The organism is Mangrovimonas cancribranchiae (assembly GCF_037126245.1).
Classification (GTDB): domain Bacteria; phylum Bacteroidota; class Bacteroidia; order Flavobacteriales; family Flavobacteriaceae; genus Mangrovimonas; species Mangrovimonas cancribranchiae.
Map to the genome: position 1 here is coordinate 2,670,418 of NZ_CP136925.1, position 115,343 is coordinate 2,785,760.

Sequence of the window (115,343 nt, forward strand, 5' to 3'; positions counted from 1 at the left end):
AGGTGACTAAAAACCTTAAACATCGTGTTATTATTTCGCTATTATATTCTGGCGGATTGCGTATTGGTGAACTACTTGCTTTACGCCCAGAAGATTTAGACTTTGAACGGCATCAAGTTTTTGTAAGGCGTGGTAAGGGCAGAAAAGATCGTATGGTTACTTTGGCTAAAGTGCTTAAACCTATGTTGGTTAATTATATACAAACCTACAGACCAAACCATTTCCTTATTGAAGGTCGTGATGGTGGACAATATCATGCCAGTTCAGTTAGACATATGCTAAAACGTTCTTGTTATATAGCTAATATCACACCTGCTATTTCACCACATGCTTTACGCCATAGTTATGCCACGCACATGCTTGAAAACGGGGTTGATTTACGCCATATTCAAAGTTTATTAGGGCATACAAAACCTGAAACTACTATGATATACACTCATGTGGCTAAGGAGGATTTAATGCGTATAAGTAATCCTTTAGATGCTACTGTTAAGGGATTAAAGAATTATAGTTATCCAGACAAAAAAGTCACGATATCCGGAAAATAGACTGTTTAAATGCGTATATTAGTGCGCATATAACGAGTTATCAGCAATAACAAACCTCAACACAGCACCTCAACTGCGCCACGCTTATTTCGGTGCGTGTTTCGGAATTGATACGAAAATCCGCATTTTTGCCAACAAAAAGGCTACCCGATTTTCTAATTGCTGATAACGAGTCGCAGATACCAAAAGAAAAACCTTGCAAGGCTACGCCTTGACTTAATATTAATTAAAAAATTAAAATAATGAGAACAATTGAGGTTACTGGCACAAATAATCAAAAAATTACAATTATTATCGATAAAATCGAATATATAAGTCAAACGGTTGATGATAGTGACACCACTATTATTCAAACTAGTAGTTCTTTAATTAGAACTTATGAATCATACGAAAAAATAATACAATTAATTAATAGTTGATTTAGCATCTAAATTTTCACATAATAACATTAATGCTCTTTTACTGTCTTTTAGATTTTTGTCTTTTACGACATTGTAAAGTTCATTAATCAATTGTACTTGATTCTTAGATAATGGTGTTTCACTAGGTGAAACACTAATTTTTAATTTTAAATCCATAATTGTTTGCTTATTATTAATATTCATTTTTAATTCAATCTTTGTTTTTAACCGATAAAAAAGCTAGTTTGCGGTTAAAATAACAGCAGATAACATCAGATATGTTTCATTGCTACGCAATTGGTTTTTCTTTTGTTCGTTGCTCTTAAAACTTCTACCACTTTAAAGTAAACTTTACGTGGCACGTTTTCCGCAACGAAGCATATCTGCGACTCGTTATCAGCAATAACAAACCTCAACACAGCACCTCAACTGCGCCACGCTTATTTCGGTGCGTGTTTCGGAATTGATACGAAAATCCGCATTTTTGCCAACAAAAAGGCTACCCGATTTTCTAATTGCTGATAACGAGTCGCAGATACCAAAAGAAAAACCTTGCAAGGCTACGCCTTGACTTAATATTAATTAAAAAATTAAAATAATGAGAACAATTGAGGTTACTGGCACAAATAATCAAAAAATTACAATTATTATCGATAAAATCGAATATATAAGTCAAACGGTTGATGATAGTGACACCACTATTATTCAAACTAGTAGTTCTTTAATTAGAACTTATGAATCATACGAAAAAATAATACAATTAATTAATAGTTGATTTAGCATCTAAATTTTCACATAATAACATTAATGCTCTTTTACTGTCTTTTAGATTTTTGTCTTTTACGACATTGTAAAGTTCATTAATCAATTGTACTTGATTCTTAGATAATGGTGTTTCACTAGGTGAAACACTAATTTTTAATTTTAAATCCATAATTGTTTGCTTATTATTAATATTCATTTTTAATTCAATCTTTGTTTTTAACCGATAAAAAAGCTAGTTTGCGGTTAAAATAACAGCAGATAACATCAGATATGTTTCATTGCTACGCAATTGGTTTTTCTTTTGTTCGTTGCTCTTAAAACTTCTACCACTTTAAAGTAAACTTTACGTGGCACGTTTTCCGCAACGAAGCATATCTGCGACTCGTTATCAGCAATAACAAACCTCAACACAGCACCTCAACTGCGCCACGCTTATTTCGGTGCGTGTTTCGGAATTGATACGAAAATCCGCATTTTTGCCAACAAAAAGGCTACCCGATTTTCTAATTGCTGATAACGAGTCGCAGATACCAAAAGAAAAACCTTGCAAGGCTACGCCTTGACTTAATATTAATTAAAAAATTAAAATAATGAGAACAATTGAGGTTACTGGCACAAATAATCAAAAAATTACAATTATTATCGATAAAATCGAATATATAAGTCAAACGGTTGATGATAGTGACACCACTATTATTCAAACTAGTAGTTCTTTAATTAGAACTTATGAATCATACGAAAAAATAATACAATTAATTAATAGTTGATTTAGCATCTAAATTTTCACATAATAACATTAATGCTCTTTTACTGTCTTTTAGATTTTTGTCTTTTACGACATTGTAAAGTTCATTAATCAATTGTACTTGATTCTTAGATAATGGTGTTTCACTAGGTGAAACACTAATTTTTAATTTTAAATCCATAATTGTTTGCTTATTATTAATATTCATTTTTAATTCAATCTTTGTTTTTAACCGATAAAAAAGCTAGTTTGCGGTTAAAATAACAGCAGATAACATCAGATATGTTTCATTGCTACGCAATTGGTTTTTCTTTTGTTCGTTGCTCTTAAAACTTCTACCACTTTAAAGTAAACTTTACGTGGCACGTTTTCCGCAACGAAGCATATCTGCGACTCGTTGTACACAAGCTCAGAAAAGCCAACCGCACAGTCAAGCACATTTCATTTTGCTCGTACCTCACAAAATAAAAAGAGCTTGCCTTTTTCCACCGCTGATTGAAAATAAAACCGAAAGTTGATATAAAAATCGCAATTTATTTTTACATTTGCTAAAAATGGGTCAAATGACAAGTTTCGGAAATTATATTAAGACTGAAAGAGAAAAACGAGAATGGACACAAACCGAACTCGGAACTAAAATCGGAATCAATACAAGTGCTATTTGTAGAATTGAAAATGGAAGTCAAAAATTCAGTAAATCTAAATTGAAAAAACTTGCTGAATTATTTCAAACTGATTTACAAATTGTTACCGATTTATTTTTTGCTGACAAATTTGTAAAAGAAGCTTTAAAATACAAATGTTCTGAATCCATTTTTTCTGTAGCAGAAGATACTGCAAACTATTACAGGAATGTGAATGTAAAACAAGGAAAATTAGAATTATGAAAAAACCATTAACATATATTAGCCTTTTCAGTAGTGCTGGTGTTGGATGCTATGGCTTCAAACTTAATGGTTTTGAATGTATTGCTACTAACGAACTACTTACTAAAAGACTTAAAATACAAGCTTTTAACAACAAATGTAAATACGAAAGTGGATACATTGATGGAGATATTACCAAGCAAGAAGTTAAACAAAAACTTCTGAATGAATTAAAGTTTTGGCAAGAGAAACATAAAATTAAAACACCAGATGTTTTAATAGCAACGCCACCTTGTCAAGGTATGTCTGTTGCTAATCACAAAAAAAATGACGAAATATCAAGAAATTCTTTAGTTGTTGAATCAATAAAATTAACAAATAAGATTCTTCCAAAATATTTTGTCTTTGAAAATGTCCGAGCATTTTTAAATACTACTTGTACAGACATTGATGGAGTTGTAAAACCAATAAAACAAGCCATTAAATATAATCTTGGAGGCAATTATAATATCTTATACAAAATTATAAACTTCAAAGAATATGGTTCTAATTCAAGTAGGACAAGAACATTAGTTATTGGAGTAAGAAAAGATATTCCAAATATAACACCTTATGATATTTTCCCTAAAAAGCAAAAATCAAAAACCTTACGTCAGTTAATTGGAGATTTACCTTCATTGACAGAAATGGGTGAAATTTCAAATGACATTTTTCATTCTTACAGAGAGTTTGACCAAAGAATGCTACCTTGGATTGAAAATTTAGAAGAAGGTCAATCAGCATTTGATAATTCCGAACCTGAAAGAATCCCTCACAGAATTATTAACGGAGAAGTTGTTTACAACAAGAGTAAAAATGGAGATAAATATGCTCGTTGGTATTGGGATAAAGAAGGTCCTTGTGTTCATACAAGAAATGATATTTTAGCAAGTCAAAATACAGTTCATCCATCAGATAATAGAGTATTTTCAATAAGAGAATTAATGAGAATGTTATCAATTCCAGAATCTTTTGAATGGTCACATATTAAAACTGATAAGCTTAATGAGTTTACTGAATTAGAGAAAAAGGCTTTCTTAAAAAAAGAAGAACTTAATATTAGACATTGTTTAGGAGAAGCAGTTCCAACTGGAGTTTTCAAAAATATTGCTTCTAATATTAAAAAAGCTAATAAAAATGAAAGTCTGTCTTTATCACAAATTAAATCTCTTGAAGAAGAATTCAAGCTAAATGAAACTGATAATATTGTAAGTTTCATAAATACAAACTTTAAAAACTATTCTTTAGATAATATTTTTTTAATAGCAGAGCATTCAAATTCGGAAAGATTAAAAACAAGTGCCTATTTTACAAGAAAAGATATTGCTTATTCTGTAATAAAAGATTTACCAGAACTAAAAAAGAAAAAGAAAATAAGAATTCTTGAACCATCTGTTGGAGTTGGTAATTTCATTCCATTGTTATTTGAAAAATATGAAAACAAAGACGAAGTAATTCTTGATGTTTGCGATATTGACAACAATTCATTGCAAATTTTAAAGACAATTTTGTCAAAAATTAAAGTTCCAAAAAACTTTAAAATCAATTTCAAACACACTGATTTTCTACTTTGGAATTGTAAGACAAAATACGATATTGTTGTTGGTAATCCACCATATGGAAAAGTAACAAAGAACAAAGAGTTATTGGGCTTATATAAGTTTAAAGCTCAAAATTCTGACACTAATAATATATTTTCCTTTTTTATCGAAAAGTCATTGCGTTTAGGAAATCATGTTTCTTTAATAGTACCTAAAAGCTTATTAAATGCACCTGAATTTAATAAAACAAGAGATGTATTAAAAAGTTGCGATTTAAAGAAAATTTGCGACTATGGAGAAAAAGCTTTTAAAGGTGTAAAGATTGAAACAGTAAGTTTTTTATGTTCTTCTTCTGTTTCAACAAGTGATAAAGTTATAATAGAAAGTTACATAAAAAACTCGTACAAAAAGGAAAGTAAAGGTTATATTTTTTCTGATAAATTTCCTTATTGGTTAATTTATCGGGATGCAAGTTTTGATAATGTTGTTTCGAAAATGAAGCTTGATATTTTTAATAGTTTCAGGGATAGGCAAATCACAAAATCAATCACTCAAAATAAAGGTAAAGTAAGAGTTTTAAAATCAAGAAATATTGGTAATAATGAAGTAAAGGAAATTGATGGCTATGATTGTTACGTTGATGAAATTGAAGAACTTGCAGTTTCCAAATTCTACAACGAATCTGATGTAGTAATGGTTCCAAATCTAACTTATTACCCAAGAGCAAGTTTTTTACCAAAAAATACAATTACTGATGGTTCAGTTGCTTTATTGACTTTAAAAAATGGAAGTCGTTTACCTACTGAACAGGATTTAGAATTTTATAGCACAGAAGAATTTGAAAACTATTATAGAGTTGCAAGAAATTACGGAACAAGGTCTTTAAATATTGACAACAACTCTGTATTTTTCTTTGGTTTATTAAAGGAAATTTAAATAATGAGAGAACAAATAAATAATTTTTTTGAACAGTTCGATTTTGATGTTCGAAAATCCAATAATGCAAGGTTTGTTGACCAAAAATGTACACCTGACATTGTTTGTTTTATGGCTGATTGCGTACTGAATATGATTGCAACAAAACCAGTATTTGTTATAAGTGATATTTGGGAAACACAATATTTCATTCAAAATAGCAGAGTTATTTTTAATAAGCCTTGGGCAAATGATAAGAAAGCATACAATGAATATAACAAAGTACTTTCGCAACCACTTAAATTGTTGGCATATTCAAGGTTACTTAATGTGAAAAAAGTAAGTAGGTCGCTAACTTTTTCAGTAAACAATGAAGAACTTTTAGATTATGTGTCACGGAAAGATAGAAACGCTTACAATTTTTTATACTGCTACTTCACAAAAGTCTTAAGCGACAGTGGTTTTATAAAATATTTAGAAGAGTATAAAGTCGAATGTTCAAGAAATTTGACTAATGCAAGAGAGTACTTATATGAAAAATATTTCCGTTTTATTTCTGGAAATACACCAACACAGTCGAGACTTGATATTCGTAGAATGTTTCACAAAGTATTAAACATTTATGCTGTAGAGCATAATATTCCAGGTAGTAATGGAAAGTATGCTATGACTTTCTCTGAAACTATGTACAATAAGAAAAACTGGAGAGATTTAAACAAGGAAAAATCTGTTACACGAAAAGAAGCATTAAGCGAAAAAGACACCGAAAAGCAAGAAGCAATTAATGCCTATTATGTACAAAAAGCTATTGCTGTAATCAGAAAAACACATAAAGAAAGTGAAGTTAAAGACCAATGGGGAATTGGAGAAGCAACACAAGTACATCATATTTTCACAAGAGCAGAATTTCCAGAACTTGCCCATTATGTCGAGAATCTTATATTATTGACAGCAACTCAACATAATACAAAAGCTCACCCAAATAATAAAACACAGCAAATTAATAAAGATTATCAATTAACGTGTTTATTGGCGAAATCCGATAGTATTGAAAAATCTCTCAAAAAAGGAGAATTTGTATATCGAAAGGAATCTTTTGTTTACGTTATAAACACAGGCTTATCTGAATCATTGGAAATTGACCTTGATTTTAGAGACATTAAACGAGAATTGAGTAGAATTTATAACGCAGCTTAAAAATAACAATTATGTATCAACCAACATTTGGAACAGACAATCCAATACAATTTGAAAATCCAGAAATTTATTATGAAACTTTGGGTTTTTTAGCAAAATCTGACGGCACAAGTGCAATTACTTGGGAGAATAATCAAAATCAAGGAGCAAGGTCTTATGAAGTAAGAGTTCAATGCTATAATAATATAGAAAACTATCCTTTGCCTCTATCTCGTAAATTCACAGCAGGAACAGGAAGAAGTATTCATAGGATAAATGCTACAGCATTTTTAGAAGATTTACTGAATAATCACAATTTTCAAGAGGGAGAAGTTCAAGACATTGATGCCATTAGGAATTCAATACCCGAACAATATAGAGAAGACTTTGACAGAGGATTAGCATTATAATTGCCAACGCTTAAAGCCATACACTTTTGCAATTCGCTACAGCCAATGCTCAACCAAAAATTGCAAAAGAGTATGTCTTTGCCAACACTGAATGACAATCTGAACGGAAAAAGCCAGTGTACAACAACGTATATAAAAAATAGCGGTTTTAGTGCTTAAACGAAAGATAAATAATAAAATAAAGGTCAGCTATAATCCGAAAAGTTAGTGCTTAAAAATCCGCTACTTTTCATATACAAGACCGTTAGGCACAATTTGAAAACTGAATAGAAAATAAAAACAGAATTTTATAAATGGAACAAATAAAAGAAAAGGAATTAACCTGGAATGAGTTTATAAAAGTTGAAATGAGAGTGGGGACTATTATTTCTGCCGAGCAATTTAAAGAAGTGCGTAACCCAGCTTACAAAATGATTATAGATTTTGGTGAATTAGGAACTAAAAAAACTTCTGCACAGATAACCAAACTTTATAATGCTGATAAATTAATTGGAAAGCAAGTAATTGCGGTAGTTAACTTTCCCCCTAAACAAATTGCTAATATAATGAGTGAATGTTTAGTCTTGGGCGGGGTTGGAGAAAACAAAGAAGTTACCTTAATTCAACCTGACCGAAAAGTGGAAAATGGAACTAAAATCGGATAAAAACTGTGCCTAACAATGGCTATAAGTAATTGCTTGTTCTCGCCTACTTCTGAAAATCCTCGCGGATTTTCAGTTTGGTGTGTACTTGCTAAGTTAACCGCTAAACCACGCAACTACTCATAGCCGAGACCGTTGCAAACAATAGCTCCGAAAAATCGCAGAAGCGATTTAAAATCTTTACGGTGCGAAAATCTGACTCAAAAATGTAAAATATTACGTGGACTTTTAGCAGGACGCACAAAAACTAAAAGAATTGAAATTTAAAAACTGTTCGCAAACAAAACGCAAATAACACGCTGAATGAAAAATAAAGAAAATCAAAATTTCCAAGCATCGCGTTGAACTTACTCAAACCATAAAATGAAAAAAATATATTACAAATTCTCTGAACGTGACTAGTAACACGTGTCGCTACATTTTGCAACAACGTGTAACGCATATTGCTTCTGATTTTCCGCATCGGAAAATCCTCGCAAACGAAAAATGTCTTATTTTTTAACTAACTTTACTACCTAACGCCGCAACACTCGTTACACAAACCCGTTGTGTGTCATTTGAGAAAAAATGAGAAACCATTTAATAATCTTACTTCTAATTCTAACTTCTTGCAATTCTGATAAAATTGACAAAGCGGAATTTAATGACTTTTCGGATATCGAAATTCGTTATCGAACTGGAGATGAAAGAATTGAATTTTACTCAATGGAAATTTTTAAAAGCGGAGAAAAAATAAAAGCTATTAAAAAAAGCCCGTTTTATTATTATGGTTCTGGAACTGACTCAACTTGGACAACCGAAATTGGAAAATCTGACTTAAAATTAATAACTGAATTTATAAATAAAGCCAAATCGATTAAAGATACTTGTTCGTTTAATTCTTCATCAATTGATTACTACGATATAAAAACCAATGGAAAAGAAATTAAAATCGTTGGGAATTGTGAGTGGAACGGAATTGACTACGATAGTTTGGAAAGTAAAATATTTAAACACAAGTTTATTGAATTAGAAAAAAAACGAAAAATCGTAGCTGATTCTTTGGCAAGGAGTTTTAATGGAATTTGGGACGTTTCTGGTTGGGAAAATGGAGTTCTAAAAAACAGGAATTTAGTTTTGACAAGAACAACAGAAAAGGAACCAAAAATTGACGGAATTTATCGCTGGACTTTTGAAAAGGAAAAAGAAGTGGAATTCAAAGAAAAATTAGACATTGACGAAGGAAGTACATTAATCGAAATTGGAGCTTCGACATATAAAGTACTGAATATCGAAAATGACAAAATTGAATTAAAATATTTGTGGTAAAAAAAACGCCACACAACAACGGCTATAATTCATTGCGGCTGAATTCCTAATCGGAATTCAACACAATTTTGCTATCTTTCGGCTACGGCGGAAAGAATCCTGCGGATTTTTCCGCAACGAAATCATAGCCAAAACCGTTATCAGCAATAACAAACCTCAACACAGCACCTCAACTGCGCCACGCTTATTTCGGTGCGTGTTTCGGAATTGATACGAAAATCCGCATTTTTGCCAACAAAAAGGCTACCCGATTTTCTAATTGCTGATAACGAGTCGCAGATACCAAAAGAAAAACCTTGCAAGGCTACGCCTTGACTTAATATTAATTAAAAAATTAAAATAATGAGAACAATTGAGGTTACTGGCACAAATAATCAAAAAATTACAATTATTATCGATAAAATCGAATATATAAGTCAAACGGTTGATGATAGTGACACCACTATTATTCAAACTAGTAGTTCTTTAATTAGAACTTATGAATCATACGAAAAAATAATACAATTAATTAATAGTTGATTTAGCATCTAAATTTTCACATAATAACATTAATGCTCTTTTACTGTCTTTTAGATTTTTGTCTTTTACGACATTGTAAAGTTCATTAATCAATTGTACTTGATTCTTAGATAATGGTGTTTCACTAGGTGAAACACTAATTTTTAATTTTAAATCCATAATTGTTTGCTTATTATTAATATTCATTTTTAATTCAATCTTTGTTTTTAACCGATAAAAAAGCTAGTTTGCGGTTAAAATAACAGCAGATAACATCAGATATGTTTCATTGCTACGCAATTGGTTTTTCTTTTGTTCGTTGCTCTTAAAACTTCTACCACTTTAAAGTAAACTTTACGTGGCACGTTTTCCGCAACGAAGCATATCTGCGACTCGTTAGCTTGCATTTAAAAAATATCACAGCTTAAATAGTGAAATTTGCGATTGAAAATCAGAGCGTTGAAAGTAAGTTACAATGATGAAAAATTAGTTTTTTAAAATGAAAATTTATTCCTGAAATAGCAGCTGAATGAAAAAAAACCGAACGGATTGCGCTGAATAAACTCAAGTTAATTAATGAATTAACTTTAGAATTCGATACTAAAATTAAAATCAATCTGAACGGAAATTACAATGTTGAGTAAGTTTTGGAATTTGGAATCCACAAAAATAATTAAATTTCAGTTTTTAATTGGGAATTGTAAATTTACAATAATATAAAAATTATAAATTCTTAAAAATGGAAAAACAGAATAAAATTTTGCTTTATATATCTTGTTTCATTTTGGCCTATTGGTTTATGACTAAGTTGGTTAATTTATATGATTATGCAGTTATAGGTGCTATTTATGAATTGACGGCTATAATTATTGTAATTTCCACTTTTTTGATGCCTATTTTAGCTTTGATATTTTGGATTAAATCAAAATTTTCCACAAATATCAAAATTCTTTCTCCAATAATTATTTCAATTATCAGTATTTTGATTATGATTTATTTTCCTTTTTTATATGACAATTAATACTAAGTGATTGAAATCCAGTAGTAATATTAGCTTTTGTTAAATATTGAAAGTTAATTGAACAAAATGAAAATTGAATCGTCAAATCACAACTTAATAAAGAACTAAACCTAGAATAGATTGCGCAGAGTAAATTCAAGCCGATTAACGAATTAAGTGTTGAATTTCAGAATTTGGTAATAAATCGAAAATCAATTATCATTTTGTAATTTGAAACTTTAGGTTTTAAATAAACATTCGATTGACAAGCAGAATGGCGAATTGTTTACATAGATAAAAAGGTTGAACCTAAAAAAAAACTCTGAACTGAATAACAACATAGAGGATAAAAACGCAAGCTAACAGCGCATATAGTTTATTGCGGAGTTAGTGCTATACCCAAAGTTTTTGTATTTTTAAAATCGTAAAACTTTAACCGAAAAAATTGCACCCTTTTGCCCGCCACAAACCATATACGCAAACCGTTGGCAACAAGCTGAAAACTCGCTCATTTGAATAAAACGAAAAGAAATAAATTAATCATTTTCCCAATCCTATTGATATTAGGATTTTTTCTGTTTTATAAATTTATGACTTACGACAGAAATTACACTTGGTCAAAAGAATACTCATTTGAAGTTGTAAACGCTGTAAAAAGTCTGGATTTTGAATTTCAAAAGTCGGAGAAAATAAATACTGAAAACATTAAACTACCGAATGAAAAGTGGATTAAACTCAAAATCCAAAAAATGTTGAGTAAAGTAGACTTAATGAGTTACGGAAAGGAATTTGGAGAAAAAATAACGCTGAATTCAACTAAATCAGAACAGTTACTAATTTGCAAAGGTTGGTGTTTGAGCGACCATTTAATCGGAATTGAAATTGAGCATAAAAATATTGACTCAAAAACATTAGAAAAAATAAAACAACGATTTGAAAGCCAGTTTCCGAATTATAAATTAATTTGGACTGAATTATAAACTGAAAAAATAAAGCCAGTTGCCAACAACGTGTATAGCTCATTGCGGCTGAATTCCTGATCGGAATTCATTGCAATTCACTACCTTTGGGTTACGGCGGAAAATCCTCAGCGGATTTCCCGCAACGAGCCATACACAAATACGTTGCCAGTAATATGAAAAAAATTCTGCTAATATTAATAATTCTGTTTTCGTTTGAACTTTATTCACAAGAAATAATAAAGTTTTCAGATGCGGAATTTGAATTTTGTCTGACAAAAAAATGCGGAAAAACTGACTGTGAAATAACTAAAATTGAGGTTCTGAAAAATGGAATCTTAAAGCAAACAATAAAACCGAGCGAAAACTATTTCAGCAAAACATTTCCAAACGACCAACTTTTCGCAATTGAGGATATGAATTTTGACGGAAAAATGGATTTTAGGCTAATGGAATTTCTTCCAGCTGGACCGAATGTTCCTTTTCTATTTTGGATTTATAATCCGACAAATGAACTCTTTGAAGAAAACAAAGATTACGGAGAAATAACTTCGCCTGAATTTGATTACGGAAAAAAACAAATTAATTCGACTTGGAGAAACGGTTGTTGCGAACACGGACGAGACGTTTATGAATTGACAAACGGAATTCCAAAATTGACTGAACGATTTGTTATTGGACATAATTCGGAGGACAAAGAATATTACGAACATTGGAAAGTTGAAAACGGAGAATTAAAACTAATCGAAAAGACAGTTGAATAAAATACTACTGGCAACAATGTATAACCGCAATTACGGCGGATTCGACTACGTCCGAATCCACTCGGAATTGCTAAAGCCTGTGCTAAACCGAAAAATTTGCGTACTTTAACCCGTAACTGACGGTTATACAAGACCGTTGTGCAACATTTGAAAAATGACGCTAATTTTAGAAAATACAAACCAAGTTGAATCTCACACAAATCTTTATGAGATAATTGAACCATTTGAAAAGGAGTTTTCAGAATTAAATTGGTTATTAACAAATCAAGATTATCAAATTTTTGATTATGAAGACAAAGGAGAAATTGAAAAACTGGATTTTGAATCGGACAAAATAACTTTTAGCGGAACTGAACTCTTGAAAATCATCAAGAACCGTAAAATTGATTTTATTTGGTGTGTATTCTGCGGATTTAAAAATGACATTCCGAACTTAAAAAAATCGGAATTACCATATGCGGATTTAAACTCTGATATCTGGAATAAACCAAATGAATTTCTAAACAAACAAAGCGAAATTGAAATTATAAGTTTTGACGGAACAGCAACAATTTTTAAAACAAAAAACAAGGAAATTGAGAATAAGTTTCGCAAAAAATTTACAGATGCGATTGAATTAAAAAAAACGTTGCACAACAATGTATAACCGCAATTACGGCGGATTCGACTACGTCCGAATCCACTCGGAATTGCTAACGTCTGTTCTTAACCGAAAATCATTAACTTTAAATCCGTAACTGACGGTTATACGAAACCGTTATCAGCAATAACAAACCTCAACACAGCACCTCAACTGCGCCACGCTTATTTCGGTGCGTGTTTCGGAATTGATACGAAAATCCGCATTTTTGCCAACAAAAAGGCTACCCGATTTTCTAATTGCTGATAACGAGTCGCAGATACCAAAAGAAAAACCTTGCAAGGCTACGCCTTGACTTAATATTAATTAAAAAATTAAAATAATGAGAACAATTGAGGTTACTGGCACAAATAATCAAAAAATTACAATTATTATCGATAAAATCGAATATATAAGTCAAACGGTTGATGATAGTGACACCACTATTATTCAAACTAGTAGTTCTTTAATTAGAACTTATGAATCATACGAAAAAATAATACAATTAATTAATAGTTGATTTAGCATCTAAATTTTCACATAATAACATTAATGCTCTTTTACTGTCTTTTAGATTTTTGTCTTTTACGACATTGTAAAGTTCATTAATCAATTGTACTTGATTCTTAGATAATGGTGTTTCACTAGGTGAAACACTAATTTTTAATTTTAAATCCATAATTGTTTGCTTATTATTAATATTCATTTTTAATTCAATCTTTGTTTTTAACCGATAAAAAAGCTAGTTTGCGGTTAAAATAACAGCAGATAACATCAGATATGTTTCATTGCTACGCAATTGGTTTTTCTTTTGTTCGTTGCTCTTAAAACTTCTACCACTTTAAAGTAAACTTTACGTGGCACGTTTTCCGCAACGAAGCATATCTGCGACTCGTTGCAAACAATAGCTCCGAAAAATCGCAGAAGCGATTTAAAAGCTTTACGGAGCGAAAATCTGATTGAAAAATGCAAAATATTACGTGGACTTTTAGCAGGACGCACAAAAACTAAAAGAATTGAAATTTAAAAACTGTTCGCAAACAAAACGCAAATAACACGCTGAATAAAAAATAAAGAAAATCAAAATTTCCAAGCATCGCGTTGACCTCACTCAGCCCCTAAAATGAAAAAATATATTACGAATTCTCTGAACGTGACTAGCAACACGTGTCGCTACATTTTGCAACAACGTGTAACGCGCATTGCTTCTGATTTTCCTCATCGGAAAATCCTCGCAAACGCAAAATGTCTTATTTTTTAACTAACTTTACTACCTAACGCCGCAACACTCGTTACACAAAACCGTTACCAAACATTTGAGAAAAACGCTATTCATATTGACCATTTTAATTTTTCAGCAAAGTCTTTATTCACAAAAAGAAATTGTTGGAAAAGTGGAATTTTATAAATCTGTAGAAAGTGATTACCGAATTTTAGAGTCTTTTCCTGATGGAACAATCAAGAATCTGACTAACCGAAAACATAAAATTAAGATTCAGCAAAAAGATAGCATTTATGAATTAGAAACTGATTCAATCGGAATTTTTAAATGTAGAGTTGACTTCAAAAATCCTATACGAATTAAAGTAAACGACCATTCACCCGTTTTTAACGAAACTTTTGATTTCGACTTAAATAAAATTCGGGACACTTTAAAACTTCGGATATCTGATAAAAAATTAGCTGTTTATCGAGATTCAATAGCAGAACCTGATTTTTTTAAAAGTATAACGAAAAACAAGCCGAAATTGACTTTCAAAATGGCAAAAGACAACTTTTGTGGTATATCGCTGGTTGGATGTCTGACGAGTATTTTAACAATCAGAACAAAATCATAACTGAATTTAAAGTTAAAAAAATTGAGTTCGTTGAATCAAGCAGAGAAGAAATTAGAATAATGTTTAGGTATAATCAAATAATGAAAAAATTAATCGGAATAAATAAAAACGTTTGGTAACACCGTGTATAGCTCATTGCGGCTGAATTCCTAATCGGAATTCATTGCAATTTGCTATCTTTCGGTTACGGCGGAAAATCCTCGCGGATTTCCCGCAACGAGCCATACACAAAACCGTTACCTGCAAGCTGAAAAAAAATTGAAAATGACAAAAAGCATTAAATTTCTGATTTTAATATTTATTATTTCAAGTTGCTCTGCACAAGAAAATTTTAAAGATTATTATTATCAAATTGGAACAAAAAAAGAAATTAAAGTTTACAAATACGTTGACAAAAACAACCCAAAGAATATTGAATATTGGAAAGTAACTACAAACCCAAAAACGAATAAAATTCTAACTGAATCTTTCACAAATGACTTTAGACTTTATAATATATTCGAGGAAGAATTGAAAACAGATGGAGCGGAAATAATTCGCTATGCAGATTTTGAAATAAACGACAATGGACAAAATATACGAATTGATGGAACGATAGTCGATAAAGATGTTTATAAATGGGCTGACAATAATAAATACATTTATTCAGTAAAATACACTAGTCCAAAATATGGAAATGAACAATTTATAAAAGAGAGAACTAAAAATAGCTTTGAAAGCATAAATGTTAACGGAAAAGAATATTCAACATTAAAATTCAAAGATGAATACGAGATTAAGTCACTCGAAAATGACCAGAACTATGAATTTTATCAATTTACTTATTACGCAAAGGGAGTTGGAATGGTTAAATACCAAAGATATCATTCAGACGGAACAATAATTGAATTAGAATTAACAGAAATCCTAACTGAAAAGGAATTCTCTAAACTGAAAGAAAAAGCCAGCAGGTAACAACGTGTAACATGCATTGCTTCTGATTTTCCTTTCGGAAAATCCTCGCAAACGTGACAGATTATTATTTTTTAGCTAACTTAGCTACCTAACGCCGCAACACTCGTTACACAAAACCGTTGCCAAATATGCGAAACCAGAATCAGCGATTTAAATTTCAGCTTTATTAATTCATTCAAAATCTATTTTCAATCCAAAAATTAAAATTTTAATGGATTTTGATTACGCAAAACTGGATTGCTAAACTTTGCGCAGAGAAGATTAAATATCCCAAGGAAAATTCGAACTCAGCCGAAAAACTTATTCAAACCCGATAAACCAAAAACGATAAATTGTTATGAATAAAAATTTCTAAGCACTACTCTATTTTTCAAAACTTTACGGAGAAAAAGTAAAAACCAAAATTCGTTTTCAAAAATATTAATTTGAAATCGGCGGACTAAAAAGCTCAGAAACGATAAAGTGGAATTGAAAATCTAGACGGAAAAGCACATTAGGCAACAACGTTTATCTTCAATCGTGGCTTTGTGTCCTGCGGACACAGACGCTGGCGCGTCAAAGTCATTTCTTTTTATTATCTTCATTTCTTAAATTCCCACAACTGAAAGATAAACAAAACCGTTGTAGGTAATGCAAAAAATTAATCTCATATTTATAATTTTAATTCTGATAACATCTTGTCGGAGTCGAAAATTGGACAAAATTGAGACCAATAAGGTTTCGGATAAAGTCAAAGTGATTGAATTAGAAAATAGTTTTGGCGTAATTTTCCCTGCTGATTTGGAGGTTTACTTTCTAAAAGAAAATGACCGTTTTACACCCTCTGAAGAACAGATTGCAAAAGTCGAATTCGAAATTGACAAACAATACTTAGAAGCTCAAAGAAAATTTATTTATGACCAAGTCTACGTCAGAACATCCGAGGTATATGGAGACCAAGAAATTGACAAACAAAAAGCTTATTCTGACATAATGGAATCAGTCTCGAAAATCGCTAAAAGAATTTCAAAATATGATCGACAATATGTTGGGTACGTTGAAAATGGAAAAAAAATTATTTTAATCAACTTTATTGATTTTAGTAAGGACCCACATAATTTAAAAAAGGATTTAGCAAATGAATTGATTGGAGGTTTTCACGGATGGTTTCAAAGTAATATAATAACACAAAACTTTTACCTAAAAGAAAATAAATTAAGTGTATACTGAAAAAGCACTACCTACAACACCGTATAATTCCAACTAAGGTTTTGTATCCTGCGGACACAGACGCTCACGCGTCAAAGTCAGTTCTTTTTACTATCTTTAGTTCTCAAATTCCCTTAGCTGGGAAATTATACAAGACCGTTGATGTATAATTGCCTGCGGCACGTATAAAGCGTGTTTTCAACACTCCTTTTTATACTAATTATACATCAACGCCACCTGTAAATAACACCTCATTTAGTGGTAGTAGTATATTTGCCATATACGAGAGCTCCACAAGGAAACAATACACAACAACGTGTATAGCGAATGAGGCGTTATTTATGGCTCTCCGTGAGGCACGCCTCACTACGCCATACACAGGTGGCGTTGCCAGTAATATAAAAATAACCTATGAAACAAATCTTACTATTTTTAATTCCATTTTTACTTTTAACCTCCTGTGATTCAATAACTGGAGAAGAAATTGCAAGATTACCAATCAATAAAGTAAGTACTAGCGAAGAAAACTATTTTGAAAAAGAGACTACTTTAAATTTAAAAAAAGGAGAGGAAATTGCTTTTTGGTCAGAAATGGATTTTGAACATTCAGGAGAAGAATCTTTTCTGTTTAGATTCAGAGTTTACAAAAATGACGAACCTTTTGCAATTCTGGAATTTGACCCAACCAATAAAAATATAACTATTGGAGAAATCAAATCAACAATTGGAAATAAAACTAAATGGAGTTTTACTGGAAAAAATAAAGAGTTGAATATAAAAGAAGATGGAAAATATACTTTTAAGGGGATCTTAAAAACTACAAAAAATCCAAGTTTGATAGTTAATAAAGCTATTGTGGTAATTAAAAAATAAATACTACTGGCAACAACGTGTATAGCTCATTGCGGCTGAATTCCTAATCGGAATTCATTGCAATTTGCTATCTTTCGGTTACGGCGGAAAATCATAGCTGATTTTCCGCAACGAGCCATACACAAACCGTTATCAGCAATAACAAACCTCAACACAGCACCTAAACTGCGCTATGCTTATTTCGGTGCGTGTTTCGGACTTGATACGAAAATCCGCATTTTTGCCAACAAAAAGGCTACCCGATTTTCTAATTGCTGATAACGAGTCGCAGATACCAAAAGAAAAACCTTGCAAGGCTTCGCCTTGACTTAATATTTTAAAAAACATGAAAATACAAATCAGAACTAAATTGATTCCAGAGAATACTAATGATATGTACAAATCATTAGGATACAGCGTTATAAACGAAACTATAAAAGCTGTAAAGAATGAATTAGACAAAGAATTAAAAAACTCTGAATGTGAAACACATAAAAACAACACAAGAGGAACCATATTAGTAAGCGGAAATAGCAGAAAAGATGGTATTAGTGTTAAAAAATCTAATTTCTGTTGCGATGATTTCAAGAATTCGATAAAGATAAACATAGATTAATCTTATATTTTAACAATAATTCTTCGTTTTTAGATATAACATCTAATATTTCAGATATTTTTTTTAATTCTTTATTTATTTCTTTTAAATCAATTTTTAATTCATCCATAATTATATTCATTTAGTTAAACATTAATTTATTATTGAATTTTTAAAACTTTAAAAAATTAAAACTTTAATAGGCTTGCCTATGTTTTAGACAATTACTTTATATTTACACAACCCATATGAGGTTATAAATAATAATAACAGCTGATAACATCAGATATGTTTCATTGCTACGCAATTGGTTTTTCTTTTGTTCGTTGCTCTTAAAACTTCTACCACTTTAAAGTAAACTTTACGTGGCACGTTTTCCGCAACGAAGCATATCTGCGACTCGTTGCAAACAATAGCTCCGAAAAATCGCAGAAGCGATTTAAAATCTTTACGGTGCGAAAATCTGACTCAAAAATGTAAAATATTACGTGGACTTTTAGCAGGACGCACAAAAACTAAAAGAATTGAAATTTAAAAACTGTTCGCAAACAAAACGCAAATAACACGCTGAATGAAAAATAAAGAAAATCAAAATTTCCAAGCATCGCGTTGAACTTACTCAAACCATAAAATGAAAAAAATATATTACAAATTCTCTGAACGTGACTAGTAACACGTGTCGCTACATTTTGCAACAACGTGTAACGCGCATTGCTTCTGATTTTCCGCATCGGAAAATCCTCGCAAACGAAAAATGTCTTATTTTTTAACTAACTTTACTACCTAACGCCGCAACACTCGTTACACAAAACCGTTGTACTGCATTTAATACAAATATTATGGAAATAGGAAACAAAATGATAAAAATGAATTGGAAGTTTCGAGTGATTTTTGCGCTCTTAACTGGAATTTTCTACACTTTAATGCTTTGGTTGTTTGATTATTTTTCCGATGAAAATTTATATTCAACAGGAAGTTTAATATTTCAAGGTGTTGGTTTTGGAATTTTGTTTGGTATTGGATTTCCTTATGTGAGTGAAAAATTTGCTGGAAAGTTTTCAAAGAATATGGGAATAAAAATAGAACCGGAAATTGAATTAAATGAAGAAATCGAAATTGAAGGTCCTGCGAACTTGTTTCGCGGAATTGAAGGTGTTGGCGGAAAAATTTTCTTGACGAATAAAAAACTAATTTTTAAATCACATAAAATAAATGTTCAAAAAGGACAAACGAATATAGAATATTCAAAAATACAAGAAATCGTTAAGAGAAAAACTGCAAAACTAATTGACAACGGAATCAGAATAACAACTGACAATGGAAAAAAGTATGATTTTGTAGTTAACGAAAGAGACTTGTGGTTCGAAAAAATAAATGAACGAAAAAAAATGAAAAACGCAGTACAACATCGGCTATAGTTCATTGCTTCTGACTTTCCTCACGGAAAGTCCTCGCAAATTTGCTATCTTCGGTTTACGGCGGAAAATCCTCGCGGATTTTCACGCAACGAAACCATAGCCAAACACGTTGTAATGCATTTGATTAAACCAATAAACAGTTTCACCAAACAAAAAGAATGCTTCACTCATTTAGCCTTTTGAATCAATAAAAAAAGAAATAAATTAGTTAAAAACTAACGAAATGAATAAGAAAATACTCATAATTCTTTCATTACATTTTTTCTTTTCAATTTCTTTTGGCCAGCAAAAAGATACTATTTATGGAAAAGTAAAAACGATTCGAGAAAAAGTTGAATTTCTCACTCAAAAAGAAAATCCACAGTTATTATACTATGATGATTATGGTCATTCTGGATTTATGGGTCCAGAATCAACAATTTCTCGATTTAAAAGTATTTGGTTTTCAACACAATTTTGCTATTACATTAATTACGAAAGACATTTCAATATAAAAGGAAAAGTCATCGAAGATATTTGGTATACAAAAAAAGATTCTTTTATGACTTCATATAAGTACAAATATGATAAAAAGGAAAGACTAATTAAAAAAACTGACTCTTTAGATGGTTTAGTCTATACTGACACTCATTATTACGAAAATGATAAACACGAAAATATCATTAGCCAAAATTCTGATTTAGATTATTTCAATCACAAATACAAGCGTTATAATAAAGACAAAAAACTCATTCGTTTAAAATCATTCGATGATTATGGTACAATCGATGAGTACATCTATAAATATAACTCGGAAGGCAAACTATTGTACAGAATTTATAAAAACCCTAATAGCTGGAGAAAATCAGGAGAAAGAAGTTGGTCTTACGGTGTGCAAGATTCCATTGGAAACATCTATAAAGATTTAGTAAATAATTATGATGAAAAGAATAGACTTATACAAAGACAACGTTTCGATTTATACGAAGATGACGAAAACCATAAAGACCCGAAATTAGTAGAAAATACATTTTACAAATATGACAAAAACAATAATCTTATTCTAACTAAACATATAAATGGCTATATAAAGGTTAAGCCTACATTCAATCATTCTAAATATGACAAAAAGAATCGATTGATTAAAAGATATTGCTGTTCTGAAAAAGAATCAGATGCTAAAAGAATTGAGAAATATGAATATTCAAACAATGAAATAACATCTTTAGAATATACAGAAGAATCTTGGCCATCTAATGAAATGAAGACATACCAAGTGAATTTTGAATACAAATATGACGACAAAGGAAACTGGAATGAAATAATTAAAAAAGTAGATGGAAAGAAATTATATAAGTGGATAAGACAAATAGAATATTATAAATAAAAACGCATTACAACAACGTGTATAATTCATTGCTTCTGATTTTCCTTTCGGAAAATCCTCGCGCTGAATTATCGCCTTTGTTTTTTTACTAAATTAGTTGCTGTAACACGCAACGCATCATACACAAACCGTTACCTTCAATTGCTCCGAAAAAAAAATGCGGATAAAATTGATTGTTTTTCTCTTTAAAAACTCCACTACCCTGCCAAAGTTGCAACATCTTTAAAACAGTAGCGGATTGAAAAGAAAAACGGATAAATATTGATAAAATGATTTTGATTAGCGGATAAAAACTAAAGCACAACGTGGATTTGAATAGCACAAAACTAATATAAACAAAAGCATAACGTGGATTTGAATAGCAAAACGCTGAAAAAAATGCAGAACGGAAAAAACTTAAAAAGCACAACGCTGATTTAAACCCTAAAAATAAAAACCCGTTTTCTATAAAAACATTAGAACTAGCGGAAAATTAAAAGCAACCCCTAAAAAATAACCACCATTGATAGAATAGCAGAGCGTGCCAAGCAGAACGTGTCGCAAAAAAAGGTAACAACGGTTATAATTCATTGCTGCGGAATTTTCTACCGAAAATTCCAGATTTTTTACTAAATTAGTTTCTCAAACGGAAAGAATCCTGCGGATTTTTCCGCAACGAAATCATAACCAAGACCGTTGCAAACAATAGCTCCGAAAAATCGCAGAAGCGATTTAAAAGCTTTACGGAGCGAAAATCTGATTGAAAAATGCAAAATATTACGTGGACTTTTAGCAGGACGCACAAAAACTAAAAGAATTGAAATTTAAAAACTGTTCGCAAACAAAACGCAAATAACACGCTGAATAAAAAATAAAGAAAATCAAAATTTCCAAGCATCGCGTTGACCTCACTCAGCCCCTAAAATGAAAAAATATATTACGAATTCTCTGAACGTGACTAGCAACACGTGTCGCTACATTTTGCAACAACGTGTAACGCGCATTGCTTCTGATTTTCCTCATCGGAAAATCCTCGCAAACGCAAAATGTCTTATTTTTTAACTAACTTTACTACCTAACGCCGCAACACTCGTTACACAAAACCGTTGTGCTTAATATTGACAAAAAATATGAAAAATAAAATAACAATACTTCTACTTTTAATTTCAACTATTTCATTTGCTCAAAAGACAAAAAAAGTAAAAGAAAATGCTGGTTATGGAAAAGCCAAATTTTATGTCTTGAAATCTGACGGAGTTACCAAACACGGAGAGTATAAAATAACGTCATATACACCTCCTTTTCGCAATGTTGTTCTAGGTAATTATAGTAACGGAAAACGTGAAGGAATTTGGACAGAAAAATATGATCAATCAGGTAGTCAGATTAGAATGCAAGGAAATTATGAAAATAATATAAAAGTTGGAATTTGGAAATACTACAACTCAAAAGGAAAACTTTTACAAGAATTTAACTTTGACAAGAACGAATTTGTTACTAATTCAGAATGTGAAACTGAAAACGAATATGAGGTAGAAACTGATGGAGTAATAGAGAGTATGAGATTAACTTGTCCGCCAACACGAATAGGTGGACTTCAAATTTTCACAAAAGATTTATATAGACAAATAACAAAAAAATCACCTTTTGAAATAAATTCAAGTGGCAGAACAACAATAAACATAGATGAAACAGTAAGTTTTTTTGTTTCGAAAGAAGGTGATATAGAAAATATTAAATACTCTGGAAAAGAGGATAATGAGGAACTTTCGAAAGTAATAGAGGATTATTTGACCGAAAATAATGACAACTGGATTAGTGGGAAGTTGAATAATGAAAAAGTAAAAGCTAAGATTACGATTCCGATCAGAATCCGAATGATGTACTAAAAATACTAAGCACAACAACGTGTAAGCGCAATAACGGCGGAATTTTCTACCGAAAATTCTCGCGTTTTTGCTATCTTGGTTGCGTCAGCGGAAAATACTCGCGTATTTTCCCGTTACTGACGCTTACACAAAACCGTTGGCAAACATTTAAACCGAACCGAGAATGGGATTAGATTCAGTTGAATTATTGATGTCAGTTGAGGACAGATTTGGAATCCGAATTGAGGATTCCGAAGCGGAAAAAATTTATACCGTTCAAAACTTTGTGGATTGTGTTTACGGCAAAATAATTACCAATCCGAATGAAAAGTGCTTAACCCAAATCGTCTTTTATCGAATTAGAAAAGCATTTCGGAACTTGAATTTGACCAGAAAAGAAATCAAACCCGAAACCAGAATATCGGAATTGCTCACTCAATCGGAATTGAAAGAAAATTGGCATCTATTAAAAACAGAAATCGGACTTGATTTGCCTGAATTGGTTGCGCTTGATTTTAATCCAAAATTAGGTACTCACGTCAAAATTTTTGGAATTAAAACTATTAAACGAACTACGCCTGTTTCGAGCGGAACAATACGTGAATTGGTAGATTGGACAATCGCTTTGAACCAAGAAAAACTAATTGACATTGAAAAAATAACAAACAAGTACGAAATTGAGCGAATTGTAATCGGAATAATAAACAGAAATATGGGAATACCAATTAGTGAAATTAAATTGGAACACTCAATAACAAATGATTTAGGAATTGACTAAAAAACGTTTGCCAACACCGTGTATAGCTCATTGCGGCTGAATTCCTAATCGGAATTCATTGCAATTTGCTATCTTTCGGTTACGGCGGAAAATCATAGCTGATTTTCCGCAACGAGCCATACACAAGACCGTTGTAGCACATTTGATGAAAAAACTGCAAAAAATAGAATTAATAGATAAAATCGGAAGAGAACTTCAAGAGAGAATGAAGTTCAACGAAATTGATGGCTATTTTGAAAGTTACGGAATACCAACTGACCACCAACCAAGTTACAACAGTAAATACGTTTATGTTAAGGAAGTTTTACCGAAAGTAGAAGATGATATTGTATTAGAAATAGCCTCTGAATTAGGAATTGAACACGAAGCTGTTTCTTCAATTCATATTAAAGTAAAGGAAAGTGAAGCAACATTTTGGAAACCTGGGCACTTTAAACTTTTTATCAGTCATTTAGCAAGTTTTAAAAAAACAATTGGAATTCTAAAAGCAGAATTGGAAAAATATGGAATTTCATCATTTGTAGCACACGAAGATATTGAACCGACTAAACAATGGCAGGACGAAATAGAAAAAGGACTATTTTCAATGGATGCGTTTTGTGCTGTACTAATGGAAGGATTTAAAGAAAGCAATTGGACTGACCAAGAAGTCGGAGTTGCTGTTGGTAGAAACGTACTAATTATACCTATTCGCAGAGGACTTGACCCTTATGGATTTATCGGAAAATACCAAGGATTTCAGGCAATCGGAAAAAACGTAGGTCAAGTAGCAGAAGGAATATTTGAAATTATATCTAGAAACGAAAAGACAAAAGGAAAATATTTGAATACTCTGGTTGAATTAATTTTACTTTCAAATACTGCGAATCAAGGAATTGAAAGACTAAAAGCGCTAAATAAAATTAAAGATTTACCGAAAGAGAAAGTTGAATATTTACAAGACAAAATAATAGATAACGAGAATCTCAAAGAAACTAGATTTCTAAACCCTTTTAATGAAATAGCGTGGAAATATAAATTGGATGGATTAAGTCTAAAATCATTTGAAAAAGCCAAGGAAGAAGATTATGACGATTTACCATTTTAAAAAACGTGCTACAACAATGTATAACCGCAATTACGGCGGATTCGACTACGTCCGAATCCACTCGGAATTGCTAAGGCTAGTGTCTAAACCGAAAATTAACGCATATTAACCCGTAACTGACGGTTATACGAGACCGTTACCACCAATTAGAATGAAAAGCTACGAACTGACAATATTTAATCAATCAAGGGTTATAACTGTAGTCTTTCTGTTTCCTGTAATACTATTGGGTTCTTTATTTGCAGGATTAGAACTTATGCCGAAAAGCTATTTTTGGATTGTTTCCATTCCAATGTTTGCCGGACTTTCAGGACTGATATACTATTTCGCCAAAGGAGATTTAATCGTTGACTTTGATGATGAAACTTTACTTTTCAATTGGAAAAAGAAACTCATTTTTAATTACGATGCAATAGAACCAATACCAGTTAAGGACATTAAGACAGTTGTAATTGACCAAGGCGAATTATTGAGAAAAATAATCACTTCTGACCGAGAAGTTAAAATTAGCAATGGGAAATTGCTAATGAAGGACTCACAGAAGTTTATAGCATTTTTGCGTTCATCTATCAGCCAAAATGGAGGAAGAGTTATTGACAGTTGGGACGTTTGGCAAGAGAAAGGATATCTAAAATGGGCTCTAAAAATCAATACGGTGATTATTATTTCAATTGTTGGAATAATCGTAGCATTCGGAGTAATTAAAGGATTTGACAAAATACCGCCAGCAAGTTTCTTTATGTTGGTATTCTTATTACCTCAAATACTTTTATACCAAAGACAGATGAAAGAAAAATAAAAAAAGGTGGTAACACTGTATATAGCAAATAGGGCGTTTGGTGTTTTACGAAAGTTTAGTGCTATTTACAAAGACCGCCAAATCGTTGATTTGGCTTTTAAAATGAATAAATTAAAAACAAAATACAACGCTTTGGCTCAGTGCAAAATCGAAAGTTTATCGCTTTCTACAGCCCTAATTGCCATATACTAATCGTTGCCCACAATATGAAAAAAACTTCGAGAATATTAATAACGCTTCTGATTTTAACGAGTATTTCGTGCAAATCTCAAACTAAATCTGAAAATAAAATGACTGAATTCTCTAAAGTAACGACTGAAAAAGGAACATACAATCGCTTTATTTTAGTTAAAGGAAGAAATCTAAAAGACATACAACCAAAAATTCAAGAATGGGTGGAAATATTTGGAGCGGGAGAACCTGTAAATTTGACAATCAATAAAACGGATTTTAATTCTTGGACTTTAATAAAATTACCTAAAAATGAATTATTAACTGCTTATAATTATCACAACCTTGTTTACTGGTTTTTAGGTACTCCACCAGAAGACCAAAATTATGCTGATTACTCAATCGGAATATCAATCGACAAAAACGGAGAATCAACATATCTGATTTACAACGATTATGATTTAAGAGAAAAAATAGCAACTAATGATGATGTTTTCGGAATATCGGAAAAGAATCAGAAATTTATTTTGAGCATTCCATTTGATGAATTAAAAGCGAGTAAGAATAAAGAAATTGCGGATTTTGACAAGTTTTTAAACAAAAATGGAATTGATTTAAACAAAATAAAAACCGACAAACTAAATTGGACTGAATTACAAATTAAAGTGGAATAAAAAATACTGTGGGCAACACCGGCTATAGTTCATTGCTTCTGACTTTCCTCTCGGAAAGTCCTCGCAAATTTGCTATCTTCGGTTTACGGCGGAAAATCCTCGCGGATTTTCACGCAACGAAACCATAGCCAAAACCGTTGTGTGCAAGCTGAAAAATGAACTACGAAAAGAACAAAATAGAACTTGAAGAAAATGGATTTTCCGTTTTAGCTGACTTGTATTCGGACATAGAAATAAGTGGAATTTTAGCTTGTATCGAAAATGCTGAACAGGACGGAAATTCGTTTATGAAAACAAAGGATTTATTTGCGATTAGACAATTAATCAAAAATGTACCTGAATTGAGTGACTTGCTGTTTAACGAAAAGCTGATTGAATTAATTTCCGAACTTTCCGAATCTGAATATTTTCTGACCAAAGCAATCTATTTTGACAAACCAAGCGAATCGAATTGGTTTGTGGCTTATCATCAAGATTTGAGCATTTCGGTTGACCAAAAAACGGAATTGGAAAATTATACAAATTGGACTTTTAAAAAAGGTCAATACGGAGTTCAACCACCAATTAAGGTTTTGGAAGACACGATAACAATCCGAATTCATTTAGACAAAACGGACAAAAATAACGGAGCTTTAAAAGTAATTCCTAAATCGCATCTCAAAGGAATAATTCGAGCTGAATCAAAAGATTGGAATTTAGAAAATGAATTTATCTGTGAAGTCGAAAAAGGCGGAGCAATGTTAATGAAACCTTTGACTTTACACGCTTCGAACAGAACAACAAACGGAAAGAAAAGACGAGTAATACATTTAGAATTTAATAAACATAATCTGACTAAACCGCTGAATTGGTTAGAACATTATGGAATAAAAAAGCCAGCACACAACAATGTATAACCGCAATTACGGCGGATTCGACTACGTCCGAATCCACTCGAAATTGCTAACGTCTGTGCTTAATCCGAAAATAATCGCTAATTTAACCCGTAACTGACGGTTATACGAGAACGTTGCCAAATATGCGAAACCAGAATCAGCGGTTTAAATCTCAGCTTTATTAATTTATTCAAAATCTATTTTCAATCCGAAAATTGAAATTTTAAAAACTTAACGGATTTTGATTATGCAAAACTGGATCGCTAAACTTTGCGCAGAGAAGATTAAAAATCCTAAAGAAAATTTGAACTCAGGAGAAAAACTTACTCAAACTCGATAAACCGAAAACGATAAATTGTTGCGGATAAAAAGTTCTTAGCACTACTCTATTTTTAAAATCTTTGCGGAGAAAAATTAAAACTGAAATTCGTTTTCAAAAGAATATTAAAACTTAGTTGACAAAGAAAATCAGAAACGATAAAGTGGTCGTTAAAAGCAAAACGCAAAAGCACATTAGGCAACAACGTTTATCTTCAATCGTGGTGTCGTGTCCTACGGACACGAACGCTTACGCGTCAAAGTCATTTCTTTTTACTATCTTCATTTTCCAATTCCCACAACTGAAAGATAAACAAAACCGTTGTAATGCATTTGGAATAAAAACATTACATTAACAAAGATAAGGAATTAATATGACACAAGATGAAGTTGAACAAGTGAATTATGCATTAGAATACAAAGACTATATAATCGGATTCTTAACAATAGTATGTACTGTTATTTTTTACTTAATGAAGAAAAAAGACGAAACAATAAAGAGAAAAGAAGAGGAAATTAAAGCTATACAAGAAAAACTATCTGATAAAAAATATAATCTATATCATAGAATGTACTCTGTTGTGTTTGACCTTATTAAAAAGAAAAATATTAGTCAACAAAAATTAACTGAAGAGCTAATTGATATAAAAAAAGAAATGTTCATATATGCACCAGACGATGTTTTATTAAACTTTTTGGATTGGAATAATAATGTGCAAGAAAACGGACTTGACACAAATACTGTTAACGAAAATATGATGAAGTATTTTAAAATACTTTCATTAATAAGAAAAGATATGGGTAATCATAAAACAATTATAGACGCAGAGGATATTTTCAAGTCTTTAATTATAAAGTGATTTAATATATTTAAAAAGATAATATAAAGCAAACACAAAAACAGCAGACAAACCACCACAAACTAAAGAAAAAACATCAAATGACATAATAAAAACGCATTACAACAACGTGTATAATTAATAGCAGACGCTGTATTAAACTTAAACTTATATTTTACTTGCGTATTATTAGTTATACCTAAAAATATTAATATTTTTCTCTGCTACTATTCATACACAAACCGTTGTACCACATTCAAACTAACTAAAAAATATATTATGAATAAAATGACTAAAGAAGAAGCTGAAAATGAGCTGTACGAATTATGGCAAAATGGTGAAATCCCAAGTAATTTTACTCATGAACATTCTGAATACGACAGAGCTATTGAACAAATGATGAAAACTGGAAAGCTCGAATACACTGATTTTTTCTCAAAGTTCTAAAATCGAATTAATTGAGAAAAATTAAATCGAAATTTAATATTTTAAAGATTGGAAAGTTTCGTTTCTATTCAGGACTATTAATTGGACTTATTTATAGCTATTTAATAAATTTACTACTAAATCTTTTAGTAAAATCAAAAGATATAACTTATGCTCTTTCGGATGGAAATTGGTCAAAATTTTTAAATTCAGAAGTTAATTTTTATTACTCATTTCTAATAGGTCTTTTGTCAGCAAGCATTGCATTTTGTTTTACAACATATATTTGGATGAGTAAAATTTATATAAAAAACAAAAGAGAAAAACTGAAAATCAGATATTCTCAAACAAATGCTATTTTTACTTTTGGTTTAATATTTTTAATTTTAATACGGTTTTATCAAATATATTTTCAATTTAATTTCAGCGGTTTTTCTTTAAATCTAAAAAATGAATATGGGGTTTGTTTATATTTTCTTCCTGCTTTCATATTTATGAATAATTGGAATAATATTTCAAGAATATATAGAACAAGGAAAAGTTTTTTTATTTCATTGATAATAATTTTAGTTTATGGATTTATATTAAGTCAATAAAAAACGTGGTACAACACCGTATAACAACAATTGCGGCTTTGTGTCCTGCGGACACAACCGCGCAAGCATAAAAGTCGGGAATTTTAGCTATCTTCGTTTCTAATCAACCCACAACTGATTGTTATACAAGACCGTTGTGCACAATTAAAACCAAACTATGGCAATCACCGACAAATTTGATAATTATACAATTGCCGAAGTAATAAAAGCTTACTTAATAGACGGACAAAGTCATAGAAATATCCAAAGAGAGATTCTAAATTTACCTGCACCAGCCAGAGGAGGCGGTTTTGTAGCGATGGAATTATTACATCATTATAATATTCGTGGAGACAAGAAAGGTCTTTTGACTAAAAAATCGATTTCCGAATTAAATGCCACTAACGATTTAGAGTTTAAAAAAGCATTACAAATCATTGAGGAACTGAATTTCGTAGAGGAAGAAGCAGAAGAATATTTTATAAAAAATCAGGAAATAAATAAAAGTAATAATCCGACTGAATCTAAGAGTGAAATAAAAATCAGAGCTTATCAAAATAAACTAAGGGAAATTGTTTTGGACAATTACAATTCAACTTGTGCTATTTGCGAAATAAACAAATCCGATTTACTTGTTTGTAGTCATATAAAACCTTGGATGGCTGACAAAGAAGAAAGATTAAATCCTCAAAATGCGATTTGCTTTTGTGTTTTACACGATAAGATGTTTGACAAAGGTTATTTCTCATTAGACTCTGAATATAGAATAGTATTTGGACCAAAATCAGACAAACAAATAAAGAAACTTTTGACTGATTTAGAATTTAAAAAACCAAAAGTTAATGAACCAGACATATCATTTTTAGAATATCACTATAATGAAATATGTAAATAACTGTGCACAACAATGTATAACCGCAATTACGGCGGATTCGACTACGTCCGAATCCACTCGGAATTGCTAACGTCTGTGCTAAACCGAAAAATTTGCGTACTTTAACCCGTAACTGACGGTTATACGAGACCGTTAGCCACAAGCATCATTTTAAATTTAGAAAAAACAATTAAATGCCTTATCAGAAGAAATTTGAAAATTTAGTTTCAACCGCGAATTTGAAATCAGAAGAATTTTATAAAAGTAACGATCGAACTAAAATTAGTAATCCATATTATATAGGTTTTGGTAATCCTAATTCGGAGATTTTATTAATTGGAAAAGAGAAAGCTTTCGATATTGAAAATAAAGAAATATTGAAATACGAAAGCATTGAAAATCCTTCCGAATGGAACTATTATGTGGAAAATTCAATTGATTATAATAAAGATAAATTCTCTACAGAATCTAGATATTATTTAAATGCTTTTTATCCATATGAAAGAGTTAACAAAGGAGGAGATACTTGGGCAAAGTATGAATCTCTTGTGAATAGAATTTTACAAAAAGATAGAATAAAACACAACGACTTTTTTAAAGATGCTTTTCTAACTGAAGTAAATTATGTACCCTCGAAACAAAGCCAAATAAAGAAATTTGATAAGAAATTAAGGAAGGATTTCTTAAAACATCCGTTCTACAGAAGTTTCAAAATTACAATTCTAGCCTGTGCAGATTATCTGAATCAAGAAGAAATTGAAGAAATCTTCGATATGAAATTTCAAAAAGATCTTACACAGAAAAATAAATTTATAATTTATAAGAACTCAAATAGAATATTAATTAATACAAGACAATTGAGTACTTCTGTACCTAATTTATATTTACAAAAAATTGCAGATGAAGTAAGAACTTATTTGTAGAGAATGCCAGTGGCTAACAATGTATAACAACAATTGCAGCTTTGTGTCCTGCGGACACAACCGCGCAAGCATAAAAGTCGGTAATTTTAGCTATCTTAGTTTTAAAACAATCCGCAACTGATTGTTATACAAGACCGTTGGCATTAATTAGGACATAATATGAATAAATATTTAATAATAATTTTAACGATTGTCGCAACTGGGTGTTCCAAAAAATCTGAATCACAGCTTAATTTAACTGAAAAACAGGAGCATCACATAAATAATACGTCAATAGTTATTCTCGGAACAACTCAAGATGCAGGTTCACCTCAAATTGCTTGTAAAAAAGAATGTTGTGAAAATCTATTTGTAAATTCCAGTAATTACAGACAAGTAATATCGTTAGGATTAATAGACTCTGAAAATCATAAGACATATATGTTTGAAGCTACACCAGACATTAGTAGACAGATGAAAATGATTACCAGATATGAACCAAAAAGTGATAAGGAGTTTGTCGATGGTATTTTTTTAACTCACGCTCACATAGGACATTATACAGGTTTAATGTATTTAGGAAAAGAAGCAATGGATGCTAAAAATATACCTTTGTATGTTATGCCAAGAATGAAAGGTTTTCTTGCTAATAATGGACCTTGGAATCAACTTATTTCCAGAAAAAATGTTCAACTTCAAGAAATGAAAAATGAGCAACCTGTTAGTCTGTCAAAAATAATTGAGGTAACACCAATTTTAGTACCGCACAGAGATGAGTATTCTGAAACAGTGGGATACCATATTAAAGGACCAAAGAAAAGTGCTTTATTCATTCCGGATATAGACAAATGGGAAAAATGGGAAAAAAATATTGTCGATGAAATACAGAAGGTAGATTATGCTTTTTTAGACGCAGCTTTTTATAGTGGAAAAGAAATTAACAATAGAGATATAAGTGAAATCCCACATCCTTTTGTAATTGAAAGTTTCGAAACGTTTAAAGACTTAAACAAAAATGAAAAACAGAAAATAATATTTATTCATTTTAATCATACCAACCCATTATTAAATCCTGATAGTAAAGAAAGCCAAATAGTAATTGGCAAAGGTTATAGAGTAGGGAAAATTAATGATGTATTTGAATTATAACTAATGCCAACAACGTGTATAGCTCATTGCGACTGAATTCCTAATCGGAATTCATTGCAATTTGCTATCTTTGGTTTACGGCGGAAAATCCTCGCGGATTTGTCCGCAACGAAATCATAGCCAAAACCGTTAGCAAACATTAAGACAGAATGACAAAAAAGGTAAATTCAATATTAATTTTAATACTATTGCTTTGGGGCAATTTAAACTTATTTGGACAAAACAATACAATGTCTTCAAATATCCCAAAAACTGAGGATAAAAGATATATCACACAAGTTGATGCGAATTCTTTGGAGATTCAATTGAAAGATAATAGCGGTTTAGTTAAAGAAATCACTCTTGGTATTGAATGGTGGACACTTTTGAACGAGCCAGTAGAAAGATATTTGTTCCGCTGGAAAAAAGGAGATAATGTGTATAGTGAACTTCACGGAATTTATTTGAGTGAAAGTAGTTTGTCTGAGTACCCAGATTTACTTAAACGTTACAAAAATCTAAAACCAAGCTCAATAGAAATTGACATTGAAGTATGGCTAAACCATGATAACATATATAATGTAGACAATCAAACCATCTTCAAAAACCTGCCAAGTTGTTTAAGAAAATCTAGCTACGCCTCTGTTTCTGGAAAAACTTTTTATGAAATTAAGAACAATTATGGGACACGAAGTATAAACTCAAATGGTCACTTTTATATTACTAAGTCTGGTGATACAGGAAATGACCTATCACCAGGAAGTGTTGACTGGACTCAGTTTATAAAATACTCCTGTCCGGTTGACAAGAAATCAGGTTTAGCTCTTTTTAAATCTTCAACATCTGCATCGTTTGCCATCCAAGTCCTAAATATAGAAATACCAACATTAGAGATTAATGCAATAGCAAAAGAATACATAAAAAGAGAAAATAAAGAAGAACCACAATCAGTTGATGACTTTTTAGCTAATCAAAACACAAGCAAACAAACCGATGATTTTCTCTCCAATACAAATATCAATAGTGGCGACTTCTTATCCGAAAATAATGAGAACGATGATTTTATCTCAAAAGAGGATAGGACAAAATGGAAAATTAACACAAAAGATGGCAAAACAGGTATTATAACTGAATCAGGAAAAATCCTTATCCCTTATGGAAATTATAGTTTAAGTGAATACAACAACGGAATTGCCAAAGCGTCAGTCAAAATTGATGAATTTGGATGTTCTTCAGGAATAACCACAGCTTATAAAGTAGGCTATATTGATAAAAGTGGTGAGTTTATTGATGGACACAAAATAGAATTTACAACAGCAGGATATTCACCCAATCCCAACGCACCTCTCACAATTGTTCATAATGATTCCAGAGGTAATCGTGATTACGAATCTGAGAGACGCGCAAAAATGGAGGCCGCACGAAAAAAGAGAGAGAAAGAAGAACGCAAAAGAAGAGAAAAGGAACGATGTGACTCCGACACAGAATCTTGGAAAGAACGAATAATAAACCAATATAGATATGACTAACAAACTCTTATTTTTTATAGCCTTTATTTTCTTTGGGCAAATTGCAATCGGACAAGTAGATACACGTACAAAAAATCAAGTACGGGCAAAATTTGAAATAGCCAAGGATTATTATGCCGACAAAGAATATACCAGTACACTTAAAAAACTGGAAGAAATCGAAGGATTGATGAATGGTACAGTGATACCCACAGCACAGAGCCTTAAAGTTGCAACTTTATTAAAATTGAAGAGATATAAGGAAGCTAAAAAAGAGCTTGTAATTCTTGAAAACCTTGAGCTTTCTATAACCATTATTAATGAGGTAACTCAATACACAAAAGAAATTGAAGCATATGAAAAACACATAGCAGATTTGGAGTTGAAACGAAAAAAAGAACAATTGGAAAAGGAAAGACTGGAATTGATTCGTAAAGAAGAAGCTAGGAAGAAAAATCAACTTGAAGAAGAGAAAGAAAGAGAAAGACTGATAAGTCTTTCATCGGTAACCAAAATTAATATTGATTCTGAACAGAAGTATAATAGTTTTTTAAACGAAATTGATTATTATTCCAACTTACAAGAACTTTCCATTCGTCCTAACTTTGATTGGAAATACACTATTGGGATTAATGAGACAACTTTTCACAATGAAAAATTGGGTAATTTAGATAAATTAACGAAACTATTTATTTTCTCTGCGAGTCTTAAAGAAATTCCGGATTGGATAGGAAAGTTATCTAATCTACAAGTTCTTTCTTTTGAAAACAATAGACTCTCTTCAATTCCTGAATTTATTGGTAATTTAACTCAATTAAGATCCTTAGATATTTCAGGTAATAGAATTGAAAACCTACCTCAAACCTTTTTAAATTTAAAAAAACTTCGGTCGTTATATTTATCTTATGTGATACCAGAAATTGTTATGGAGATAAAGAACCTCAATAAGTTGGAAGTGTCCAATTTGGATAACCTACAACCATCTATCGCTAAACTAACAAACTTAAAACACCTTTGGTTATATAAGTATAATTCTGCATTATTACCTGAATCTATTGGTGAACTTATTAATTTAGAAAAACTTATAATTTCAGACAGCGAACTTTTATCAGGTTTACCTGAATCTATTTCTAAATTAAACCATTTAGAACTAATCTCCCTAGACGATAATAACTTAACAACTATTCCGAAACCGATATTTCGTGTTACAAGTTTGAAGTTTTTGGATGTAGAGGGTAATCAAATCACTAAAATATCAAAAAATATCGGCAACTTGACAAATTTGATTCGTCTTGACATTAGTAATAACAATATAACAAAAATCCCCTCTGAGATTGGACTTCTAAATACTTTGTATTCCTTAGACATTAGAGGTAACCCAACAATAAAATTACCTAAATCAATGAAGAACCTAAGTAAATTGAAAAAACTCATTCTCCCAAAAACAATTAGCAACTACGAAAAGGTATTGCCCGATAATTACGGTCTTCAGGTAAAAGTGAAATGAACGTTTGCTAACAAAACCTACACGCAATGCCCTGCGGGACACTGCGTATAGCCAAACCGTTGGCAATAATTTTGACCAATCATTAACCAATGATAAATTTTTTTAGAAAAATTAGACAAAACCTGCTAACTGAAAACAAATTCAGCAAGTATCTAATTTATGCAATTGGAGAGATTATTCTTGTTGTTATTGGAATTTTAATTGCTCTTGCCATCAATAACAGTAATCAAAATCGAGTTATTCAGGAAAAAGAGCAAACTTATTTGAATGGTTTAAGAGAGGAATTTCAAATTAGTAAAGTTAAATTAAGTAAATTGATTGAAGTAAATAAGAGTAATTTCCATGGAGCAAAGAAGTTATTAGAATATATAGGTAATAAAAATGAATCACCATCCGAAATACAATTTTCTGAATTATTGCTCAATACATTTTCCTCTGATATTTCTTTTAATCCTAACAACTCACTTTTAAGCGAAATGATAAGCTCTGGGAGTTTAAAAGATATTTCAAATACGGACTTAAGAATAAAATTAACAAATTGGATTTCGACTATAGATGATATCTCAAAGCAGGAAAGCGAACTTGGAATTCAAAGAGAAAAAGTTCTTGATATTTTCAGAACAAATGAAAACAGTTTAAAAACCATATTTGATCAAACTGGTATAAGCCAAGAAATAGGTTTACAAAAAATGGAGCAAAATGTTAGCAATCTCGAACTCCTAAAATCAAGAAAGTTCGAAAATAATATCTTGATGTTTATTCTAACAACTAACGCAATGGAAAAAGCACATTACGAACCGTTAATGTATGATTTGGAATCTATTTTGCAGTTGATCGAATATGAAATAAAATAACGAAAGGCTAACAACGTATAACGTTCATTGCTCATACCAATAGTTTTTTCAAAAATCTATATTCTCCTAAATCCCAAAGCAAGCTACACTCAGTTTGCCGAAGATAATAATATCACGATGAGTATGACAGAACAGTATGCCCCTTACGAAAATGCTATTGCTGAACGAATCAACAGAACGTTAAAATGTGAATACGGACTAAAACAAACCATTAAAAACACTGAATTGCCTAAAAATTAATCCAACAAGCTATCTATACTTATAATAATCTTAGATCCCATTTTAGCCTAAAATTAAGAAAACTTGCTGATGTGCATCTCAATCCAAGCATCAAATACAAATCCTATCGAAAAAATAATGTAAATTTACAACAACTCAACATCTAATAATTTGAGGGAAAATGTCACAAAAAGGTTAACCTATTTCAGTATAACACAAAACTAGCATATGAGATTTTTTAAACTGAATAGAAAATTAAATTTTAAATATATATTTGGAGAAATAGTACTTCTATTTATAGGTATAAATCTTGCTATTTGGTTTAATAACTGGAATTCTTCGAAAAAAATAAATGAAGGTAAAAGAATTGCTATCAGTAAAATTACAGAAGAAATTGAAAACAATAAATTGGAAATTAATACGGTATTAAAAAATAACAATACAATTTTAAATGCATATAAAAGTTTCAAAAATTTATATGATGGAAATACTTCAAGAATAAAAACTAGTCCTATACATCTTCAATCATTAAGAAATAAATATCCTGATTTTTTCAGCATTAACGACTCAATAGTTCTTAGTGATGGCTTATACCTTTATAGAGGGACAACTCATATCAATTTAGAAATTCCAACTTTGACCGAAATTGCTTGGAATACAACAACAACTCTAAATATTACTAACGAATTTAATTATGAATGTCTTTACCAATTAGAAAGTGTTTATAATTTACAAAGAAGGGTTCAATCTGAAATAAATAAATCTGCGGAAGCTCTTCAGAGAGGAAAGCTAGAAGAGTTAATGATTATCCTTGAATTTATTAATCAGCTCGGAAATCAACTAAAAGTTGATTATGATTCTATTAATAAAAATATATTACATTGTAGCTAACAACATGTATAACTCATTGCGGCTGAAATTACTCGCAGAAACTTAATCTTATTCACTATATTTGATTGTACAGCAGAAAATCCTCTACAGATTTCCCGCAATAAAATAATAGTAAAGACCATTAACAGTTATTAAAAAAGAAACTAAATGAAAAACTATTTACTTTTAATATTCTTACTAATTACTTCATTATGTAAAGCTGAACACAACGTCAAAATATACTATGAACAAATTGAAAATGGTTACAATGTCTACGCTGATAATGATGAGTTTTGCCCAGTAAGTATAAAAATTGACTTTACCGTAACTAATTTAAATATTGACGGTGGAAACAACAATATTTACGTTGTTAATGCAAAGGAAAAAAAACAACTTCTTACATCTCTTAAAGTTTCTAAAAAAGGTAAAGCTTATAAGTTTTCCTATAAATATTGGACAAATTACGGTAAACATAACAACAAGGAATATGATAAAAATTACATATATAACTTGCCTTTTAAAACCCCAAATAAATTTAAAGTTTACCAAGGTTACAATGGTGCTTTTTCTCATCAAAATGAAAATTCTTTAGACTTTACAATGCCAGTTGGAACTGAATTAACCGCTATTAGAGAAGGTGTAGTTATTAAGGTGATAGAAAAGAATAACAAAAATTGTGGGAAAGAAGAATGTAAAAAATATAACAATCTTATAATAATTTATCATCCAGACGGAACTTTTGCTGAATATACCCATATCAAGCAAAATGGTTCAAAAGTAAAAGTCGGAGATAAAGTCTCAAAAAGCCAATTGATTGGATATAGCGGAAATGTCGGCTGGAGTACCGGACCACATTTACATCTTGTAATATTCAACCAAAATATAGACAATAGACAGACTTTGAAAACAAAATTTAAAACAGGTGAAGGGAGTAAAATTGAATACCTAATTGAAAAAGAAGAATATTCAAGAAATTATTAAAAAACTAGTTAAACAAAATTTAATTTATAAATCATAACGACTGGCTTTTACTAAATAATGCTTAAGAAACGAAATTAAAGATGCACAAAAAAAATCACTATCTTTAAATTCATAATTATACCATATATAAAACGTTTTAAACATTAACAAACTAAAAAAATGAAACAATTAATTTCAACAACATTAATCCTATTATCAATATTGATACCTGTAAGTTTACATGCTCAAGAGTCCAAATCAAAAGATAAATTGGTATTTGAATATAAAGAAAGTAAATCTTTCTCATATAAAGGGTTTAAAAGTATAAGGGTTTGGAATAAAAACTACACTCCAAAATGGCAAAAAATTTCTGGTGTAAAAAAGGACGATGAAAAAAAGGAAGTTATTTTTTTGGTAAATAAACCTGGAAAGTATTCAATTGTTACTGAACATTGGTCTGATTCTTTTAGTAGTACTGTAACAAATAGAAAAGAAATAAAAATAGAGCCTTTCGAAGGAACTAAAACAGTAATCATTAAGTTTAATTAAACAGTAATCATAATCCTTAAATTGTTTCCATTCCATTGTTCAACAACACATAGTATAATCAAACGTTAAAAATTGATCTTAAGTCACTTATAACAGAATCCGGTTGTAGAATGGCAGCCAAAAAAGGAATTAAATAGAGAATATAGCATTCAGGTTTTAAACTTTACTGAAAATTATAAGTAAAAAATAAAACGAAACAGAAATTCAATAGCCAATGATTTAAAGAATAAAAACAACTAGTAACAATGTGTAAATTCATTGCTAGTTAAAGCCTACTTACATAAGTCCTCGCAAATTTACTATCTTGGGTTTACGGTGGAAAATCCTCGCTGATTGTCACGCAACGAAACCATAGTCAAAACCGTTGGCAGTAATATGAACTAATCCCAATCAGAGTCTTCTAAAGTGAAGATTTTACTTACTTCGATTTCAAAAATTTTAGCTAATCTCAAAGCTAAAACTGTTGACGGAACATATTTCCCTAATTCCATTGCATTTATTGTTTGCCTGCTAACTTTTGCCAGTTTTGCTAATTCTGCTTGTGTAATATTCTTTTTCGCTCTTTCAACTTTAATACTATTCTTCATAATAAGCTGATTTTTTTAGTCTGTAAATTTGCCAATTAAATCTAACTATGAAAAACAGCAAGACTGTAAACATATTAAATATCATAACCCATAAAAAATACAAACCATAAACGAACAAAAATGATAATAAAAGAATGGTATAATTGAAATAAACAGCCCAAACCAAAGACTCTAATCTAATTTTAGAAATATACTCATCCTCCGATTTTTCTTCTGAAAAAGCAACTAATAATGAACTGATAATAATCAAAACACCTAGAATCTCATTTAAAACATTATTATTAACCATTCTGAAAGCTCTTTTACTATCACTAAGTATCTCACCTACAAAAATTGCAGGAACATTAAAATCTAAAAAACTTGGCTCATATTCATAAATAAGTGTTATTAAACCAATAATTGCAGAAGGAATGAGAATAAACCACCCAACTCTTTTAAACTTATTCGGAAATAAAAAATTTAGTTTCATAATAAACAGATTTGAATTTACACAAATGTAAAACAAACAATTCTATTTGACAAACAAACTTTACTTTTAGTAAAACAAACACTACTTTACATAATGTGTATAATTCATTGCTAGTTAAAGCCTACTTACAAAAGTCCTCGCAAACGCTTAATGTCTTATTTTTAATTAACTTTACTACCTAACGCAGTAACACTCGTTACACAAAACCGTGGTGCATTTTAAAAAAACAACCATCTAAAAATTGAAAATATGATATTAGTAGCGATTATTTTTATAATTCTTGGCATTTTAATAAAGCACGGAAAAATGTATTTTTTAATTGCTGGTTATAACACAATGACAGCTAAAAAGAAAGCAAAATATAATATTAGCGGAATTGCAACGCTTATGAGAAATGTAATGTTTGCAATGGCTATTTTAATACTATTGGGATACTATGTTTCAAACTGGTTAAACAAACCAAATCTTGAAATGATTTTTATGTTTATTGCCATTTTAATTGGACTACCATATCTTCTTATCAAAGCCAATTCAAACAAGTATAAAATTAAACAATAATTAAACTGACCAAAAATGAGGAATATTCTTATTCTTTTACTACTTCCCCTTTGTTCAATTACATCATTTTCTCAACATTATGTTGGAAATTGGATTGGCGAAATACCTATTCCAAACGGCAAATTAGATTTCGCCTTTAAAATTACGAAACATGAAGATAATTATAACGCTACAATGGATATCCCTCAACAGGGATTAAATGCCGCAAAAGCCGAATCTACAATACTAAAAGACACCATATTAACAATAACTTTCCCAAGTTTTAATTTAGAATACAAAGGAAGCTTAAACACGAACGATGAAATAATTGGAAATTTGTTTAAAGGCGGTTACCCTGCTCCGCTAAACTTAAAGCGTGGAGAAATTATTCTTAACAGACCGCAAGAACCAAAACCACCATTCAATTATTATTCAGAAAATATTACTTTCAAAACTTCTGATAATTTAAAATTAGCAGGAACCCTAACACTTCCTAAAAAGAAAGGAAAATTTCCTGTAGTTATCATAATAAGTGGCACTGGCCCTCAAAATAGAGACGGAGAAATGTTTAATCATAAACCGTATTATGTTATTGCCGATCAACTCACAAAAAACGGAATTGGTGTATTAAGGTTTGATGAACGCGGTGTTGGGAAATCAGAAGGAAACTTCGACACGACTACGATTGCTGTATCAGCATCCGATATTAAATCGGCTATTAATTACCTAAAGACAAGAACGGATGTAAATGTTAATAAAATGGGATTGATAGGCCATAGCATTGGGGGTATTGTGGCACCAAAAGTGGCTTCAGAAATTACCGATATTAATTTCATTGTTTTAATGGCTGCTCCTGGAGTTAATGGCGACAAGTTAATGCTGTCGCAAAAAGCAGCTTTGGAAAGAACCGTAGGATTGAATGAGCTTCAAATTGCACAAGGACAAGAATTAGTAAAAGGCGCCTATGACATTGTAGTTAGCACCAATCTTGATAATAAAACTTTAAAAGACAGTCTAAACTCATTTTACATCAACAAATACGGTAAAATGTTTCCTGAAAACCAAAGAATAGGATTGGTTAAACAAATTACAAAAAATGAAATATTAAGCTTAATTAGGTCAAAACCTTCAGAGTATTTAGAAAAAGTTGCGTGTCCTGTTTTAGCTATAAATGGAAACAAAGATTTTCAAGTGCCTTCAAAAGAAAATCTAAATGCTATAAAAATGGCCACTAAAAAAAGTGGAAACAAAAATGTAAAGACAGTAGAATTTGAAAATTTAAATCACCTATTCCAAGAATGCAATACAGGAATGTCTTCTGAATATTCCCAAATTGAACAAACTATAGCGCCAGAAGTTTTGGACTTAATAACCGATTGGATAAAAGAACAAATTAAATAAAAAACTGTAAAACTCCATTATTATTTACTTCGTATGAGTCGAACACTAATCTTCATTATCTGTTTTTTAATGCTCTCTTGTCAACAGAAAAACAAAAAGATAGAAAACAAAACTAGGAAGACACCTAACACAATACAAAAAAGCACTAATCAATACAAGACTCAGCTTGATACGTTACTAAATACTCAAGACTACTTAATCCTTGGGCAAAAGCTTACTAAAATAAAAGTTGTTAGCGAGAATAGTATTAAAAACTTTCCAAAACATAAGGTTTTGGCACGATATAAATCGGATGTTATTATTAGTCAAAATAATACTAATGAAGAAATTAAAATATATAGAAAGTACCACCCAAAAATTTCTTTTAAAGATTTTCCTGCAGAGGTTTTTAAAGGCCAATTAGCCGACCCTGATTTTTCAACAAACCCCAACGCAAAAAGTTTTATAACCAGAATTAAAAACGAATGTGCCAACGGCATTAACTTTGCAGGACATTACACATTAGTAACTTGGGGTTGCGGTTCTCCTTGCCAAAGTGGTGTTTTAGTTGACAGAAAAACAGGAAGAATATTTAGCGGATTTGAAACATCGTTAGGCTCCAAATTTAAAAAGGATAGTAAAATGATCATCAAGAATATTGGCGCTATAGATAACACAACAAACCTTATTGAAGTCTGTGCTTACTGCGAGGTGAGTCACCATATTTGGACAGGAACAACGTTTAAAGAAGTAAAATAAACAGCTGTTATTTTCAATATGTAACTTTATAATAAAAAAGTGTAACTTTAACTAGCTGTAATCTTAAATACTATTCTTATGAAAATATTAAAAACAGTGATTGTTGTTTTAATTTGCTTGGTTTCTTCTTGTAACTCCAACAAGGAAACTCTATATGGCAGCACTTGGGAATTGGAATATATTTCTGGTCCTCGTATTGCTTTTGACGGATTATACCCTAACAAAAAACCACAAATAACCTTTAATAAAGACACTCAAAAAGTAGAAGGCAATAACAGTTGTAATGGGTATTCAGCTGAATATACAATAGATGGCAACACAATATCTTTTGGCGAACCTGGGCCAACTACCATGATGTTTTGCGGACAAGGAGAAAAGGTGTTTTTAACCTCCATAAAAAAGATAAACAGCTATAGTTTTGATGCCGATGGCAAATTGAATTTAATGATGGATGATGTTGTAATGATGCGATTCCATAAAACACAAAAACCATGAAAAAACTCCTATTTTCACTTAGTATTTGCCTAATCATAGTATCTTGTGGCAATAAGAAAGAACATAAAGAAGCTACCGCAACAGATAGCGTAACATCTTTAGACACGACTTCTCAAATAACTCCTGTAGCTAAACAAAAATTAGCCTCCGATGTGTATTTTAACGCACAAGGTACAGAACCATTTTGGAGTTTAAAGATATCAGAAAAAGGAATTACTCTAAACATCTTAGAAGATTCAATTACAACACCACACACAACTCCTGTAAGGGCACAAGATGCCAACATAAAACATTATAATTTAGAAACAGAATTGACAGAAATGGTTATTAAAATTAGTCAAAAAGAATGTGTAAACACCGCATCTGGTTTATCATCGCCATATTCTGTAACTGTAGATTACAAAAGGGGAAAAGAAACCACATTTACAAAGCTTAATGGCTGCGGCACATACATTACCGATTATCGCTTACATGATATTTGGGTTCTGGAAACGTTACATAATGAAACTGTTACAACTGCCGATTTTAAAAAGAAACTTCCTTCTATTGAAATTAATACCACAACCAATACGTTTTCTGGATATGCTGGTTGTAATACTATGCGTGGAGCGCTTTTTTATGAAAAAAATCTATTGCGTTTTACAGATATAATCACTACGAAAATGATGTGTGCCAATAATAAAGAAAACGATATTATAAAAGCACTAAAATCGGCCACAAATTATTCAATAAAAAATAATAGGTTGCACTTATTTAATCCTAATGAAGAGCTATTGGTTTTTAAAAAAATAGATTAATTACGTGAGAAATTTCAAGATTCTATTACTATTAAGTATTGTATTTTTTAGTTGTAACAACACTAGAAAAAAACAAATAACTTCAAAAAAAACTTATCCAGATATCACCATTATTGGTGCTATGAAAAACGTGATGTGGAAAGGCGAATTAGGTAGCAGTATCACTCTCGATACTATTTCTAACAAAAATGGTCTTTATGGACTTGGACCAGAAACCTATCTAACAGGCGAATTATTAATTAATAATGGGAAAAGTTACGTCTCGAGAGTGACTTCGGATTCGACTATGATAGTTGACAAACAATTTGATGTTTCAGCACCATTTTTTGTATTTGGAAACGTCACAGAATGGCAAAAATTTAAGTTACCTTCTAACGTTAAGACTATTCAACATTTAGAAAAATTTATCGACAACAAAACCGTAAACTTTAAAAGACCTTTTGCCTTCAAATTAAGTGGACAAGTTTCAAATGCAATTATTCACATTCAAAATTTACCAAAGGGGACTAAAGTTTCGTCTCCTAAAGAAGCACACCAAGGACAAACAAATTATGAATTGAAAAATGAAACTGTAGAAATAGTAGGTTTTTTCTCAACAGAACATCAAGGTGTTTTTACGCATCACGACTCCTTTTTACATATGCATTTAATTACCCAAGACGAGCTTAAAATGGGTCATTTGGATAGCATGGAAATAGCAACTATCACATTGTATCTCCCAAAACAATAAATCCAGTTTTAAAAAAACTGGATTTATTACTTCAAACTTTATTTTAATTGATAATTAAAACGCTACAACGTCGCCATGGAAACAAGCGTTATAGATATCTTTTAATTCTTCAACTGTTGGTTTTCTAGGGTTAAAACCTGTACATGGATCTACAAAAGCATTATTTGCAATGTAATCTAAGTTCTTTTCCCAATCTTCTTGAGATATTCCAAACTCTTTAATGGTTGCTATATTGTTTACTTCAGAACGTAAGTTTTCAACAGCTACAGCAAGATCTTCTGCCGTTTCTTTTCCAATCACTTTCGCTAAATCTGGAAAACGATTTGAGACTTTTGCATTATAACGAATTACATTTGGTAAGAAAATAGCGTTTGATGCGCCATGCGGAATACCATAAAGTGCGCCAACTTGGTGCGATAATGAATGTACAATACCTAACCAAGCATTGTTAAAGGCTAAACCTCCCATAAAAGAAGCATCATGCATGTTTTGACGTGCTTTAATATTTGTTGGATTATTTACAGCTTCCTTTAAATTATCAAATACTATTTCTAAACCACCTTTTGCTAACGCGTCTGCATAGTTATCATCAATATTAGATACATAAGCTTCCACACAATGCGTTAAGGCATCTAATCCTGTGTTTGAGGTTACATTTGCTGGCATTGTAGCACAAATTTCGCCATCTACAATAGCAATATCTGGTGTTAGTTCATAAGATACAATAGGATATTTAACACCTTTTTCGCGGTCTGTTATTACAGCAAGACCCGTAGTTTCTGTTCCTGTTCCACTTGTAGAAGGAATAGCAATAAATTTGGCTTTGTTTCTTAGTGTTGGCACAGAGAAAGGTTTTGTCATAGCATCAAAATCGGCATCTGGGTGTTCGTAAAAAACCCACATCATTTTGGCGGCATCGATTGCTGAACATCCTCCTAAACCAATAATCCAATCTGGTTGAAAGTTTGCCATAACCTCAGCACCTTTCATACACGTAGCCGAAGATGGGTCTTCTTCTACACCTTCAAAAATTTCGGTTTCTATACCTGCTTCTTTAAGGTATGATATAGCTTTATCTAAAGAGCCGCTTTTTCTCATCGAGCTTCCACCTGTTACTATAACTGCTTTTTGCCCTTTAACATTTTTTAATTCTTCAAGACTTCCTGCACTATGAAGCACTTCTCCTGCAATAAATAATTTACTCATCGTTTATATTTTTTTTGATGAGGCAAAACTACTTTAGGTGACAGCGTATTTAATTATAAAAAACTGCCTAATACTTATAAATTTTGGAAAGTTCTTCTTTTAACTCGCTTGGCGTCTCTTTTAATTTAGCATACACAAACTTGTTAAGTGCTGATGGTGAGTCGAATCCTAATTCGTAAGCAATCTCTTTATGGTTTTTTCCTGAGAAAATAAGAAGTCTTTTTATTTCGGTAAGTATACGTTCGTGGATAATATTTAAAGCCGTTTGGCCTGTTTTGCTTTTACAAATTTCGTTGAGTTTTTTTGCGGTTATTTGTAGTTGATCTTTATAATACGTTACGGTGCGTTTTGATTTAAAATTAGCTTCTATTAATGTTTTAAAACGCGCAAAATAGTCTAACTCGCCTGGGGCTTGAAATCCCTGGTAATTTTGGTGAGCAGCTTCAATTATTTCAAGTAACATAATTTTTATATAAAATCGAATTTGCTCTTTTTTGATAGGTGACAAGTCCTTGAATAAATTAAGAATTTGAACACCGTAATTATTTATTTTTGAAAAAGAAGTATCATCTAATGTTACATGATTTAACTTGTTCATTAAATCGTTGTTATAAGAAATGAGTTCGTTTTTTAATAAATCGGAACAAAATAAAACCTCATCAAACTGAATGACAATTCCTTTGGCTTGATCATGCATTTTTAAAGCGTTTATTTGATGCGGAAAAACAACAGATATTTGATTCTTAGTAAGCTTAAAAGTTTCATGTTCTATCCCTTGCTCCACTTCACCTTCTTGTAAAAGTAAAACCTGAAAATAGTCACTTCTGTGAAGTGGTCTTTCATTTTGAATACTTTTATCATCTAAACCTAATACATTAAACGAAAGACAAGGCGACTTTTTTTGATTGAAATATTCTTTAAGGGTATAATTAACAATTTCCATATAGCCGTAAAATTTTGGGATGCAAAGTTAGGCAGAAATCCTTCTAAAACGATACAAGTTTTAAAAAGTATTACGGTTTAAATAAGTATCTTTCGTAACTATTAAAATCTACAAAAAATAAATGGCGCCTTTTCTAACTGTTTCAACATATATGTTTCCTCATGAACTTGCAATAGATAGAAGCAAACTAGAATCGTTTGGCATAGAATGCTTCGTAAAAGATGAATTTACTATACAAACCCATAATTTTTTATCGAATGCTTTAGGTGGCATTAAACTTCAAGTTAAGCAACATGATTATGATGCCGCTTTAAAAATTTTAAATGATAAGCCCGATTTACAAACCGAATACTCCTATAGCAGCATAACATGCCCCAATTGTGGTTCTGGAAACATTAAAGGAGTTGGTTTTAATGGAAAAATAGCTTTAGTTCTTTGGATTATAATTGGTATTCCTATCCCTATTTTTTCTAGTAAATTTTACTGTTTTAGTTGTCATCAAAAACATACTATAAAAAGATAATTAAAAACTAATTTATCTTTTTGGATATACTTTCACTATCTTAGTGTCATAATAACCATAACCTAATTTTAATTGGTTTTTAACTGTTTTAAAAAACTGCTTAAAAAATGACACGAATTCTCATAATATTAATTTCCATTATATCATTACATTCTTTTAAAACCTATGCGCAAAAAGAAGGTGATAAACTACCCTATTTAAAACATAAAAATGGCCGTCATGCTTTATTTGTGGACGATGAACCTTATCTTATTTTAGGAGCGCAATGCAATAATTCTAGTGCATGGCCAGAAACACTTCCTAAGGTTTGGTCTGCAATGGAAAAATTACACATAAACACCTTAGAAATCCCTATTTATTGGGAGCAATTTGAACCCCAACAAAATAAATATGATTACAGTGTTATTAATACTATTATTACACAAGCTAGAGAACATAATATAAGACTTGTTTTACTTTGGTTTGCTACCTGGAAAAATGGCTCTAATCATTATATGCCACAATGGATGAAACAACAACCAGACAAGTACTTTAATATGGTTGATAAAAACGGAAACACCATTGATTCTCCATCGCCACATGCACAAGCAACACTACATGCAGATATAAAAGCATTCTCGGCTTTTATGGAACACTTAAAAGCATTTGACAAACAGCAAACTGTTATCATGGTGCAAGTCCAAAATGAACCAGGCGCTTGGGGTTCGGTTAGAGACTATTCTAAACTAGCAGAAAAAATATTTAATCAGCCCGTTCCAAATAAAGTTTTAAAAGCTGCTAAAAAATCACCCAAATTAAATAATAATTGGACTGATGTTTTTGGCAAAAATGCCGACGAATTTTTTCAAGCATGGCATGTTGCTTCCTATATAGGAAAAGTGGCCGAAGCAGGTAAAGCCATATATCCTATACCGCTTTATGTTAATGCTGCTATTCGCAATCCTATAAACCCTGGACCTCCTTATTATCAAGTTGGAGGACCAAACGACAATGTTTTTGAACTATGGAAAGCCGCTGCACCTGCTGTCGATTTATTAGCACCTGACATTTACTTTAGCGACCCTAAGGTTTACCTTAAAGTACTTGAGGTATATAGTCGTACCGATAACCCACTATTTATTCCAGAAACATTTTGGCATGACGATTATACAAAATTCTTTTATTCTGCATTACATCACGGTGCGATTGGTTATGCGCCGTTTGGTTTAGACGACAAACGCATTCGTTTAGGGAAAGATGGTACTAAACTAACAGAAAAAGACATGTATCATCCTACGGCAATTAACTACAAGCTTTTTAAACCTATGGCTAGAACTATTGCCAAACTTAACTTTGAAGGTAAAATTAAAACAGCTGTTCAGCTAAATAAAATAGACTCTCTCTCCCCTCGAGGAAATGCTTTTGATAGAGTAAATTACCTAACCGATAAAACACTTCATTTTGAAAATTGGGATATAGATATTGCGTTTGGATTATTTACAAGATTATCAAGAACTAAGTATCAACCAAAGTTAGCAGATGGCCGATTGCTTGCTGCAAAATTAAACGACAACCAATTTTTATTAGCTGGATATCATAGTAGAGTCATGTTTAAACCTACTGGAAAAAATAAAGGAAAACAATGGCAATATTTAGTTGTAGAAGAAGGCCATTACGAAAATGGAAAATTTAAACCCGACCGTATTCTTAATGGCGATCAAACAGATTGGGGACTTGTTTTTGATACACCTAAATTATTACGTGTGACAGTTTATACCCGTTAATGGTGAAGTTTTATTTATTAACTTTAAACATATAAACGACATGCTGCATGCAACCGCCCAAAATAAAAATAGCTAAAACTCCTTTTGATAGTATTATTGAAATCATAACTTTATGTTTTCTTATTATTTCTGTGGCTATTATAACTTATTATGATGCCCAGTTACCCAACCAAGTGCCTATATATTTTAATTGGCCAAGCAAAGACATTAATGGTATGGGAGCAAAAAACTTACTTTGGGTCAGCCCAATTATTTGTGGTATTATCTATCTCGCTATTTTAAAATTAAACCAATACCCGTGGATTTTTAATTACCCCACAACTTTAACTCAAGACAACGCAAAACAACATTACAAACTATCTACACGTTTACTACGGTGGATAAACCTTATTGTTGCTATAAGTTGTTTGGCTTTAACTTTTGCAACCATTGCAACAATTCTATACCCTAGATTAAACATTGATAATTACTTATTTCCAACATTTCCTATTCTATTTATCCTTCCTTTACTTGTTTATTTAATTCAAGCCTCAAAAATCAAATAATCTTTATAAAAGGTTAAAGTTTTTAAAGCACTGTAGTTAACTCGTTCTCAAAACATTATTTTTTGTATATTGCAACTCCCCTTTAAGATTAATAGTTATGATAGTTTCCTTTAATGATGAAGTATGGAAAGAATTTTCCTTTCCAGAAAACAACCCCTTGGAATATTTTAAAATTTCCAATTACGGTCGTGTCATTCGTGCAAAGCATGGGCAAGAAGACAAAGACGACAAATTATATCAATCAAGACCTGTAAATGGTTATGAAGTGATAAACCTAAAGCTTCCTAATGGGAAGAAAACAACACGGTACTTGCACAAATTAGTTGCAGAGTTGTTTATTGAAAACACCGAAAACAAACGGTTTGTAACACATTTAGATTTCAACAAAAAAAATAATCATGTTGAAAATTTACAATGGATGACTCATGTAGAATTAGGTAAGCACCACGATAACAACCCTAAGGTAATAGAAGGTAAGGCAAAGCGTAAAAAGAATATTCCTTACTCTAAACTTAGTGAAGCCAAGGTAAAACTAATTAAACGTAAAATATTTGATCCCAATAGAAGAACACGTTTAAAAATGATTGCCAAGCAATTTGGCATTTCTGAAATGCAATTATGGCGCATTAAATCAGGTGAAAACTGGGGTCATGTAACAGATTATTAAAAACCCTTATGCAAAGGCAATGTTTGGAATGTGGCGACAAACTTATAGGACGTGTAGATAAAAAGTTCTGTAGCGATGCTTGTCGTAATACTTACAATAATAGATTAAATAAAGACTCTAAAAATCTGGTAAGAAACGTTAATAACCGACTTAGAAAAAATTACAGAATTTTAGAACAACTTAATCCTAATCAAAAAACAAAAGTAAGTCGTTCTAAACTTATTGAAAAAGGGTTTGATTTTAATTACATTACAACACTATACACCACAAAAGTGGGGAAAACATATTATTTTGTTTACAACCAAGGTTATCTACCTTTAGAGGATGATTATTTTGCTTTGGTTAAGCGTGAAAACTAATAGGTTATTTCCACTTTTGCCCTTTTAATTGTAAAGCTGCTTTAAGAATATCTTTTTGACTGATTTGACCAACCAACTTTCCATCCTCCAAAATAGGAAAGCGTCGTATTTTAGAGGTTAAAAACTTTTTAGCAGCGTCAAAAACATCCATGTTGCCATCTATCGTTTCCACATTTTTTACCATGCGGCTCTCTACATTATCTTGTTCCATTGGCATATTGTAATATCGGCTTTCGCTAATTTGTTTTAAGCAATCGCCTTCAGAAATTATACCTACTAATTCATTATTATCATTAACAACTGGTCCACCAGAGATTTTGTTTGTAATGAGTGTTTGAATAACTTCTTCAACAGATTGTTCTGGCTTAAACGTAATTAAGTCCTTTGTCATATAATCACTTACTTTAATAGGCTCATGCTCAACATTACCTTGTTGTTGCTTTCTTGCCCCTTGAAAACTTTTTATACCCATGATTGTCAGCGTTTAGAGTTACTTAAATATAGGTTTTTTAATTCATTTTTCCTAAACAAAATTCTAAATTCACATTTCCGCAATAAGTTGTATCTTTTGCCATAAATTTTGTTTTATGTTAAAAAAACTTGTCGCTTTTGTCCTACTTATTGGTGCCGTTTATTGGAGTTTCTATGTCTTGCTTCCCAATACTATTTCAGATTTAGATGCTAATGACAATACATTTTCTACACAACGTGCTTTAGTTCAACTTAAAGAGATTTCTAAATCGCCTCATTATTTAGGAAACCAAGCACACACACAAGTTAGAGACTATATTATTTCTGAATTGGAAAAGCTAGGACTTCAACCCGAAGTTCAAGAAGGTTACTCCATGAGCCAATGGGGGAATTTATCTAAACCTAAAAATATTGTGGCTAGAATTCCTGGCACAAACCCTACAAAAGCCTTGCTTTTAATGTCGCATTACGATAGCAACCCACATTCGTCGTTTGGTGCTAGCGATGCCGGATCTGGTGTAGTTACCATTTTAGAAGGCTTACGAGCATATCTTAAAAGTAACACACCAAAAAACGATATTATTGTATTAATTACCGACGGTGAAGAATTAGGCTTAAATGGCGCCGATATTTTTGTAAATCAACACCCGTGGGCAAAAGATGTTGGGCTAGTCCTAAATTTTGAAGCACGAGGAAGTGGCGGCCCTAGTTATATGCTTATTGAAACCAATCAAGGCAATGCCAATTTAATGAAAGGCTTTGTAGAGGCTAACCCTGAGTTTCCTGTAGCAAACTCTTTAGCTTATAGCATTTATAAAATGCTCCCAAATGACACCGATTTAACTCGCTTTAGAGAAGACGCTGATATAGATGGATTTAATTTTGCTTTTATTGATAATCATTTTGATTATCACACTGCATTAGACACTTATAAACGTACCGATAGAAACTCGTTAGAGCATCAAGGAAGCTACCTCATGCCTTTGCTCGATTACTTTGCTAAAACCGATTTAACACAAGTAAAAAGCAACGAAGACTATATTTACCTTAATGTGCCTTTATTTAAAACCGTTATTTATCCGTTTTCATGGAATATGCCTATGCTTATTATTGGTGTAGTTTTCTTTATTTTTCTACTCATTTATGGGTTTAAACGCCGAATTTTAAACATCTCAAGTATTGGAAAAGGATTTCTTGCTTTTTTAATAGCGTTAGGTATTACAGGAAGTTTAGGGTTTGTATTATGGAAAGGTATTTTAGCTCTTTTCCCACAGTACCAAGAAATGCTTCATGGCTTTACTTATAATGGACATACCTATATTGCGGCCTTTGTTAGCTTATCACTTTCTTTATGTTTATACATTTATCATAAATTCTATACAGAAAAAAACACAGCCAGCTTACTTGTTGCTCCTATTGCTATTTGGTTAATTATCTGCACTTTTATTGTTTTTAAGTTAGAAGGCGCTAGCTTTTTTATTATTCCAGTATATTTTGCCCTTATAAGCTTATTTGTACTTATAAGACAACAAAAACCTAACCTTATTCTGTTAGCCTTATTAGCTTTTCCTGTAATAACAATTATGGCGCCTTTTGTAAAAATGTTTCCTGTAGGCTTGGGACTTAAAATCCTCTTTGTATCCTGTATTTTTGTGAGTTTAATTTTCGGATTTTTAATACCTGTTTTGGGGTTTTTTAAACATAAAAATCGATGGGCCTTACTCTTTTCTGTTATTGGATTATGCTTTTTAGGTTCGGCATGTTTAAATTCAGATTTCACAAATGATACACCAAAACCTAATAGCTTAGTCTACATTCTTGATGACAATAACAACACAGCTTCTTGGGCGACTTACGATACCATGTTAGATGAATGGAATAAAAGCAAATTAGGTGATTCACCTAAAGAAGCACTTCCCTTAAAAGATTACACAGCCGCTAGTAAATACAGTACTGGATTTACTTACATGAATACAGCCGAAATTAAAAAACTACCAAAACCTATCGTTGAAATATCTTGGGATACTATAATTAATGGAAAAAGAACAGTTGAATTATGTTTTAAATCAAAACGTCAAGCCGAACGCATTGAGGTCTATGCAGATACTTCTTTAGTCTTTAATAACGCCATTATTAATGGTGTAGAAGCACATAAAAACACACCATCAAAAACCGTTTTTGGCAACCGAAAAAGCAAACGTTTATTCAGCTATTATATAGCTGATAACGAACCTTTAGATATAGTGTTAACGGTTCCTGCCAATCAAAAAACCACATTAGAATTCTTTGAAGCAAGTTTTAATTTGTTACAAAATAATATGTTTAACGTTCCTAAACGACCTAAGAATATGATTCCAAAACCATTTGTATTAAACGATGCTATTATTCTTAAAAAAACCATGATTTTAGAATAAATGGAAATCCGTATTAATTTTAGTAGTTTTGGCACTTAATTTTTTGAGAAATGAAACAGATTACAACATTGTTTTTATTGGTATTAGGGTTACACAACAGTATAGCACAAAACCAAACCAATTTAAAAACACATTACGAAGCTTTTTACAAACAAATGAAAGCCCAAGGTGATGCTAGAGGAATTATAGATGGTTTAACACATTTAAACATCCTAGACCCATCGAAAAAACGACAAGACACCTTAGCTTATGTTTATATGAGCGAAGGCATGTACATGCAAGCCTTAAATACCATTGGTGTTAAAAAAAACACAACCGACTCTAATTTAGCTGTAGAAGTTAAAGCAGTGTCGCTAAAAGCTATCGGGCAATCACAAAAAGCCATAGAACATTTTGAGGTTTTATTTAAACGAAACCCAGGAACTTCTGTAGCCTACGAATTGGCCGAGCTTAATATGCAAAATCAAAACCTAATACAAGCCACAACTTATGTAGATTACGGTTTAGAACATGCTAAAGACGATATGTATAAAGCCTATTACGAAATGCAACAGCCTTATCGTGTTCCTTTAAAAGCAGGTTTTTTATATTTAAAAGCTTTAGTAACTTTTAATAAAAACAAAAGCACCAATATAGATAAAGCGATTACATTACTAGATGAAGCACTTGTATTAGCTCCTAATTTTAACTTAGCACAATTAAGTAAAGATGCTTTAATAGGTCAAAAACCTAAAACAGAAGACTAATCAACTAAAGTGAATTCAAATAAAAAGAGCGGCAATTTTGCCGCTCTTTTTATTTTTTAAAGAAACTAATATTACCAAATTTTCACACGATCTTCCGGTGCTAAATACATACTATCTGTTTCTTTTACATTGAAAGCTTCATAAAAACCATCAACATTCATTAACGGCATAGTAGCTCTATACATTCCTGGTGAATGTGTATTTGTTTTTATCTGGCTTCTTAAAGCATCTTCTGTATACTTAGTTCTCCAAACGGTTGCCCAAGACATAAAGAAGCGTTGCTCTGGTGTATACCCATCAATTTTTCCTGGATTACCATTCTCTTTTAAGTACAATTGCAATCCATCGTATGCAGCATTAACACCACCTAAATCACCAATATTTTCTCCTAATGTATATGCGCCATTTAAATTAACATCTGGCAAGGCTTTTACATTGCTATACTGATCTGATAATTGTTTTCCTAAAGCCGTGAATTCTTTTAAGTCTTCATCTGTCCACCAATTATTTAAGTTTCCATCGGCATCGTATCGTGATCCAGAATCGTCAAAACAGTGAGAAATTTCATGACCAATAACAGCTCCTATTCCACCGTAATTAACAGCCATATCGGCTTGATAGTTATAAAAAGGTGGTTGTAAAATGGCCGCTGGAAATACAATCTCGTTATACGGAGGCATAAAATAAGCATTCACAATTTGTGGTGCCATTAGCCACTCGCTTTTATCAACTGGTTGCCCTAAATCAGCTAAATCTTCTTGGAAATTCCATTTTGACACGTTTTTCATATTATCAAAATAAGTTCCGCCGTCTTCTACACTAGAAATTTCTAAGTTAGAATAATCTTTCCATTGGTCTGGATATGCTATTTTAACCTTCATTTTCTTAAGCTTTTCAATCGCTTTTTCTTTGGTTTCAGGCTCCATCCAATCCAGATTATTAATACGGTTTTCAAAAGCTATTTTAATATTATCTATCATATTTTTAGCTTTTTCTTTAGCTTCTGGCGGAAACTTTTGGTCTACATAAAGTTTTCCTAAAGCTTCACCTATGGTGCCATTAATCGTATTTAAGGCGCGTTCTTCTCTATCACGTTGCTTTTTAGATCCTCTTAAATCTCTACCATAAAATTCCCAATTTGCTTTGTCTATTTCGGTTGATAGTAATCCTGCTGAGCGACGTAATAAAGTCCAGTCTAGGTAATTTTTCCAGTCTTGTACATGTCCTTCTTTTAGTATTCCATCTAGTGCTTTAAAATAGCCTGGGTCGGTTACTATAACCGTATCTATATTTTTTACGCCTATACCTGTTAAATACTTTTCCCAATCTACAGTAGGTGTCATAGCGTTTAATTGCTCTAAAGATTTTGGGTTGAAACGCTTACGTGCGTCTCTACGGTCTTCTTTAGTCATTCTTGGTTTAGCCATACTAGTTTCAAAAGCCAAAATACTGTTTGCTTTTTCTTGAGCTGATGCTTCGTCTTCTCCTATATATTGCAACATTTTAGCTATATGCTTACGATACTTTTCTAACTTTTCCTTGGTATCGGCATCTTCGTCAACGTAATAATCGCGACTCAATCCTAACGAACCATTACCTAAATAAGCGGCATTTAAATCGCTGTTTTTTGGATGCGATCCAACGCCAAAACCAAAAAACCCAGCACTTCCTGTTGGCTCCATTTCAATTAAGAAATCTTCAAGGTCGTCTACATTTTCAATGGCGTCTATTTTTGCTAAATAAGGTTCAAGTGGTTTAACACCTTGCTCGTCTCTTGACGTTGTGTCCATGATAGTTTGAAAAAGTTGCACGGCCTTTTCTTGATCTGACCCTGGTAAAACATCAATTTTATTTAGGTCTTTATCATCGGCCATTGCGGCTTTTAAAATGCCTAAAGCGTCTTCATCGGTTTGTTTTCTTAACTCATCAAAACTTCCCCAACGTGTTCTATCTGATGGAATTTCGTTGTTATCTAACCACGTTCCGTTAACGTGTCTAAAAAAATCCTCGCCTGGTGTTACCGACTTATCCATGTATTCCAGATTAATTCCTGGAACAGCTTCTTCCTCGACTACTGCAACGTCTTTTTTCTCGTCTTGTTTACAAGATGTTAAAGCTGCCATGGCAATAACGGGAACAATTAAAAATTTATTCATTTTAGTGTTCATTTGTTAGTAGTTTAAATTATAGCTTACAATTTACCAATATTTTGATTGTTTTGAGGGTTTTGTATTTATAGATTAACATAATATTAATAAAAAAAGCCCCTACATTAAAATGGGCTTTTTAAAGTTATGTGGAATAGTAAATTTAATTCACAATTAATTTTTTAGTGATTTTTCTATTCTCTTGTTCTAAATTAAGTAAATAAACACCTGATGCTAATTGACTTAAATTTAAGGTGTATTTATTGGAATTAGGTTGAATGTTTTGCTCTTGTAGCACTATTTTTCCTGTGATATCGACTATTGAAATATCGAAGTTTTTTGGTTGGCTCATTTTAATATTAACATAGCCTAAAGATGATGGATTTGGATATACTTGAAAACGGTTAACATGAGTATCCTCAACACTTAAAACTCCTGATACCTCAAAATCATCTACAATAACACCTTCTTCTACAACAGCTTGATCTGAATGAAATACAAAACGAAACATAATATTACTTTCTGATGTAAATCCAGATAAGTCGTAGCTGTATTGTATCATAAAAGGATTAGTTCCTGTCCATTGTGCTCCCGGGCAGTTAAAACACGTATTATTTTCACCTTCGGTAGTATCGCTATTATACCAATTAGGATCGTTTGCTGTTCCTAACACATGCCAAGAGGCTCCAGAATCTGTCGAGTATTCCATATAAACAATATCCCAATCTTCTTCTAGGTTGTATGCCATATTAAACTTTAACTCGGGATTATTTAATTGAGTTAAATTATAGCATCGTGATACTAAATGGCTTTTTATATTATTATCATAATCTCCTGATAGATTTGTGCCATAAACTTGGGTTCCTGAAGATGTTAAATTTAATAAAGCCCCTGTTGGAACACCACGTTGCCAATAACCGCTACCACAACTACCACCATCGCTTACTAAAAGTTCATCGCTTTCAGTTTCGAAAGTATTAACTTGGTTTACTTCACCAGATAAATTAGTATAAAAGTACTTTACCTGTTTATTATTTGAACTATAAGAATCGCTAGAAAATGATGAAATTACTTCTAATTCATGATTACCAATAGTTATATTTTGTGTTGGTAGTGGTATTATGGCTGTTTCGCCTGCAGGAATATTACCATTCCAAGTAAAGGTGTTTTCTGTTCCATCTAGAGAGTAATTAACATCTACGGTTGTAACTGAGTTAGACCCTAAGTTTTCAACTTCTATTTCAACACCACTTAATTCATTACCACAATTAAAGTTAGCTTCTAAACCTAAAATAGCCGTAAGTGCAATCTCATTAGCAACCGTTTCGGTTTGCAAGTTTGATTGCCAAATTCCACGTCCATAAGTTGCTGCAGTAATTTTATTATCATTGGTATTAATTTCTAAATCGGTGATAGACACTGTTGGTAAACCAATGTTAAAAGGTTCCCAATCTTGTGTAGTATCATCATATCTATAAACACCTAAATAAGTCCCTAAATAGAGTGGATTTTGCGTATGTAAGTCTTGATGCTTTATCACATTTTTTGTTACTCCTGGTAAGCTTCCTGTGATATTTGAAAAATTAACACCACCATCAATCGATTTATAAACACCTCCATTTAGTCCAGAAGTTGTCACATACAAAATATCGCTATTTCCATTATTAACCTCTATAGAAGTAATACTGGACGAAAAATTTTGAACAGTAGAAAAACTAACTCCTCTGTTAGTACTTTTTCTTAAAGATGAATTAATTGCAATGTAAATATTATCTGGGTTTAAGTCGTCTATTTCAAGTTTGTCTATATTCTCTCCAAAACTTGGCGATACGACTTGCCACGAAGAACCACATAATTTATATAAACTTGAAAATCCAGCATATAGTTCGCTTTCGCTATTCATAACTAAAGGCGTCACCCAATTTCCTTGTTCACTATCAGGACTATTAATTTGAGCGTTTAATCCACCTCCGGCAGAATTAGACACATTTAAACTTCCTCCAAATTGTGTAAAACCATAATACATATCTGGATTAGCTGGATCAATTGCTGTATCCATACCATCGGCGCCATAATAGTTTTGCCATTGGTTGTTATTAAGAGCGTGTCCGCCGTTATCTTGCAAGCCTCCAACCATCTTATCTGATGTTTGTTTAGAGACTGCAATTTTATAAAATTGACTTATTTGCATCCCTTCTGTTAAGTCTGTAAAATTTGCTCCAGAATCGGACGATTTATAAAAGCCGCCATCTGTTCCAGCATACAACTCCCCATTAAAAAATCGTAATAAATGAATATCTGCATGCGTGTAGCCAGCACTAAACGGTGCGTTCCAGTAATTTAATTTTGTAAAACTAGTTCCGCTGTTTGTCGTCTTCCAAATATTAAGCACGCCAACATAAACTTCGTTTTCATTTACGTCTGATACCGCCATAGCCATATCGTACCAGGCTTGTGTGCTTTCAAAAATATCGCCAACTGTAGCTTGCGAAGCTGTTTCGGTAAAACTTGTTCCAGAACTTGTTGATTTAAACAACCCTCCAAAAGCGTTATTTCCGTCAGCTGAAAGTACATAAACAACATTAGAATTTGCTGGTGTTACATCAATAACCAACCTAGAAGAAGTAAAAGGTAAGCCTTGACCTATGACTGAGCTAAAGCTGTCGCCACCATTGGTCGACTTATAAAACACACTAGATGACACAGCATAAATAGTACTAGGATCTCCTGGTTTTAATTTGATGTCTTTAATATTACCTGAAAGTGTATTAGTCCATGTAGTTCCTGCATCTAAAGATTTATAGACACCACTATTGGTTGCTACCCATAAAATATTGGAGTTTGAAGGATGAATGTATATATCGTTCATCGATGAAGGTGAATTACTGGTATTTAATCCTGTTGTATTCCATGTTAAACCACCATCTGTAGATTTTAAAACACCTACACTATAAGAATCTCCAGCGTCGTCATCGCCTGTGGCAATATAAATTGTGTTCGAATCGTTATAATCAATTGCAATTCCAGAAACCCCTATTTGTGGCAGATTATCTGTAGTTGTAGTCCAAGTTACACCTCCATCTATAGACTTCCATAATCCACCAGCAGGAGCTCCAGAATAATACACATTTGGATTATTAGGATCTACTGTAATGGCATTTACTCTACCTTGACCAGAAGACCAAGACCCTGTATTTGTATGCTCGAATGGTCCTATTGGGTACCAATTACTTTCATCAACTCTATTAGAATTACGTGATTGCGCACTTTCCCAAATGGTCCATAACTCCTCTGGTGTTGGAAGAACACCTTCTTCGTTTACAAAATTTTGCCAGTAATTTTGCCAACGTTTAAACGGCTTAAATCCACTTCCTTTAGTATTTGGGTTTCTGGTTTCCCAATACGTATTAAAAGCAGTAACAATTTCGTTAAACGTAACAGGATTATTAGTAGCACTTCTTTGATTAATGTTTAGCTCTTGCATCCAAGGGGCATCTTGGTTAAATTGTGCAGTAGCCATAAAAGCACATAATAATGTACCTAAAAATAGTATCTTTTTCATTTTTTTGTTTTTCACAAAAAACAACATTAAGCATTGTTGCTTTTCTTATAAAATTCCTCAAAAATAGAATAATTTTTAAAAAAACTTAAAAACAAATAAGGATATTTAATTTACTAAATTAGACAGGTTTTTCAATTTTTTGAGATTCTCTTTCTAATTTTTTATTCATTTGAAATTTTAAGTTAGAAAAAGATGTAAGTAGTGTTTTTAGCGACTCAAGAACATTTTCCTGCTTACTATTAGAAAGGCCTATCAAGCTTTCAAATTTATAAAAAGCATTTTCTAAAGATACTATTCTAGCTTGTACCGAAGGAGAGTTTAGTTGTTTTGGCAGCGAGGTTTTAAAATCATTTAACAACGCTTCTAAAGTTTCATGATTTCCCATAAAAAATGACGTATCGCCATTCTTTACATTATCTATTACATTACTAAGTTCGTTATATTTTCCCCAGTCTTGAGTTATCTTTTTTACTTTAGCGTCAAGCTCAAATTCAATAATATTAATTTTACTCACCTCTTTTTTAGTCAACTTGTAAGAAGTAGTCTCTTGAGCAGTACTTTTTTGCGTATTATTTTCTTCTTGGCCACAAGAAAAAAACAACAATAACAAACAAATAACAACCAGTTTTTTCATAGGAAAACGCTTAGAATTACAAATATATTGATTTCGTGATTTATACATCTATAATGAGTGATTTTAATATATTTTTAAGCTATTTAAGGCAAAATATTTTTACTTTTGAACCCTTAAAATTGGGTACATGACTCCGAAAATTTTAATTATTGGCGCTTGCGGGCAAATTGGTTCTGAGTTAACATTTAAACTAAGAGAACTTCATGGCAACGACAACGTGATTGCCAGCGATATTAATTATAATAATTTAAGTGTTGTAAACTCTGGTGCATTCGAAATAGTTGATGCGCAAGATTACGCTTCGGTAAAAGATTGTGTAGAAAAACATGATGTTAATACCGTTTATTTAATGGCCGCTATGTTAAGTGCTACAGGAGAAAAATACCCTATGAAAGCATGGGATTTAAACATGAATTCTTTATTTCATGTGTTAAACCTAGCCAAAGAAGGCTTTATAAAAAAAGTGTTTTGGCCGTCTAGCATTGCTGTTTTTGGACCAACAACACCTAAAGACAATACGCCCCAACATACCATTGTAGAACCTTCTACTGTTTATGGTATAACCAAACAAGTTGGCGAACGTTGGTGCGAATATTATCATAAAAACTACGGGGTTGATGTACGAAGCATTCGTTACCCAGGTATTATAAGCTGGAAAACCCTTCCTGGTGGCGGCACCACAGATTATGCTGTAGAAATTTATCACGAAGCTTTAAAAAATAACACTTATGAGTGTTTCTTATCTGAAGACACCAAACTCCCTATGATGTTTATGGACGATGCCATAAAAGCTACCGTAGATATTATGCATGCCAACAATAGTGCTATAAAAATAAGGTCGTCGTATAACTTAGCTGCAGTAAGCTTTACGCCTAACGAGGTGTTTAAAGCCATACAAAAACATATTCCTGACTTTACAATTACTTACAAAACAGACTACAGGCAGCACATTGCAGACACTTGGCCAAAAAGTATTGATGACTCTCACGCTAGAAACGATTGGAACTGGAAACACTCCTTTGATTTGGATGCCATTACCAAGGAAATGCTAGATAATTTATCTAAATCTTAAATTGGTTAGGTTTTCTTTTTTGTTTTATTTTCTTACTTTGCCCGCTTCGCGTATTTAACCAAAGTAAATTTAAAACATGAAAAAAAACATTGTTCTTTTAATCCTAAGTCTTTTTTTAGGATTAACGGTCTATTCACAATCTAACAATACATCTTCAGAATATTCATATGAAGTTGGTAAGCCTTACGAAGTTATTGATGGAAAAAGAAAATTCTTTGTTCACAATGATAAAATGGTTGCCATTAAAATGCGTAGAAGTTCTGTTTATGTACAACAGTTTAACACCAACTCTTTAGAAGAAACGATAAGAAAAGAGTATAAAGAAGATTATTTTCTGCCAAAAAATTATCACCCAGAGAGAATGCTTCAATTTAATGATAAGATCTATTTTTTCTACTCATCTTGGTCAGATGAAACACAACACGACCGTTTATTTTACAACACTATCGACATAAACACATGTGAAATAGACAAAAATTCGGTTAAAGTTCTAGATATAGAAGGAGAATTAGGTGGCTCCTTTTTTACAACCATGCATATTATGGGATTACAAATCTCTAAAGGCATGAAATTTGACTTTTTAACCTCTCAAGATAATGGTAAACTTTTAATTCAATACAGAAAAAAGCCTGAAGTAAAGCGAGATGTTAAAAGTTACGACATTATAGGTGTTAATGTTTTCAATACTAACGACATGTCTCTAGATTGGAGTAAAGAATACAAGATGCCTTATACCGAAAGACGCATGGATTTACTCGATTTTGCTGTAGATAACGAAGGCAAAGGTTACATTCTTACAAAAGTTTTTGACGATGATAGCAATGATGATAAAAAGAAAAAAAGAGACGAAAACGCTAACTATCACATTGAGCTATTTAGGTTATTAAAAGGCGAAACCAATATAGCCAAAACCAAAATAGAACTAGACAAAATTTTTATAAACGGCATTAGCCTGTTTGAAACAAGTAACAACCAAATATATTGTGCCGGATACTATAATAAAGGGCTTTTAAAAGGAAGTTTTATAAGTAAAAAACATAATAAAGATAGTGCCGATGGGGTTGTTATTTTTAAGCTATCTAAAGATGGTGAAATTTTAAAATCAGTCACCCATGAAATTCCTTTAGATGTTATAAACCTATACATTAGTAAAAGAGCTAAAAAAAGAAATAGTAAAAAGGAAAACGATGAAGGTGCCGAACTTCAAAATATGGTTTTAAGAGATTTTGTTATTCATAATAATGGATCCGTCACTTTAATAGGCGAACAGTTTTATGTTGTAAGACATCGCTCGCAATATACAGGTACATATTACTCCTACCACTACGAAAACATATTAGCTACTAAAGTAAATGCCGATGGCTCTTTAGCATGGTTTAAAAAAATACCTAAAAAACAACAAGGCGACTATAGTCAAGGAGGTATGTCGTACACATACCTTACAACACCTAACGATTTGTTTGTGTTATTCTTAGATAATGTGAAAAATATGGATTTACCTGAAGACAAGTACCCTTACAAACATACCGACGGTAAAGGAGGCTATTTAACGTCTTACAAAATTAATTTTGATAGTGGAAACATGTCTAAAAGTAGCGTTTTTGATACACGAAACCTTACCGATGAATTTGTAGCAGAAAAATTTAATACCGATCGTGTTATAAAAACATCTGATACATCATTTATTGTTGAGTTTTACAAGAAAAGAAAAGAAGATGTTCTTGTAAAAATTGGCTTAAAATAATTTACTTAAAACAAGCGAATAGACTTAACTATTCGCTTGTTCTTTTTCCATATTAATTAAATGGGCTAAATTAGCCACAATTCGTTTATGCTTTCTTACAAAAGGATTGGTTTTATCCCATACATATCCAGCTAAAACAGCACATATTTGTTTTTTAATGTCTGGATTTTCTGGTCGGTGAAAAAATAAGGTTTGTAAATTTCCCGTATACCATTCTTCAACATAAGTTCTAAAAACATCTACGCCATACGTTATATAATCGGCGTACTCTTTTTCCCAATCTACAGTTTCTCCCTGTAATTGTTTTGCAATTAACTTAGCTGAACACAAAGCCGATTCGGTAGCAAAAGTTACTCCAGATGAAAATACAGGATCTAAAAACTCAGCGCTATTTCCTGTTAACACAAAACCGTTTCCATAAAATTTAGTAACAGCCTTGGAATAATTTCGAATACAAATAGGATCGAATTCAAAGTCTAATCCAGAAAACCGTTTTTTATAATACTCAGAGGTTTCTATCATCTGTTTCATGCGCTCTGTAGTTGTTCCTTCAAAAGAATCTATAAATTCATTTTTACCTACAAACCCTAAACTGGTTATACCATTAGAAAATGGAATAACCCAAAACCAGGTATCTTTATCTAATACATCAAACGTAATCATGGTGCCTTCCTTTCCTTCAGGCCTATTTAAGTCTTTTACATGTGTAAAAATAGAAGAATGTTCTGGCATACTAGAAGGTTTATCTAACCCTAAAAGTCTTGGTAAAACACGACCATAACCGCTAGAGTCTACAATAAACTTTGCATTGACCTGATAAGCTTCTCCTTCGGCATTTTTTATGGTGGTTTGAGAGCTTCCATCGTCATTAAACACAACATCAACTACTTCATGCTGAAAAGCAATATCAACACCTTTTTTTATGAGTTCTTGAGCTAAAGCATTATCAAAATCGGCTCTAGGCACTTGCCAAGTCCAATCCCAACCGTCGGTATGTTTTTTACTAAAATCGAAATGACATACAATATCATCTCTTAAAAACCGCGCGCCAGGTTTAACCTCAAATCCTTCAGCTTTTAAACAATCTAAAAGTCCTACTTCCTGAAAATGATCCATACACCTAGGCAACAAGCTTTCGCCAATAACAAACCTTGGAAACTGGCTTTTTTCAACAACTTTCACGTTAATTCCTTGGCGATGTAAATAGGCCGCCGAAACGCATCCAGATGGCCCTGCACCTATAATTAAAACATCTGTATTTACATGGCTCATAGTCATAATAGTATATAATTCATATATTATTTTAAATTTGCAATCCAAAATAACTATTTTAGTTTTAGTTTTTAAAGTTTTACACAAAAAAATAACCCAACCAATAAATTAATGCTAACATTCAACGGGACCTTAGAAATAGCAGATTTCTACAAAATCATTTTTGATAATCAACAAATCACCATAGACGAATCGGTTATTGAAACCTTAGATAAAAGTTTCAATTTCTTAAAAGAATTCTCTGAAAACAAAGTTATATACGGAGTAAACACGGGGTTTGGACCAATGGCTCAATATAAAATTAAAGACTCCGAACGTATTCAACTACAATACAACCTTATACGCAGTCATGCCTCTGGAACGGGACAACCTATTCCGCCTATGTATGTTAAAGCCGCTATGGTGGCTAGAATGAACACCCTTTCCTTAGGAAATTCTGGGGTGCATAAATCGGTTGTAAAACTTATGGCCGAATTTATTAATAAAGACATTACACCTTTAATTTACGAACACGGTGGCGTTGGTGCTAGCGGCGATTTAGTGCAATTAGCACATTTAGCCTTAGTCCTTATTGGTGAAGGCGAAGTGTTTTATAAAGGTGAAAGACGCCAAACTAAAGATGTTTTTGAAACTGAAAACTTATCACCTATTTCTGTCGAACTCAGAGAAGGACTAGCCTTAATGAACGGAACGTCGGTTATGACGGGTATTGGCTTAGTTAACACACTTTATACACGTCGCTTACTTAATTGGATGACGGCCTGCTCGGCAGCTATAAATGAAATTGTTAAGGCTTACGATGATCATTTATCGTTAGAGCTAAACAATTCAAAAAAACACAAAGGGCAACAGCAAATTGCTAAAAACATGCGAGAGCATTTAAAAGATAGTAAGCTTACCCGAAAACGCGAGCATCACCTTTACTCTAAAAACGAAGACGTTTCTGTTTTCAAAGAAAAGGTCCAGGAATATTACTCCTTACGCTGTGTCCCACAAATTTTAGGACCTGTTTTAGACACCTTAAATAGCGTTGAAAAGATTTTAATTGAAGAAGTTAACTCTGCAAACGACAACCCTATTGTAGATGTTGAAAAACAACATGTATATCACGGCGGAAACTTCCATGGAGATTATGTGTCGTTAGAAATGGATAAATTAAAGCTTGCTGTTACTAAACTTAGTATGCTTTCAGAACGCCAATTAAACTACCTACTTAATGCTAGATTAAATGATATGCTCCCACCTTTTGTTAATCTAGGTGAGTTAGGTTTAAACTTTGGCATGCAAGGCGTTCAATTTACGGCAACATCTACCACCGCCGAAAACCAAATGCTTTCAAACCCAATGTATGTTCATAGCATTCCAAACAATAACGATAATCAAGATATTGTTAGCATGGGAACCAATGCAGCGCTTATTACAAAAAAAGTAATTGAAAATGCATTTGAGGTTCTTGCCATAGAGCTTATCACAATTGTTCAAGCCATTGAATACATGGATGTAAAAGATGACGTTTCGGCAAAGACAAGAAAGATTTATGATGAAATTCGAGAGATAGTTCCTATCTTTACCAAAGACGTTGTTATGTATCCATACGTTAACAGCGTTAAAGAATTTATTATAAATCATAAAAGCTATTAATCATGAAACTTAAAGTATTTTTATTTCTAAGCATTGTTGGTTTTTTTACCAGTTTTGCACAAGAACTTGCCTTAGCTAGACTTGACGATGGAAAATACGGCTATATTAACACAACTGGCGAGTGGCATATAAAACCACAATTTGAAAAAGCAAAAAGTTTTTCTGGCGATTTAGCAGAAGCCATGAATGACGATGGAAAATGGGGCTACATAAACCGCAGTGGCGAATGGACTATTCCAGCACAATTTGATCGCGTCAAAGAATTTAACTCTGGAATAGCTATAGTTGAAAATGAAAAAGAGTGGTTTTACATTAATACGAAAGGAGAGAAAGTCTTAACACAAGTTACTTCAGATAAATTATACGACTTTCAAGAAGGGTTTGCTCAAATAAGACAAGGTGATCTTGTTGGCTTTATTAACTCTAAAGGCGACGTTGTTATTGCACCAAAATTCACTAAAGCATTCGATTTTGAAAATGGGTACTCCAAAGTTCGCGAAGGAGACAAATGGGGATTAATAGATACCCAAGGAAACTATCATGTAAAAACCGTTTACGATGGTGTAAGCAACAATTACAATGGTAACATTGTAGCCAATAAAGGCGATGACCATGGTCTTATAATTAATGGCGAATTTAAAGTTGTTCCTGGCGCTGAAAAAATTTGGGACTTCTCCTATAATAGCGATATAACTTACGCCAAAAAAGACGGTGATATTGGTTACATTAACAATAAAGGTGAATGGGTTGTAAAACCTACTTACGATAAAGCAAGAGCATTCTCTAATGGTTTAGCCCCTGTTTGTAAAGGTAAAAAATGGGGTTATATTAATACTCAAGGAGATGTTGTTGTGCCTTTTGAGTATAGAGATGCCGAAATTTTTAGTAAAGATGGTTTAGCTCCTGTAAAAACAAAAAAACTTTGGGGCTTTATTAATAAAGAAGGCAAAATGGTTATTGGAGAAAAATATGGAATTTCTTCTGTTGGCTTTGGCGCTATTTTTGGAAATAAAGAAGAAAAAGGATTTATAAATGGTCTAGCCAGAGTAAAATATGAAAAACAATGGATTTTTATCAATTCTGAAGATAAACCTATAAATAGTTCTTGGTTTCAAAATCTAGAACTTTTTTACTAAAACTAAACCAAAACCCAACTAACAACTAAACCAACAATACATGAAATGCGCCCTAATTACAGGTGGATCTAGAGGTATTGGAAGAGCCATTTGCATACAATTAGCAAAAGACACCAACTACCACATTATAATTAATTACAACAGTAATCAAACTGCAGCTTTAGAAACACTCAAAGTTGTCGAAGCTGAAGGGAACACAGGAGAAATTATTCAATTTAATGTCTCCGACACCGAAAATGTAACCTCTCAATTAAACACTTGGCAAGAAAATAATCCAGATGCCACAGTAGAAGTCATTGTTAATAATGCCGGAATTACAAAAGACGGCTTATTTATGTGGATGCCTAAAGAAGATTGGGACAATGTTATAAACACATCGCTTAACGGATTTTACAATGTCACCAATTTCTTTATTCAAAAATTACTTAGAAACCGTTACGGTAGAATTGTAAATATCGCTTCTGTTTCTGGGGTAAAAGGTACACCAGGACAAACCAATTACTCAGCTGCAAAAGGCGCTTTAATAGGGGCTACAAAAGCATTAGCTCAGGAAGTTGCTAAACGAAAAATAACCGTAAATGCTGTCGCTCCAGGATTTATTCAGTCTGATATGACTGCAGAATTAGATGAAAAAGAACTAAAAGGCATGATTCCTATGAACCGCTTTGGTACTCCAGAAGAAGTCGCCCATACAGTTTCTTTTTTAGTTTCGGATAAAGCATCGTATATTACAGGCGAGGTGATTAATATTAATGGAGGGATTTACTCTTAATTTATTTCGAGTATGACGAAACGTGTTGTGATTACAGGAATGGGTATTTATTCCTGTATTGGAGAAAATATAAATAAAGTAAAAGAATCGCTTTATAACGGTACATCTGGAATTGTTGTCGATGAAGAACGTATTGCATTTGGTTATCGATCGCCACTTACAGGTATGGTACCAAAACCAAACTTAAAAAAGGCTCTTTCTAGAAGACAACGTATTAGCATGGGAGAAGAAAGCGAGTACGCCTACATGGCTACCGTAGAAGCTTTAGAAAACGCTAATATTTCACAAGATTTTATAGACAATAACGAAGTTGGTATCTTATACGGAAACGATAGCACAGCCAAATCGGTTACCGAGTCTAATGATAAAATTAGAGAGAAAAAAGACACCACTTTAGTAGGTAGTGGCGCTATTTTTCAGGGTATGAATTCTAGTGTTACCATGAATTTATCTACCATCTTTAAACTTACGGGTATTAACTTTACCGTAAGCGCGGCTTGCGCTAGCGGTTCACATGCCATAGGCATGGCTTATCAACTAATAAAAAGCGGATTACAAGACTGTGTTATTTGTGGCGGCGCCCAAGAAATCAACAAATTAGCTATGGGTAGTTTTGATGGCTTAGGCGTATTTTCAACAAACACAAGCAACCCACAGGAAGCATCAAGACCTTTCGATGTAGCAAGAGACGGCTTAGTACCAAGTGGCGGAGCCGCAACATTAATTCTAGAATCTTACGAATCGGCCGTAGAAAGAGGCGCGCCAATTTTAGGAGAAGTTATAGGATACGGGTTTTCATCAAATGGAGAACATATCTCTACGCCTAATGTAAACGGTCCATCAAGAGCAATGAAAATGGCTTTAGAACAAGCAAACATTCCTGCTAATATAATAGATTATGTAAATGCTCACGCTACCTCAACACCTGTTGGCGATGCGAATGAAGCTAAAGCTATATTTGAAGTTTTTGGTGAAAATGGCCCTTTTGTAAGCTCTACAAAATCTATGACAGGACACGAATGTTGGATGGCTGGAGCAAGTGAAGTTATTTACTCTTTAATTATGATGAAATCTGGTTTTATTGCGCCTAGTATAAACCTCAATCAACCAGATGAAGACGCTGCAAAATTAAATTTAGTAAGTAAAACGTTAGATAAAAAATTTGATGTATTTTTGTCCAATTCTTTTGGATTTGGAGGAACAAATTCAGCATTAATAATAAAAAATATTTAGTGTGGTAATGGATAAAGAAGTTATTATTGAAAAAATAAACAACTTTCTTATAGAAGAGTTTGAAGTAGAAAAAGATGACATTGCTCCTGAAGCTGACCTAAAAGAAACCTTAGAGTTAGACAGCTTAGATTTTGTTGACTTAGTAGTGGCTATCGAGTCTAACTTTGGTGTGAAATTAGTTGGCGAAGACTTTGTAAACGTAAAAACACTTCAAGATTTTTATAATCTCATTGAAAATAAATTAAGCTAAACATATTTATGGTTTATGGCTACTGAGTGGAAAGGCAAGTCTAGAGGCACCGTTCTTGGGTACAAGATTTTTGTGTTTCTTATGAAAAAACTTGGCTTAAGTACTGCTTATTTTGTATTGTACTTTGTAGCTACTTACTATACACTATTCTCCTACTCTAGCTCTAAATCTATATTTTATTATTTCAATAAAAGGGTACGCCTTACTTGGTTTAATAGCCTTATAAACATATATAAAAGTTACTATGTTTTCGGCCAAACTATTATAGATAAAGTGGCCATATCCTCTGGATTACGAGACAGGTTTACTTACGACTTTGATGGCATAAACTTAATACGAGACACCTTAAAAGCTAAAAAAGGAGGCGTTTTAATAAGTGCCCATGTGGGCAACTTTGAAATAGCCGAACATTTTTTTGGCGAACTAGAAGAACATGCTGCCATTAGCCTTTTAACCACCGATGTAGAACACTCGGCCATAAAAGATTACATAGAAAGCGTCACTGGAAAGTCTAAAGTTAATCTTATTATAATTAAAGAAGACCTTTCTCATATTTTTGAAATTAACGCCGCTCTAGCCAGAAACGAATTAGTTTGTATAACTGGCGACCGCTTTATTCCTGGCACCAAATTTTTAACTCATGATTTATTAGGCGAAAACGCCAAGTTCCCTGCTGGACCATTTTTATTAGCATCGCGATTAAATGTCCCCGTTTTATTCGTTTATGTTATGAAAGAAACCAATAAACACTACCATTTGTATGCTAGAAAATCTCAAGCAAAAAAACGAGATGCCAATATGTTATTGAAAGAATATACAGAAAGTGTATCTTGGATGCTCGAAAAATACCCATTACAATGGTTTAATTACTTCGACTTTTGGGATAAAACGCCAACCAAACCATGAAAAGAATTCTTGTATTACACTACTCCCAATCTGGACAACTTACCGAAATTGTTAAAAACATCGCGTCTTCATTTGAGTCTAATGAAGACCTAACAGTCGATTATCATAATATAACATTAACTAATCCTTTTCCTTTTCCTTGGCCTAAAAAAGCCTTTTTCGAAGCCTTTCCAGAAACCTACAAACAAATTCCGGTTCAAGTAGAACCTGTACCACAAACTATTTTAAACAATAATTACGACTTAATTGTATTTGGTTATCAAGTATGGTACTTAACACCTTCATTACCTATAACATCTTTTCTAGAAACCAATGACGCCAAGAAACTATTTAAAGACACGCCTGTAGTGACTGTTTTAGGCTGTAGAAATATGTGGATTATGGCACAAGAAAAAATGAAAAAAAGACTAATAGATCTAAAAGCTAATTTAGTAGGTAACATTGCTTTGGTAGATCGCCATATAAATCACGTAAGTGTGATTACCATTGGCCCTTGGATGTTTACAGGAGAAAAAAAACGTTATTTAGGTATTTTCCCAAAACCAGGCGTTTCTCAAAAAGATATTAACGAGTCTAAAAAATTTGGCCCAATAATCACTAAACACTTATTATTCAACACGTTAGATACATTGCAACAGTACCTTTTAAAACATGATGCTGTAACTATAAAACCCTTTTTAATCACTACCGATAGAAAGGCCAATGTGATTTTCTCAAAATGGTCGCAGTTTATTATTTCAAAAAGTAAAAAAAATACCCCAAAACGCTCACGATTGGTAAAAATGTTTAAATATTACCTTTTATTTGCCATTTGGGTTATTGCACCAATTGTTTTTATCTTATTTTTGTTGACTTATTTACCTTTGTACAATAAGATTAAAAAAGACAAGGCGTATTATTCATCTGTAGCTTACAAATAGTTGGGAATAAAAATGAAGGAAGTTTACATTACTAGAATATCAAAATTTTTACCAAATCGTCCTATTTCAAATGACGAAATGGAAGATAAATTAGGTACAATTAACGGAAAAACCTCTAAAGGACGACGTATTGTACTTAGAAACAATCAAATTAAAACCAGATATTATGCCATAGATGATAATGGAAACATTACTCACAACAATGCTCAATTAACAAAAGAAGCTGTAGAAAATCTGTGCGATAAAGACTTTTCATCTCAAGATATCGAATTGCTGTCTTGTGGTACTGGAAGCCCCGATCAAATTTTACCATCGCATGCCGCTATGGTTCATGGGTTTTTAAAAAATGGCAATACAGAAATTAACTCGCCATCTGGTGCTTGTTGTTCTGGAATGAATGCTTTAAAATTTGGGTTCCTATCGGTTAAATCTGGACAAACCAACAATGCCGTAGTAACAGGTTCCGAAAGAATTTCATCTTGGATGAAATCTGATATATTCGAAGATGAAGTAAAACACCTTGAGGAATTAGAAGAACATCCTATTTTAGCATTTAATAAAGACTTTTTACGTTGGATGTTATCCGATGGTGCCGGTGCATTTTTACTGGAAAATAAACCTAAAGGAGAAACACCTTTAAAAATAGAATGGATGGAAGGCTTCTCTTATGCTCATGAAATAGAAGCCTGTATGTATGCTGGTGGTGATAAGTTAGACAATGGCTTTTTAAAACCATGGAGTGAATACCCAACGAGCGAATGGAGTAAAAAATCGTTATTTGCTATAAAACAAGATGTTAAACTTTTAGGCGCCAATATTTTAACAAAAGGTGTAGACAGTTTGAAAAAAACGCTAGAAAAACACAACATGGCATCTAGCGAAATAGACTATTATTTACCACATATTTCCTCATATTACTTTAAAGAAAATCTTTACGAAGAAATGAAAAACCAAGGTGTTGAAGTGCCATGGGAAAATTGGTTTATGAACTTATATAAAGTAGGAAATGTAGGTGCAGCATCCATTTACCTTATGTTAGAAGAGCTTGTTAACTCTGGTAAACTTAAAAAAGGCGATAAAATATTATTATCTGTTCCTGAGAGTGCCCGATTCTCTTATGCTTATGCACTTTTAACCGTGTCGTAATTATGAATTCGCAATTACCAACACATCAAATTTCGGAACTCATCCCACAAAAGACACCATTTGTAATGGTGGATAAACTTGTAGATTTTTCTAAGGAATTTGTTGTGGCTTCATTAAAAATAACACCCGAGAATATCTTTACAAAAGATGGTGTTTTTACAGAACCAGGTTTGGTAGAGCACATGGCGCAAACAGTAGCGCTTCATACAGGTTACGACTATTTTTTAAAAGGCGAAGAAGCACCAACAGGTTATATTGGTTCTATAAAAAAAATAGCCGTTTATAAGCTTCCCAAGCTTGACGAAACTATAACTACAAGAGCAGATATTTTACACGAATTTATGGGCGTTACCATGGTAAAAGTATCGACACGTAATGCTAAAAATGAAGAAATTGCTTCTGGCGAAATGAAAACTGTTATTGCTAATGAGTAAGTTGTCATCATTAGATATCACCAAGTTTTTACCTCATCGCGCACCATTTTTAATGGTAGACAAAGTGCTTTCTATTAGTGATAACCACGTAGCCACTTCCTTCACCATACCTAAAGACAATATATTTAACCATCAAGGTTGTTTTAACGAAGCGGGTTTAGTAGAAAATGCCGCGCAAACGTGTTCGTCTATTGTAGGCAAAAGTTACTTTGAAGAAAGCGATACGCAAGGCGAAAAAACTAAACTTATTGGGTTTATTAGTGCTATAAAAAAAGTACAAATAACAGCCTGCCCTAAAGTAGAATCCTCTATCATTACAGAAGCCAATTTAGTCTCCCGCTTTGACACCGATGCTTACAGTTTATGTACTTTGCAATGTAAGATATCGCAAGACCATAAAGAATTATTATCTTGTGAGTTGAATTTAGTTATTCAAGAAATTAAATAACGCTTAGTATGAAGAAAGATGATGTACCACAAGATAAAGGCAGCTTAGAATCGGCCGATTTTAAAGAGCTTTGTTATGCAGTCGATGAAAATGGCAAATATACTACCGTAAATAGCTCTGGTTGGACCCCAAAAACTATTGCCTTAGATAATGCTATTGAAGATATAAATGAGCGTGTTGAAAATGCCAAACAACGTGTATTAAACAACGAAACAAGCCCTATTGAGTATTATATGGAATACCATAAAATGGATTTAGGTATTTTGGCAAGCTACGTTGGCTTATGGAGATGGCGTGTAAAACGTCATTTTAACCCTAAAGTATTTAACAAATTATCACAAAAAAAACTTCAAAAATACGCTGATGTTTTTGATGTTACTATTGAACAACTAAAAAACATCACCTTACATGGAAATTGATTTTACGCACCATCAGTCAGCGCATTGCGAAAATGGCGTAGTGTCAAACCTCATGAAACATCATGGTTTTCAGGTTAGCGAACCTATGGTATTTGGTATTGGTTCTGGATTGTTATTCTGTTACATTCCTTTTTTAATGGTAAATCACGCACCTGCCATTACGTATCGTGTTATGCCTGGATTTATCTTTAAACGCTTTGCTAATCGTGTAGGTATAAAAATTAAAAGAGAAAAATTTAAGCAGCCTTCTAATGCCAAAAAGCGCTTAGACGAAAACCTAAAAAAAGACAATCCAGTTGGTTTACAAGTAGGTGTTTACAACTTAGTTTATTTTCCAGACGAATATCGTTTTCATTTTAACGCTCATAACTTAGTAGTTTACGGAAAAGATAAAGACAACTACCTAATTAGCGACCCTGTAATGGAACACGTTACAACGCTAACTAGTAAGGAGTTGGAAAAAGTACGATTTGCAAAAGGGGCATTTGCTCCTAAAGGCCATATGTACTACCCTATTTACATCCCTAAAGAAATCACTCTAGAAAAGGCCATTGTTAAAGGAATTAAACATACCTGTCGCGATATGTTAGCGCCTATTCCTATTGTGGGAGTAAAAGGCATTAAAATGGTGTCTAGGCTTATAAGAAAATGGCCAAATAAAAAAGGGAATAAAGTGGCCAATCATTACTTAGGTCAAATTGTGAGAATGCAAGAAGAGATTGGTACTGGTGGTGGCGGTTTTAGATATATTTTTGCAGCTTTTTTACAAGAAGCTAGTGATATTTTAAACAACCCTAAACTAAAAGAGTTATCTAAAGAGATGACACAAATTGGCGATTTATGGCGTGACTTTGCTCTAGATGCTTCCCGATTATATAAAAATAGAAGTGGCAAAACAGATGGTTATAATAATATTGCCGACCAATTAGAAATTATTGCAAACAAAGAAGAAGTTTTCTTTAAAAAGCTTAAAAAAGCCATAAAATAGCGTATGATTACCATTGAGCAAGTTTCAAAAAAATATAAAGGAGCCGATATGTTTTCAGTTTCTAATTTAAGCTTGCAGATACATGACAAAGAAATTTTTGGGCTTTTAGGTCCTAATGGCGCAGGAAAAACAACGCTAATCTCTATTTTATGTTCTTTAATTAAACCTACATCGGGCACATTTTCTATAAATAATCTAACCTATAAGCAACATAAAAATCAGTTAAAACAACTAATAGGCATTGTGCCGCAAGAATATGCCTTATACCCTACGCTTACTGCTTTTGAAAACTTAAAATACTTTGGAAGCATGTACGGGTTGAAAGGAAAAAAACTAGATGAGCAAATTAACAGTTCTTTAGAGCATTTAGGACTTTTAAAATTTGCTCATAAAAAAATAGGCACATTTTCTGGTGGCATGAAACGTCGTGTAAATCTAATTGCTAGTATTTTACACAATCCAAAGGTTTTATTTCTAGACGAACCTACGGTTGGTGTTGATGTGCAATCGAAAAACGTTATTATTCAATATTTACAAGAGCTAAACCAAAAAGGCACCACTATAATTTATACCTCGCACCATTTAAACGAAGCTGAAAATTTCTGTACACGCGTTGCCATAATAGATCACGGTAAAATTATAACCAAAGGGCAACCAAAAACATTAATTACTGAGTGTAAAGGTGCTCATAACCTAGAAGATGTCTTTTTAAGTTTAACAGGGAAAGCCTTACGCGACCATGCATAAATTATTAGCCTCTACATATAAAGAGTTTTTACTTCTATCAAGAGATATTGGCGGCATCGCTATACTGTTCATTATGCCTCTGGTGCTTATTGTAACCATAACCTTAATTCAAGATAGTACCTTTAAAACGGTTACCGATGTTACCATTCCTATTTTAGTGGTTGATAATGATAAAGACAATGTTTCAACAACTATTTTAAATGGCTTGAAAGATTCCAATGCGTTCGAAATTATTACCAAAAGCCATGAAACAGAAGCTAAAGACCTTGTTTTTAAAGGCAAATATCAACTAGCTATTGTTATTCCCGAAGGGCTCACAACAGGATTACAATCTAAAATAGACCAGAATGTAGAAGAGCTTCTTGCCAAGTTTAGTTTAGAAGAAAACACTAAAAAAGAAAACACTGTTATAGCACACAAAGAAGTCCGTTTATATTTCGATCCTGCTACGCAACTATCTTTTAAAAGTTCTGTGAAAAATGGCATTGATAAAATGATTTCAAAAATTGAAACGCAAAGTATTTACCAAGCCTTTCAAGAGCAAATATCAGACGATCCTTCAGAAAAAATCTTCGAAACAGATAGTTTTATTACATTTAAAGAAATCCTACCTGAAAATAAGCAAGAAGATTACATCCCTAATTCGGTACAACACAATGTTCCTGCCTGGACGCTGTTTGCCATCTTCTTTATTATAGTGCCATTATCTATTAATATTGTTAAAGAAAAAAGTCAAGGTACGTTTGTAAGATTACGCACCAATCCCGTATCCTATGCTACGGTTCTTGGTGGCAAAACCATTATTTATCTTATTGTTTGCTTAATTCAGTTTATATTAATGCTATTAGTTGGCGTCTATCTTTTCCCTGCAATAGGATTACCAACTTTAGATGTATCTGGAAGATTACCATTACTCTTTATAGTAGCTGTTTTTGCAGGCTTAGCAGCCATTGGCTTAGGATTGCTATTAGGTACTATTGCAAAAACACAAGAGCAGTCGGCACCTTTTGGTGCTACATTAGTTGTTATATTAGCAGCTATGGGAGGTGTTTGGGTACCTGTTTTTATTATGCCAAAAATTATGCAAACACTATCGCATATTTCACCAATGAATTGGGGCTTAAACGCTTTTTACGATGTATTTTTAAGAGATGGAACCTTATTAGATTTACTCCCGGAGATTGCTTTATTACTTTTATTTTTTATTATTACAACAGGAATAGCCATAATTTACAATGAAAAGAAAAACGCTGTCTAAACATAACGAAATATCACATTCAAGTAAGGTTAGGATTCGCTTTGTAGAAACCGATCCGTTAGGTATTGTGTGGCACGGAAACTATATTCAATACTTTGAAGATGGGCGCGAAGCTTTTGGAAGACATCATGGCATTTCATATTTAGATCAAAAAAAATATGGTTTTGCAACACCTATTGTTAAATCTAGTACGGACCATAAATTACCGCTTCGTTATGGTGATATTGCAACCATAAAAACGATATATGTAGATACGCCTGCGGCTAAAATGGTTTTTAGATACGAAGTTTACAATCAAAATGGCGATTTAGTTTGTACAGGAGAAACGGTACAAGTTTTTGTAGATAATATTGGCGAAGGAGATTTAGCCTTAACAGCTCCCGATTTTTTTATTAACTGGAAAAAACAAGTTGGGTTATTACATGAGTAAGGTGTATTTGTCATATAACAACATTATCTCATCGTTAGGTTTTGATAGTAAATCTGTGGTTAATAAAATCCATGAAGGCGTTTCTGGGTTAACAAAAATTCATGATACTTCTATTTTACCTAACCCATTTTATTCATCATTAATAAATTCTAGCGATTTAGAAGAGGCTTTTAGTAAAGTCACCTTAAAAAAAGACTATACCAGGCTTGAAAAAATGATGATTACCTCGCTACAAGATACTATTACACAATCTGATATTGAGGTAAATAATGAGAAAGTTGGCTTAATTATATCTACCACAAAAGGAAATATTGATGCTTTAGACACTAACAATGCGTTTCCTAAAAACAGGAGTTATTTACATGAATTAGGGAACGCGTTAACAACCCATTTCGGATTTAAAAATAAAGCAATAACTGTTTCTAATGCCTGTGTTTCTGGTGTTTTAGCCATTGCCATTGCTAAACGGTATATTCAACAAGGAGCCTACGACCATGTGTTTGTTGTTGGAGGCGATTTAGTGACAGAATTTATTTTATCAGGCTTTAATTCATTTCAAGCATTAAGTGAAGAGCCTTGTAAACCTTACGATAAAAACAGAACAGGCATAAATATTGGCGAAATAGCATCGAGTACTTTAATAACAAAAGACAAGACTAAATTAGTCTTAGAAGCTGTTGAAATACTTGGCGAAGGCTCTTGTAATGATGCCAACCACATTTCTGGACCATCAAGAACTGGTGAAGGGCTATACCGAAGTATTCAATCGGCTATGACGCAAGCAAATGTATCGCATCAAGATATCGATTATATTTCGGCTCATGGTACGGCAACTATGTATAATGACGAGATGGAAGCTATAGCCTTTAATCGTCATCATTTAGAAAATGTTCCTGTAAATAGTTTAAAAGGTTATTTTGGTCATACCTTAGGAGCCTCTGGCCTAGTTGAAGCTATTATAGGAGCGCATTCTTTATACAATAATACCTTATATCCTTCTTTAGGCTTTGAAGACATTGGTGTTACACAGCCTATTAATATTATAACAAAAACCACACCACAGCCTTTACATACTTTTTTAAAAACCGCTTCTGGTTTTGGAGGATGTAATACTGCTGTTATTTTTAAAAAACACATCCACTAAAAAACTATTTACCATGCAAAAAACCTCAATTAAAGCCATTGATGCCATACAAGAAGCTCATAAAATTGCATTTGCTCCTTTTGTATTTCAGGCCGTTGTTTCACTTAGAAAACTTGGGGTTTTTGATAAAATTTTTGAAAAAAGAAAGCAAAAAGGATTGCCTTTAGAAACACTTGCAAAAGAGCTCTCTATTAGCGAATATGGTTTAGGCGTTTTGTTAGAAATTGCTGAAAGTTCAGAGATTGTTCAAAAAAACGATTTAGGCAATTACGAGTTAACAACTACAGGGTATTTTCTAAATTACAATCAAACCGTTAATGTTAATATTAACTTTACGCAAGATGTTTGTTACAAAGGGCTTTTTCATTTAAACGATGCCATTAAAACGGGACAACCAGAAGGCTTAAAAGAGTTAGGGCAATGGAAAACCATTTACGAAGGGTTATCGCAATTACCAGAAAACATTCAAAAATCATGGTTTGAATTTGATCACCATTATTCTGATGACATTTTTGAAGATGCTCTAAAAATTGTATTCAAGAAAAATCCAAAAACATTATTTGATATTGGTGCCAATACGGGGAAGTTCTCTATTTTATGTGGTAAAAACAGCGACATTAATATAACTATGATCGACTTACCAGGGCAGCTTAACAAAGCCTTAAACAATGTAAAAAAACAAGGGTTAGAAAATCAAATAAAAGGCTATCCAATCGATTGGCTTGAAGATAATAACAGTATCCCAAAAGGTGCAGATATTATATGGTTATGCCAATTTTTAGATTGTTTCTCTAAAGAAGAAATCTTAAGTATACTATCTACTTGTGTTGATGCTATGGATGAGAATACCGAACTCATTATTACCGAAACGTATACAGACAGACAACGCTTTGATAACGCTAAATTTATCCTAGAAGCTACTTCGTTATACTTTACAGCTTTAGCAAACGGTAATAGTAAAATGTACGCCGCTAGCGATTTAATAGAACTTATAGACCAAGCTGGCATGACCATTCATGAAGATATTGCTTTAGGAGAATATCATACCATGCTAGTTTGTAAGAAAAAATAACATGCACGACAACAAGAGCTATATATCGTCATTTTGTAAAATAAAAAACAATCAAGTTACCTTGAATGGCAACCTTGTTTTTTCTAAAGAAGGGACATTTTCAGAATTTATAAAATCGGCTTACAAAAACTTAGATATTAAATACCCTAAGTTCTTTAAAATGGACCGTTTAAGTAAATTAGCCTTTATAGCGGCTAACGTTGTACTAAACCATGAAAATGTAACTCCAGAACAAGAAGAAAACATAGCTATTGTGTTTTCAAATAAAGCTTCTAGTTTAGACTCCGATAGAACACATCAAGAGTCTATTCAAAATAAAGAAAACTACTATCCAAGTCCTGCTGTTTTTGTTTACACATTACCAAACATTTGTATTGGAGAGATAAGTATAAAATATAAGCTTTATTCTGAAAATAGTTTTTTTATCTTTGACAACTTTAACGCAAAACATCTGCTCACTTATGCCAATAGTTTATTGGAAACTAAAAAAGCAGACAAAGTGCTTTGCGGCTGGGTAGAATATGATGAAAACAACTATGATGCCTTATTATATTTAGTTGACAATAAAGGAAAAATAGAACATAATACAACAGAAATAAATACACTATATAACAGTTAATATGGACGCATTAAAACAAGAATTAAAAGAGAATTTAATCGAGCAATTAAATTTAGAAGACATGTCTCCAGAAGACATTGCAAATGACGATATGCTTTTTGGTGATGGATTAGGATTAGATTCCATTGATGCCTTGGAGCTTATTGTTATGTTAGACAAAAACTATGGTATAAAATTAACCGACCCCAAAGAAGGTCGTGCCATTTTTGAATCTATCAACACTATGGCTGCTTATATTTCAGAGCACAGAACTAAGTAATTACACATGGGTAAAGGCGTTGCCATAACAGGTATGGGCATTATTTCAGCCATTGGCAACAATGTGACTGAAAACTATCAATCACTCATTAATGCCCAAAAAGGAATTTCTAGAGTAAAAAAAATTAACACCAATCATGTTAACGATATTATGGTTGGTGAAATTGCTTTTACTAATTCCGAAATGGAACAGCAACTGCAGTTACCAAAAACCAATAATTATTCCAGAACAGCACTTTTAGGTGCTTTAGCTGCCAAAGAAGCCGTTAAAAATGCACGTATAAAAGATATCAACAAATACAAAACAGGATTTATTTCGGCCACAAGCGTTGGTGGTATGGATATGACTGAAAAATATTATTACGATTATCTTGAAAACCCTGAAACCCAAAAATATATTGAAGGCCATCACGCTGGCGACTCCACACAAAAAATAGCCGAACAATTAGGTATAAATAACAGTTTGGTCACGACCATAAGTACCGCCTGTTCATCGGCTGCAAATGCTATTATGCTTGGAGCACGATTAATAAAATCTGGGAAGTTAGACCGAGTTATTGTTGGTGGATCAGACTGTTTATCAAAATTCACCATTAACGGCTTTAAAACCTTAATGATACTATCCGATACATACAGTACACCTTTCGATGATAACCGTAAAGGTCTTAACTTAGGCGAAGCAGCAGCCTTTTTAGTTTTAGAATCGGATAAGGTTGTTGAAGCTGAAAACAAACCTGTTTTAGCCTACGTTAAAGGTTATGGCAATGCCAACGATGCCTTTCACCAAACAGCATCGTCAGATCATGGTGATGGCGCAACACTTGCTATGGAACAGGCCTTAAATGTAGCTGGATATGCACCTGGCGATATAGATTACATTAATGCTCACGGAACAGCAACTGGCAACAACGATTTATCGGAAGGACGCGCTATTATACGCGTTTTTGGCAATCATGTTCCAGATTTTAGCTCAACAAAAGCCTATACAGGACACACACTAGCAGCTGCTGGAGCTATTGAAGCAGTTTATTCGGTTTTAGCGTTACAAAACAATATTATTTACCCGAATTTGAACTTTAAAACGCAAATGAAGGAATTTAATATAACACCTCAACTTACATTAAAAGAGAAACCACTAAAAACGGTACTTTCAAACTCTTTAGGATTTGGCGGAAATTGTTCAACGGTAATTTTTTCAAAAGAACAATAAATGAAAAACGTTTACATAAATAGTGTTGGTTCTATTTCAGCTCAAAAAACCTTTGATAATACTGAGTTTTTAAATGATATTACCGAATATAATGACAACGTTATATTTGCCGTAAACCCTGTTTATAAAGATTATATTCCACCAGCCGCGGCAAGACGCATGGCTAAAGGCATAAAAATGGGCATTGTAACCTCTAAAATAGCCCTTAACGAAGCTAACATTAATCAAGTTGATGCTGTAATTACGGGAACAGGTATGGGTTGTGTACGCGATTCGGAAAAATTTGTTAGCGCGATTATAGATAACGACGAGCAGTACTTAACGCCAACACCTTTTATACAATCTACACACAATACCGTTGGCGGGCAAATTGCTTTAGAGCTAAACTGTAAAGGCTATAATTTTACATATGTACATTCTAGTATATCTTTCGAATCGGCAGTAATAGATGCTTTATTGCAATTACAGTTAGATGAAGCCAAACATATTCTTGTAGGTGGTGTTGATGAACTTGGTGATCATACAACTAAGATTCATAAAATTATAAATCATATAAAACCTGAAGCCACAACGCTTACAAACCTACTTGAAAGTAAAACCGAAGGTGCCGTTTTTGGCGAAGGAGCTAACTTTTTTGTACTATCCAACGAGAAATCGAATACAAGTTACGCCGAAATTGTTTCGTTAAAAACATATAACACACTTAAACAAGAAGCGTTAAAGCAACAAGCTATAGCCTTTTTAAAAGAGCATGATTTAAGTACAGACGACCTTGATTTATTAATTTTAGGAAATAATGGCGATGTTAATTTTGATGCATATTATAACACATTAAGCGAAATATTTTCTAAAACACCTCAAGCTTACTATAAACATTTAAGTGGTGAGTTTAATACGGCATCGTCTTTTGGGTTTTGGTTGGCTTCAAAAGTTATTAAAACGCAAAGCCTTCCAGAAATTGTTAGGTTAAACGGCTTACAAACTTCACAATATAAAACCGTATTATTGTATAACCAGTATCGTGGAGAAAATCATAGTTTCACGTTGCTTCGTCAATGTTAAGCTTTAAAACGGTTACACTTTTTACACTAGCTTTTCTTGTTATAGGCTTATGTTTTTTCTTCTTAGGCATAATACCTTTTTGGGTTATTTTTATAGGCATAGCGTTATGGTTGATACTAACAGGGTTGGGTTCTGCATTTATAGGCTGGAACTATCATTTTAAATCGGTGTTATCAAACCCAAATGAAAAAGAAAACCGGGTTGCAATTACATTTGACGACGGCCCAAACCAAAATATAACACCAAAGGTTTTAGATCTTTTAGATAAATACAACGCTAAAGCCACATTTTTCTGTATTGGAAAACATATTGAAACATCACCTAACATTTTCAAAACAATTATTAATAAAGGACATACTGTTGGAAATCACACATACAGTCACACCAATACATTTGGTTTTTTTTCAACAAAAGAGGTTATAGCAGAGCTAAAGCAAACCAATCAAATTATCTTTAAACAATCTGGATTAAAAGCTAACTTATACCGTCCAGCATTTGGCGTAACTAATCCAAATATAAAACGCGCCATTAAACACTTAAGTTTAAAGTCTATTGGGTGGAATAAACGTTCTTTAGATACAACATCTTTAAGTGAAAAAACTGTTTTAAACCGCATAACAGCAAACCTACAACCTGGTGATATTATTTTACTGCATGATACTAGTGAGAAATCTTTACGCGTTTTGGAACAGTTATTGTTATTTTTGGAAAAGAAACAGTTTAAATCGGTAACTGTAGACCAACTTTGTAACCTTAAACCTTATGCATAAGCTTATTTACATACTGTGTTTTGTTTGTTTTAGTATGCAAGCACAAACAAAAATGACAACAACCGAAGCCGAAAATTTAAAAGCCCTTGTAAAGTCTCAAGCTAAAACAACAAAAACCATTGTTAGCGATTTTACCCAGTATAAACATTTAGATTTTTTATCTAATGATATTATAACCAAAGGAACACTTCACTTTAAAGCACCAAATCTTGTAAAATGGGCCTATAATAAGCCTTTTCAATATACTGTAATATTTAAAAATGAAAGCCTTTTCATTAATGATGAAGGTAATAAAAGTCAAATAGATATTGGTTCCAACCAAATGTTTAAACAACTAAACAAACTTATTATTAAAAGTGTAAAAGGCGATATGTTTGATGATAATGAATTTAAAATCTCCTACTTTAAAAATGATGGTAAAAGCAATGTTCATTTTAGCCCTAAAAACACAGAATTCTCAGAATACATTGCCAGTTTTCAAATAACATTTAATAAAAAAGGCGATGTAGAAGACGTAAAAATGGTAGAACCTTCGGGAGATTATACCAAAATTGTTTTTAGTAACCGAACTTTAAATACACCTTTAACAGATGCGGTATTTAACCCTTAGTTTACTAGCTGTTTTACTTTTTAGTTGTGGCTCTTATCCCAAGAAACAACACTTTAAAACTACAGAAAACACGCAAAACGTGTTTTCAAACCCTTATTTTTCTAATACCAGCAAAGACTATATTTACAAAGCTAATATTAGCGCATATGGAAAATCGTTTAGTGGCTTATTTATTGTAAAAAAGATAGAAGAAAACCAACACCGTATTGCTTTTACAACCGAAATGGGTAATAAAATATTCGATTTCACCATTAAAAATAACACCTTTAGTGTTAACTATATTTTAGATGACTTAAACCGAAAATTATTACTCAACGTTTTAAAACAGGATTTTACAGCCCTAGTACAAGAACACATAACAATATCGAAAACTTTTTTAAAAGACAGCACTCCTATTTTTGAAACTCAAATTTTAGATAAACCACATTATTATGTCACTAAAAACAATAGTCTTAGTCAAATAGTAAGTGTAAAAAACGGAAAAGCGAAGACAGTATTTAGCTTTTCAAAAATAAATGATAATATTGCAAATAAAATAACCATAACACACCATAACATAACGCTAAAAATCAATTTAAAATCTATAAATTAACACCTTATGAAAAAATCTATATTATTTTTAATGATTATAGCACTAAGCGCTACAGCTTTTTCGCAAGTAAAAGTGCATCCTGGGGTTAGATTAGGATTAAACTTATCTTCGGTTTCGAATATTGATCATGCCGATGCCAAAATTGGCCCCAATGCTGCAATCTTTGCAAACATCCGTTTTGCTAATTTTTATGCATTACAACCAGAAGCCACTTATAGTAATCAAGGCGCTAAAGACGCTATTCGCTACTATAACTATAGCAACTCTTTTGATCCAGGATATTATTACTATTCTGAAGATTTAAGCATCCATTACCTTGGTGTGGCTTTGGCTAATAAATTTTATATTGTTCCAAATGTTGGAGTTCATTTAATTGTTGGGCCTGCCATAGATGTAAAAGTAGCCGATAATCTAGATGATGACTCCGTTATACCAGTAGATTTCTCTCTTTTTGGTGGTGTTGGTTACGAGTTTCCTTTTGGGCTTGGTATTGAAGCACGATACAAACAAGGCCTTTTAGATATTAGAGACGACTTCTATGATAACTATGATGAAGATAACGACGATTTCTGGAGTAGCGACTCTGTACTTAATGGCTCAATTCAATTTGGCGTTTATTATAAATTTGACTTTTAATCCATGCTAATAAAGGATTTTTATATACTTAATCATTTAGCTGTTGCCGATAACGTGGCAACAGCTAATATTACCATTAATAAAGACCATGAGGTTTTTAAAGGACATTTCCCAAACAACCCGGTAACACCAGGAGTTTGTATGATGCAAATTATTAAAGAGCTCACACAAAAAGTGGTAAATAAAACGTTGTTTATGGAAGCGTCTAGCAACGTAAAATTCATGGCTATTATTAACCCTGAAAAAACACCAGACTTAACTCTTACGCTTAATATTACAGAAGAAGACACACACATTAAAGTAAAAAACGTCACAAAGTTTAACGATACTGTGGCATTAAAATTGAACACAACATTCAAAATCATGTAATATGCGATTGTTATTACTTTCTTTTTTATGTTTAGTGACAACTCAAAACTTCGATTTAAGTCAAATCCGTAATCAATATAAAGAAGCTGCTAACGACTCAACCAAAGTAGAGGCTTTTTACAACTCACTTCAATCCGTTTCAAAAAAGGACAATGTAGCTTTAGTTGCCTATAAAGGAGCCGCTATTGCATTAAAAGCAAGAAAAGCCAAAACCATACGAGAAAAAAAAGACGGATTTATTGAAGGAGTTTCCCTAATAGAATATACCATAGAAAAAGAACCTAATGCTATAGAACCACGCTTTATACGACTTGGCATTCAAGAAAACGCGCCAAAAATTTTAGGCTATAACAACCATATTGATTCCGATAAAGCGTTTCTTTTAAAGCAATTTAAACACATACGCGCGTCTAACCTAAAAAGCCATATTAAAGACTATATTTTACAATCTAAAGTCTTTACAGATGAAGAAAAAAATGTAATTTCGACACAATAACCATTAAGCTCTCACTAAAACGTGAACCCTACCCTTACCAACCAAAAAATAGACAGCTTAAATGTTTGTGTGATTATTCCCACTTACAATAACGACCGTACATTACAACGTGTTATAGATGGTGTTTTAGAATATACTAAACACCTTATTGTTGTAAACGATGGCGCTACAGATAACACAAAAAACATCCTTTCTAATTATAACGACTTAACCCTAATTACGTTTACAGAAAACAAAGGTAAAGGTGTTGCTTTAAGAGAAGGATTCAAAAAAGCGATTAATTTAGGGTACGATTTTGCGATAACTATCGATTCAGATGGGCAACATTTCCCTAACGATATTCCTGTTTTTATTAATGCTCTAGAACAACATCAAACAAAAAATGTGCTGTTTATTGGTGCCCGAAATATGGAACAAGAAAGTGTTCCTGGGAAAAGCAGTTTTGGCAATAAATTTTCTAATTTTTGGTTTTGGTTTGAAACAGGTATAAAATTACAAGACACACAATCTGGGTTTAGGCTATATCCGTTACAAGTCATTAAAAACCTACACTTTTTCACAACAAAATTCGAGTTTGAAATTGAAGTCATTGTAAAATCGGCATGGAAAGATGTGGATGTAAAAAACATCCCTATTCAAGTGCTTTACGATGAAAACGAACGCATATCACATTTTAGACCTTTTAAAGACTTCACACGCATAAGCATTTTAAATACCTGGTTAGTGTTTTTAACCTTGGTGTATATTAAGCCAAGAAACTTTTTTAGAAATTTTAAAAAAAAAGGCGTTAAACAATTTTTTATTGAAGATGTTTTAGGAAGTTACGATTCGCCTAAGAAAAAAGCACTTTCAATTGCCTTGGGAGTATTTATAGGCTTAACACCTTTATGGGGGTTACATAGTGTATTGGTTATTTTTTTAGCTATTTTTTTAAACCTTAATAAAGCCATTGCGTTTGCCTTCTCTAACGTTAGTATTCCGCCATTTATTCCTTTTATAATCTATACGAGCACAAAAATTGGCGAGAAAATTTTAGGGGTACAAAACACCTATAAACTAGACGAAATTACACAGAATTTCGAATTTGTAAAACATTTAAAAACCTACATTGTTGGCAGTTTTACTTTAGCTACTATTTCGGCTTGTATTTTTGGCGTAATTAGTTATCTTTTCTTTTTGATGTTCAATAAAAAGAATACAGCAAAAAACCATGGTTAATTTCTTTTATAGACTCTTTAAAAAAATCCAATCTAATAAGCTATTAGGCATACTAGGGTTTTTTATCATTTTATTGACATTAGGATATTTTAGTTCGAAAATTACGTTTGAAGAGGATATTACAAAACTTATTCCCACCAACGATAAAAATGCCGAAGCTCAAAAGGTTTTAAAAACGGTAAATTTTGCCGATAAAATTATCGTTCATATTACCGCAACACCTAAAGGTAATATAAACGACTTAACACAATATGCCGAGGTTTTTATAGATAGTTTAAACCAAAACGCAGCAAATTATATTACATCTATTCAAGGCAAGGTTGAGGACAAAGCTATTGGTAATACCATGACCTTTGTTTACAACAACTTACCGCTTTTTATTGATGCTTCAGATTATAAAAACATTGCACAAAAACTAAATAAAGACAGCCTAGACACGGTTACTAAAAGCAATTATAAAACCTTGGTATCGCCTTCTGGAATTGTGGCTAAAAAAACCATTTTGAAAGATCCATTAGGATTGTCGTTTATCGGACTTAAAAAGCTTCAAAATTTAAGTATTGGTGATGGGTTTAGTGTTCAAAATGGATTTATTGTTAGTAAAGACAAAAAACATGTACTGTTATTTATTTCACCTAAACACGCCGCTAGTGAAACTGCCGAGAATACCGAGCTTTCAAACATTTTATATCGTTTAAACAATGAACTTAATACTGTTTATGGCAAAAAAGTAACCGCCGAATATTTTGGAGGCGCTTTAATTGCAGTTGAAAACGCCAAACAAATAAAACACGACATACAATTTACTGTAGGTATTGCTATGACGGTGTTACTTATTATTCTTATCGTATTTTACAAAAAATTGCTGCTCCCTATTATTTTATTTATTCCTACAGTAGTTGGAGCTTTATTAGCCATTACTGTGCTGTATTTTATTCGCGATAAAATTTCGGCCATATCGTTAGGAATTGGATCAGTGCTTTTGGGGGTAACTCTAGATTATGCGTTACATATTCTCACTCACATAAGAAGCAACAACAATATTAAATCATTATACACAGAGATTTCGAAACCTGTTTTAATGAGTAGTTTAACTACTGCTTTGGCCTTTTTATGCTTACTGTTTTTAAACTCTCAAGCTCTACAAGATTTAGGTATTTTTGCCGCTATTAGCGTTATTGGAGCTTCTGTTTTTGCCCTTATTTTTATCCCACAAGTATACCGTCAGCAACAAGAAAAAGGACTAACTACAACCTTAATCGATAAATTTTCGGCCATTCCGTTGCATAAAAAAACGGGTGTATTTATAGGTTTAAGTATTTTACTAATTATATCGTGTTTTACATATAATAACGTCTCCTTTAATAACGATATTACCAAATTAAATTACGAGCCACCTAAACTTATGGCTGCTCAAAAACGATTGGACACACTCACTAACATCGCATCAAAATCGGTTTATATAGCGGCTTACGGAACAACTCTAGAAGACGCTTTAGCGGCTAACGATGTTGTTTATAAAAAACTATCGGCCTTAAAAGAAAACGGTAGCATCCTTAATTTTAGTTCTATCGGGGCTTTAGTTCAGTCTCATGCTTTGCAAGAAAAAAAACTTATTGAGTGGAATGCGTTTTGGAACGATTCTATTAAAAAGTTCACAAAAAATCAACTGATTGAAAGTGGTTCTAAACTAGGGTTTAAGCCTAAAACATATCAACCGTTTTATAATTTATTACAACGTGATTTCACGACATTAAGTAGTAACGATTACAATACCTTAAACACTATAAATGTATCCGATTATATTTCTACAAAACAGCAATTTACAACCGTAACTTCGTTAGTAAAATTAGATCACGATCAGTTAGGTCAACTCAACAAAACTTTTCAATCGCTACCCAACACACTTGTTATTGATAGGCAAGGAATGAACGAAACCTTTTTAGGCAATTTAAAAAACGACTTTAATCGCTTAGTAGGTTATTCTTTAATTGTGGTATTGCTTGTTTTATTAGTGTTCTACCGAAGTTTTTCATTAACTCTAGTAACGAGTATCCCTATTGCCTTAACATGGTTTACAACCATTGGTTTAATGGGATTATTAGGTATTGAATTTAATATTTTTAATATTATTATTTCCACCTTTATTTTTGGCTTAGGTGTGGATTATAGTATTTTTATTACGAATGGTTTGCTTCATGAACACAGAACTGACGAAAACAAATTACCCACACATAAAACCTCGGTAATTTTATCGGTTATTACAACTATTTTAGGCGTTGGCATCATGATATTTGCCAAACACCCTGCGTTATATACCATTTCTTTAGTTTCTATTATTGGTATTCTTTCTGCATTGCTTATATCGTTTACAATACAACCTATATTATTCAAGTTATTTATTGGTAGTAAAACTAAACGCCCCATAAGTTTTAGGGTTTTAATACACTCTATGTTATCGTTTCTATATTATGGCTTAGGCACGTTTTTATTACCGCTTTTAGGAATGCTCTTGTTTAAAATTATTCCTGTTAGTAAGAAAGTAAAAATGCCTTGGTTTCATAAAATAGCTGGTAAGTTCTTAACATCGGTTTTATATTCTAACCCATTTGTGAAGAAAAAAATTATTAACTCCACTGGAGAAACATTTGAAAAACCTGCTGTTATTATTGCCAATCACACGTCGTTTTTAGACACTTTGGCTATTGAAATGTTGCATCATAAAGTTATTTTCCTAGTTAACGATTGGGTCTATAACTCACCCGTGTTTGGCCAAGTGATGAAATTTGTAGGATACTATCCCGTTTCCGAAGGTATTGAAGGTGGTTTAGATCATCTTCAAACTAAAATAGATCAAGGATATTCTTTAGTCGTCTTCCCAGAAGGCACACGTTCATACACCAATAAAATGAAACGCTTTCATAAAGGCGCCTTCTTTTTAGCCGATAAATTTAATTTAGATATTTTACCTGTTTTTATTCATGGTAATTCCGAAGTTATCCCTAAAGGGAGTTTTCCTATTAGAAACGGAAGTATTACACTAAATATATTACCTAGAATAACACCAGATGATGTAAATTTTGGTAAAATACCTAGAGAACGCACCAAAAAGATAAGTGCTTATTTTAAGCAAGCTTTTATCGATTTTAGAAAAACATTTGAAAGCGACACGTATTTTCATAGCTTGGTTTTAGAAGAATATCGCTACAAAGGCGATGTGTTATATCATACCGTAAAAAAGGACTTAAAATCTTACAGCAAAACATATAAAAGCATTTTAGATACTGTGGATAAGAAAGCCACCATTATTCATGCCTCAAAAGACTCTGGAGAACTAGATATACTTTTAGCTTTAGATGGTCCAGGAAGAAACATCACATCAATAATTAAAACCTCATCAACAAGGCAAATTTTAAACAACAGCTATATCGCTAACACACATTATAACATTCAATTTGTAGATGATATTACGCTTTCTAATATTAACAAACCGCTTACGTTAATTATCAGTACGTCTCAACTTTCTAACACGATAAAAGACTTATTAAAAACATCGTTGCCTGCTTCTTGTATTTTATTAAAAGATGGCAAAACAGTTAAAAACACTTTAATAGAAGAATTTAAATATCACGTACAAACCGAAGATAACAACGTTATAACCTTAAAAAAATGAAAACATACGATGTTGTTATAATAGGAAGTGGTTTAGGCGGATTGGTTTCTGCACTTATTTTAGCCAAAGAAGGCTATCGTGTTTGCGTTTTAGAAAAAAACCAACAATTTGGGGGTAACCTACAAACGTTTTCTAGAAACAAAACCATTTTCGATACTGGTGTGCATTACATAGGCGGCTTGGAAAAAGGGCAAAACCTACATCAACTTTTTCATTTTTTAGGCATCATGCAAGACCTCAACCTTAAAAAAATGGACGAAGATGGCTTTGATATTATTACTTTTGACGACGACCCAAACGAATATCCACAAGCGCAAGGGTATTCCAATTTTAAGGCACAGCTTTTAAACTATTTTCCTGAAGAAGCACAAGCTATAGAGGCTTATTGTGATAAAATGGCTTCGGTTTGCGACAAATTTCCTCTTTACAATCTAAAAAAAGGCGCTCCGTACGATTTATCAGTTTTCCAAGAATCGGCAAAAGAGGTTATCGATAAGTTAACTAAAAACGAGACCTTAAAAGCTGTTTTAGCAGGATCTAACTATTTATACGCTGGAGAAAGCAACAAAACTCCGTTTTATGTTCATGCACTTTCTATTAATTCCTACATAAAAAGTGCTTACAGGTGTGTTAATGGCGGTAGCCAAATAACAAAACTTCTTATTAAGCAAATTAAAGCCTATGGTTGCGACGTATTTAAACGTCATGAAGTTTTAAAAATTACTACTAAAAACAAAACAGCTCATAAAGTTGTTTGTACTAATGGGAGTGAATTTTCGGGCAACACATTTATATCTAATATAGAGCCTAAACTCACGCTAAAAATGATAGGCGATAGCCCTTTAAAAAAGGCTTACATAAATAGAATTAACACCATAGAAAACACCATTGCTGCATTTAGCGTTTATATCGTTTTTAAACCCAATACCTTTAAATATTTCAATAAAAATTATTACCATTTTAAACATAAAGAATATGTTTGGAAGTCACATGATTACACTCAAGAAACTTGGCCAGAAGGTTATATGATATCGTTGGGCGTTAAAAAAAATGCTTCGGAATTTGCCGAAAACATGACCGTAATGACTTATATGCGATACGATGAAGTAAAACCATGGGAACATATCACAAATACCGTTGCTAAAAAAAATAATCGTGGTGAAACCTACGAAGCTTTCAAGCAGCAAAAAATAGAAAAAGTACTTGATGAAATAGAAAAAAAATTCCCAAATATAAGATCATGCATTCAAGAGGTCTATGCCTCAACACCACTTTCTTATCGCGACTATATTGGTTCGCATAATGGCGGCATGTATGGGTATGCTAAGGATGTTAATAAACCTATGCAAGCTATAGTTTCTCCCAAAACTAAAATAGATAATTTACTGTTTACAGGACAAAGCTTAAATATGCATGGTATTTTGGGCGTTACTATTGGTGCCGTTATTACGTGTTCGCACTTACTTGGTATGGACTATTTAGTCGATAAAATTGTTGCGGCCAATCAAAAAACATAGTTCACAGTAAATATAAATTCGGTAATGGTTAACTTGCGCCTATATTTTAAAAATTGATTTTTGAGTTCTAAAATATGAATCTATTCAAAAAAATATCTCATTACAATATCGTTGTTATAGTACTTTTGCTATTCGTACTATCTTCTTGTGGTGTCTCAAAATCACTTCACGATGTTCCTAATGTTAGTCAGTATGATAATCATATCCCTAGCAGAACACAATTATCTGATTCTTCTTATATTTTAAAAACAAATTACATTACCAAAAACAAGCAAGGCCAATGGGAATTGTTTGTAGATGGCAACCCACTACAAATAGGCCTAAAAACAGGCTATTTAACCAAAGAACTGTTTGTAAAACAAGAAGACGCTTTTTTAAGTAAAGTTGATGACATTGTACCTTCTAAAACCAAGCAATATTTACTACGAAAAATGCTCGCTTGGTACAATCGTAAAATGTATTTACACGTTCCAGAAGAATATAAAACAGAAATTTATGGCCTCTCTAAATACGCTGGCGATAAATACGACTATGTTGCCGATGATTATCTTCGCGTGTTATATTTACATGGCGCACACGATATTGGTCACGCCTTTCAGGACTTGGCTTTAGTAGGATGTTCGTCGTTTGCTGCCTGGGGTGATAAAACAGAGGATGGAGACTTAATTATAGGAAGGAACTTCGATTTTTATGCTGGCGATGCCTTCTCCAAAGAAAAAATAATCGCTTTTGTAAATCCCACCAAAGGTCATAAATTTATGTCGGTAACGTGGCCTGGAATGATTGGCGTAGTATCGGGTATGAACGATGCCGGACTGACTGTTACTATAAATGCGGGAAAATCTAAAATTCCGTTAGTAGCCAAAACCCCAATATCTATTGTGACACGGGAAATATTACAGTATGCGGCAAATATCGACGAAGCCATTGCTATTGCTAAAAAACGACAAGTGTTTGTCTCCGAATCGATTTTTATAGGAAGTGCTCAAGATAATCGTGCTATCACCATAGAAATGGCACCTCATAATTTTGGTATTTATGAGATTGAAAACACCTCGCAGTTAATTTGTTCTAATCACTTTCAAAGTGAGGCTTTTAAAAATGATGAAAGAAACCTAAAACACATGGCCGAAAGTCATTCTATGTATCGTTACCAACGCATGGAAGAATTATTAAGCGACACTAAAAAATTAACACCACGAAAGGCGGTCGATATCCTTCGTAATAAAAAAGGATTAAACGATAAAACTATTGGTTACGGTAACGAAAAAGCTCTCAATCAACTTTTAGCGCATCATGGCATTGTGTTTAAACCTAAGCAAGGGTTAGTTTGGGTATCATCAAATCCGTATCAATTAGGAGAATTTGTCGCCTATAACTTAAATGAGGTGTTTAAAAATGCACCTAAAAATAATAACGCAAAGTCCTTACAAAAGGCACAACTAAATATTGAAGAAGACCCGTTTCTTTATACAAAAGCCTATCAAGATTACGAACGTTATCGCGTGTTAAGTCGTGACATAGCTTTAGCTATAAAAAATGATGATCATATAGCTCCTGATATGATTAATGAATTTAAACGCACAAACCCAGAATTTTGGGAAGTTCATTATTTAATAGGACGCTATTATTACGAAAAAAAATACTATACTGCTGCATTAAACAGCTTTAAAGAAGCCTTAACAAAAGAAATTACAACCGTTCCAAATCGTCTTGAGGTTGAAGACTATATAAAAAAATTAAACAGGAAAGTAAACTAGATGATTCCAGAGATAGAAAAAGCATCATTACAAGAAATACAAACGTTTCAGGAAGGTAAACTTCAGGAACTACTGTCGTATGTTAATACAAACTCTAAATACTACAAACGTGTTTTTAATGAAAATAATATTGATCTAAACACGATAAAGTCACTGGACGATTTAACCAAACTTCCCATTACTACAAAAGACGATTTACAACAATTCAACGACGATTTTTTATGTGTTCCTAAATCCAAAATCATCGATTACGTAACCACCTCGGGAACGCTTGGCGACCCCGTAACATTTGCCTTAACCGATAAAGATTTAGACCGTTTAGCTTATAACGAAGCCATTTCTTTTGCTTGCGCTGGCATTACAGCTAACGATGTGTTACAACTAACAACCACTATAGACAGAAGGTTTATGGCTGGATTAGCCTATTTTTTAGGCGTTAGAAAATTAGGAGCAGGAATTATTCGTGTTGGTGCAGGTGTTCCAGAATTACAATGGGATTCCATCTTAAAATTTAAACCAAGCTACCTAATTGTCGTGCCATCGTTTTTATTAAAACTTATAGAATACGCCAAACAACATAATATCGATGTAAACACTTCTGGTATAAAAGGTGCTATTTGTATTGGCGAATCGTTGAGGGATCAAGATTTCACACTAAACACATTAGCACAAAAAATCACTTCGCAGTGGGATATCGAATTATTTTCTACCTACGCCTCTACCGAAATGAATACTGCTTTTACCGAGTGCGAAGCGCAACAAGGTGGGCATCATCATCCTGAATTAATTATTGTTGAAATTTTAGACGACAACAACCAACCTGTGCCAAAAAATCATGTTGGCGAACTTACCATAACCACTTTAGGTGTTGAAGGTATGCCACTGTTACGATTTAAAACTGGCGATATGGTAAAAGCACATACCAATCCTTGTACTTGCGGACGAAACACCTTACGTTTAGGACCTGTTATTGGTAGAAAAAAACAAATGATAAAGTACAAAGGAACGACCTTGTATCCGCCAGCCATGGACAATATTTTAAACGATTTTAACGACGTGGAAAGCTACGTTATAGAAATCTCCCATAACAACATTGGTACCGACGAAATTTGTATTAAAATAGCTTCCAAAAACACCTCAGAAGAGGTGCAACACCGTATAAAAGATCATTTTAGAGCTAAGCTTCGTGTAAGTCCAAAAATCGAATTTCACGATATTAAAACCATACAAAAACTACAATTTCCTAAAATGAGTAGAAAACCCATTTTAGTCATCGATAAAAGAAAATAAACACCACTTTTTTTTCAACCCTAAGCCTTACAAGTGTTTGTAAGGTTTTTTTATGATTTGAGGTGTAAGAAAAGAACGTAATGTTGATAAATTGTTAAGAAGAAATTTCACGACATCTCATTTCATTTAGAATAATTTATGACTTTTATATCATAGTTAATCCTATTAATCCTAACCCATTTTTTCATGGAAATTTTACACATCACTAAAAGAAATTTTAGCCGTAAACCCTTCGAATTAAGCAAAATAACAAATGCTATTTTAAAAGCTATGAAGGCTGTAAATAACGGTGAAGCTGCAGATGCTCAGCTTATAGCTAACAACGTTCACGACGTTTTACTAGGACGCAAAAAACAAGATGCCGACTATGTGCCAACGGTAGAAGAAGTACAAGATGTTGTAGAAGAAAAACTCATGGAAAGTGCCTTTCATGATGTTGCCAAAGCATACATTCTTTACAGAAATAAACAAGCCCTTAGTCGTAAGAGTAACATCTTTGAAAAGCGTGTTAATTTAAAACCTTACGAGTACCCACAATTATACGATTATGTACCAGCAATAAGACACTCGTATTGGATTCACACCGAATTTAACTTTACTAGCGATATTCAAGATTTTAAATCGAATCTTAGCGAAGTAGAAAAAACAGCCATCAAAAACACCATGTTAGCTATTTCTCAAATAGAAGTAGCAGTAAAAACATTCTGGGGCGATATTTATCACAGAATGCCAAAACCAGAAATTGGATCGGTTGGCGCTACATTTGCCGAAAGTGAAGTAAGACACCACGATGCTTACTCACACTTATTAGAAATTTTAGGATTAAATAAAGAGTTTGAAGAGTTAAAGAAAAAACCTGTTATCATGAAACGGGTACAATACTTAGAAACTGCTCTTAAAAACGCCAAAAGCGAAAATAATCAAGAATACGCCGAGTCTATTTTATTATTCTCATTGTTTATCGAGCATGTATCGTTATTCTCGCAATTCTTAATCATTATGGCATTCAATAAGCATAAAAATATGCTTAAAGGAATTTCCAATGTGGTGGAAGCCACTTCTAAAGAAGAGCAAATTCATGGCGATTTCGGAATCGATATCATCAACATTATAAAAGACGAACACCCAGAATGGTTCGACGATAACTACAACACCATGATTCAAGATCTATGTAAAGAGGCGTTTATTGCCGAAAGTAAAATTATAGACTGGATTTTTGAAGATGGTGAACTAGATTTCTTACCAAAAAATGTAGTAAACGAGTTTATTAAAAACCGTTTTAACAAATCTCTGGAAAGTATTGGTATAGATAAAGTATTTGATATTGATGAAAACCTATTAGCGCAAACCGAATGGTTTGACGACGAAATTATTGGCACCAAACACGGCGACTTTTTCGTAAAAAGGTCTATTAACTATAGTAAAAGAACACAAAGTATAACTAGCGACGATTTATTCTAAAAATTAACCCTCAACCACAAACTTATGGAGAACAAAACTATCAACCATCAGCCGCAATCACAAGAACAAAACAGTACAACCAATCCCCTAGTAAATGCCAGAAAAGAGTATTTAGCCAATACCAATACAGAAGGTGGATTTGAATGGTTAAATGAATTTAGCCAGAAATTTTTAGAATCAGGATACCTTACCGAAGGGGTCTCGCCTAAACAACGTATCCGAGAAATTGCCGATAGAGCCGAGCAAATTCTTCAAATACCAGGATATTCCGATAAGTTTTACAACTACATGTCTGAAGGCTTTTTCTCGTTAGCATCGCCAGTATGGTCAAACTTTGGAAAAGAACGCGGATTACCTATTAGTTGTTTTGGATCGCATATAGACGATGATATGGGAAACATTCTCTACACACAATCCGAAGTAGGCATGATGTCTAAACTTGGTGGTGGTACATCGGGGTTTTTTGGTAAAATTCGTCATCGTGGAGCGCCAGTAAAAAACAATGGGCAAGCTTCTGGAGCGGTTCATATTATGCAGTTATTTGAATCTATGGTCGATGTGGTTAGCCAAGGTTCTGTACGTCGTGGACGCTTTTCTCCATACTTACCTATAGAGCATCCAGATGTTAAAGAATTTTTAGAAATTGGTACCGAAGGTAACCCTATACAACAATTAACACATGGCGTAACCGTAACCAGCAAGTGGATGCAAGAGATGATTGATGGCGATGTTGACAAACGTACCACTTGGGCAAAAGTACTACAAAGTCGTGGCGAAATGGGGTACCCATATGTGTTCTTTACCGATAACGCCAACAATGGTAAACCTGAGGTTTATAAGGACAAAAAACACGACATTTATGCGAGTAACTTATGTACAGAAATTATGTTACCATCAAACGATAACTGGTCGTTTGTATGTGTGCTATCTAGCGTAAACGTGTTACACTACGATAAATGGAAAAATACCGATGCTGTAGAAACCATGGTGTATTTCTTAGATGCCGTAATTACAGAATTTGTAGAAAAATTAGAAAGCTATCGTGACTCCTCTAATAGAGACGACCGTCAAACTTTCCTATTTATGGAGCGTGCCTATAATTTTGCTAAAGAAAACCGCGCCTTAGGGTTAGGTGTTTTAGGATGGCACTCCTTACTACAGTCTAAAATGCATGCGTTTAATAGTCAAGAAGCCTACAACTTAAACCGTGAGATCTTTAAAACCATAAAAGAGCGCTCTTACAAAGCTTCAGAAGAGCTAGCGCAAAAATTTGGAGAACCCGAAGTGTTAAAAGGTTACGGCCGTAGAAATGCCACCTTAAACGCTATTGCGCCAACAACCTCATCGGCATTTATTTTAGGACAAGTATCACAAGGCATCGAACCTATTTGGTCTAACATTTATGTTAAGGATATTGCTAAAATAAAAACCACGATAAAAAATCCATTCTTAGAAGCTTTATTAGAAGAAAAGGGGCAAAATACGACCGAAGTATGGCGTAGCATAAGAGATATGGATGGATCGGTGCAACATTTAGAGTTTTTAACCGAAAATGAAAAAGCGGTCTTTAAAACCTATTCCGAAATAGATCAACTTGATGTTATTTACCACGCTGCAGGAAGACAAGAGTTTATAGATCAAGGCCAATCGGTAAACATTATTGTGCACCCAGAAATGCCGGTTAAAGAAATTAATAACATTCATGTTACCGCTTGGAAACTAGGATTAAAATCGCTGTATTACCAACACAGTATGAATGCGGCACAAAAATTTAAGCAGAAAAAAGAATGCACAAGTTGCGAAGCGTAACGAGTAACTAAACCTATAAAAAAAAGCCATTTAGAACTATCTGTTTTAAATGGCTTTTATATTTAATTATTTTCTAATTTAAACCGCCGTATAACCACCATCTATAAGGTAGTAACCACCCGTCATAAAAGAAGAATCGTCCGAACTTAAAAATAGGACTAACTTTGCGACTTCATCGGCTTCACCTAAACGCCCAATAGGATGCTTATCTTTTAACATTGCTAGCATCTCTGGGCTCAAGTTATGTTCTAAAAGTGGAGTATTTATATAACCAGGACCTACGGCATTACAACGAATATTTTTGGGACCATACTCTACGCCTATGTTCTTGGTCAGACCAACAACACCATGCTTACTAGTTGTATAGGCCGCCGATTGTGGCGCTGCAACCATACCGTGTATAGAAGCCATATTAACAATCACGCCACCGCCATTGTTCTCCATAGCAGTTAATTGATGCTTACAACCATAAAACACGCCATTTAAATTAATATCCATCACTTTTTTCCAGCCTTCTAACGAATAGTCGCTCGCAAGGTTCATCTCACCACCAATACCCGCATTATTACACGCAATATCTAACTTACCATAGGTAGCAACAGCAAATGCAACCAACGCTGCATTCCCTTCTGATGTAGAAGCGTCTGCTTTAAAAAATGTAGCATCGCCACCAGCTTTTGTAATACTAGCAACCGTTTCTTTGCCGCCTGTTTCATCTATATCTGAAACAACAACTTTTGCGCCTGCTGTGGCATAAGCGATAGCTACAGCTTTTCCAATGCCAGAACCTGCTCCCGTTACTATAGCAACTTTATTATCTAGTTTTTTCATGATATTATTTTTTATATTAAACTGCTTGTTTGTGTCTCAATGTTTTAAAAAAGGATAACACTAATATAAGCTTAAAAATAAGGTGATTAGTTATTTTAAATTATGATTTTTATCAGTGAAGCCTTGAAATTGTCATGCTGAAGGAGGCTTTTGCCAGTAGAAGCATCTAGCGATATAGGAGACTCTTCACTGTGCTGGCACTTACATTGTATGACAGGGGTATGATTGAGAGATTCTTCTTTACACTGCATTCCATACGGAATGAACATTGTGCCTTTCTAAAAGAATTCATCATGTTGCAACCTAAGTCCTAAAAATCACAAGAAAGATTCGTGCGGTAGCGGAGTAATTTTATAATTACTCCTATTTTAAAACACTAGCTTTCTAGCGACTTGTTTTTTTACTCTTTTTTTCTAAATAAGAGCCTATCTTGTAAAAAATAAATGCAAGAAATAAAAAAAAACAAAATGTAAGTATAGTAAAAGCTATGTCTACATTTTCAATGTCTTCATTTAAAAGCAGGTTTTTTTAATATAGAAATCAGGCTAAATAAAAAACAAAAAAAAGAAAATACATAAAAAAAATATTTCATCATTTTAGTTCTTTAAAATAAAACTCATTAACTTTCCATGTACTAGAAACTTTAGTTAAAACTAAAACAATATTAGCTTTTCCTAACTTTCCGAACACCTTAGTTTCTATTTGCACCTCATTTTCTCCTACCTCATTTTTTCCTAAGTCTAGGCTGCCAGTAGGAAACATCCCAAATTTTTCTACATCACCTATACGACTTATCACTTTCTCATTAGTATTTATATATTGCTTGGCAAATGTATAAGCTTTAGAATTTGATATTTTAATCACTGAACCTATAAAAGCAATTGAAAAAAGCAATACAAGTCCAATCAAAGCATAAAGTGATGTTCTTAAAAATGTTTTATTCATATGTCTTTTTTTATTGAAGAGCCTATATCTAAAAATAATAGTTTATATTTTTCCATATCTTCTTTTAAAGATGTTGCTCCAAAAATAATAACATTACCTTCATACTCTAAATACATTATTAACCCTCCTATATTAATGGAATCTACATTAACAATGTATTTTAAGTAATAATTTTTTTCTACTAATTCATTTTTTAAAAAATCTAATAATATATAATTAGGTTCATTTTTAAAGCTATTTATTTCTTTTAAAAGATAATCTTTAAATGTTACTTCGCCTAACTTTTCATAAGAAACGACAAAAGTAGGGTAATAAACAGTACTTGAATCTATAATTTTAGAAGCGGATAATAAAACATTTTGACTTGTATGGTCATCAGTAACATCCCAATTTTTTGGCACTTTCATTGATAAATCAAGATTTTTTAATTTAACTTCTTTATAATAATAATCCGATTTGTCTAATTCATAATATAAAGTATCATTTTTAAATCTCTTTACACTACTTAATTTCCCATTTTTGAAATATTTCCAAATCCCTTGCTTTAACCCATTTTCTATCATGCCCTCTTTTAATAGGTTACTATCTACATCATACTCTTTAGATAAACCATTATAGTATTTATCATCTTTACTTGATTTTTTTGTTTGCTCTCTTTTACAAGAAACAAATAAGTAAATAGGCAACATTATTATAATAATGTATTTTAATTTTTCCATATTTTATTTAACCAAAACTTTTTGAGATATTAATGTCTTTTCGGAAATCAATCTTATTTTATCAGTATCACTAGTTTTCAAGTGTACAAAATCTTCTATAACCCCATTAATATAGTTTTCCCCTCTTTTATTAAAACCCGTTTCAAAAATAAACCCTCTATTATTCCTTGCCAATATTGTATCTAAAGAAAAATTGTTCATTATAAACTCTGTAGATTTTTCTTCTAGATATTTGTCACTAAACTGGTCTTTCATTTTATGAAAAAACAGAGCTCTTTCAGGATAACCTTCCGTGTATAAGTTTTTGGTAATAGTGTCAAAATTGCTCTTATATCTAATAACAACAATATATTCACTATCTTTTAGTATTTCATTGACCCTTTCTTGATTTTTATCATAAAATTCAAATGAAAAAACCTGACTTGACTTTTTTAAAACTTGGGGGGTTCCTTTTTCATTGCTTTCATTTTTACAATTAAATACAACTAATAAAAATGTAATAAAGACTATGAAATTATAATTAAATTTTGTCATATCTGGAATATTGTTTTTTTTCATACAACTAAACTTTATATAAATATAATAAAAGGAGCCAGAATACTGACTCCTATATTATTAAGTACTCAATGACATTTTCAGGTGTTTTTTAGTAAGGCTGAAACCGTCTCAAAAGCTTGGTTATCCAAAATACAGCATAATAGCCAATTTATTACAGAAGAATATCAAAATGAAAATAGTAGTAGGGCTCATTATTAATTATATAAACCGTTTGGAGTGTATATGAAATTTTAACCATATCTACCTCCTGTTGCTGTCCCTTCTTAAGAGCCCCTACATTGTGCTTTAGAGCCACTTTAAATGGACATCTCAACGTTACTAGGTCATTCTTCCAAGTGAGTTCTAAAATACTATAGGGCGAAGTATACTTAAGGAACCTCACCCATTCTTCATCATTCATTTACTGTAAGTTTATAGATAATTAATTATTTAAATACCTATTGGGTGTTTGATTTTTAATGCTATGACCTATTTCTTTCACAAACACAAACGCTGAAAGGGATCTATCCACAAAACTATCTATATAAGATGATTTGTTAGCTCCAGTAAACAGATTATACAATTGCCATAAACTAATCTTGCCTTCTGAATTAGATTTAAAGTTCTGGTCTTTATAAAATCCCTTAACTACTTTATTTATCTGTGAATCGTTAATTTCTAACGATTTATCCAAATCATTTTTAACCCTCCTATAGGGTTGCATTCTTAACTTACCTATTAGGTGAGCAAATACTTCCTCTGTGATTGTGTAATTATTAAAGTCTTGCAGAGTCATTAAATGCTCTTCTAAAGAATGTCCTTTAAATAAATCCATAACGGCTTTGCATAACCCCTCTACAGAACTAACTCTAATATCGCTTAAAAAGCCATCTGTTGATACACATAGATTAGTACAAACATTATTTCTAAATCCAATAAAAAGTTTAAATTTTTCAGGTGACTTTTTGCTATATAGGTTCTCTTGGTTATATGCTCTTACTCCTCCAATAGAGAGGTGCAACATATTACCGTTAATATTCCTTGAAATTGAAGGCACCAAAATATTAAAAGCCATTCGTTCGTAATATATTGTTTTCTCCTCTTCCAATAACTCTTTTGCCGGTTTACCTATTGCTGAGGGAACTCGTCCTTTAACAACATGACTAACACGAATTTCTGGTGTCTGTATTTGCTGTTCTGGCATTATTACCTCTAGTTGATTTCTAAGAGTATTGATAAACTCATGGTGAGCTATTGTAGTTTCATTGTCCTTACTAAATACAGGAATAATACAATCTCTTTCTAAATGGTTTAATGTTACTTCCTCTGTGTTTGCTACAATAAAAGGTTGACGCTCTGACTGAGTAACAACCTGATCGTCTACAACTACGTTTTGCGTTGTGATCGCTGTAATATCTTCCATAGTTTTAGGTGTTTTTTATATGATTATTTTTTTCTACTTGTAAAGATTCTTTTTTAGACAGTATTAAGTTATATATCTTGTCTCTTAGTTCTGGATATTTGTTATAAATGTGCTTTAACCCTTCTAGGGTTTCGCATGAATTTATTTCTGACTTTGCTATATCTACTACAGCATTTTGATTACACCAGGTTAATAACTTTCTGCCTGTGGCTTCATTTATTACAAACTCTGGTTTATCTATAAATAATCCTGTTCTATCTTTTGATGCTCTAGCTAAATGCTTATCATTTACTAATTCTAGGTTCACTGTTAGCTCATATTCAAAGCCTTCTCTCGTAATTTCTTTCGTACCGTGTTTAATTACTCGTGTTTTACCATTTTTATGAACATCCATTGAGTAATCTACTTTCCTTCTTACCGTTGTAATAACATGAGATGTAGACTCTAATATTTTATCTATAAAGGCTTGATGGCGTGGCGTTACTTTTGCCCAATCTTGGAAGCGTCCACCTAGTTGTTCTTGTATTTGTAAACAGCCACCTTTACCGTTCCATTCATGAGAGATAGAATCAATTATAATAACCTCTATATTTGCTTTTTCACAAGTTTCTATAGCTGTTATATAACGTTCTGGTGAGTATGGAGCATCAAGCTCTAATACATTAAAATCTCCTAAATCGGAGTATAGATTTGCACTACCATTTTCAGTATCTATAACGGCAACTTTTGACCAATCGCTTGTTATACCATGCGCTAATAGTAATGCTGAATACGTCTTTCCAAAACCAGAGGCTCCAGACAGTCCTATACGTAATTTAACGTTACTTTTTTTAACTTTTAATAATTTCATACCTATGTGTTTAAATTAAAAAAGAGCCCTTTAGAGCTCTTTAATTTGGTTACTTAATGTTTTCTGTTTCTTTAATGACTTGCTTCTCCATGACTTCTAGACTATCATCTACATACTCCCAACGATAGTTAAGCATAATGGTCTCTCCCGTATCTTTAATAGTATACTCGTAGGGATCACAAGGAACTTTTTTAATTGTTCCGTTAAAAGATGTTCCAATAGCTACTTTACAAGTTGCCTCATCAAAGGTTGTGGGCACTGTTGAAGTTCGTGTTGTAAAATAAATTCTGCCTGTTCTTTGGCTTCTTACTGTTTCTACACCTCCTTCTACTATTAAAGCATAGAAAGTGTCCCCATCATCTGTTTGAATGGGTTTAAAGTTTTTAATTGTTACCATGTTACGATATTTTAATATTAGACTTAAATTTGTAGGGGGAGTATCCCAAAAACCTAAGCCAGGGCGGTTGATCTATGGATTATATCGCTATCTTACTAGTGGTGAAAAATTCTTTTAATGTAGTAGGTAACATTTAATTTTTAGAATTGGTAAATGTTACAAAGTTTACACCACATCTTTCTTATTGTTAAACTCTTATGTTAAAAAATTATTACTTTTAAGCTAAAATTAGTAACATCATCATGAAATCAAAAGGTAAACTATTTAGCATATTAATAGTTATTTTTTTTCTGTGGTCATGCGCAACATCAATGACACCAAGTGAAGTTAATAACTTGCTTCCAACATTAACTAATACTACATTTTATAATAAACCCCAAGCTATTAAAGCTTTAAAAAACAATAAATGTAGCGTTTTAGTAAAAGGAAGAAGTTACGTAGCTCCTATAGGCACAACTGTAAAAAATGATTTAAAAAATGCAGCTTATGGTATTGATGAATGGGTGAAAATAGATGGTGGCAATGCCTATTCATTAGTAAACTACAAATGGGTAACGGTAGACCATAATGGCTCCACACAGCTACACGTTGATTTTGACACCATGTTATGTAAATAGTATTTATTTACTCTAATTCTACCTATGTAAAACTACAGCTTTACTATATTTGAAGTATGTATTTTAATTCATTTCAAAAAGGAGAAAGCTTTGAATCCTACGTTTTACAAACGTTGTTTCCTGAAGACCAGTATACTTTAATCCATCGCACAAATTCATTTGAACAAAACCAAGAACGTTTTTCTGAAAACACCTTACAACCAGATTTTAAATTTAGATGCAAACAATCTGGAAAGGAGTTTTTTGTTGAAGCTAAGTTTAGAAGTGATTTTAATAACCATAATAAACTTGAGGTTTTAACCCTAAAACAGTTTGAACGCTATAAAATGTTTCAGGAACAAGAGCAATGCCCTGTGTTTATTGCTGTTGGTTATGAAGGCTATGCTAATGACCCCGAAAACCTATCCTTATTTCCTTTAAATGAATTTGAATACTTAAATGTTTACAGAAGTAAACTTAATGAGTTTGCCATTAAACACGAACCTATATCCAGTAACAGACTAAAACTTGACGGGTTTTCTTATCAAGAAAAAACAGAGAAGAAAAAAGGCTCAAAACCGCCAAACACCAAAGTAATGGCTTATTTATTAGCTACAATAGTTTTATTAGCTATTGCTTTTTGGGGATATTCATCAATAAACAAACGTGAAAGCTCTAATAACATAGAAAATATAGAAACGCAATTACAGGGTGTTATTGGTAATTATTACTCTATTTTAGACCAAGGAGAGTTAAGTAAACTACCTGACTATATTAATCCTATAGTTGACAAATGGTATAGCAAAGAAAATTTAACGCTTGAAAGTATTATTAGCCAACAAAAAGACTACCAAAAAAAATACCCCACTAGAACCACAAAAGTATTATGGGACACGTTTTTAGTTGAACATGATGATAACGATTATATTACCACTTATCAGCTAGATTACAAGCTAAAACCTAGAGGGAGTCAACATTTTAAAAACTACAAGCTAAAGATTACGTCTGTTTGGGGAAGTAACTTTAAGCTTAAATCTATGTTTGAGGATAGGTTATAGTCTTAACTATGTTAGCCTTTACTTACCAATCTGCAATATGCATAGACGTTATGTTTTTTGTGATATTTTTGTATATTCGAAGGCAGGAGTTCTGATGGGGATCTAATGCTTTATTAGAACAACCGCCATATTAATGACAGGCTTGCTGTTTAATAATGGCTTAAATACACGCTCACAAGAAGTACAAAAGTCATTACAATCAACAAGTACAAGTACGCTTGAACTGATAAATTGTTTAATTATAAAACATTTACATTATCCAAACAACAATTTATGAAAGTGTGTATACTAGTACCCATATAACTAGTTGTACACAAGCTTAAAAAAACAAACTATATTGATTCTAAAGTCATTTTTTTGCTTAAAAAGCATAAAATATTATGTTGATAATTTTTAATAATCCATAGGTCAAATGTCCTTTAAAATGTTAATTTTGCTACAAAAATAAACCTACAGGTTGATTTTATGAAAATATTCCGTACATTTGACAAACAATATCAAGGTGTGTATCTAGCAAACTTTGTTAATTGTCCTTTTTATCAAACACCCGAGGAGTATGAAACAGAATTGGATAAAATACAAGATCAACTTCAAGATCCATTATTTGTACGAAATTTCATCAAATCTTCCAAGTCAGGATGGAAGAAAGGTGCATTTAAAAATCATAACTTAACATTTTTAGCAACCGATGTACTTCAAGAAGCTGCAGATTTGTTTGACAAATTAGATGAAATATGCGAAGATTCACAGAATGGTGATTGTTTCGAGCTTTTATTTGATGAATTTAAAGAACTATCAAAAACTGAAAAATACGATGACCCTGGAAGACGAAAAATGTACACTTATGAAAAAGGTTCCTTATTGCGACTATATGGAGTTCTTGTTGGTAATAATGCAATTATCATAACAGGAGCAGGTATCAAATTAGTTGACAAAATGCATGACACTAAAGTCTTAGAATTAGAATTAGATAAAATGAATTATTTGAAAGACTGGTTAAAACAAGAAAATATAACTGACGCTACAGAACTATAAAATGGGAGAAAACTTAAATAAAATAATTACCAAAACTGCTACGCAGTGGAAAACTAGAGCTAAACAAGATCGTAATAATAGAAGAAATATTACAAGAGCGCAGGCATTTGCATTAGAGTTAATGGATTATATGGATTTGCATAATATTAAACAAACAGATTTAGCAAATAAAATGGGAGTAAGTGCTCAACAGGTGAATAAAATATTACGAGCAAAAGCTAATCTAACTTTTGAAACATTAGATAAAATAGCTGATGCATTAGAAGTTAATATTCCGGCCCCAAAAATAAGAGAAATCAAAAGCTCTCATTCCTCAATCGTACATTATTCAATGCAAATTGTACATAAACGTAAACATAAAGTTATAGAAGAAAATATAACATCAAAAAGAATAAATAAACAGAACGCAGTTTTGAATACTAGTATGGAAAACTTGGATTTATATACCTATACAGCTAATCAAATATAACGAAAACAATGACTTACAATAAACTAGGTTTTGCTTTCACAGGTCTTCGAACTTTATCTTTTGCAATAATAGACAAAGCGTATAAAAAAACTGGGGAAACAAATCTAATGACAGGACTGGGATTTGGTTTGGACATTGACGACCATGTAGTGACTTGCAATACTCGTTTTTCGTTTGAAAAAAAGAAAGATCAACCTTTTTTAATACTTGAAGTACAGGCATTATTTGAAATTGAGAAAGATGATTTTTTAAATAAAGTGAAACAAGATGATGATACATATTTAGTAGCAAAAGGTCTTGCTATTCATTTCGCAGTTTTGACAATTGGTTCTGCAAGGGGAATTTTACATTCAAAAACAGAAGGAACACCATTTAACGAATTTCTTCTACCTACTATTGATGTAAATAACATGCTTGAAGAAGACGTAATTTTCAAATTCTAAAAATTTTAAAAGCCAGTGTACAAAAACGGCTATAATTCATTGCGGCTGAATTCCTAATTGGAATTCATTGCAATTTGCTATCTTTCTGCTACAGTGAAAAAAAATCCTCGCGGATTTTTCTCAACGAAACCATAGCCAAACCGTTATGCAACATTAAATCCCATCGAGAATTTGAAGAAAATAGGACTACTAATTATTGTTATTTTACTTATTGGATGTTCTTCTAGTAGAAAAATGAATAAAATCAAATCGCAAATAGATTGTAACAAAACTATCCATATTGTATGGGATGAATCTAGTAATTTGATTCGAATAGAATCAATAGGAACATATAAAAATGGTTATGCCTCGTTTACAAAAGGAAAAAAATTGGATTATAAGGAAACCTTCAAAAAATCATTAGAAGAACTAAACAAAAAGTATAAAACAAAATTCATTTTTAGAGAAAGTCATGGATTTCCATCTGATTCCGTTATTCAAGTTACAATCAAAATTGATCAAATTGTTTGGAATAAAGGTTTTAGAAACGCAACTATGGATAATTATTTAACATATCAAACAACTGAAAAAAACATTCAAATAACAGGAAGAAGTAAAGCTCAATCTTACGCAAGGGCTGGTAAAAGTCTCCTACAAAGTTTTGAGCATGGGAATTTATTATTCTTGCAAGCTTTTTGTGAAAATTAAAAACAAGTGTGTTTGGAAAATCTAAAATTCAGACAACTGAAAAATCCGCGCTAATTTATATGCTATAAGCTATACAAAACCCTTGAACAAATCCACTATTTTAGCTTATTCTTTAGCTTATTAAACTCATTACTTACTTGTTTATTTACAACCTGGGCATAACTGTCTTGTGTGACCTTAATACTAGAATGCCCTAATAGTTTTGATACTATTTCCATAGGCACATTATTAAACAATAATACTGTAGAGGCAAATGTACGTCTAGCTACGTGAGTTGTAAGCCTTTTATCTATTCCTACAATATCTGCTACTTCTTTAAGATAAGAGTTATATTTCTGGTTGCTAATACAACTAAACACTTCTTCTTTACTATTATTCTGGCGAGTTAACTTAATGATGGCTAACGCCTGTTCTAATAATGGTATAGATAGCTTTTTATTAGTTTTTTGTCTAGTCATTTCTATCCATAAATTACCATCAAATCCTAAAACTATATTCTTACGTTTTAGATTAACTACCTCTTTGTAAGCTAGTCCAGTATAACATGAGAATAAAAACATGTTTTTAACACGGTTTAATCTCTCCTGTGAAAACGTGTGGTTTTCTAAAGCTTGAAGCTCTTCATTATCTAAAAAAACAATGTCTTTTTTAATTCTCTTTGCCTTATATAACAAGAAAGGGTCTTTTTCTAGGTAATGTTCTGAAACAGCCACTTTAACTATTTTTCTAAAGCGCTGTAACTTTTTATTAATGGTGATTTGTTTAATCTCCTTAACTACTTTAAAGTAATACTCCAGTTCTGTTAAAAAGTTTGGTTCTAACTTTTTTAAGGGGATATCATTGGTCTTGTACTTCCATTTTATAAAAGATTTTATGTCCATTTTCACATAGCTATATTTATTCCAAGTTACCTGCTTTATATCCTTTCCTACAAGGGTTTTAAGCTTATTTAAGTACACTTCAAAGTATTCAACCACATTGTGTTCTTTTTCTAGTTTTTCACCTTTATAAAGCCTGTAAACGTCATCCACAGTAAAGCTATATTCTTGAACTTGAAGCATTAAAAAAGCCCTATTAATTTTGGTTTTAATAAGGCTTAATTGTGTATTTATTTCATCTCTATTAGGAGCTGGTGGTTTCACCTGTTGTTTCTTGCTATTCCAATAACTAGGATTTACAAATTGTCCTGTACTAAATACTTTTCTTTTTTTGTTATATGTCAGACGACATACAAGAGAAGCTTTGTTATCTTTTCTTATTCTACTCTTAGATATCACAAATAGAATATTTAATTTTATTGAATTCATTTTTCTTAAAATTTTAGTGATTTTGTCACAGTAGAAAAACTGCAACCTTTTAATTTTTAGACTGCAACCTTTTTTGTAGCCTTTTTTTAATAGAAATAAGAAATAATCTAACTTGTTGAAGAAAATGCAATCAATGCAGTTAGTGCAGTTAAACCTAAGTATTGCGTACAAAAAAAGCCTCTACATTGTTGTAAAGGCTTTTGTTATTTGCTCCTCAGGTTGGGCTCGAACCAACGACCCTCTGATTAACAGTCAGATGCTCTAACCAACTGAGCTACTGAGGAAGATTCTTTTTCGCTTTTGCGAGCGCAAATATATGTTATTTTTTACTTTCAACAAACTATTTTGAAAAAATATTTCTATTTAAAAATAGCTTTAAAAATATCGTTACCATTAGCAAACAATACCAAAGCAATAAGAATAATAAAACCAACTAATTGGGCATACTCCATAAACTTATCTCCTGGCTTTCTACCAGAAATCATTTCATACAATAAAAACATCACATGACCGCCGTCTAAGGCTGGAATAGGCAACAGGTTTAAAAACCCTAACATAATAGATAAAAAGGCGGTGATACCCCAAAAATATTGCCAACTCCAAACCGTTGGAAAAATATCGTAAATTGCCTTAAAACCACCAACACCTTTATACGCACCGGTACTTGGTGTAAAAATAGCTTTAACTTGTGTTACATAAGAAGTTAGTTTTTCTTTGGTTTTCACAAAGCCTACAGGAATGGCTTCAAAAAAGCCGTATGTCTTGGTTTCAAACGTATAGTACCCTAACTCTTGTAAGGTTTCTGGAGTGGCACCAGTAGCATAAACTAAGCCTAGTTTACCAGCGTTATTAATACTTAAAGGCACCGTTACGGTTTGCTTATCACGCAACACTTCTGCGGTAACTTGTTGGCCTTTAAAGTCATCTAAAGCCGCAACAACTTGATCGGCATATTTGGTGTCTTTCCCATTTATAGCAGCAATAATATCGCCTTTACGTAAGCCGCTAGAACTATTATGAGACGTATCGGGAACTTTAGAGACTACAAACGGCATTCTAAGATTTAAAAATGCTTTTTCGTTAGCATCGATTATTTGGGCTAAAAAGTCTTCAGGTAGTGTAATCGTTTCTTGGGTGCCATGACGATCTACAGTTATGTTTGTCCCAAAAAGCACTTTTTCAGAAACTTCAGAGAAGTTTTCTATCGGCTCCCCATCTACAGCAACAACATTATCACCTGTTTGTAAACCGGCTTTATTAGCGACGCTACTTTCTACCAATAACCCATCTTTTATATGGTCTACAGGTAAAAATTTATCGCCGTAAACATAACTCATCCCAATATAAATAATTATGGCTAGCAAAAAGTTAACCGTAACACCACCAAGCATTATAATTAAACGTTGCCAGGCTGGTTTAGAACGAAACTCCCAAGGTTTTGGCTCTTGTGCCATTTGTTCCTTATCCATACTTTCGTCTATCATACCAGAAATTTTCACATAACCGCCTAAAGGCAACCAACCTATACCGTAAACGGTGTCGCCTATTTTCTTTTTAAAGAGTGAAAACTTAACATCAAAAAATAAATAGAACTTTTCAACACGTGTTTTAAACGCCTTAGCAGGAATAAAATGTCCTAACTCATGAAGAACAATAAGCAACGAAAGGCTAAGTAAAAATTGGGATATCTTAATTACAAATTCCATGTAAATTGGTGTCTTATTTTAAATTAACGCACAAAAGTAGTGTTTTTATACCAGTACTAAAAACATTACGTAAAGTGTTCGGTGTCGTTTAACAATCATTTAGGATACTTTTAAATGACCAACATAAAATTTCATTGTAAATTTGTACTGAAAAAAATACAATATGCTCAATTTCTTCAAAGGGTATAAATACATAGGCATCACCTTAGCCATACTTTCAGTAATAATTATTACAACGTTTTATTTTATTTTAAAACCTGTTGAAGTCTTACCTATCTATCAACCAGCCATGGTCAATTACGAAATGGTGGATAGCACTATTCAACACCAAAAAAAATATCATAAAATTGCCGATTTCTCTCTAATCAATCAAAATGGAGAAACCATAACGCAAGACACGTACAAAGACAAGATTTATGTGGCCGATTTCTTTTTTACTACCTGCCAGACCATTTGTCCAATCATGACCGACCACATGTACCAAATTCAAAAAGACATTAAAAATGATGATGAAGTAATGCTATTGTCGCATACAGTAACGCCAGATATTGATACCGTGGCTCAACTAAAAAAATATGCGCTTAAAAAAGGCGTTATCGATAGTAAATGGAATTTAGTTACTGGCGATAAAAAACAAATTTACGAACTAGCACGTAAAAGCTACTTGGCGGTTAAAACTAATGGCGATGGTGGCCCGTTTGATATGATTCACACCGAAAACTTTATGCTCATTGACAAAAAGCGCCAAATTCGTGGGTTTTACGATGGGACCAAACTCGAAGACATTGAGCAACTACTTCACGATATAGAGGTCTTAAAACAAGAAAAACATTAGTTTTTTGTTAAGCATTTTTTTAGCCTAACTTTTTGACTTATTTTTGCTTTTTAAAATCAATCTAAATAAGCTTGGAAGTTACACTAGCACAACTAAAACGAGGACAAAAAGGCATTATAAAAGATGTCTCATCGTTTCATATTCCATTAAAACTTTTAGAAATGGGATGTCTCCCAGGTAACGATGTGGAGCTGGTTCAAGTAGCACCATTTGCCGATCCTATGTATTTAAACATTAACGGATCGCATTTGGCCATTCGCAAAGAAACTGCTACTCATATTTTAATCAATATTGTCGATGAGTAAGCAGATTAACGTTGCCCTAATAGGAAATCCTAACACTGGAAAAACCTCTGTTTTTAATGCCCTAACTGGCTTAAACCAGAAGGTTGGAAATTATCCTGGAATAACGGTTGAGAAAAAAGAAGGTATTTGCAAATTACCACGCGGCGTTAAAGCCCATATTATCGATTTGCCAGGAACTTACAGCTTAAATGCTTCATCACTAGATGAAAATGTGGTTATCGAACTCCTATTAAATAAAAACGATAAAGACTTTCCAGATGTTGCTGTTGTGGTTAGCGATGTAGAAAATCTTAAACGTAACCTATTACTTTTTACACAAATTAAAGATCTAGAAATTCCTACCATTTTAGTCATTAATATGGCCGATAGAATGGCATACAAAGGCATTTCTTTAGACATTGAGTTACTTGAAAAAGAACTAAACACAAAAATAGCTCTAGTAAGCACACGAAAAAATCAAGGCATCTCGCAGCTTAAAGAGCTTATTTCCGATTACAGAAAATTATCTACCGAGCCGTGTTTAAATGCTAGCGAGATAGACCCAGAATATTTTGGTAATTTAAAAGAAGCCTTTCCGAACCAATTACTGTATAAACTTTGGTTGGTTATTACACAAGATGTAAACTTTGGTGACATAGAACGCCAAGAGTCTGATGCGCTTGAAAACTTTAAAACCAAAAGCAAAGCTTACTTAAAAAGACTACAGCAAAAAGAAACCATAAAACGCTATCAGTTTATAAACAACGTCCTTAAAAAAGGACAAACCATAGACCTAAAAACAGCTAAGGATTTACGTATAAAATTCGATCGGATTTTAACCCACAAGGTTTGGGGATACCTTATATTCTTTGCTATTTTAATGCTTATTTTTCAAGCCATTTACGATTGGTCTGCCGTTCCTATGGACTTTATAGATAGTGCTTTTGCCTCTTTAAGCGAATGGACAAAAAACACACTACCCGCTGGACAATTTACCAACCTTATCGCCGAAGGCATCATTCCTGGTCTAGGAGGTATTGTTATTTTTATTCCTCAAATTGCTTTCTTATTTCTATTTATTGCTGTTTTAGAGGAAAGCGGTTATATGAGTCGTGTGGTGTTTTTAATGGATAAAATTATGCGTCGCTTTGGCCTTAGCGGAAAAAGTGTAGTACCACTTATTTCGGGTACTGCTTGCGCTATTCCTGCTGTTATGGCCACGCGTAATATAGAAAGTTGGAAAGAACGTCTAATTACCATTTTAGTAACACCATTTACAACCTGTTCGGCAAGGCTACCTGTATATCTTATTATTATTGCTTTGGTGATACCCGAAGGACGCTTTTTAGGGCTTATTAGTTATCAAGCCTTAACACTAATGTTGTTATATTTAATAGGATTTGGTGCAGCTATTGGCTCAGCTTATATATTACATAAAACGATGAAAATTAAAAGTCGCTCGTTTTTTGTAGTTGAAATGCCTAATTACAAAATGCCATTACTTAAAAATGTAGCCATTACGGTAGTTGAAAAAACCAAAGCCTTTGTGTTTGGAGCAGGTAAAATTATTCTAGCTATTTCCATTATTTTATGGTTTTTAGCGTCCTACGGCCCTGGAGACAATTTTAATAAAGCTGAAACTATTGTCACCGAACAATATGCTTCTGAAAATCTTTCGGATGAAGAACTACAACAACATATCGCATCTTATAAATTAGAACATAGTTTCATTGGATTAACAGGCCGTGCCATCGAACCGGTTATTCAACCTTTAGGCTACGATTGGAAAATAGGGATAGCCATTGTAAGTTCGTTTGCTGCACGTGAAGTATTTGTAGGAACATTAGCAACCATTTACAGTGTTGGTAGCGACGAAGAAGAAACCATAAAAAACCGAATGGCTGGCGAAGTAAATCCTGTTTTAGGAACACCGTTATTC

At 32.5% G+C, this 115,343-nt stretch carries 118 protein-coding genes and 1 tRNA gene (2 of these 119 only partly in view); 95 read left to right on the forward strand and 24 right to left on the reverse strand.

Annotated elements, in window-relative coordinates; all coding sequences use genetic code 11:
• Positions 1-548: the 3' portion of a tyrosine-type recombinase/integrase gene (locus R3L15_RS12260; protein WP_338732006.1), read on the forward strand. It extends 652 nt beyond the left edge of the window; the window shows 548 of its 1,200 coding nt (coding positions 653-1,200); its start codon lies beyond the left edge, outside the window; it ends in the stop codon at positions 546-548.
• Between the two features lie 404 nt (positions 549-952).
• Here the strand turns inward: R3L15_RS12260 and R3L15_RS12265 are convergent, their stop codons facing one another.
• The 3 genes from R3L15_RS12265 to R3L15_RS12275 form a co-directional block, all read right to left on the reverse strand.
• Positions 953-1,153: a hypothetical protein gene (locus R3L15_RS12265; protein ID WP_338731368.1), complete on the reverse strand. Its 201-nt coding sequence runs from the start codon at positions 1,151-1,153 to the stop codon at positions 953-955.
• Between the two features lie 556 nt (positions 1,154-1,709).
• Positions 1,710-1,910 (reverse strand): hypothetical protein, encoded by a 201-nt coding sequence (locus R3L15_RS12270; protein ID WP_338731368.1) that lies wholly within the window; start codon positions 1,908-1,910, stop codon positions 1,710-1,712.
• Between the two features lie 556 nt (positions 1,911-2,466).
• Positions 2,467-2,667 carry a hypothetical protein gene (locus tag R3L15_RS12275; RefSeq protein ID WP_338731368.1) on the reverse strand — a complete coding sequence of 67 codons (201 nt, stop codon included), beginning with the start codon at positions 2,665-2,667 and terminating at the stop codon, positions 2,467-2,469.
• Between the two features lie 355 nt (positions 2,668-3,022).
• Between R3L15_RS12275 and R3L15_RS12280 the strand changes: the two genes are divergently transcribed.
• The 6 genes from R3L15_RS12280 (at position 3,023) to R3L15_RS12305 (ending at position 9,355) form a co-directional block, all read left to right on the forward strand.
• The gene (locus tag R3L15_RS12280) at positions 3,023-3,346 is read left to right on the forward strand and encodes a helix-turn-helix domain-containing protein (RefSeq protein ID WP_116770141.1); all 324 of its coding nucleotides are present in this window, start codon (positions 3,023-3,025) and stop codon (positions 3,344-3,346) included.
• A complete protein-coding gene (locus tag R3L15_RS12285; RefSeq protein WP_338732008.1) occupies positions 3,343-5,841 on the forward strand; it encodes a DNA cytosine methyltransferase in 2,499 nt (832 codons plus the stop codon). Before R3L15_RS12280 ends, R3L15_RS12285 begins: the two co-directional genes overlap by 4 nt.
• A gap of 3 nt (positions 5,842-5,844) precedes the next feature.
• Positions 5,845-7,017: a hypothetical protein gene (locus R3L15_RS12290; RefSeq protein ID WP_338732009.1), complete on the forward strand. Its 1,173-nt coding sequence runs from the start codon at positions 5,845-5,847 to the stop codon at positions 7,015-7,017.
• An 11-nt stretch (positions 7,018-7,028) separates the two neighbouring features.
• Entirely contained in the window at positions 7,029-7,406 is a 378-nt protein-coding gene (locus tag R3L15_RS12295) for a hypothetical protein (protein WP_338732011.1), read from the forward strand.
• 293 nt (positions 7,407-7,699) lie between these two features.
• Positions 7,700-8,050 carry a tRNA-binding protein gene (locus tag R3L15_RS12300; RefSeq protein WP_338732012.1) on the forward strand — a complete coding sequence of 117 codons (351 nt, stop codon included), beginning with the start codon at positions 7,700-7,702 and terminating at the stop codon, positions 8,048-8,050.
• Between the two features lie 564 nt (positions 8,051-8,614).
• On the forward strand, positions 8,615-9,355 hold the full coding sequence (locus tag R3L15_RS12305; RefSeq protein ID WP_338732013.1) for a hypothetical protein: 741 nt from the start codon (positions 8,615-8,617) through the stop codon (positions 9,353-9,355).
• 504 nt (positions 9,356-9,859) lie between these two features.
• Here R3L15_RS12305 and R3L15_RS12310 read toward each other — a convergent pair.
• Entirely contained in the window at positions 9,860-10,060 is a 201-nt protein-coding gene (locus R3L15_RS12310) for a hypothetical protein (RefSeq protein WP_338731368.1), read from the reverse strand.
• Between the two features lie 532 nt (positions 10,061-10,592).
• Between R3L15_RS12310 and R3L15_RS12315 the strand changes: the two genes are divergently transcribed.
• The 4 genes from R3L15_RS12315 (at position 10,593) to R3L15_RS12330 (ending at position 13,222) form a co-directional block, all read left to right on the forward strand.
• Entirely contained in the window at positions 10,593-10,874 is a 282-nt protein-coding gene (locus R3L15_RS12315; RefSeq protein ID WP_338732014.1) for a hypothetical protein, read from the forward strand.
• A 491-nt stretch (positions 10,875-11,365) separates the two neighbouring features.
• Positions 11,366-11,833: a hypothetical protein gene (locus R3L15_RS12320; RefSeq protein WP_338732015.1), complete on the forward strand. Its 468-nt coding sequence runs from the start codon at positions 11,366-11,368 to the stop codon at positions 11,831-11,833.
• A 155-nt stretch (positions 11,834-11,988) separates the two neighbouring features.
• Positions 11,989-12,576 carry an XAC2610-related protein gene (locus tag R3L15_RS12325; RefSeq protein ID WP_338732016.1) on the forward strand — a complete coding sequence of 196 codons (588 nt, stop codon included), beginning with the start codon at positions 11,989-11,991 and terminating at the stop codon, positions 12,574-12,576.
• A 154-nt stretch (positions 12,577-12,730) separates the two neighbouring features.
• Complete coding sequence (locus R3L15_RS12330) at positions 12,731-13,222, forward strand: hypothetical protein (protein WP_223077106.1); 492 nt, start codon at positions 12,731-12,733, stop codon at positions 13,220-13,222.
• Between the two features lie 478 nt (positions 13,223-13,700).
• Here R3L15_RS12330 and R3L15_RS12335 read toward each other — a convergent pair whose 3' ends face one another.
• A complete protein-coding gene (locus R3L15_RS12335; RefSeq protein ID WP_338731368.1) occupies positions 13,701-13,901 on the reverse strand; it encodes a hypothetical protein in 201 nt (66 codons plus the stop codon).
• Between the two features lie 610 nt (positions 13,902-14,511).
• Here R3L15_RS12335 and R3L15_RS12340 point away from each other — a divergent pair.
• The 26 genes from R3L15_RS12340 to R3L15_RS12465 all read left to right on the forward strand — a co-directional run bounded on the left by R3L15_RS12340 (position 14,512) and on the right by R3L15_RS12465 (position 39,166).
• Positions 14,512-15,033 carry a hypothetical protein gene (locus R3L15_RS12340; protein ID WP_338732017.1) on the forward strand — a complete coding sequence of 174 codons (522 nt, stop codon included), beginning with the start codon at positions 14,512-14,514 and terminating at the stop codon, positions 15,031-15,033.
• 264 nt (positions 15,034-15,297) lie between these two features.
• Entirely contained in the window at positions 15,298-15,987 is a 690-nt protein-coding gene (locus R3L15_RS12345) for a hypothetical protein (RefSeq protein WP_338732018.1), read from the forward strand.
• 693 nt (positions 15,988-16,680) lie between these two features.
• Entirely contained in the window at positions 16,681-17,196 is a 516-nt protein-coding gene (locus R3L15_RS12350; protein WP_338732019.1) for a hypothetical protein, read from the forward strand.
• A 390-nt stretch (positions 17,197-17,586) separates the two neighbouring features.
• Positions 17,587-18,048, forward strand: a complete 462-nt coding sequence (locus tag R3L15_RS12355; RefSeq protein WP_338732020.1) for a hypothetical protein — start codon at positions 17,587-17,589, stop codon at positions 18,046-18,048.
• A gap of 325 nt (positions 18,049-18,373) precedes the next feature.
• Positions 18,374-18,643, forward strand: a complete 270-nt coding sequence (locus R3L15_RS12360) for a hypothetical protein (protein WP_338732021.1) — start codon at positions 18,374-18,376, stop codon at positions 18,641-18,643.
• Between the two features lie 818 nt (positions 18,644-19,461).
• Complete coding sequence (locus R3L15_RS12365; protein WP_338732022.1) at positions 19,462-20,040, forward strand: GRAM domain-containing protein; 579 nt, start codon at positions 19,462-19,464, stop codon at positions 20,038-20,040.
• A 541-nt stretch (positions 20,041-20,581) separates the two neighbouring features.
• On the forward strand, positions 20,582-21,406 hold the full coding sequence (locus R3L15_RS12370; protein WP_338732023.1) for a hypothetical protein: 825 nt from the start codon (positions 20,582-20,584) through the stop codon (positions 21,404-21,406).
• Positions 21,407-22,515: 1,109 nt separating this feature from the next.
• Positions 22,516-23,274 carry a hypothetical protein gene (locus tag R3L15_RS12375; RefSeq protein ID WP_338732024.1) on the forward strand — a complete coding sequence of 253 codons (759 nt, stop codon included), beginning with the start codon at positions 22,516-22,518 and terminating at the stop codon, positions 23,272-23,274.
• 163 nt (positions 23,275-23,437) lie between these two features.
• Positions 23,438-24,031, forward strand: coding sequence for a phosphopantetheine-binding protein (locus R3L15_RS14280; RefSeq protein ID WP_338732025.1), 594 nt, complete (start codon positions 23,438-23,440; stop codon positions 24,029-24,031).
• A gap of 145 nt (positions 24,032-24,176) precedes the next feature.
• Positions 24,177-25,118 (forward strand): toll/interleukin-1 receptor domain-containing protein, encoded by a 942-nt coding sequence (locus R3L15_RS12385; protein WP_338732026.1) that lies wholly within the window; start codon positions 24,177-24,179, stop codon positions 25,116-25,118.
• Positions 25,119-25,269: 151 nt separating this feature from the next.
• Positions 25,270-25,917: a hypothetical protein gene (locus R3L15_RS12390; protein WP_338732028.1), complete on the forward strand. Its 648-nt coding sequence runs from the start codon at positions 25,270-25,272 to the stop codon at positions 25,915-25,917.
• Between the two features lie 206 nt (positions 25,918-26,123).
• Positions 26,124-26,762 (forward strand): hypothetical protein, encoded by a 639-nt coding sequence (locus tag R3L15_RS12395; RefSeq protein ID WP_338732030.1) that lies wholly within the window; start codon positions 26,124-26,126, stop codon positions 26,760-26,762.
• Between the two features lie 155 nt (positions 26,763-26,917).
• Positions 26,918-27,658: a phytanoyl-CoA dioxygenase family protein gene (locus R3L15_RS12400; protein ID WP_338732032.1), complete on the forward strand. Its 741-nt coding sequence runs from the start codon at positions 26,918-26,920 to the stop codon at positions 27,656-27,658.
• A 671-nt stretch (positions 27,659-28,329) separates the two neighbouring features.
• Complete coding sequence (locus tag R3L15_RS12405) at positions 28,330-28,815, forward strand: hypothetical protein (RefSeq protein WP_338732033.1); 486 nt, start codon at positions 28,330-28,332, stop codon at positions 28,813-28,815.
• Between the two features lie 267 nt (positions 28,816-29,082).
• Entirely contained in the window at positions 29,083-29,241 is a 159-nt protein-coding gene (locus R3L15_RS12410) for a hypothetical protein (RefSeq protein ID WP_338732034.1), read from the forward strand.
• Positions 29,242-29,252: 11 nt separating this feature from the next.
• Positions 29,253-29,816, forward strand: coding sequence for a hypothetical protein (locus tag R3L15_RS12415; protein ID WP_338732035.1), 564 nt, complete (start codon positions 29,253-29,255; stop codon positions 29,814-29,816).
• 157 nt (positions 29,817-29,973) lie between these two features.
• Positions 29,974-30,690, forward strand: a complete 717-nt coding sequence (locus tag R3L15_RS12420; protein ID WP_338732036.1) for an HNH endonuclease — start codon at positions 29,974-29,976, stop codon at positions 30,688-30,690.
• A 173-nt stretch (positions 30,691-30,863) separates the two neighbouring features.
• Entirely contained in the window at positions 30,864-31,592 is a 729-nt protein-coding gene (locus tag R3L15_RS12425) for a hypothetical protein (protein ID WP_338732037.1), read from the forward strand.
• Between the two features lie 159 nt (positions 31,593-31,751).
• Positions 31,752-32,720 carry an MBL fold metallo-hydrolase gene (locus R3L15_RS12430; RefSeq protein WP_338732039.1) on the forward strand — a complete coding sequence of 323 codons (969 nt, stop codon included), beginning with the start codon at positions 31,752-31,754 and terminating at the stop codon, positions 32,718-32,720.
• Positions 32,721-32,869: 149 nt separating this feature from the next.
• On the forward strand, positions 32,870-34,228 hold the full coding sequence (locus R3L15_RS12435) for a hypothetical protein (RefSeq protein ID WP_338732040.1): 1,359 nt from the start codon (positions 32,870-32,872) through the stop codon (positions 34,226-34,228).
• Positions 34,221-35,714, forward strand: coding sequence for a leucine-rich repeat domain-containing protein (locus tag R3L15_RS12440; RefSeq protein ID WP_338732042.1), 1,494 nt, complete (start codon positions 34,221-34,223; stop codon positions 35,712-35,714). The genes R3L15_RS12435 and R3L15_RS12440 overlap by 8 nt, the downstream gene beginning before the upstream one ends.
• An 89-nt stretch (positions 35,715-35,803) precedes the next feature.
• Complete coding sequence (locus tag R3L15_RS12445; protein ID WP_338732043.1) at positions 35,804-36,568, forward strand: DUF6090 family protein; 765 nt, start codon at positions 35,804-35,806, stop codon at positions 36,566-36,568.
• A 27-nt stretch (positions 36,569-36,595) separates the two neighbouring features.
• Complete coding sequence (locus R3L15_RS12450) at positions 36,596-36,808, forward strand: hypothetical protein (protein WP_338732044.1); 213 nt, start codon at positions 36,596-36,598, stop codon at positions 36,806-36,808.
• Between the two features lie 207 nt (positions 36,809-37,015).
• Positions 37,016-37,678 carry a hypothetical protein gene (locus R3L15_RS12455; RefSeq protein ID WP_338732046.1) on the forward strand — a complete coding sequence of 221 codons (663 nt, stop codon included), beginning with the start codon at positions 37,016-37,018 and terminating at the stop codon, positions 37,676-37,678.
• Between the two features lie 147 nt (positions 37,679-37,825).
• Complete coding sequence (locus tag R3L15_RS12460) at positions 37,826-38,638, forward strand: M23 family metallopeptidase (RefSeq protein WP_338732047.1); 813 nt, start codon at positions 37,826-37,828, stop codon at positions 38,636-38,638.
• 159 nt (positions 38,639-38,797) lie between these two features.
• Positions 38,798-39,166 (forward strand): hypothetical protein, encoded by a 369-nt coding sequence (locus R3L15_RS12465; RefSeq protein ID WP_338732048.1) that lies wholly within the window; start codon positions 38,798-38,800, stop codon positions 39,164-39,166.
• Between the two features lie 380 nt (positions 39,167-39,546).
• Here the strand turns inward: R3L15_RS12465 and R3L15_RS12470 are convergent, their stop codons facing one another.
• Both R3L15_RS12470 and R3L15_RS12475 read right to left on the reverse strand, forming a co-directional pair.
• The gene (locus R3L15_RS12470) at positions 39,547-39,753 is read right to left on the reverse strand and encodes a helix-turn-helix transcriptional regulator (RefSeq protein WP_281141651.1); all 207 of its coding nucleotides are present in this window, start codon (positions 39,751-39,753) and stop codon (positions 39,547-39,549) included.
• Positions 39,743-40,222, reverse strand: coding sequence for a hypothetical protein (locus R3L15_RS12475; RefSeq protein ID WP_338732051.1), 480 nt, complete (start codon positions 40,220-40,222; stop codon positions 39,743-39,745). Before R3L15_RS12475 ends, R3L15_RS12470 begins: the two co-directional genes overlap by 11 nt.
• A 249-nt stretch (positions 40,223-40,471) precedes the next feature.
• Here R3L15_RS12475 and R3L15_RS12480 point away from each other — a divergent pair, with 249 nt between their 5' ends.
• The 6 genes from R3L15_RS12480 (at position 40,472) to R3L15_RS12505 (ending at position 44,920) form a co-directional block, all read left to right on the forward strand.
• Positions 40,472-40,780, forward strand: a complete 309-nt coding sequence (locus tag R3L15_RS12480; protein WP_338732052.1) for a DUF3784 domain-containing protein — start codon at positions 40,472-40,474, stop codon at positions 40,778-40,780.
• 15 nt (positions 40,781-40,795) lie between these two features.
• Positions 40,796-42,160: an alpha/beta fold hydrolase gene (locus R3L15_RS12485; RefSeq protein WP_338732053.1), complete on the forward strand. Its 1,365-nt coding sequence runs from the start codon at positions 40,796-40,798 to the stop codon at positions 42,158-42,160.
• A gap of 33 nt (positions 42,161-42,193) precedes the next feature.
• A complete protein-coding gene (locus tag R3L15_RS12490) occupies positions 42,194-42,898 on the forward strand; it encodes a hypothetical protein (RefSeq protein ID WP_338732055.1) in 705 nt (234 codons plus the stop codon).
• Positions 42,899-42,976: 78 nt separating this feature from the next.
• Positions 42,977-43,393: an META domain-containing protein gene (locus tag R3L15_RS12495; RefSeq protein WP_338732056.1), complete on the forward strand. Its 417-nt coding sequence runs from the start codon at positions 42,977-42,979 to the stop codon at positions 43,391-43,393.
• A complete protein-coding gene (locus R3L15_RS12500; RefSeq protein ID WP_338732057.1) occupies positions 43,390-44,190 on the forward strand; it encodes an META domain-containing protein in 801 nt (266 codons plus the stop codon). Before R3L15_RS12495 ends, R3L15_RS12500 begins: the two co-directional genes overlap by 4 nt.
• A 4-nt stretch (positions 44,191-44,194) precedes the next feature.
• Positions 44,195-44,920 carry an acetolactate decarboxylase gene (locus tag R3L15_RS12505; RefSeq protein ID WP_338732058.1) on the forward strand — a complete coding sequence of 242 codons (726 nt, stop codon included), beginning with the start codon at positions 44,195-44,197 and terminating at the stop codon, positions 44,918-44,920.
• Positions 44,921-44,974: 54 nt separating this feature from the next.
• Here the strand turns inward: R3L15_RS12505 and R3L15_RS12510 are convergent, their stop codons facing one another.
• Entirely contained in the window at positions 44,975-46,126 is a 1,152-nt protein-coding gene (locus R3L15_RS12510) for an iron-containing alcohol dehydrogenase (RefSeq protein ID WP_338732059.1), read from the reverse strand.
• 67 nt (positions 46,127-46,193) lie between these two features.
• Positions 46,194-47,069 carry a helix-turn-helix domain-containing protein gene (locus R3L15_RS12515; protein WP_338732060.1) on the reverse strand — a complete coding sequence of 292 codons (876 nt, stop codon included), beginning with the start codon at positions 47,067-47,069 and terminating at the stop codon, positions 46,194-46,196.
• A 121-nt stretch (positions 47,070-47,190) separates the two neighbouring features.
• On the opposite strand from R3L15_RS12515, the gene R3L15_RS12520 reads away from it, so the two are divergent.
• The 5 genes from R3L15_RS12520 (at position 47,191) to R3L15_RS12540 (ending at position 50,926) form a co-directional block, all read left to right on the forward strand.
• Positions 47,191-47,592, forward strand: coding sequence for a hypothetical protein (locus R3L15_RS12520; RefSeq protein ID WP_338732061.1), 402 nt, complete (start codon positions 47,191-47,193; stop codon positions 47,590-47,592).
• Positions 47,593-47,699: 107 nt separating this feature from the next.
• The gene (locus R3L15_RS12525; protein WP_338732062.1) at positions 47,700-49,355 is read left to right on the forward strand and encodes a DUF5597 domain-containing protein; all 1,656 of its coding nucleotides are present in this window, start codon (positions 47,700-47,702) and stop codon (positions 49,353-49,355) included.
• Positions 49,356-49,402: 47 nt separating this feature from the next.
• Positions 49,403-49,900 (forward strand): hypothetical protein, encoded by a 498-nt coding sequence (locus R3L15_RS12530; protein WP_338732063.1) that lies wholly within the window; start codon positions 49,403-49,405, stop codon positions 49,898-49,900.
• 97 nt (positions 49,901-49,997) lie between these two features.
• The gene (locus R3L15_RS12535; protein WP_338732064.1) at positions 49,998-50,567 is read left to right on the forward strand and encodes an HNH endonuclease; all 570 of its coding nucleotides are present in this window, start codon (positions 49,998-50,000) and stop codon (positions 50,565-50,567) included.
• An 8-nt stretch (positions 50,568-50,575) separates the two neighbouring features.
• Positions 50,576-50,926, forward strand: coding sequence for a hypothetical protein (locus R3L15_RS12540; RefSeq protein WP_338732065.1), 351 nt, complete (start codon positions 50,576-50,578; stop codon positions 50,924-50,926).
• A gap of 4 nt (positions 50,927-50,930) precedes the next feature.
• Here R3L15_RS12540 and R3L15_RS12545 read toward each other — a convergent pair whose 3' ends face one another.
• Entirely contained in the window at positions 50,931-51,398 is a 468-nt protein-coding gene (locus tag R3L15_RS12545) for a CBS domain-containing protein (RefSeq protein WP_338732066.1), read from the reverse strand.
• A gap of 115 nt (positions 51,399-51,513) precedes the next feature.
• Here R3L15_RS12545 and R3L15_RS12550 point away from each other — a divergent pair, with 115 nt between their 5' ends.
• A complete protein-coding gene (locus R3L15_RS12550; protein WP_338732067.1) occupies positions 51,514-53,811 on the forward strand; it encodes a M28 family peptidase in 2,298 nt (765 codons plus the stop codon).
• Positions 53,812-53,861: 50 nt separating this feature from the next.
• Positions 53,862-54,557 (forward strand): hypothetical protein, encoded by a 696-nt coding sequence (locus R3L15_RS12555; RefSeq protein WP_338732068.1) that lies wholly within the window; start codon positions 53,862-53,864, stop codon positions 54,555-54,557.
• A gap of 71 nt (positions 54,558-54,628) precedes the next feature.
• On the opposite strand, the gene R3L15_RS12560 is transcribed toward R3L15_RS12555, so the two are convergent.
• The 3 genes from R3L15_RS12560 to R3L15_RS12570 all read right to left on the reverse strand — a co-directional run bounded on the left by R3L15_RS12560 (position 54,629) and on the right by R3L15_RS12570 (position 60,900).
• On the reverse strand, positions 54,629-56,725 hold the full coding sequence (locus tag R3L15_RS12560; RefSeq protein ID WP_405023539.1) for a M13 family metallopeptidase: 2,097 nt from the start codon (positions 56,723-56,725) through the stop codon (positions 54,629-54,631).
• Between the two features lie 142 nt (positions 56,726-56,867).
• Positions 56,868-60,266 (reverse strand): T9SS type A sorting domain-containing protein, encoded by a 3,399-nt coding sequence (locus tag R3L15_RS12565; protein WP_338732070.1) that lies wholly within the window; start codon positions 60,264-60,266, stop codon positions 56,868-56,870.
• Positions 60,267-60,384: 118 nt separating this feature from the next.
• Positions 60,385-60,900 carry a hypothetical protein gene (locus R3L15_RS12570; RefSeq protein WP_338732071.1) on the reverse strand — a complete coding sequence of 172 codons (516 nt, stop codon included), beginning with the start codon at positions 60,898-60,900 and terminating at the stop codon, positions 60,385-60,387.
• Positions 60,901-61,027: 127 nt separating this feature from the next.
• Here R3L15_RS12570 and R3L15_RS12575 point away from each other — a divergent pair, with 127 nt between their 5' ends.
• The gene (locus R3L15_RS12575) at positions 61,028-61,972 is read left to right on the forward strand and encodes an NAD-dependent epimerase/dehydratase family protein (protein WP_338732073.1); all 945 of its coding nucleotides are present in this window, start codon (positions 61,028-61,030) and stop codon (positions 61,970-61,972) included.
• Between the two features lie 76 nt (positions 61,973-62,048).
• Positions 62,049-63,716 (forward strand): hypothetical protein, encoded by a 1,668-nt coding sequence (locus R3L15_RS12580; protein WP_338732075.1) that lies wholly within the window; start codon positions 62,049-62,051, stop codon positions 63,714-63,716.
• Positions 63,717-63,740: 24 nt separating this feature from the next.
• On the opposite strand, the gene R3L15_RS12585 is transcribed toward R3L15_RS12580, so the two are convergent.
• On the reverse strand, positions 63,741-64,988 hold the full coding sequence (locus tag R3L15_RS12585; protein WP_338732076.1) for an NAD(P)/FAD-dependent oxidoreductase: 1,248 nt from the start codon (positions 64,986-64,988) through the stop codon (positions 63,741-63,743).
• 111 nt (positions 64,989-65,099) lie between these two features.
• Here R3L15_RS12585 and R3L15_RS12590 point away from each other — a divergent pair, with 111 nt between their 5' ends.
• From R3L15_RS12590 to R3L15_RS12755, 34 genes are all read left to right on the forward strand, one after another.
• Positions 65,100-66,629 carry an aromatic amino acid ammonia-lyase gene (locus R3L15_RS12590; protein ID WP_338732078.1) on the forward strand — a complete coding sequence of 510 codons (1,530 nt, stop codon included), beginning with the start codon at positions 65,100-65,102 and terminating at the stop codon, positions 66,627-66,629.
• 2 nt (positions 66,630-66,631) lie between these two features.
• Complete coding sequence (locus R3L15_RS12595) at positions 66,632-67,765, forward strand: WG repeat-containing protein (RefSeq protein WP_338732080.1); 1,134 nt, start codon at positions 66,632-66,634, stop codon at positions 67,763-67,765.
• A 40-nt stretch (positions 67,766-67,805) separates the two neighbouring features.
• On the forward strand, positions 67,806-68,537 hold the full coding sequence (gene fabG, locus R3L15_RS12600; protein WP_338732081.1) for a 3-oxoacyl-ACP reductase FabG: 732 nt from the start codon (positions 67,806-67,808) through the stop codon (positions 68,535-68,537).
• Between the two features lie 12 nt (positions 68,538-68,549).
• Positions 68,550-69,770, forward strand: a complete 1,221-nt coding sequence (locus R3L15_RS12605; RefSeq protein WP_338732083.1) for a beta-ketoacyl-[acyl-carrier-protein] synthase family protein — start codon at positions 68,550-68,552, stop codon at positions 69,768-69,770.
• Between the two features lie 7 nt (positions 69,771-69,777).
• Positions 69,778-70,020, forward strand: a complete 243-nt coding sequence (locus tag R3L15_RS12610) for an acyl carrier protein (RefSeq protein ID WP_338732085.1) — start codon at positions 69,778-69,780, stop codon at positions 70,018-70,020.
• 15 nt (positions 70,021-70,035) lie between these two features.
• Positions 70,036-70,926, forward strand: coding sequence for a lipid A biosynthesis acyltransferase (locus R3L15_RS12615; protein WP_338732087.1), 891 nt, complete (start codon positions 70,036-70,038; stop codon positions 70,924-70,926).
• Positions 70,923-71,846 carry a dialkylrecorsinol condensing enzyme DarA gene (locus R3L15_RS12620; protein ID WP_338732089.1) on the forward strand — a complete coding sequence of 308 codons (924 nt, stop codon included), beginning with the start codon at positions 70,923-70,925 and terminating at the stop codon, positions 71,844-71,846. The genes R3L15_RS12615 and R3L15_RS12620 overlap by 4 nt, the downstream gene beginning before the upstream one ends.
• Positions 71,847-71,858: 12 nt before the next feature.
• On the forward strand, positions 71,859-72,992 hold the full coding sequence (locus R3L15_RS12625) for a beta-ketoacyl-ACP synthase III (RefSeq protein ID WP_338732090.1): 1,134 nt from the start codon (positions 71,859-71,861) through the stop codon (positions 72,990-72,992).
• A gap of 2 nt (positions 72,993-72,994) precedes the next feature.
• Positions 72,995-73,426: a hypothetical protein gene (locus tag R3L15_RS12630; RefSeq protein ID WP_338732091.1), complete on the forward strand. Its 432-nt coding sequence runs from the start codon at positions 72,995-72,997 to the stop codon at positions 73,424-73,426.
• Positions 73,419-73,874 (forward strand): ABC transporter permease, encoded by a 456-nt coding sequence (locus R3L15_RS12635; RefSeq protein WP_338732092.1) that lies wholly within the window; start codon positions 73,419-73,421, stop codon positions 73,872-73,874. Before R3L15_RS12630 ends, R3L15_RS12635 begins: the two co-directional genes overlap by 8 nt.
• An 8-nt stretch (positions 73,875-73,882) precedes the next feature.
• The gene (locus R3L15_RS12640; RefSeq protein WP_338732094.1) at positions 73,883-74,293 is read left to right on the forward strand and encodes a hypothetical protein; all 411 of its coding nucleotides are present in this window, start codon (positions 73,883-73,885) and stop codon (positions 74,291-74,293) included.
• A complete protein-coding gene (locus R3L15_RS12645) occupies positions 74,283-75,281 on the forward strand; it encodes a BtrH N-terminal domain-containing protein (RefSeq protein ID WP_338732095.1) in 999 nt (332 codons plus the stop codon). Before R3L15_RS12640 ends, R3L15_RS12645 begins: the two co-directional genes overlap by 11 nt.
• Before the next feature lie 3 nt (positions 75,282-75,284).
• Positions 75,285-76,028, forward strand: coding sequence for an ABC transporter ATP-binding protein (locus R3L15_RS12650; RefSeq protein ID WP_338732097.1), 744 nt, complete (start codon positions 75,285-75,287; stop codon positions 76,026-76,028).
• Positions 76,021-77,286 carry an ABC transporter permease gene (locus R3L15_RS12655; RefSeq protein ID WP_338732098.1) on the forward strand — a complete coding sequence of 422 codons (1,266 nt, stop codon included), beginning with the start codon at positions 76,021-76,023 and terminating at the stop codon, positions 77,284-77,286. Before R3L15_RS12650 ends, R3L15_RS12655 begins: the two co-directional genes overlap by 8 nt.
• A complete protein-coding gene (locus tag R3L15_RS12660; RefSeq protein WP_338732099.1) occupies positions 77,264-77,716 on the forward strand; it encodes an acyl-CoA thioesterase in 453 nt (150 codons plus the stop codon). The genes R3L15_RS12655 and R3L15_RS12660 overlap by 23 nt, the downstream gene beginning before the upstream one ends.
• On the forward strand, positions 77,709-78,860 hold the full coding sequence (locus R3L15_RS12665; protein ID WP_338732101.1) for a beta-ketoacyl synthase N-terminal-like domain-containing protein: 1,152 nt from the start codon (positions 77,709-77,711) through the stop codon (positions 78,858-78,860). The genes R3L15_RS12660 and R3L15_RS12665 overlap by 8 nt, the downstream gene beginning before the upstream one ends.
• A 13-nt stretch (positions 78,861-78,873) precedes the next feature.
• Positions 78,874-79,932 (forward strand): methyltransferase, encoded by a 1,059-nt coding sequence (locus R3L15_RS12670; RefSeq protein ID WP_338732103.1) that lies wholly within the window; start codon positions 78,874-78,876, stop codon positions 79,930-79,932.
• 1 nt (position 79,933) lies between these two features.
• Positions 79,934-80,551: a 3-oxoacyl-ACP synthase gene (locus tag R3L15_RS12675; RefSeq protein WP_338732104.1), complete on the forward strand. Its 618-nt coding sequence runs from the start codon at positions 79,934-79,936 to the stop codon at positions 80,549-80,551.
• 1 nt (position 80,552) lies between these two features.
• On the forward strand, positions 80,553-80,810 hold the full coding sequence (locus R3L15_RS12680; RefSeq protein WP_125466380.1) for a phosphopantetheine-binding protein: 258 nt from the start codon (positions 80,553-80,555) through the stop codon (positions 80,808-80,810).
• Between the two features lie 6 nt (positions 80,811-80,816).
• Positions 80,817-82,019, forward strand: a complete 1,203-nt coding sequence (locus R3L15_RS12685) for a beta-ketoacyl-[acyl-carrier-protein] synthase family protein (protein ID WP_338732106.1) — start codon at positions 80,817-80,819, stop codon at positions 82,017-82,019.
• The gene (locus R3L15_RS12690) at positions 82,020-83,081 is read left to right on the forward strand and encodes a beta-ketoacyl synthase N-terminal-like domain-containing protein (protein WP_338732107.1); all 1,062 of its coding nucleotides are present in this window, start codon (positions 82,020-82,022) and stop codon (positions 83,079-83,081) included.
• Complete coding sequence (locus R3L15_RS12695) at positions 83,075-83,851, forward strand: polysaccharide deacetylase family protein (RefSeq protein ID WP_338732108.1); 777 nt, start codon at positions 83,075-83,077, stop codon at positions 83,849-83,851. The genes R3L15_RS12690 and R3L15_RS12695 overlap by 7 nt, the downstream gene beginning before the upstream one ends.
• 34 nt (positions 83,852-83,885) lie before the next feature.
• A complete protein-coding gene (locus tag R3L15_RS12700) occupies positions 83,886-84,461 on the forward strand; it encodes an outer membrane lipoprotein carrier protein LolA (RefSeq protein WP_338732109.1) in 576 nt (191 codons plus the stop codon).
• Positions 84,442-85,053, forward strand: coding sequence for a hypothetical protein (locus R3L15_RS12705; protein ID WP_338732110.1), 612 nt, complete (start codon positions 84,442-84,444; stop codon positions 85,051-85,053). Before R3L15_RS12700 ends, R3L15_RS12705 begins: the two co-directional genes overlap by 20 nt.
• A gap of 6 nt (positions 85,054-85,059) precedes the next feature.
• Positions 85,060-85,689, forward strand: a complete 630-nt coding sequence (locus R3L15_RS12710; RefSeq protein ID WP_338732111.1) for a porin family protein — start codon at positions 85,060-85,062, stop codon at positions 85,687-85,689.
• Between the two features lie 3 nt (positions 85,690-85,692).
• Positions 85,693-86,058, forward strand: a complete 366-nt coding sequence (locus R3L15_RS12715) for a 3-hydroxyacyl-ACP dehydratase (protein ID WP_338732112.1) — start codon at positions 85,693-85,695, stop codon at positions 86,056-86,058.
• A 1-nt stretch (position 86,059) separates the two neighbouring features.
• Positions 86,060-86,554 (forward strand): hypothetical protein, encoded by a 495-nt coding sequence (locus tag R3L15_RS12720; protein ID WP_338732113.1) that lies wholly within the window; start codon positions 86,060-86,062, stop codon positions 86,552-86,554.
• 21 nt (positions 86,555-86,575) lie between these two features.
• Entirely contained in the window at positions 86,576-87,772 is a 1,197-nt protein-coding gene (locus tag R3L15_RS12725; protein ID WP_338732115.1) for a DUF2062 domain-containing protein, read from the forward strand.
• Positions 87,765-91,445 carry an MMPL family transporter gene (locus R3L15_RS12730; RefSeq protein ID WP_338732116.1) on the forward strand — a complete coding sequence of 1,227 codons (3,681 nt, stop codon included), beginning with the start codon at positions 87,765-87,767 and terminating at the stop codon, positions 91,443-91,445. Before R3L15_RS12725 ends, R3L15_RS12730 begins: the two co-directional genes overlap by 8 nt.
• Positions 91,442-92,962, forward strand: coding sequence for an NAD(P)/FAD-dependent oxidoreductase (locus tag R3L15_RS12735; protein ID WP_338732117.1), 1,521 nt, complete (start codon positions 91,442-91,444; stop codon positions 92,960-92,962). Before R3L15_RS12730 ends, R3L15_RS12735 begins: the two co-directional genes overlap by 4 nt.
• Before the next feature lie 74 nt (positions 92,963-93,036).
• Positions 93,037-94,722, forward strand: a complete 1,686-nt coding sequence (locus tag R3L15_RS12740) for a C45 family peptidase (protein WP_338732119.1) — start codon at positions 93,037-93,039, stop codon at positions 94,720-94,722.
• Entirely contained in the window at positions 94,723-96,012 is a 1,290-nt protein-coding gene (locus tag R3L15_RS12745) for an AMP-binding protein (RefSeq protein ID WP_338732121.1), read from the forward strand. It begins immediately after the preceding gene.
• 186 nt (positions 96,013-96,198) lie between these two features.
• Positions 96,199-97,473 (forward strand): ribonucleotide-diphosphate reductase subunit beta, encoded by a 1,275-nt coding sequence (locus tag R3L15_RS12750; RefSeq protein WP_338732123.1) that lies wholly within the window; start codon positions 96,199-96,201, stop codon positions 97,471-97,473.
• Positions 97,474-97,497: 24 nt separating this feature from the next.
• Positions 97,498-99,282, forward strand: coding sequence for a ribonucleoside-diphosphate reductase subunit alpha (locus R3L15_RS12755; RefSeq protein ID WP_338732125.1), 1,785 nt, complete (start codon positions 97,498-97,500; stop codon positions 99,280-99,282).
• Positions 99,283-99,360: 78 nt separating this feature from the next.
• Here R3L15_RS12755 and R3L15_RS12760 read toward each other — a convergent pair whose 3' ends face one another.
• From R3L15_RS12760 to R3L15_RS12790, 7 genes are all read right to left on the reverse strand, one after another.
• Positions 99,361-100,113, reverse strand: coding sequence for a glucose 1-dehydrogenase (locus R3L15_RS12760; protein ID WP_338732127.1), 753 nt, complete (start codon positions 100,111-100,113; stop codon positions 99,361-99,363).
• Between the two features lie 591 nt (positions 100,114-100,704).
• Positions 100,705-101,058: a hypothetical protein gene (locus R3L15_RS12765; RefSeq protein WP_338732129.1), complete on the reverse strand. Its 354-nt coding sequence runs from the start codon at positions 101,056-101,058 to the stop codon at positions 100,705-100,707.
• Positions 101,055-101,777 carry a hypothetical protein gene (locus tag R3L15_RS12770; protein WP_338732130.1) on the reverse strand — a complete coding sequence of 241 codons (723 nt, stop codon included), beginning with the start codon at positions 101,775-101,777 and terminating at the stop codon, positions 101,055-101,057. The genes R3L15_RS12765 and R3L15_RS12770 overlap by 4 nt, the downstream gene beginning before the upstream one ends.
• 3 nt (positions 101,778-101,780) lie before the next feature.
• Positions 101,781-102,335, reverse strand: a complete 555-nt coding sequence (locus R3L15_RS12775) for a hypothetical protein (RefSeq protein WP_338732131.1) — start codon at positions 102,333-102,335, stop codon at positions 101,781-101,783.
• Positions 102,336-102,756: 421 nt separating this feature from the next.
• Positions 102,757-103,737, reverse strand: coding sequence for a DUF3871 family protein (locus R3L15_RS12780; protein WP_338732132.1), 981 nt, complete (start codon positions 103,735-103,737; stop codon positions 102,757-102,759).
• A 4-nt stretch (positions 103,738-103,741) separates the two neighbouring features.
• Positions 103,742-104,587: an AAA family ATPase gene (locus R3L15_RS12785; protein ID WP_338732134.1), complete on the reverse strand. Its 846-nt coding sequence runs from the start codon at positions 104,585-104,587 to the stop codon at positions 103,742-103,744.
• A 49-nt stretch (positions 104,588-104,636) separates the two neighbouring features.
• Entirely contained in the window at positions 104,637-104,984 is a 348-nt protein-coding gene (locus R3L15_RS12790; RefSeq protein ID WP_338732136.1) for a hypothetical protein, read from the reverse strand.
• A 242-nt stretch (positions 104,985-105,226) separates the two neighbouring features.
• Here R3L15_RS12790 and R3L15_RS12795 point away from each other — a divergent pair, with 242 nt between their 5' ends.
• The 6 genes from R3L15_RS12795 to R3L15_RS12820 all read left to right on the forward strand — a co-directional run bounded on the left by R3L15_RS12795 (position 105,227) and on the right by R3L15_RS12820 (position 109,272).
• Positions 105,227-105,601, forward strand: a complete 375-nt coding sequence (locus R3L15_RS12795) for a hypothetical protein (RefSeq protein ID WP_338732137.1) — start codon at positions 105,227-105,229, stop codon at positions 105,599-105,601.
• A 56-nt stretch (positions 105,602-105,657) separates the two neighbouring features.
• Positions 105,658-106,638, forward strand: coding sequence for a hypothetical protein (locus R3L15_RS12800; RefSeq protein ID WP_338732138.1), 981 nt, complete (start codon positions 105,658-105,660; stop codon positions 106,636-106,638).
• Positions 106,639-107,103: 465 nt separating this feature from the next.
• On the forward strand, positions 107,104-107,673 hold the full coding sequence (locus tag R3L15_RS12805; RefSeq protein ID WP_338732139.1) for a hypothetical protein: 570 nt from the start codon (positions 107,104-107,106) through the stop codon (positions 107,671-107,673).
• A 1-nt stretch (position 107,674) separates the two neighbouring features.
• The gene (locus R3L15_RS12810) at positions 107,675-108,142 is read left to right on the forward strand and encodes a helix-turn-helix transcriptional regulator (protein WP_338732140.1); all 468 of its coding nucleotides are present in this window, start codon (positions 107,675-107,677) and stop codon (positions 108,140-108,142) included.
• Between the two features lie 8 nt (positions 108,143-108,150).
• A complete protein-coding gene (locus tag R3L15_RS12815) occupies positions 108,151-108,585 on the forward strand; it encodes a hypothetical protein (protein ID WP_338732141.1) in 435 nt (144 codons plus the stop codon).
• Positions 108,586-108,756: 171 nt separating this feature from the next.
• On the forward strand, positions 108,757-109,272 hold the full coding sequence (locus R3L15_RS12820; protein ID WP_338732143.1) for a hypothetical protein: 516 nt from the start codon (positions 108,757-108,759) through the stop codon (positions 109,270-109,272).
• 95 nt (positions 109,273-109,367) lie between these two features.
• Here R3L15_RS12820 and R3L15_RS12825 read toward each other — a convergent pair whose 3' ends face one another.
• The 3 genes from R3L15_RS12825 to rseP form a co-directional block, all read right to left on the reverse strand.
• A complete protein-coding gene (locus R3L15_RS12825; RefSeq protein WP_338732144.1) occupies positions 109,368-110,579 on the reverse strand; it encodes a site-specific integrase in 1,212 nt (403 codons plus the stop codon).
• A gap of 210 nt (positions 110,580-110,789) precedes the next feature.
• Positions 110,790-110,863: transfer RNA gene (locus R3L15_RS12830), tRNA-Asn, on the reverse strand.
• A 75-nt stretch (positions 110,864-110,938) separates the two neighbouring features.
• On the reverse strand, positions 110,939-112,285 hold the full coding sequence (gene rseP / locus R3L15_RS12835; protein WP_338732145.1) for an RIP metalloprotease RseP: 1,347 nt from the start codon (positions 112,283-112,285) through the stop codon (positions 110,939-110,941).
• Between the two features lie 163 nt (positions 112,286-112,448).
• Here rseP and R3L15_RS12840 point away from each other — a divergent pair, with 163 nt between their 5' ends.
• From R3L15_RS12840 to feoB, 3 genes are all read left to right on the forward strand, one after another.
• On the forward strand, positions 112,449-113,120 hold the full coding sequence (locus R3L15_RS12840; protein WP_338732147.1) for an SCO family protein: 672 nt from the start codon (positions 112,449-112,451) through the stop codon (positions 113,118-113,120).
• A gap of 71 nt (positions 113,121-113,191) precedes the next feature.
• Positions 113,192-113,425, forward strand: a complete 234-nt coding sequence (locus tag R3L15_RS12845) for a FeoA family protein (protein WP_338732149.1) — start codon at positions 113,192-113,194, stop codon at positions 113,423-113,425.
• Positions 113,418-115,343 carry the 5' portion of a ferrous iron transport protein B gene (gene feoB / locus R3L15_RS12850; protein ID WP_338732150.1) on the forward strand. 177 nt of this gene lie beyond the right edge of the window, so only the first 1,926 of its 2,103 coding nucleotides appear in the window; it begins with the start codon at positions 113,418-113,420; the stop codon falls past the right edge of the window. Before R3L15_RS12845 ends, feoB begins: the two co-directional genes overlap by 8 nt.

What these genes read in the sequence shown, in the direction of transcription:
- R3L15_RS12655 (WP_338732098.1), top strand. Translation starts at nt 76,021, where the DNA reads ATGCATAAATTATTAGCCTCTACATATAAAGAGTTTTTACTTCTATCA.
- R3L15_RS12765 (WP_338732129.1), bottom strand. Translation starts at nt 101,058, where the DNA reads ATGAATAAAACATTTTTAAGAACATCACTTTATGCTTTGATTGGACTT.
- R3L15_RS12840 (WP_338732147.1), top strand. Translation starts at nt 112,449, where the DNA reads ATGCTCAATTTCTTCAAAGGGTATAAATACATAGGCATCACCTTAGCC.
- R3L15_RS12540 (WP_338732065.1), top strand. Translation starts at nt 50,576, where the DNA reads ATGCAAAGGCAATGTTTGGAATGTGGCGACAAACTTATAGGACGTGTA.
- R3L15_RS12720 (WP_338732113.1), top strand. Translation starts at nt 86,060, where the DNA reads ATGCGATTGTTATTACTTTCTTTTTTATGTTTAGTGACAACTCAAAAC.
- R3L15_RS12515 (WP_338732060.1), bottom strand. Translation starts at nt 47,069, where the DNA reads ATGGAAATTGTTAATTATACCCTTAAAGAATATTTCAATCAAAAAAAG.
- R3L15_RS12560 (WP_405023539.1), bottom strand. Translation starts at nt 56,725, where the DNA reads ATGAACACTAAAATGAATAAATTTTTAATTGTTCCCGTTATTGCCATG.
- R3L15_RS12695 (WP_338732108.1), top strand. Translation starts at nt 83,075, where the DNA reads ATGTTAAGCTTTAAAACGGTTACACTTTTTACACTAGCTTTTCTTGTT.
- R3L15_RS12495 (WP_338732056.1), top strand. Translation starts at nt 42,977, where the DNA reads ATGAAAATATTAAAAACAGTGATTGTTGTTTTAATTTGCTTGGTTTCT.
- R3L15_RS12665 (WP_338732101.1), top strand. Translation starts at nt 77,709, where the DNA reads ATGAGTAAGGTGTATTTGTCATATAACAACATTATCTCATCGTTAGGT.
- R3L15_RS12480 (WP_338732052.1), top strand. Translation starts at nt 40,472, where the DNA reads ATGATATTAGTAGCGATTATTTTTATAATTCTTGGCATTTTAATAAAG.
- R3L15_RS12690 (WP_338732107.1), top strand. Translation starts at nt 82,020, where the DNA reads ATGAAAAACGTTTACATAAATAGTGTTGGTTCTATTTCAGCTCAAAAA.
- R3L15_RS12825 (WP_338732144.1), bottom strand. Translation starts at nt 110,579, where the DNA reads ATGAATTCAATAAAATTAAATATTCTATTTGTGATATCTAAGAGTAGA.
- R3L15_RS12640 (WP_338732094.1), top strand. Translation starts at nt 73,883, where the DNA reads ATGAAGAAAGATGATGTACCACAAGATAAAGGCAGCTTAGAATCGGCC.
- R3L15_RS12705 (WP_338732110.1), top strand. Translation starts at nt 84,442, where the DNA reads ATGCGGTATTTAACCCTTAGTTTACTAGCTGTTTTACTTTTTAGTTGT.
- R3L15_RS12390 (WP_338732028.1), top strand. Translation starts at nt 25,270, where the DNA reads ATGAAAAGCTACGAACTGACAATATTTAATCAATCAAGGGTTATAACT.
- R3L15_RS12625 (WP_338732090.1), top strand. Translation starts at nt 71,859, where the DNA reads ATGAAGGAAGTTTACATTACTAGAATATCAAAATTTTTACCAAATCGT.
- R3L15_RS12700 (WP_338732109.1), top strand. Translation starts at nt 83,886, where the DNA reads ATGCAAGCACAAACAAAAATGACAACAACCGAAGCCGAAAATTTAAAA.
- R3L15_RS12565 (WP_338732070.1), bottom strand. Translation starts at nt 60,266, where the DNA reads ATGAAAAAGATACTATTTTTAGGTACATTATTATGTGCTTTTATGGCT.
- R3L15_RS12745 (WP_338732121.1), top strand. Translation starts at nt 94,723, where the DNA reads ATGATTCCAGAGATAGAAAAAGCATCATTACAAGAAATACAAACGTTT.
- R3L15_RS12805 (WP_338732139.1), top strand. Translation starts at nt 107,104, where the DNA reads ATGAAAATATTCCGTACATTTGACAAACAATATCAAGGTGTGTATCTA.
- R3L15_RS12395 (WP_338732030.1), top strand. Translation starts at nt 26,124, where the DNA reads ATGAAAAAAACTTCGAGAATATTAATAACGCTTCTGATTTTAACGAGT.
- R3L15_RS12475 (WP_338732051.1), bottom strand. Translation starts at nt 40,222, where the DNA reads ATGAAACTAAATTTTTTATTTCCGAATAAGTTTAAAAGAGTTGGGTGG.
- R3L15_RS12620 (WP_338732089.1), top strand. Translation starts at nt 70,923, where the DNA reads ATGAAAAGAATTCTTGTATTACACTACTCCCAATCTGGACAACTTACC.
- R3L15_RS12795 (WP_338732137.1), top strand. Translation starts at nt 105,227, where the DNA reads ATGAAATCAAAAGGTAAACTATTTAGCATATTAATAGTTATTTTTTTT.
- R3L15_RS12335 (WP_338731368.1), bottom strand. Translation starts at nt 13,901, where the DNA reads ATGAATATTAATAATAAGCAAACAATTATGGATTTAAAATTAAAAATT.
- R3L15_RS12610 (WP_338732085.1), top strand. Translation starts at nt 69,778, where the DNA reads ATGGATAAAGAAGTTATTATTGAAAAAATAAACAACTTTCTTATAGAA.
- R3L15_RS12810 (WP_338732140.1), top strand. Translation starts at nt 107,675, where the DNA reads ATGGGAGAAAACTTAAATAAAATAATTACCAAAACTGCTACGCAGTGG.
- R3L15_RS12580 (WP_338732075.1), top strand. Translation starts at nt 62,049, where the DNA reads ATGAAAAAAAACATTGTTCTTTTAATCCTAAGTCTTTTTTTAGGATTA.
- R3L15_RS12645 (WP_338732095.1), top strand. Translation starts at nt 74,283, where the DNA reads ATGGAAATTGATTTTACGCACCATCAGTCAGCGCATTGCGAAAATGGC.
- R3L15_RS12275 (WP_338731368.1), bottom strand. Translation starts at nt 2,667, where the DNA reads ATGAATATTAATAATAAGCAAACAATTATGGATTTAAAATTAAAAATT.
- R3L15_RS12385 (WP_338732026.1), top strand. Translation starts at nt 24,177, where the DNA reads ATGAAAAAACTGCAAAAAATAGAATTAATAGATAAAATCGGAAGAGAA.
- R3L15_RS12710 (WP_338732111.1), top strand. Translation starts at nt 85,060, where the DNA reads ATGAAAAAATCTATATTATTTTTAATGATTATAGCACTAAGCGCTACA.
- R3L15_RS12595 (WP_338732080.1), top strand. Translation starts at nt 66,632, where the DNA reads ATGAAACTTAAAGTATTTTTATTTCTAAGCATTGTTGGTTTTTTTACC.
- R3L15_RS12635 (WP_338732092.1), top strand. Translation starts at nt 73,419, where the DNA reads ATGAGTAAGTTGTCATCATTAGATATCACCAAGTTTTTACCTCATCGC.
- R3L15_RS12265 (WP_338731368.1), bottom strand. Translation starts at nt 1,153, where the DNA reads ATGAATATTAATAATAAGCAAACAATTATGGATTTAAAATTAAAAATT.
- R3L15_RS12715 (WP_338732112.1), top strand. Translation starts at nt 85,693, where the DNA reads ATGCTAATAAAGGATTTTTATATACTTAATCATTTAGCTGTTGCCGAT.
- R3L15_RS12355 (WP_338732020.1), top strand. Translation starts at nt 17,587, where the DNA reads ATGAAACAAATCTTACTATTTTTAATTCCATTTTTACTTTTAACCTCC.
- R3L15_RS12365 (WP_338732022.1), top strand. Translation starts at nt 19,462, where the DNA reads ATGGAAATAGGAAACAAAATGATAAAAATGAATTGGAAGTTTCGAGTG.
- R3L15_RS12750 (WP_338732123.1), top strand. Translation starts at nt 96,199, where the DNA reads ATGGAAATTTTACACATCACTAAAAGAAATTTTAGCCGTAAACCCTTC.
- R3L15_RS12270 (WP_338731368.1), bottom strand. Translation starts at nt 1,910, where the DNA reads ATGAATATTAATAATAAGCAAACAATTATGGATTTAAAATTAAAAATT.
- R3L15_RS12405 (WP_338732033.1), top strand. Translation starts at nt 28,330, where the DNA reads ATGACACAAGATGAAGTTGAACAAGTGAATTATGCATTAGAATACAAA.
- R3L15_RS12400 (WP_338732032.1), top strand. Translation starts at nt 26,918, where the DNA reads ATGAACTACGAAAAGAACAAAATAGAACTTGAAGAAAATGGATTTTCC.
- R3L15_RS12780 (WP_338732132.1), bottom strand. Translation starts at nt 103,737, where the DNA reads ATGGAAGATATTACAGCGATCACAACGCAAAACGTAGTTGTAGACGAT.
- R3L15_RS12310 (WP_338731368.1), bottom strand. Translation starts at nt 10,060, where the DNA reads ATGAATATTAATAATAAGCAAACAATTATGGATTTAAAATTAAAAATT.
- R3L15_RS12775 (WP_338732131.1), bottom strand. Translation starts at nt 102,335, where the DNA reads ATGAAAAAAAACAATATTCCAGATATGACAAAATTTAATTATAATTTC.
- rseP (WP_338732145.1), bottom strand. Translation starts at nt 112,285, where the DNA reads ATGGAATTTGTAATTAAGATATCCCAATTTTTACTTAGCCTTTCGTTG.
- R3L15_RS12545 (WP_338732066.1), bottom strand. Translation starts at nt 51,398, where the DNA reads ATGGGTATAAAAAGTTTTCAAGGGGCAAGAAAGCAACAACAAGGTAAT.
- R3L15_RS12555 (WP_338732068.1), top strand. Translation starts at nt 53,862, where the DNA reads ATGAAACAGATTACAACATTGTTTTTATTGGTATTAGGGTTACACAAC.
- R3L15_RS12550 (WP_338732067.1), top strand. Translation starts at nt 51,514, where the DNA reads ATGTTAAAAAAACTTGTCGCTTTTGTCCTACTTATTGGTGCCGTTTAT.
- R3L15_RS12730 (WP_338732116.1), top strand. Translation starts at nt 87,765, where the DNA reads ATGGTTAATTTCTTTTATAGACTCTTTAAAAAAATCCAATCTAATAAG.
- R3L15_RS12785 (WP_338732134.1), bottom strand. Translation starts at nt 104,587, where the DNA reads ATGAAATTATTAAAAGTTAAAAAAAGTAACGTTAAATTACGTATAGGA.
- R3L15_RS12455 (WP_338732046.1), top strand. Translation starts at nt 37,016, where the DNA reads ATGAGATTTTTTAAACTGAATAGAAAATTAAATTTTAAATATATATTT.
- R3L15_RS12605 (WP_338732083.1), top strand. Translation starts at nt 68,550, where the DNA reads ATGACGAAACGTGTTGTGATTACAGGAATGGGTATTTATTCCTGTATT.
- R3L15_RS12290 (WP_338732009.1), top strand. Translation starts at nt 5,845, where the DNA reads ATGAGAGAACAAATAAATAATTTTTTTGAACAGTTCGATTTTGATGTT.
- R3L15_RS12680 (WP_125466380.1), top strand. Translation starts at nt 80,553, where the DNA reads ATGGACGCATTAAAACAAGAATTAAAAGAGAATTTAATCGAGCAATTA.
- R3L15_RS12650 (WP_338732097.1), top strand. Translation starts at nt 75,285, where the DNA reads ATGATTACCATTGAGCAAGTTTCAAAAAAATATAAAGGAGCCGATATG.
- R3L15_RS12510 (WP_338732059.1), bottom strand. Translation starts at nt 46,126, where the DNA reads ATGAGTAAATTATTTATTGCAGGAGAAGTGCTTCATAGTGCAGGAAGT.
- R3L15_RS12685 (WP_338732106.1), top strand. Translation starts at nt 80,817, where the DNA reads ATGGGTAAAGGCGTTGCCATAACAGGTATGGGCATTATTTCAGCCATT.
- R3L15_RS12815 (WP_338732141.1), top strand. Translation starts at nt 108,151, where the DNA reads ATGACTTACAATAAACTAGGTTTTGCTTTCACAGGTCTTCGAACTTTA.
- R3L15_RS12755 (WP_338732125.1), top strand. Translation starts at nt 97,498, where the DNA reads ATGGAGAACAAAACTATCAACCATCAGCCGCAATCACAAGAACAAAAC.
- R3L15_RS12305 (WP_338732013.1), top strand. Translation starts at nt 8,615, where the DNA reads ATGAGAAACCATTTAATAATCTTACTTCTAATTCTAACTTCTTGCAAT.
- R3L15_RS12530 (WP_338732063.1), top strand. Translation starts at nt 49,403, where the DNA reads ATGCAACCGCCCAAAATAAAAATAGCTAAAACTCCTTTTGATAGTATT.
- R3L15_RS12285 (WP_338732008.1), top strand. Translation starts at nt 3,343, where the DNA reads ATGAAAAAACCATTAACATATATTAGCCTTTTCAGTAGTGCTGGTGTT.
- R3L15_RS12520 (WP_338732061.1), top strand. Translation starts at nt 47,191, where the DNA reads ATGGCGCCTTTTCTAACTGTTTCAACATATATGTTTCCTCATGAACTT.
- R3L15_RS12445 (WP_338732043.1), top strand. Translation starts at nt 35,804, where the DNA reads ATGATAAATTTTTTTAGAAAAATTAGACAAAACCTGCTAACTGAAAAC.
- R3L15_RS12280 (WP_116770141.1), top strand. Translation starts at nt 3,023, where the DNA reads ATGACAAGTTTCGGAAATTATATTAAGACTGAAAGAGAAAAACGAGAA.
- R3L15_RS12300 (WP_338732012.1), top strand. Translation starts at nt 7,700, where the DNA reads ATGGAACAAATAAAAGAAAAGGAATTAACCTGGAATGAGTTTATAAAA.
- R3L15_RS12470 (WP_281141651.1), bottom strand. Translation starts at nt 39,753, where the DNA reads ATGAAGAATAGTATTAAAGTTGAAAGAGCGAAAAAGAATATTACACAA.
- R3L15_RS12490 (WP_338732055.1), top strand. Translation starts at nt 42,194, where the DNA reads ATGAGTCGAACACTAATCTTCATTATCTGTTTTTTAATGCTCTCTTGT.
- fabG (WP_338732081.1), top strand. Translation starts at nt 67,806, where the DNA reads ATGAAATGCGCCCTAATTACAGGTGGATCTAGAGGTATTGGAAGAGCC.
- R3L15_RS12430 (WP_338732039.1), top strand. Translation starts at nt 31,752, where the DNA reads ATGAATAAATATTTAATAATAATTTTAACGATTGTCGCAACTGGGTGT.
- R3L15_RS12615 (WP_338732087.1), top strand. Translation starts at nt 70,036, where the DNA reads ATGGCTACTGAGTGGAAAGGCAAGTCTAGAGGCACCGTTCTTGGGTAC.
- R3L15_RS12460 (WP_338732047.1), top strand. Translation starts at nt 37,826, where the DNA reads ATGAAAAACTATTTACTTTTAATATTCTTACTAATTACTTCATTATGT.
- R3L15_RS12630 (WP_338732091.1), top strand. Translation starts at nt 72,995, where the DNA reads ATGAATTCGCAATTACCAACACATCAAATTTCGGAACTCATCCCACAA.
- R3L15_RS12485 (WP_338732053.1), top strand. Translation starts at nt 40,796, where the DNA reads ATGAGGAATATTCTTATTCTTTTACTACTTCCCCTTTGTTCAATTACA.
- R3L15_RS12330 (WP_223077106.1), top strand. Translation starts at nt 12,731, where the DNA reads ATGACGCTAATTTTAGAAAATACAAACCAAGTTGAATCTCACACAAAT.
- R3L15_RS12420 (WP_338732036.1), top strand. Translation starts at nt 29,974, where the DNA reads ATGGCAATCACCGACAAATTTGATAATTATACAATTGCCGAAGTAATA.
- R3L15_RS12590 (WP_338732078.1), top strand. Translation starts at nt 65,100, where the DNA reads ATGCTAACATTCAACGGGACCTTAGAAATAGCAGATTTCTACAAAATC.
- R3L15_RS12670 (WP_338732103.1), top strand. Translation starts at nt 78,874, where the DNA reads ATGCAAAAAACCTCAATTAAAGCCATTGATGCCATACAAGAAGCTCAT.
- R3L15_RS12345 (WP_338732018.1), top strand. Translation starts at nt 15,298, where the DNA reads ATGACAAAAAGCATTAAATTTCTGATTTTAATATTTATTATTTCAAGT.
- R3L15_RS12435 (WP_338732040.1), top strand. Translation starts at nt 32,870, where the DNA reads ATGACAAAAAAGGTAAATTCAATATTAATTTTAATACTATTGCTTTGG.
- R3L15_RS12410 (WP_338732034.1), top strand. Translation starts at nt 29,083, where the DNA reads ATGACTAAAGAAGAAGCTGAAAATGAGCTGTACGAATTATGGCAAAAT.
- R3L15_RS12295 (WP_338732011.1), top strand. Translation starts at nt 7,029, where the DNA reads ATGTATCAACCAACATTTGGAACAGACAATCCAATACAATTTGAAAAT.
- R3L15_RS12575 (WP_338732073.1), top strand. Translation starts at nt 61,028, where the DNA reads ATGACTCCGAAAATTTTAATTATTGGCGCTTGCGGGCAAATTGGTTCT.
- R3L15_RS12585 (WP_338732076.1), bottom strand. Translation starts at nt 64,988, where the DNA reads ATGAGCCATGTAAATACAGATGTTTTAATTATAGGTGCAGGGCCATCT.
- R3L15_RS12465 (WP_338732048.1), top strand. Translation starts at nt 38,798, where the DNA reads ATGAAACAATTAATTTCAACAACATTAATCCTATTATCAATATTGATA.
- R3L15_RS12660 (WP_338732099.1), top strand. Translation starts at nt 77,264, where the DNA reads ATGAAAAGAAAAACGCTGTCTAAACATAACGAAATATCACATTCAAGT.
- R3L15_RS12525 (WP_338732062.1), top strand. Translation starts at nt 47,700, where the DNA reads ATGACACGAATTCTCATAATATTAATTTCCATTATATCATTACATTCT.
- R3L15_RS12770 (WP_338732130.1), bottom strand. Translation starts at nt 101,777, where the DNA reads ATGGAAAAATTAAAATACATTATTATAATAATGTTGCCTATTTACTTA.
- R3L15_RS12325 (WP_338732016.1), top strand. Translation starts at nt 11,989, where the DNA reads ATGAAAAAAATTCTGCTAATATTAATAATTCTGTTTTCGTTTGAACTT.
- R3L15_RS12360 (WP_338732021.1), top strand. Translation starts at nt 18,374, where the DNA reads ATGAAAATACAAATCAGAACTAAATTGATTCCAGAGAATACTAATGAT.
- R3L15_RS12315 (WP_338732014.1), top strand. Translation starts at nt 10,593, where the DNA reads ATGGAAAAACAGAATAAAATTTTGCTTTATATATCTTGTTTCATTTTG.
- R3L15_RS12740 (WP_338732119.1), top strand. Translation starts at nt 93,037, where the DNA reads ATGAATCTATTCAAAAAAATATCTCATTACAATATCGTTGTTATAGTA.
- R3L15_RS14280 (WP_338732025.1), top strand. Translation starts at nt 23,438, where the DNA reads ATGGGATTAGATTCAGTTGAATTATTGATGTCAGTTGAGGACAGATTT.
- R3L15_RS12790 (WP_338732136.1), bottom strand. Translation starts at nt 104,984, where the DNA reads ATGGTAACAATTAAAAACTTTAAACCCATTCAAACAGATGATGGGGAC.
- R3L15_RS12370 (WP_338732023.1), top strand. Translation starts at nt 20,582, where the DNA reads ATGACTTCATATAAGTACAAATATGATAAAAAGGAAAGACTAATTAAA.
- R3L15_RS12440 (WP_338732042.1), top strand. Translation starts at nt 34,221, where the DNA reads ATGACTAACAAACTCTTATTTTTTATAGCCTTTATTTTCTTTGGGCAA.
- R3L15_RS12570 (WP_338732071.1), bottom strand. Translation starts at nt 60,900, where the DNA reads ATGAAAAAACTGGTTGTTATTTGTTTGTTATTGTTGTTTTTTTCTTGT.
- R3L15_RS12760 (WP_338732127.1), bottom strand. Translation starts at nt 100,113, where the DNA reads ATGAAAAAACTAGATAATAAAGTTGCTATAGTAACGGGAGCAGGTTCT.
- R3L15_RS12675 (WP_338732104.1), top strand. Translation starts at nt 79,934, where the DNA reads ATGCACGACAACAAGAGCTATATATCGTCATTTTGTAAAATAAAAAAC.
- R3L15_RS12535 (WP_338732064.1), top strand. Translation starts at nt 49,998, where the DNA reads ATGATAGTTTCCTTTAATGATGAAGTATGGAAAGAATTTTCCTTTCCA.
- R3L15_RS12425 (WP_338732037.1), top strand. Translation starts at nt 30,864, where the DNA reads ATGCCTTATCAGAAGAAATTTGAAAATTTAGTTTCAACCGCGAATTTG.
- R3L15_RS12735 (WP_338732117.1), top strand. Translation starts at nt 91,442, where the DNA reads ATGAAAACATACGATGTTGTTATAATAGGAAGTGGTTTAGGCGGATTG.
- R3L15_RS12800 (WP_338732138.1), top strand. Translation starts at nt 105,658, where the DNA reads ATGTATTTTAATTCATTTCAAAAAGGAGAAAGCTTTGAATCCTACGTT.
- R3L15_RS12375 (WP_338732024.1), top strand. Translation starts at nt 22,516, where the DNA reads ATGAAAAATAAAATAACAATACTTCTACTTTTAATTTCAACTATTTCA.
- R3L15_RS12500 (WP_338732057.1), top strand. Translation starts at nt 43,390, where the DNA reads ATGAAAAAACTCCTATTTTCACTTAGTATTTGCCTAATCATAGTATCT.